Consider the following 115343-nt stretch of genomic DNA (forward strand, 5'->3'; position numbering starts at 1 on the left):
GGATTCCGAGAGAAACTGCGACGATCGTCGCGGTTACTGTGGCAAGAGCAACGAGGGCAAGATGGTGAATGGTAAGTGCTAACAATGAGTTCTGAGTATAGATCGCCGGTGCGTTGTTTCTGGTGAACGGGGCGAGAAAACTCGCAAAAAACTCTGGTTTAACGATGAAGACACAGAGAAAGATCAGCAGGGCTGCCTTCAAGAATGCACCAATCTTCATGCGAGCCTCCGAGCATGCTCTTCAATTGACGAGCGCGTTATCCGTCCAATAAGCGAACCATTATGGCTGACGGGCAGCTCAAGCCGCCCAGACGAGAGGCTTGCGCCGAGCGCTTCACGTAGAGAAGTTTGACTTGATATTGCTTCCCCCCCGGCTTGGCCAGGTTCAACAAGGCTTTCCACTTTTCTAAGCGATAACAAACGAAAGACTTTATCATTGCCGCCGCCAACAAGCGCTTGGACAAATTCGGTTGCTGGACGCGCGATTATTTCTTCTGGCGTGGCATATTGAAGAAGTCGGCCCTTATCCATCACCGCGATGCTCGAACCCAGCCGGATTGCTTCTTCCATGTCGTGGGTGACGAGTACAATTGTCGTTCCGTAGTGTTTCTGAATTGCGAGCAGGTCTTCTTGTGCCTTGTCACGAATAATGGGATCGAGCGCACCAAAAGGCTCATCCATAAGGAGAATTGCAGGGTTTGAGGCCAGCGCGCGCGCTACACCGATGCGCTGCTGTTGGCCGCCGGAGAGCTCATGGGGCATCCGATTACGGAAGGCTGCGGGATCGAGATGGAACAATGAAAGCAGTTCATCAACGCGTGCGTTGATTTTTCCCTTGTCCCAGCCAAGAAGCCTCGGAACGGTGCCAACATTATCTGCAACTGTGCGATGAGGAAATAACCCATGCCCTTGAATGGCGTAACCAATACCGCGGCGGAGAATATGAGCAGGTAGCTCCCGGTTGTCCTTGCCATTAATCTTGATTGTACCAGCGCTTGGTTCAACCAACCGATTAATCATTCGCATGAGCGTAGTTTTACCGGAGCCCGAAGTCCCTACGATCACGGCAAGTGCGCCAGCCTCAATCGTCAAAGTAACACTATCGACTGCGGTCTGTGCGCCGTATAGACGAGTGATATTGGAAATTTCGATCATGGAGCCCGCTCCTAATTCCGTTGTCCACGGCTGATTTCAATTATTGCATCTAGTAAAATGGCTGCAATGAATGCCATGGCGACCGTAGGCAGGGCGCCGAGTAGTACCAAATCTGTGGCGGTTTGGGCGATGCCTTGGAACACAAACGTTCCCAAACCACCACCCCCGACAAGGCCGGCAATGACGGCTAAACCTATATTCTGTACCAGCACGACGCGAATTCCTGTGAGGATCACCGGAAAAGCCAACGGTAATTCAACCGATAACAACCGTTGGCGCCGCGTCATCCCAACCCCGCGGGCAGCATCCACCACAGACTGAGCAACGTTATCGAGTCCGGTAACTGTAGCAGAGACGATAGGGAGCAACGCGTAGGCAATCAACGCGATGAGTGCCGGCGCTGGACCGATGCCGGCAATGCCAAGTTTCGCAGCCCCCGGAAGATGCGTTCCTATCCAAGCCAATGGCGCTATCAGAACACCGAACAATGCCATCGATGGAATTGTCTGAATGACATTGAAGAATGAAATAACAGGATCGCGCAAACGTCCGAAATTGTGAATTAATATTCCGATTGGTGTGGCTATGACGAGTGCTGCGAAGAGCGATCCGACAGAAAGAAAGGCGTGTGTACTAAGCGCGCCTGTAAAGGCATCACGCCGAGATGCGAATTCTTTCAGGATGGAAATGTCGGACCAGACGCCGGAGAACAGAAAAGCCGTCAACAAGAGAACGAAAATGCCAAGCGCCGCCAAACGCAGAAGTGGTTTCAGCTGCATGCGCACCAACGTATCTCCGATCGCAAGGGCAAGAGCAAAAAGCATGAGCCAAAAGCCAGCGCCGGGGGATATCCGGGCATAATTATTACCGGCAGGTGTAAGAAACGTAGCGCTCAGGCCGATACCAAGTCCGGCCATGATTATTGTTACGAGCAGAACGGCTAGTCGCAGTTTCAATGATGACCGATTAGCCATTACAACGCTGGAGACGAGGATTAGCCCGGAAAGTGCGAAAGAAGGGAGAAGGGGCAGGGCATTTAAGATATACACTGGCGCCGTTGCAGCCACGCGGTTTGGCCTAACGAGAGCGAACGGCTGAATGACCAGCGCCAGTATCAACAGTAAAGCAATAACCGTTCCTAAACGGTCTAGGGTGAAAAGTGAGGGAGCAGCGGCAGTTCTTCCTGCGCTAGTTTGCATAATGTGTCCTACTCACCGGCAAAGAAAGTCGATTACCGCGCGCATCAAGGTTCGCGCGGCATGCGAAGATTTGTGGGAAAGTCCCCAGGCTTGGATTCTGCCGAAACGACTATTCGGCAGGGTCGCTTCATTTCAGAAAGCCCTTGGTCGTGAGATAGTCACGAGCGACATCCGCTGCGGGTTCGCCTCCGACTTGAACGCGACCGTTCAAATCCTGTAGGTTTTCGAGCGTGAAAGATTCGAAAACTGGCTTGAGGATTTCCGCAATTTTGGGATATTCCTTCAAGGTAGCTTCGCGAATAATTGGCGTGGGCAGGTAAACTGGCTGAACGCCTTTGTCATCCTGCAGCACGACGAGGTCCGCAGGAGCGATACCGCCATCGGTACCATACACCATCGCCGCATTGGCACCTGAAGTCTGCTGCGCCGCAGCGGCAATAGTTGCTGCAGTATCTCCACCTGAAAGCGTGATGAGTTGATCCGGCTTAAGAACGAAACCATAGGCAGTTTGAAACGCGGGCAGGGCTGTCGCCGAGCTTACAAATTCTGATGATGCCGCCAGCTTTACGCCACCGCCCGATGCCACGAATTTACCGAAATCCGTAAGTGTCTTCAGGCTGTCCTTTTCCGCAAGGTCACGTCTTACCGCTATTGCCCAGGTATTATTGGCATTTGCAGGGGTTAGCCAGACAATCTTATTGGCCTCGAAGTCGAGCTTTTTGGCTTCTTCATAGCCAGCGTCTGCCTTGTTCCAGACTGGCAAATCGCCTTTATTGAAAAAGAATGCAGCATTTCCGGTATATTCCGGATAGATGTCAATCTGCCCCTGAATTATCGCTTCACGAACGATGGGTGTTGCGCCGAGCTGGATCTTATCGACAACGCCGATATCGTTGGCCTTCAGCACCTGGGAGATTATATTGCCCAAAACGCCGCCTTCGGTGTCAATTTTTGAACCGACAACCACGTCGGCCGCGAGTGCAAAACTGCCGCCATATACAGTGCCGGCTACGAAACCAGCCAAAATGAGCATCGCTTTCATCATTCGTTCTCCCTCACAGTCAGACGCTGTTTGAATTGCACGCTATTTAAAAACACAGAATAGGGATATATCCCAGATTGCGAACACCGGATGCCTCAACGAGTTTTCGGCGCTATGTGTATGATTTATAAGCTCCGTAAACACCCCTTCCGAGAAATTAAATTCTACTCGATATCCTCTTTAAGAAGTCCAATGACTTCATTTAACATTGCTGAAGTGAAAGTGTTCCGGCGCCATACAAATGAAAGTATCTGACGGTACTCGGGCCCCAGCGGAATTTGAGTAATTGGGAACGGCAGCCGCGCGACAACTGGCTCTGGCAAGATCGAGAGATAGCCATGTCGCGTAACCAAATTAATGATCACCGGAATGGAATCCATTTCGATCAAGCGCAGTTTTGATGGGCGCACGGGTCCCAAGACGCTTTCGAGATAGCGCACAGCACTTTGTCTAATTCCACTTTTCAAACTCGGCAGCGCTATTGGGTGGCTTTGCAGAAATGAAACGATATTGTCAGAAAGTCCGGCCATGACACGCTGATCGCCGATCAATGCCAACGGGATATTTGAAACAATTCGCCCGTCAAAGTCCTTTGAAAAGTTTCCGTGATCAATAAGTACGGCGTCATATCGTCGGCTTTTTAATCCTGACGTCAATTCGTCTGCGGTATTCGCCGAAATCGAGAGTGGTTGCCGAGGATATAGGCGTTCCCAACCCGCAGTCAGGTTTGCAAGTATCTGAGCAATGTTGCTCTCATGCCCAAGTGGCATAACAGAGCCGATCCTGCAGGTTGCGAGATTGTGGCGAAAACGATCTGCGGATGCGTGTGAGAGCTCTTCCCATTTCGCTGTGAGGCTTTCAACTATTTCCAGTGCCATCGCACCTTCTACTGTACAATTAACACCAGTTCGCATCCGATCAAAGAGTTTGCAATTAAGATTACGTTCGAGGTCGGAAAGCTGTCGCGTTAGTTGAGGTTGACCCATGTTCAGATTTTTTGCGGCGGCCCGAATGCTGCCGGCTTTGGCTGCGGTCACAAAGCGCACGAGTGCAGTGATGGTGATTGTTGGTCGATGATCACCTGTGCTGCCGATCGAAAACAATTTACGAATGAGCGCGCTTGCTTCTTCAAACAGCCGCAAACGGTTTTCTGCCTCCAATGTCAAGGTCAGTACGCTACCCTCCCGTCGTAACAGCGGAAATGCAAGCGCGCTTTCCATACGCTCTAAAGAGGCACTCACCGTCGATGGTGCTCGTCCTTCCAGACGGCCTGTTTCACGAATAGAGCATGTCGCCAGCAATGAGTTTATCGTGAGTATAGTGCCGAGATCCATAATTCCCCCAATTCCACGACAAGAAAACCCTCCAGCTGACTGTCATATCGGACCCGCGGTTTCGTATGACATGCGTGTTGGAAACTGCCGGTTAAATCCGATCATGGGGTTCAACAGCTTGCGTCAGCCCAAAGGTTCGCCCTGACCGATAAACTATATTCGAACATCACGCGTTCGCAAGATGGGATATGCCTTAAGCGGGTTTAGTCAGATAGACTTGCTTCAAAGGCCTAATTTAAAGGTATCGAGATAGTGCAGATTGTGTTGAATGGGCAGCCTCTCGGCTTCGCCGAAATGATGAAAATCGGAAACGGAGATGCCCTGGTTGTTGCATCGCCAGAAGGGATGGAGCGTGTTCGATCATCACGTGCTATCCTCGAGGAGGCTATTTATAACGGCGTTCCGGTCTATGGCAGCACGACTGGCGTAGGGGCAATGAAAGACGTCAATTGGTCGAGCGATGAGCTTGATGAATTCAATATGGGTCTTGTTCGGGCGCATCACTTCGGTACCGGCGCTGCTTTTCCACCTTCCACCGTACGAAAAGCGATCGCAATTCGGATAAATACGATTTTGACGGGCCAAGTTGGCTGCACAGCTGAGCTTGTCGATGCATATCTGGAGCTGTTGCGCGAGGACGTTATTCCTGTTGTCAGGCGTACAGGTTCCATCGGCTGTGCCGATATTGGTCTAATGGGGCAAATTGGTGCTGTATTAACCGGTGTAGGTGAGGCTACCTACCGCGGTGAGCGAATGCCCGCGGCTGACGCTTTGGCGCGGGCTGGGATGCGACCGCATCGAATGGCGCCCCGTGATGCGTTGGCGTCGCTTTCAGCCAATGCGGTAAGCTTTGCCGCGGCGGCCCGCGCACTTCGAGATGCCGCGTCAGTTATTCGGGTGATGCTTGCAACCAGTTTTACAGCCTCGGGTGCACTTGGGGCCTCTACGGACCCGTGGCTTGCCGCTTGCCACGTCGGTACGCCACGGGAGGCCCTTGTTGGTAAATGGTTTTATGACGCAGCGGCGACTTGGCGGTGGCCTGTATCCACGCAGGTGCAAGACCCACTAAGTTTGCGAATGGTGGCGCAAGTCTTTGGCGCAATTATTGAAAGTCTACTGGGTGCTGGCTACAAGATTCTGCAATCAACAGGCCGTTCAGACGATAATCCTGTCGTTGTTGAGGGACGAATTATCACTTCCGGGGGGTCGCTGCCGCTCGACGTGACCATACTGTTGCAGTCTGCTTCGCTCTGCCTTGCTCACGCAGCACGCAATGCATTCAATCGATGTGTTCTCCTGGGGAACGGTCACCGCCGCGGTCTACCGCTTAACCTCGTTCCAGAGGGTAAGATTGCAACTGGGTTTGGCCCCATTATCAAGCTCGCAGGGGAAATATTTTCACGCGTCCTATCCCTTAGCAATCCAGTTTCAGCTCAGTCACTTGTCGTCGCTGGCGGCATGGAAGACGAAGCAGCATTTTTGCCATTGGTAATTGAGCGGTTTGAGAGACAGGTTGAAGCCATCAAGCGGTTGGCAGCACTAGAAGCACTTTTGTCATCACAGGCCATAGATATCCTTAATGACAAACCTCAAGGTATTGCACGTCTCATTTACGAACAGGTGCGCAAATGTTCTTCATTCTACGACAAGGACAGACCGCTTTCTGCCGAAGTGGAATGTATTGAGGAACTGATTTGTTCAGACGCAGTCGTAGCGCAAATCATCGAGATTGCGCCCATTAACAGCATCGATGACTTCTTTGCATTAGGGACTGCACCAGAAGGCAGTCCCGAGGCGATACGGGCAAAGGTCGTTGTTGCGACACCGGCTTTCAAAGAGAACTGAAACACGCATGAACCTCTGCGGAGGTGATTGAGGAGGATTGTAATGTCCGATTTCGATCTGGTCCTACAGGGAACCGTCGTTCTCTCCGATCGCACAGTGGAGCGCGCATACGTGGCGGCGCGAGATGGTAAAATCATCCAGATAGGATCCGGCGAACCGCCTCAAGCCAGGGAGCGGCATCTTTTGGGCGATGCACTTATCATGCCGGGGGCAATTGATGCCCAAGTCCATTCGCTTTCTCAAAAAAATCAAGAGGATTTCATTTGGTCAACCCGCACTGCAGCGGCTGGTGGGGTCACGACCATCGTCGATATGCCATATGATGAAGGTGATCTGATTTGCTCTGCAGAAGCAGTCAAACGCAAAGCTGCTCGTGCAAAAGAGCAGGCCTTTGTCGACTTCGCGCTTTATGGCACTATTGACCCAATCGAAGGCTCAAAACGCATTTCTGAACAAGCGGAAGCGGGAGTTTGTTCGTTTAAATTCTCAACGTTTGGAACCGACCCAAAACGTTTTCCGCGCATTAATCCGCCGCTTTTGACCGATTGCTTTCGGGAGGTTGCGAAGACTGGTCTGGCTGCTGGCGTGCACAATGAGAATGAGGAGTATGTGCAGCACGCCATGGCAGCGGTAAAGGCTTCAGGCATTACCGACTACCGCGCGCATGGCATGTCGCGTCCGCCTTTAACTGAATTACTTGCAATGACCGAAATTTACGAGATTGGTGCTGCTACCCACTGTCCGGCTCACGTCGTTCATTGCTCGCTTGCTCGCGGATACGAGATTGCTGCGTCGTACCGCTTACAAGGTTACCATGCAACGGCTGAATGTCTTATTCACTATCTGATGCTGGATGAAGAGAGTGACGCGAGGCGGCTTGGCGGTCGCTCAAAATGCAACCCGCCATTGCGCCCCCGGGCAGAAGTCGAAAAGCTTTGGCGCGAACTGACTAACGGAAATATTTGGTTACTGTCCACTGATCATGTGAGCTGGTCACTCGACCGCAAGACCAACCCCGATATGCTCGCAAATGCATCGGGCTTGCCCGGTTTAGAGACGCTAATTCCGTTATTTGTGAAAGGTGCTATCGAACGCGGCGTACCGCTGTCATGGGGAGCAAGGCTGATGGCTTTGAACCCAGCAAAGCACTTTCGGATTGATCATATAAAGGGAGCGCTTTCTCCGGGGCGAGATGCGGACATTTCGGTCCTGGTGCCGGAGCCTTATACCTATGACGCGGCCTCTTCGGGCAACAATGTCGCGGGGTGGTCACCTTTTGATGGGATGAGACTTCCTTACAAAGTTGCGGCGACCTATGTGCGAGGTACCAAGGTCTATGATGGAAAGAATGTGATCGTACCTGCGGGAACGGGACAGTTTGTGCGCCCACCGCAACGCCACATCATTTCGGGTGCTCGAAATGGTGAGTAATCTCCCGGTTCAGGCCGATCGTGTCGCCTGTGATATCAATGATCTCGCCGCGATTACTGAAACGGATAGACCTTGGACGCGGCGCGTATTCACGCCGCTCTATCTCGAAGGTCGATCCTACGTTGAAAAACGTATGCTGGCCGCTGGACTTGAGACGAGGATCGATGCGGCTGGAAATTTGATTGGTTTTCGAAAAGGTTTAGCAAAGAAAGGCGTTATCATGTTGGGCTCTCACACCGACACCGTTCCAAATGGCGGTCGGTTTGATGGTGTGGCAGGCGTTGTGGCCGCGCTCGAAGTTGCTCGTTCCCTTCACGACAATAATATTGAGCTGCAACATGACTTGGAAATTGTCGACTTCTTGGCGGAAGAAGTCAGCCCGTTCGGGGTTTCCTGCATCGGAAGCCGTGGCATGACGGGACAATTGCCGAAATCATGGCTGGACCGGGTGAATGCTGGTCGAACACTTCACGAGGAATTAGGTGGGGTGGGAGGCAATGGAGATATCGTTCTGGGTCAAAGACGCGCCGACATAAAGGCTTTCTTGGAACTTCATATCGAGCAGGGCCCGGTGCTTGAGGATGAGCGTAAGGATATCGGTCTGGTTACAACAATCGTTGGTATTAGCCGATTTGAAATCATCATTGAGGGGCGTGCAGATCACGCAGGAACTACGCCAATGACAAAGCGCGCGGATGCTCTTGTTGCAGCCGCAAAATTGACGCTTGAAATAAGACAAAGGGCTACGGAAATTTCGACAGAGGGCGGTCATTTTACTGCAACCGTTGGCGAATTCAGTATTGAACCAAACGCCGCCAATGTAGTGCCGTCCTCAGCGCGACTGTTAATTGATGCTCGGGCTGAATTGCGCGCGGATATGGACAGATTCACAGCTTGGCTGGACCTCCTATGTGCACAACTCTCCCGGGATTATGCCGTATCTATTCCGGCAGTTAACCGTGTATCGGACAATGACCCAGCACCGAGCGACTTGATGGTCCTCGAGCACCTTGAGCGAGCGTGTGGAACGGTTGGCGCTACCCATCGCCGCATCGCATCGGGTGCGGGTCACGACGCGGCATGGCTTTCCAAGGTAACACCAACCGCCATGATCTTCGTACCGAGTAAAGATGGGCGAAGTCACACGCCCGATGAGTGGACTTCAATTGGTGAGATTACGTTGGGTGCGGCCGTGCTTTACGAAGCAGTACTCTCGTTGGATGAAACACTGTCAAACAAGCAATAGGAGTGTTAAATGGGACGCATTCTCGTTGAGAAAGACGTTGAGGCCGCAGTCAAGGGCGGCTCCGTTTATGCAGCTGGGGGCGGAGGCTGGGCTGACCACGGACGGATGTTAGGTTATGCCGCAGTGAATATTGGTAAGCCTGAACTCGTTGCTATCGATGAACTTGCCCCGGAAGACTGGGTGGCTACCGCAGCAGCCATTGGGGCTCCAGCCTCGACAACACCATGGGAAATGCAGGGAGTAGATTACGTCAAAGCGGTAGATCTGTTGCAAAAGGCCCTTGGATCGCCGTTGAAAGGCCTGATCATAGGCCAGAATGGAAAATCATCAACCCTAAACGGCTGGCTGCCATCTGCAATACTCGGTACAAAGGTCGTCGATGCGGTCGGCGATCTTCGCGCGCATCCGACTGGCGACATGGGTTCTATCGGGATGGCGGCTTCACCCGAACCAATGATCCAGACTGCAGTCGGCGGAAATCGCTCAGAAAATCGTTATATTGAATTAACGGTGACAGGTGCTACAGCGAAGGTCTCTCCGATCTTGCGCGCCGCGGCAGACCAATCTGGCGGATTCATTGCATCCTGCAGAAACCCTCTGCGGGCTTCATACGTGCGCGACCACGCAGCCTTGGGCGGCATTTCGATGGCTCTCAGTCTGGGAGAAGCTATCATCGCAGCTGAAGCTGCGGGTGGACATGCGGTTATCGATGCTATTTGCAAGAACACCGGAGGACACATTTTGTCGGAGGGTGTAATCAAGCAAAAAAAGGTGGTCTACACCAAGGAAGCCTTTGATATTGGTACCGTGACCGTTGGTGCAGGGAGCGATGCAGTTGTATTGCACGTCATGAACGAATACATGGCGGTAGACGATAACCAGGGGCATCGCCTGGCAACCTTTCCTTCGGTGATCACTACTCTTTCGCCGCAGGGCCATCCATTAAGTGTGGGCGAATTGCATGAAGGAATGAAGATTTTCATCCTTCACGTCCCTATGAATACAATACCACTGTCCGCCAGTGTTCTAGACAGAACTGTCTATCCACCCGTTGAAAAGGCAATGGGGATCGAGATATCCAAGTATATTCAGGGAGTAAAGTGATCATGCCCACAGAAAACGCGCGTCATCCAAACTTCCCTATTCCAGGCGGTCAAGAGCTCCGGGCCAAGGGATGGCGACAAGAAGCGTTGTTACGTCTGCTTGAGAATGTGCTCGCTGTCGGCGAAGACCCAGAAAATTTGATTGTTTACGCAGCGCTTGGGAAGGCTGCACGGAGCTGGCCCGCGCATCGCGCTATTGTAAAAACCTTGTTGGAAATGGATGAAAACCAAACCTTGCTCATTCAATCAGGCAAGCCAATTGGCATCGTTAAAACCCATGCCAAAGCGCCACTCGTCATCATGGCGAATTGCAACATCGTCGGACAGTGGGCCAAAGCTGAGTATTTTTATGAGTTGCAGCGAAAGGGCTTGATTTGCTGGGGAGGGCTTACGGCTGGCGCCTGGCAATATATAGGCAGCCAAGGCGTCATCCAGGGCACTTATGAAATATTCATGCGGATCGCGCAAAAGCGCTTTAATGGTGACCTCGCTGGCCGTTTCATTCTGACTGCGGGCCTTGGAGGCATGGGCGGCGCCCAGCCGCTTGCTGGACACATGGCCGGCGCAGCCATCCTTTGCGTCGACATCGACCCTGTGCGTGCAAAGATGCGTAAAGAAATCGGTTACTTACAGGAGATAGCTCCTAATCTGGATTCAGCACTCACATTGATCGGTGAGGCCGTCAAAGCAAGACGTCCGCTTTCGGTTGGGTTGGTCGGTAATGCAGCCGAAATCTATCCCGAAATCGCTCGTCGCGGGATTGTGCCAGATATCGTCACGGATCAAACATCGGCGCATGATTTGGTCTATGGGTATGTTCCAAAAGGTATGAGCCTTACCGAAGTAAAGCAATTGCGCGTCCACGGGCAAGGGCAGTTGATGGCGGCGAGCAGGGCATCGATCGTGGAGCATGTCAGCGCGATGCTGAGCTTTCAGAAAAAAGGATCAGAAGTTTTCGACAACGGCAACTTGATCCGGACGCAAGCGAGGGAGGGCGGTGTCGAAAACGCATTTGATATTCCGATCTTCACGGAAGCTTATCTGCGCCCGCTTTTTGCCCGAGCCATTGGACCCTTTCGTTGGATGGCAACGTCGGGTGAAGAAACTGACATAGCAAAAATCGACGACGTAGTTTTAGAGATGTTTCCTGACAATCATATTGTCACCAACTGGATTTCGCTTGCACGCCAATACGTGCCTTTTGAAGGCCTTCCTGCACGGATCGCTTGGCTCGGACACGGCGAAAGAACCGCACTTGCATTGCGCGTCAATCAAATGGTCGCAACTGGCGGATTGAAGGGGCCGATAGCATTCTCACGGGATCATCTTGACGCAGGTAGTATGGCACATCCAAACATCATGACTGAAGGTATGAAAGACGGCTCTGATGCAATCGCTGATTGGCCTTTGATTGATGCGATGATGTTGAGTGCGTCGATGGCCGACCTTGTGGTTGTGCATTCAGGCGGTGGAGGCTATGCGGGTTACATGACAAGCGCTGGCGTCACTGTGATTGCGGATGGTACGACTGGGGCAGCCGAGCGGTTAGAGCACGCGCTTACAAATGATACGGCCCTTGGTGTGATGCGATACGCGGATGCAGGATATGAGGAATCGTTTGATGAGATCGCGAGGAAAAACATACCGTATATAGCCTCTTCATAACAAAGAGTTATCACTCAAACACAACACTTCTGTTGCATATCGGTGCATTTTGGTCAGAGACTTAAGCGATGGAAAATCTTCATCGCTAAGTAATCTTCATCAAAACTCGCGATGTGAACCAAAGCAGGACGATTTCTAAACTCAACGATATTGTTGCGGAAGGTGAGAAGGTCGTCACTGCGCAAATCGCGTAACATCCGGTTGATGTGGATTGGTGTCAGGCCTAGAGCGTCGCCCAATTCGGATTGGGTTAGCGGACAGAAGAAACGTAGTTCGTCTCCTGTTCCGTTCATCCGCGCGCGATGGCCGAGTTCAAGTAATAAGTGCGCCACACGTACTATAGCGCTGCGTCGTCCGATGCTAATCACATGTTCTACTAGGATTGCGCGCTGCCTCGCCATCAGTTCGATGAAAGTCATGGCCAGACGTGGCGATTTCGTGAGGCGTTCAGTGAGATGGTCAAGTGAGAGTTCAAAGACGGAAAGCTCGGTAACTGAGAGCAATGTATAATAATTAAAACCGATACCTGTGCGAAATCCCAGAAAGTCCCCCTTCATGGGGAAGTCGAGGATTTGTCGATCTCCGTCCGCGAGATCTCGATAAGTGCATCCCCAACCACTTTTAATAATATGCAGTGAATTAGCCCAGTCGCCCTGGCTGCTAACGATTGTGTGCGGCGGGAATGATCTGACGGATACGGGTAGTGATTCAAGGATGTCCAAGTCGCTGTCTTCGAAGACCGCGCTAATTGGAGGTCTCTCAAGAAACTCACGAAGTGTTTTCGCGTCATCCGTATTCACCGCCATGCGCATCCACTTCAAACTCCACTGAAGAACCGTGATTCGTCTGATTCTTGTGCCCACATCTCGTGTCATTGCTTCAGGGTTTTAGCCCTGCAATTAGTGTCAGCGAGGTCATATATTTTGGCAAGGTAGTAATCTCTACCACTAATTGCGTATATACGTGAGCATTTCCTAAACCATATTTCCTATCAGGCCTTAATCTAAGTTAATGACACTGTGTCGGAATTCAGGCAATCTTGAAATCAATAAACAAAAACAAAATACTTGGTACGGGGTTAAAGTATAAAATAAACAATCACAACTATGACAGCCGTCGCTAAATAATCATTGCAGTCAAACTGCAATGAAATAAGGCGCTTTGGGCAAATTATGAGGGCATGAAAATGAACGTTTCTCCGCAATTTAGCGTAAAGAGCAGTGAATTGGCGAACAATGCTCGTATTAGTGCTAGTGAGGGCACCCTTAGGCAAGAGGAAGCTAACGACAAATTATTGCCGTTACTCGTCATAATTGACAACCGGGCGTTGGATCGCGAATGTCTTGCCCATGGTTTAACGAACCATAGTATCGATATGACGATCGCAACCTTTAGCTCATTTGAGCAGTGGCAGCACCAGCGCCGTGGTCGTAGTGTCAGCGCCGTTCTATACAACATAGGTGGGCAGAAAGTATCGGATCCAGCTGTTGGCAACTATCTTAATCGCGTTGTCAATGATTGTGCGCCAGCACCCGTTATCATTCTCGCTGACAAGGAAGAAATTTCCCAAGTCCTAAAAGCCCTGGACTATGGTGTTAAAGGCTACATACCGACTTCGGTGAATGTAAATGTCTGCGTCGAAGCACTACGGTTGGCAATGGCTGGCGGCACGTTCGTTCCGGCAAGTAGTGTTCTCACGCTCCGCCATGCAAGTGATCCCAACTCCCATAGATTACAGCCTCTTGGTGGAATGTTCACGCAACGTCAAGCTGAAGTTGTCAATGCGTTGCGTCGCGGTAAAGCAAACAAGATAATCGCCTACGAGCTCAAGCTGCGTGAAAGTACAGTGAAGGTTCATATCCGAAACATAATGAAGAAATTGAAGGCTTCGAACCGCACAGAAGTTGCTTGCATAATAAACGAACTGTTTCCATCAGAAACATCGTTCTCTGATCTCCATTAACGCTGGGCGCGTTTGACGTTCACTTGTTGTAGCGCAGAACCTGTTCCCACGAGGGAGGCACTTTGTGATTATCTCCGACGTATCCTCTGGTAACGCGCGGCAGCCTTTGGTTGATCTGCTCAGTACCGTCAGACGCAGGAAAATACTGCTCATCACGCCAATTCTCGCCGGCGCGGTGATTGGGATTGCGGGGTATGTTACCGCCCCGGTAAGTTATGTATCAGAGTCCGTGTTGGTTCTGGATATGCGTCGTCTTCAGGCACTTCCTAATGAAAGTGCGATTACTCCATTACCCCAAGACAGTCCAGTATTGCGGTCCGAGTTAGATATTATCAGCTCTCGTATGATGGCACGGAAGGTAATTGATATTCTTCAGGGTGAAAATATTGTTGTACCTTCCGCCTTTCGCTCTCGCACGGTTCTCTCGTCAACCGTCGATACAATGTCAGCTCAGCGAGAAGCGCGCGGTGTTGATGCGGCTGATCGTGAAAGACAGCGGATCGATCTGTTGTTATCACGCCTTAGGGTAAACAATGATGGGCGTTCCTATACGATTTTCATTTCGTATCGAGCGTCAGATCCAGTTTACGCAGCCAAGGTCGCCAACGCCTTTGTCACGGCCTATCTCGATCACCAGATTGATGTGCAACAAACGGCAGCGCGGCGTGTGAGCGAATGGCTGGGTGAGAAACTGGTCACTTTGCGCAGTGATCTGGAAACAGCGGAGCGGGCAGCCGAAGATTTCCGTCAGAAGTCTCGGCTTGCGGGTGATCCGGGGCAGGTCAGCTTCCAAGCCCAGCGAGTCGCAGCGCTTAACACGGAAATTGTTGCAGCCACCGGAGCGGTCTCACTTGCCGAAGCACGTCTCCGCACGGCCGAAGCTCTTGCTGCAAACAATGAGTCCCCTGCCTTAACGGAAGTCTTGGCATCACCGGCAATTCAAACACTGCGCAACGAGCAGGCGCGCGTCGAGCGTCAATTGGATGAATTGCGCGCAAATGGCGCCTTGAAGAGCGCGGAGATTCCTGTGCTGTCGGCGGAGCGCGAGGCGCTAAAACTACAAATCGCTGCACAAGTGGATGAGATCGTTAAGAGCCTTAGGAATGAAATTCAGATTGCGAGGCAAAGACGGTCGGGCCTCGAGGAGGCACTTAAATCTGCAGAAGTCGAACTTGGAGAAGCCAATCAAGCACAAGTCCAAGCGGTTCAACTTGACAGAGAGGCTAATGCAAGCCGTACTGTATATGAAAGTTATTTGACCCGGTACAAGCAACTCATTGAACAAGATGGGATTGCAGTTCCAGAAGCACAAATGATATCTGCGGCGGAGCCTGCGATGGCTAAAGCAAGTCCAAATCTTGCTAACTGGCTGCTGTTCGGTTTGGGATTGGGAACACTCGTATCGTTGGTAGGGACAGCCCTGCGCGAGACGTTTGATAAAGTACGTCCAGCGCAGACCGCCACTTTCATGCTTCCAGGCATTCCTGCTGCTACACTGTTACCACTTTCGGACCAACTCACTGTACCGATGCTCGTGAATAGAGGGCTTGATCCGGCAAGCGCATTTGGACGCGCGATTAAGTCCGTGCATGATCGTTTGAGAATACTGGCACGAGGACGGGATTCGCTTGCGCTCTCTGTGGTCTCACTAAGTGACAGTGAGGGTAAAACATTGCTGATTACAGCGTTGGCACAACAATTTGCAGCGTCCGGTGTCAGTGTTGCTGTTATTGATGCACCGAACAGGCAATCGCGTCTCTCACAAGCTTTTGGTTTGTCCGACGAAGACCATGACTTAGTGCTGTCAGGCCGCAGAATTGCTGGTGCTACGCTCGTTCATGACCATGGGTCAGGAATTGACATAATCACCCCAGCAAGAAACCTCAAAGATGGGGAGTGGCTTTCGGACTTGATCACGCAACTCCGACCCGATCATAAGATAATACTGGTTGATCTGCCGGCTATCCTTGAAGATAGGCACTCGGCACTCCTCTCACGTGCAACGGATACGACGCTGCTTGTCGTTCAGCCCGACAAGAAAGATCAACCCGCCAATCTTGCCCTTATTCGAGCTATGGCATCCATGGGTCGTAAACCTGCGCTCGCGGTGGTAAACCAGTTTTCGCCCTCATATCACGGTTGGCTTAATGTTGCTCTTCTAGCCTGCCGACGAAAAGCTCGTGCTGTGAGCCGATCTGCAAGGTATTGGTGGAGACGCAAAGGTGTCGCGTCTGGACATGGAATGGGAGAAAAATTATGAGGAGGTTCACGGAATTCTCCCCGGCCAGAGCAGGTCTCGCACGCGTTATAAGAGCTAGTCTATTATCGAGTTGGCTTGCAATCGCACCAGGTCAAAGTGCTTATGCTCAATCTCAGGCTTATAAAGTCGGCCCCAATGATATCCTTCAAGTCACTGTTTACGGCCAGCCATCCTTAACGGGCCTGTACCCAATCGACGTTGATGGAAATATCGGTTACCCGGTTGTTGGAAATTTCAATGTGAGGGGCCTCACGACAACTGAGATTGGTGAAAAGCTCGCCAGTGTCCTGTCACAACATATTCCAGGCCTCACGGTAACTGCATCGATTAATCAGTATGCGCCAGTCTTCGTTGTCGGTGACGTTAAGTCCCCAGGTAAGTATGAATTCCGGCCAGGCATGGTTGCATTGGAACTTATGGCGCTAGGCGGTGGATCTGGCAAAGGTGAAGCGCCCGCAATTACTGCTGGAATGCAACTAATTACCGCACAACAGGAATACGCGGATTTGCAGATGCAGATCACAACAACTAATATCCGCCGCGCTCGGTTTCAGGCCGAGCTCGAGGGCACTGAGTTTGTTTATGAACTTCCAGCAGCCACGCCTGCAAGTAAAGAATCGTTGTCTTTGAGCCAGCATATGCTGCTGGGTGAAAGAACCTTGTTTGAAGTACGGCGAAATAACCTAGCTGCTGAGCGTCAAGCGTTAGAGGCTCAATCTGCAAGCTATGGCGATGAAATTGAGACCCTACAGCAAAGCATAAAACTTCATGACGCCGAAATCTCGTTACTAGAGGAGAATGTTGCTTCGAGCAAATCCCTTGTTGATCGCGGTCTTGCCGCCAAGTCAAACCTTCGGGATATGGAGCGCGATCTTTCAGCGACGCGGCGCGATGCGCTTGAATTAGGTTCATTCCTGGCGCGTGCGCGACAAAACCAGCTTGGCGTGCAACAACGAATAGCTAACTTGGTTGAGGTTCGCAAAAGTGATGCAGCCAACAATCTACAGGAGCTTGATCTGAATATTGCCCGCATGGAACTCAGAAGCAATGCCCAACTTCAAACAATGGCAGAGATTGCTAAGTCTTCTGGCAACATTTCCTCCTCCGATATGCGGAAGAATCTACTCTTTACAATCAGTAGGAATGTTGATGGGACATTCCAGGAAATAAGCGCGACTGAACGAAGTGATATACGGCCTGGAGATATCTTGCGTATAGAGTTCGATATGAGCAAGGTGACCGGCTCGCCGAGCTAGAGAACCAGATTTCATCTCATGATGAATAAGGGTGCCGCTTAACAGTGGCACCCTTTGTTAGGTTATAATTATCGCATGGATTGTCTTGAATACCTGCAATCTTTATCATCGGACATCGCTCAAGCTATGCTGCAGCAGGACGCTCGAGGCTTTTTACCCAGTTTTGATATAACTCGGTAATTCCGTCACGCAATGCGATGGTCGGTTTCCATCCCAAATCCTGCATCTGGGAAGTGTTTAGGAGTTTCCGCGGCGTTCCATCGGGTTTGCTGAAATCATGGAGGAACCCACCTTCAAAGCCAACCACTTCGGCGATCACTCTGGCGAGTTCGTTGATAGAGATCTCTTCTCCAGTACCGATGTTAACTGGTTCATCAGTGACGCTGTAGCGAAGCAGATGAATGCACGCGTCTGCCAAGTCGTCGACGTGTAGGAACTCACGCAAAGGCTTACCACTTCCCCAGAGGGTGACGTGATCAGAACCATTTAACTTTGCTTCGTGAACTCGCCGCATGAGCGCCGGCAAGACGTGTGAGGTCGAAGGATCAAAGTTGTCGTTGGGCCCGTATAAATTGGTCGGCATTGCGGTCATGAAGCAATTGCCAAACTGTCGCGAGCACGCTTGAGCATACTTAAGGGCTGCAATCTTCGCAATCGCATAGGCCGCATTGGTTGGTTCTAACGGCCCGGTAAGTAACATGTGTTCTTCCAACGGTTGGGGCGCGTCGCGGGGATAAATGCAACTCGATCCGAGCCAAAGGAGGCGCTCGGTCTGGTTCTGCTGTGCAGCGTGAATTAAGTTCATGCCAATTGCGAGATTTTCATAAAGAAAATCCGCTGGATACTGGGCATTGGCAAGTATTCCGCCAACACGCGCAGCGGCAATGATGATAATGTCTGGGCGATGCTTCTGAATGAAATGTTCAGTTTCATTTTGTCGGGTGAGGTCAAGGTCCGCGTGATCGATTGTTAAAACCTGACAGTCTTCACGCATGAGACGGCGGATGAGCGCTGAACCAACCATACCGGTATGCCCGGCAACAAAAACTTTCTTACCAGCAAACAAATAGAGGGGGGCAGGTGGAGAAATATCAGCCGTAGAAATCATTTCTTCCGACCTCCCGCATAACATTTCGCATATCCCAGTCGACCATTTCGGTGACAAGACTTTCAAATCCAGTTGTATGCTCCCAGCCCAGCCTTTTCTTTGCTTTGGATGCGTCACCCAGCAAAAAATCAACTTCATTTGGACGGAAATATCGGGGATCGATCTCGATCAGGCATCGACCTGACTTCCGGTCCAGGCCAATTTCTTCAATCCCATCGCCATGCCATTCGATTTGCTTGTCGACAGCCTTAAATGCGTGCTCAACAAACTCACGTACGGTATGCGTCTCGCCGGTCGCTAAAACGTAATCATCCGGCACGTCTTCCTGGAGAATTCGCCACATGCCTTCAACATAGTCTCGCGCATGTCCCCAGTCGCGACGGGAATTCAAATTACCTAACCGCAGTTTTTCTTGCAGACCTCGTTCAATTGCTGCAACTGCGCGTGTTATTTTGCGAGTTACAAAAGTTTCACCCCTTAACGGGCTCTCGTGATTGAACAGGATGCCGTTTGAGGCATGAAAGCCGTAAGCCTGTCTGTAATTGACCGTTGTCCAATAAGCATAAAGCTTAGCTGTCGCATATGGGCTTCGGGGTGCAAAGGGCGTCTGCTCGCTCTGTGCGTCGGGAGAACTATTTCCAAATAATTCAGACGTGGATGCCTGGTAGAAGCGACATCTCTCACCGAGCCCCAATATGCGCATCGACTCAAGCAAACGCAGGGTGCCCAAGGCATCGGCGTTCGCTGTATATTCAGGAGTTTCAAAGCTCACCTGCACATGGCTCTGCGCGCCGAGATTGTAAATCTCGTCCGGTTTGACTTCCTGGATTACGCGACAAAGATTAGTTGCATCGGTAAGGTCGCCGAAATGCAATCGAAATCGAATGTCCGCCTCGTGCGGATCTTGGTAAAGATGATCGATGCGGGCGGTATTGAACGATGAAGACCTCCGTTTGAGACCATGCACACGATAGCCCTTATTGAGTAGTAGTTCACTCAGATAGGCACCATCTTGCCCGGTAACGCCGATAATAAGTGCTGTCTTTTCCTGCAACGTCTTCCCTCCGTCCAAATGTTTCGAAGTTCGATGATAGCGAATTCGAATGGCAACAGAACGGCTCCAAAACGGTAAGAATGTCTGCCCAGGCGTCTGATTGGATGAAGCATGGCCGTAGCCCGCTAAGATCAACTTCGCCTAAAGAGGTAGTAACAACGCCTGCTGTTCGTGTTCCCTATTCCAATAGGCTTCTTGTGGGTCATTGGATAAAATCGCCATGCTTCCAAAACGGCTCGAGCTGGAGAAAGTTGGAATCATGCGCGTGGTGCTTGCAAATCGATATTTTTACCCCGATCAATCCGCGACAAGCAGAATGGTGACGAGCCTCGCTCATGAGTTGGTGCGCGAAGGCGTTGAGACAATCGTGCTTGCCAGCCGTAGCTATCACGAATGCGGTAAGGGATCGTTGCCCGCTCGAGAAACAATCGATGGCATTGAGGTGCACCGTATCTGGACTACGAATTACGGCCGGAGCAGTCTTGCGGGACGTGCAACGGATTATACCTCGTTTCATCTGTCTGCAGCCGCTTGGTTTTCCGCCAATGTTCAGAAGGACGATATATGTGTGGTTTGTACCGATCCGCCAATGCTATCTGTCACTGCAGCGTTACCATTGAGGGTCCGTGGGGGGCATCTTGTCAATTGGGTCATGGACCTTTTTCCGGAAACAGCAATGGAACTGGGGCTGTTGAAGCACAGTACGCTTGCGGGACGTGTGGCATTGGCACTGCGAAATTGGTCAATGCGCCGGTCTGCTCTCACAATTTGTCCGATCGAACGAATGGCGAGGTTCCTCTCATCGAAGGGAATTCCAGCCGACAGATTGGCCGTGGTCCATCACTGGGCGGACAAGAACGAAATTCTACCCGTCGATCCGACGGTCAATTCATTGCGTCATGCCTGGGGACTAACTGATAAATTTGTAATCGGGTATTCGGGAAACTTCGGGCGCGCGCACGAATTTGCGACGGTTCTTGACGCCGCGGAGCAGCTTCAGGAGTATCCGGATGTCGCTTTCCTCATGATAGGGGAAGGCCAGCAACGGGGATATGTCGAACGCGAGGTAAGGCGACGTCAACTGACAAATGTAATCATGAAGCCGTTTCAGCCGGTTGAACATCTGTCTGAGAGCCTCGGTGCTGCTGATGTCCACCTCGTCTCCCTCAAACCGGAGCTGGAACATTGCATCGTGCCAAGTAAATTTTACGGAGTACTTGCTGCTGCACGCCCGACGATTTTCATAGGAGACCCCGAAGGCGAAATTGCAAACGTCGTGCGCGATTTTCATTGCGGTCTTTCGCTTTCGCCCGGCGAAGTCGAAACCTTGGTGAGTTCTGTTTTGCTACTGCGAAACTCCCAGGTCAATCGAAATATGATGGGTAACAATGCGCGGTATCTTATGGAAACTGCTTACTCGCGCGAGTTTGGCGCCGCCGTATGGCAATCCGCTATTGGCCGTTTGGTCCGCAAGGATGAAATCGTTCCAATGCCCGTGCTCGATCGACAATTTCAAGCTGAGAAAATGTGATGGAAGGTTCTTTCGTCGTTAGTCAACTGGGTGCACGGATGCATTATGCCGTGCCAAGAATATTCGAGAGCCATCAAAAACTCGCGCATTTTTATACCGACATTTGTGCGTTGCAAGGCTGGCCGCGAATGCTCAACAAATTGCCAGGTGAGATGTTACCCACTGCAGTACGGCGGTTGGTGGGGCGAAAGCCAGGAGGTATTCCTCGAGAGAAAATGACCACTTTTCCGACATTTGGTCTTTATTCAGCGATAAAGCGGTTGGCGCATGAAACAGGACCCAAATCGACGGATAACGCTATTTGGGCTGGAAAAACCTTCGGCGCATTGGTTGCGGCAAGAGGATTTCATGGTGCCCATGGTCTTTATGCGTTTAGCGGGGAAGCTTTGGAGCTTTTGACCGTTGCCAGAAATCAAGGAGTTTGGACGGCCGTTGAGCAGATGATAGCGCCACGTCCTGTTGTGGATCGTCTGGCTGCGGAGGAAAGTCTGCTTCATCCTGGGTGGCAGTCACCGGACAACGACGACAGCAGTTCCTCAGAATTTGCAGCGCGTGAGCGGGCAGAGTGGAGAATTGCTGATGCAGTTATCTGCCCTTCACAATTTGTCGCAGATCATGTCATTCAGGCAGGCTGTGAGCCTCAAAAAGTTGTCGTTGTTCCTTACGGCGTCGACGACCGGTTCCAAATCCCACCGCGCCAAAGGGAGCCTGGCCCTTTGCGGGTGCTGACTGTGGGCGCAGTAGGTCTTAGAAAAGGTTCCCCTTATGTAGGGGCAGTGGCACAGAGCCTCGCAGGCAAGATGGAGTTTCGTATGGTCGGCCCCATTGACGTCCGACCACAGGCTCGTGAAACTCTTGAACAGTGCGTGGAACTGACTGGACCAATACCGAGAAGCGAAATGCGGGCACAATTTGAATGGGCCGATGTTTTCTTCCTTCCGTCTTTGTGTGAAGGATCAGCGACCGTTTGTTACGAAGCTCTCGCCTCTGGTATCCCGGTGATTTGCACTGAGAATACGGGCAGCGTTGTACGCCATGGAATTGATGGATATATCGTGCCGATCCGCGACGTTCACGAAACGATTCTTCGATTGCAACAGATATCAGACAGTCCAGCTCTGCTTGCCGCGCTATCCATTAAAGCACGAGAACGAGCAAGAGACTTCACCGTTGAGCGTTACGGAGAGCGACTACTGGTTGCGATTTCGAACCGTTCGAATATGGGTTTGTCATGAAGATTATTCACGTCATTGGATCGTTTGATCCTGCGAAGGGTGGACCACAGGCAGTCGTGGTCCGCCTCGCTGCTGCACAAGCAGGGCTGGGGCATCAAGTCACGATCGTTAGCTATAGTGACGATGAGATTAATTATCGTGCCTCTAAGGCGACCGCCAGCGTTCCTCATTTCAACAAGGTCCGGGCATTCATGCTGCCAATGCCGAGTTTACAGGAGAGGATCACTGGCAACAGCGCCGCGAAGGCCTTGACCGCTCTGATTAAAGGCGCTGATTTCGTTCATTTGCACGGGGTTTGGGAAATGATCCTCCTGCGTGCGGCACGCCTGTGTCGGTCAAATGGCGTGGGATACTGCATATGTTGTTGTGGAATGCTTGATGTCTGGAGCATGAAACAAAAATCTCTGAAGAAAAAACTCGCATTGCAGCTTGGTTTTCGAAAAATGCTTGACGGAGCAGCTTTTATTCAAACTCTAAATCAAGATGAGGCCGAGCTGATGCGGCCGTTACGTCTTCTTCCTCTTTCGATCACGATTCCAAATGGGATATTCCTTAATGAAATAGAGGGCAGTGAACCTCGTCGAGATGGACTACCTGATCGTCCATTCGTGCTGTTTCTGTCACGTCTACATTACAAGAAGGGACTTGATATTCTGGCGGAGGCCTTTCGCCTTATTGCACCTCGCTATCCAGATATCGACTTGGTTGTCGCAGGGCCAGACGGCGGTTCAAAAGGGGAGTTTTTATCCTCGATCCGAAAAGCGGGGCTAGAAAGCCGTGTTCATCTGACAGGTGGTCTTTACGGAGCGGCCAAGATTGCCGCCTTAAAGAACGCTGTCTGCTTCTGCCTGCCAAGCCGCCAGGAAGGCTTCAGCGTCGCAATCACCGAGGCACTCGCATGCAGTGTGCCGGTTGTGATTACCGAAGCTTGCCACTTTCCCGAAGTTGCTGAGGCGAAGGCTGGGATCATATGCGAAGTGTCTGCAGAAGCGGTCGCAGCAGGGCTAATGACAGTCCTCAACGATCCGCTTGAGGCATCACGCATGGGACGTGCTGGGAGCCGGCTTGTGGAAGAGAATTACACTTGGCCAATGGTTGCGCAGCAAACAATCAAGGCCTATTCCCGCTTTACCAAACGCGCTTAGGTTGGGCCTTTCAATTGCTACGCTGCCGAGTCAAGGCCCGGGCTATTCCAAGGCGCTTTAGTGAAACTGCTACGGGGATCAATCTTAAGCCGCATACGCCAGATCAAATGAGTTTATCTGTTTCGAATTTCTAAAGATGTAACAAAGAAAACGGCCAGTACCACGGCAACCGTTGTGCTTAGTGCAATTACATTCGACCAATCCATTTCTTTCACCTCAGGTTACCGGAGATTAACAACCTATTAACGCGCTAAATTTGGTTTGGTTCATTTTGTGACAGTCTGATATCAGAAGGCGGACATACGAAAGGCACTCGGCCCCATAGAAGGAGTTCAATCCTCGTTACGTTCTGACCATGCGGAATAGGCGATTACAATAAGCCATGCGGTCGATATAGCAGTTAGAAACCAACTCATGCCGTCATCCTCCGAGGATTAAACTCGCGGCTGCGCAAAAAGTTCAACCAGCAGGAAACAGACGGGAACGCGGGTTCTCGTTTTATGAACTTCCCAGATCCGTTCTGAAACTTATGAATTGTTTGATTGCGCTAAGCCCGCAACCCACGCCTTGCCTCTCTTCAAAAATGAACAGAGGAATTGAACGGCACAACACTCAAAGGTGAATCGAATACGGAAAACCATTGCGCAATAATAAAAGCTATATAAATCCGCAGCTTAGTAACCGTTTTTAATTTTTTACTGCTAGTCGTGCATGAAGCTCGTCACGCATCGCATCGCTACGCGACTTTGCCATTTTGATAATCTTTAGTATTTATATCCAGAGTCTTATGTTTAATTCTTAATGTTTAGATGTAGCAAAGGCATATTTTACATTTTCATTTTCACGCCAATTGCATCCGATTAACTCAGACAGGGTACCCGCAATCGATAAAATGGGTATAAACATCCACGAAACTTAGTACCTTTGGGGCCCAGCCACTGGGATGATAGTTTAAGGAGCACAGTTTGAGTAATCTCGAAACCGCCATTGCCGTTGCGGCCGCGGCTCATATGGACCAGAAGGACGAACGAGGAAATCCGTTTATTCTGCATCCTCTCCGCGTTATGTTAGCACAAGACACGGTCGAGACGCAGATAGTCGGTGTCATGCATGATATGATCGAGCGCACAGACACTTCGCTCAATGATGTATACTCTTTCGGTTTCGATGACGATATTGTCTTAGCTTTGAACGCCATCACCATGCGTGACGATGAAGAGTATCTTGTCTACATAAAGCGCGCATGTGCAAATCCTATCGTTCGGCCGGTAAAAATTGCCGAACTTCGCGATGAAGTAAACAACTGCGAGGATGAGCAACACCGAGCACAATGCGCGTACGCGCTCAAGATACTTGGCGCAACACCTTGACCACACTTTTAGAGCCAGCCCGTTAATAGGAGCGACGATTGATACCCTGGTGCAAAATTATAGTTGACCAAACGGGAAGCACACAAATGTAGTAGCTTGGGAGCCAAACTATTCGCTAATGGTCAGAATGGCTCGCTGTAATTGATCAGCGAGCGCTCCAAGCTCACCTTTGGTTGCGCGATAGTCGATACCTTGCAACACCGTCACAGTCACATCGTTTACTGCGATACATTGAGCGGTAAAGACACCTTTGCCCTCTTCGCCACCGCTGACCATCACGAGCTGGTTGGGAAATTGCTGCGTATTTACGGAGAAACCAGCACTCTTCGCTGTCTTTTCGACAACTGCGCCACATTCAACGAGATCGACCTGCGCGTTGGGAAAACGTTCAACGTGGTATGTCAGATTGAAGTTCGGGCTTTGGGCAGCCAACTGTGAGGTAAGGGCTGCAATCGCGCCTAATGATCCACAAACTATTGCTGCTGCTTTCATAGCTGCCTCCTCGACAAACTTGCAATCACCCGACTTGCGGGCACAATTGTTTACACTCGACCAATCGGGTCAAGCGAAATGTTTGCAAAGTCGGTGAGATAATCCTCCAGGTCGTTGCGCACGGACCAAAGACTGGATGATCGCTAAGGCTTGTCTATGCTGTCGGCGTTGCGTTTGCGTACTAACCGAGTATCCAGTAGCGCGACATCGAGCCCAGTTTGAAGAGCGCGTACGTGTACTTTAGTTGGAGTTATCTGCATTGTGTGAAATGACGAAACCGATCAAAAATTGGTGGGCTTTTGTCGCTTGCGAAGTGGCTGTGCAGGGTTTCCGGCATAAACCATCCATGGTTCCAAGTCACGAAAGCTTACTGCTCGAGCACCTAGTACTGCGCCTTCTCCCATGGACACTCCTGGTCCAACAAATGCTTCCGCTGCAACCCAAGCGCAAACGCCAATTGAAATCGGGGTCGCCGTCAAAGGGAAATCCGGTCGATCGATATTGTGTCCGGCTGAGCAGAGATGGGCGCCTTGTGAGACGATTGCATAGGGCGCAAGCTCGATCCTTGCAACGTTATAGCAATTTACGCCTGGCCCTAAGGAAGAATGAGCATCCATGAATAAATTTCCTGGCCACCAAATTCGAACGCTACTGCGCACGATCGCAGTTTTGTGGATCGTTGCGCCAAACAATCGCAATATGTAGCCCCGCCACGGCCATAGAAAGGATGGTGTCCATGCAGCGACAAGCAACCAGGTTATTTGCCAAATGAGCCGGTTAATGCGATTTCTTATCGTGAATGTTGCGCCGCCCTCCAAAGGGCGTGAAGATTGCTTTTGGCCACGAATGGTTGATTGAGAACTGGTTTCAGATCTAATTGTCATCGAATTCATCCATTAGTTGAGCTGTGGCGCGACGTGACTTTGTTGCAGGGGGGTCGGTAGACCGACGGATTGATTTCGGATCCGGCAAAATGCCAACACTGGTGTCAGGAAGATTGCCATATGGATCCAGACAGGAATTACCCAGTCTGTTTGATGTGAAATGGCATGCATCGCCGGCACGATTGACATCATATAAACAAGCTGCCCAAGCATCTCACCAGCCATCGCTGTTTCCCAGAGACGACGCATGATCCAAGCAAGGAGCAAAAATTTCAGCGCTCCGAAATACCAAAACGATTCGTATGCATCGACTAGTCCAGTTTCGGTTGTGCCTGTAGGGGGATTGTAGTCTCGGCCTGGCCGCGGAGTATCAAATTGCAAGGCATCTTTCAGCCTGGAACCAACGAGCTGCGCAGGAACAAACGTAAATATTACACGGTTCCAATGGAATTTTCCGTAGTCGAACTCGAGTCTTCGGTCTATCTCATCGATGCGCATCACAGCGTTACGCATCTCAAGCCCCCCACGCTCAAGTGTCTCCTTAAAATTTGTGGCGTAATCGATTTGCATTATGTCATCGAGAACAAAACCGGACGCTGCGCGCGTGATTTGGCGATAGTCCCCCATGCTTGTCATAAGAAACGTACCAGCGAGAACTCCAACGATCATGAGGACACGCGGAACAACGATACGTCGATAGAACCAGAAAGAGAGCAGTATCATCAATACGAGCTGTATGGCCTCGGCCCGCTTTCCGGTTACGACAATCCGGTCCAGATAGAAAATGAGGTCAAATGCAATAATTGCAAAGACAACCCATGACGGACGACGTACGAAACACAACAATGCGATGCCAAGTCCATAAGGCATGAGTTGTGCAAAGAAGAGATAAACGACAGGAATGCCCGTCATCTGCACGCCAATAGAAACATCGCCCGGCAACCGACTTAAAAGATAGTAGAACACTCCCCCAAACCCAGACAGACCAGCTGCCGCCCAGATGAGGCGACGTTCGCTGAACCCCATGCGCAGAAGACCGAGTGGCTTCTTCGTCAGTTTCCAACCAATTGCTAGCATTGCAAGCGAAGCAATACCCATAAGCATCGTTTTGGCGTACGCACCCGATGGAAGGAACTGATCGTTCATAAGGGCTGGCATCTGTGGCAGAAGGAAACCAAAGGTCATTACGCCGGCCAGAAATGGAAACTGATACATGCGATCTGCTCGTAAAAGACCATTCGCAAGAAACCAGCTTACCAACCCGACAAATATCCACGTGAGGGATGTGTTCATCCTTCTCTCCCCCCAATAGCGCAAATATCAGAGGCACCGATGGACTGACTTGCAGCGAGGTAACCTAGAGAAATCCGGCCAGAGATTAGGTACCAGCCTAGTTTCACATATTCTTTAGTCACTAATTCTAAATCACTGGAAGACATAGGAAATCCAGCATGTGTTGGCTCACTGTTGATGGGCGAGGAACTAAACTGCATTTGAGGACAGACTGTCCGGAAGCTGGCGACAGCCCGCCGCGAATGATACCAATTTGTGACAATCAGCGCCCTTCGGGCGTGCATCCTTCGCATAACAGGCGCGGAATAGAAGGCATTTTGCCAGGTGGTCCCTGATTTACATTCCACCAGGATGGCTGACGGGGCCACACCCTCACGAACCATGATCCTCTTGTTAAACAGGCAGTCCCCATCACCGGTTATTAAGATCATTGGCGAGCGTCCTTGCTTCCACAACCGTGCTGCTTGTTCGGCACGAGGTGGACCGTCACCGCCCGGAACGACAATCACGTCGACTTTACGGCCGTCGTCTGCAAGCGTCAGGACTGGTTCCGAATAAAAAATCGCTGCCATTCCAAACAAGATCATGCCAGGAAGAAGCAATAGAAACATCATGCTGGACGCCGTTCAGGATCAGAACGTTCAGGTAATTTCCGAGACAAAGCCTCTTCAGCCTTACCTTTCTCTATGCGCTGTTCTTCCATCTTGATGATGATCATGAACTCATATGCCGCAAGTAATCTGCAATAGAGATAGCCGGGCTTCCCGTCGAGAAATCCTCCGCGTAATATATACATGTAGAGGAAACGCAGCGAAGGTCTGAAGGGCGCATGATACGAAAGTGATTTTAACGCGCGACGCCGGCGTTCAGATATTCCTGAGAAAATGCCTGGCCAATCGATTTTACGTTCCAGCAGGCGATTGGCGGAGAGGCTAGCCTCCGCAGTAGAATAACGATTATGTTTGTCGTACCAAGCTTCGAGGCCCTTATTGAAGCTATAATGTACAAAGTGTGATTGTAACTGACCTTCTGGACCTCCGCTCGCCCTTGAATGAACGGATCGTTCAAATCTTACGCGATCTGGCCGCACCAAACGAGTGATCCAGGTTGGGTACAAACTTGCATGCTTGATCCACCGCCCCATAAACATGTTCTTGTAACGCGCTTTGAAGAATACTTCTGGTCGCGAGGGATCTGAGGCAATCGCAAGAATTTCATCACGCAAATCTGTTGGCGTAATTTCATCTGCGTCAGGAGTATAAACCCAGTCATACTTGAATTTGATTTCTGTCAGCCCGTGCATCCGCTGACGGTCCTCGGTATCGTATGATCGCTGGTAAACCCGTGCGCCGGCGGCTTTAGCGATGTTTACTGTATCGTCGTCACTGTAAGAATCTAGAATTACGATATCGTCGCACCAATCGAGGCTTGCTAGACACGCTGGGAGGTTGATCTCTTCGTTTCTGGTCATGATGAGAACGGAAACACTCATGAGGTTGCCCCTGGTAAAGTTATCTTTGGCTTGGGTGAGGGGGTGGCATCTACGCTCACGGATGCACTGATTAAAGGAGCACTCTTGCTTGAGCGCAAGACAAACAGAATATGCGCGCTAAATGGAATAATAAGTGCGAGCAACATCACCCATGCTGGCACATTCAAGGCGATTGCTCCAAAGGCGATTGCACCTGCAAAAAAATTGAGGAGGCAGATAGTGAATGCAGTTTGCCCTATCGAGAAACCACGATCGAGCAGCAGATGATGCAAATGTTGTCTATCGGGTGAGAAAGGGCTTTTTCGCGCTGCGAGCCGGCGCACTATCAGGCTTAGCGTATCGACAACAGGGACTATCACGATCCATAACAGGATCGGAAACTCCAGTGAGATTTGCCTGTTTGCCAAAATGAGGATTATCCCAGCGAGAGACGCGCCCAGAAGCGTACTTCCCCCATCGCCAAGGAAAATGCTTGCTCTGCTCCGGAAACGGTGCCGCATGTTGAAAATCAAAAAACCGATGCATGCTGATGAAAGAATTAGCGACTGCAGGCCTAGCTGCTGCTGATCAGCTTTGAAACTGATCAAAGCAAGCCAGAAGAATGAAACCGCGCTTGCAGAGCCGGAAAGCCCATCGACTCCGTCGCTCATATTCACGGCGTTTACAAGCCCCACAATGAATGCGAGAGCCAAAAGCAAGAATAATGGACCAGTTACAGCGTCGCCCCAAACATTAGAGGAAGCCGCCTGCAAGGTCTCTGATTGCCTTGCGCCCAGACCCAGGTGAATCTCCTCTAATCCTACGGTAACGATAATGACAAATCCGGCTGTCAATTGCATTACAAGCCGTGGCGTAACGGGAAGATCAAATCTGTCGTCCAATACTCCCGTCGTCAAAATTAGAAGCAGTCCGGGTAGCAGTAGAGCCGCATTTGCCGAACCAACCATGGAAGGAGCTAGGAAGGCACAGAAGAAGAAGGTTAGAAAAATTGCTATTCCTCCGCAGAGTGGAACAGTTCCATCGTGCTTCTTGCGGGCATTAGGCACATCTAATAAATACCAATCGCGGGCAAGACCTCGTAATCCGAGACAGAAAATAGCCGACATTATAAATGCCAGCAACGAGGTCCAGAAAAGACTAGTCATTTCGTCTCCCAAGCGCGTGCTATTTCAACTTGCGTAATTTTTACTGTTTGACGCGCTCGAGGACGACTTGGCTTAAAAGCGTGCCGTGTACTCCTTTCAGCTAGGGGATTAAACCAAGGACCAAATTTCAAACCTGCAGCAAGTCTCTATCCTACCGACACTAAGAACAGCAGTCCGAAGTCGGCAATGTCTTGGGGGGAGATAAATTGAGTATCCAAACAACGACCAAATGTGACCGATCATGAGTGGTGCACGCAGAGGTATTCTGATGGCCGCGCTCGAACAATATGCCGGCTTGATTTTCAATTTCGTCACAGTGATCGCTGTTTCACGGTTTCTAGGTCCCGCCGAGACGGGTGCTGGAGTTGTCGGTCTGAGTATTGGAGCGATCTTCTATTCCCTGCGTGAATTTGCGAGTCCGGAATTTCTCATCCGCATTGAAAAAATCCGAGATCCGGACATCCGGACCTCGATGACGTTTCTGATGACCGTCACGCTCTTGCTTTCAGCTGTCCTTTATTTTGCTCGAGACTACTTTGCCCAGTCGTATCACGACCCGCTACTACTGCTTTTTCTTAACATAACAATAATTGCTGCACTCGTTGAGAGTTTGTCACTACCAGTGGTGGCCTTATTGAGGCGTGAAATGGCGTTTGGTATGTTGGCCCGCATTCGTACTGCAGGAACTGGTGCGGGTGCATTGGTTACTATTGCCATGGCTGGACTGGGCTTCGGACATATGTGTTTTGCATTCGGATTGCTTGCAAGTGCAATGATCACAACAGGTTTGGCTCTGTCGATTTATCCGCTCGGGCGGCTTCTATATCCTTCTTTTGAAAGTATAAACACAGCTTGGAGGTTCGGTATCTATCTCGGCGGCAATGCGGGCCTCAACAAAATCTGTGAAACCTTTCCGCAACTCATGCTTGGACGCTTTATGCCGATCGCATCCGTCGGCATTTACAACCGCGCCAACACAGTCAGCGGATTACCGGACCGAATCTTTCTTTCGGCGGTCTTTACGGTGGCGTTTCCCATGCTCTCCGCACATGCGCGGGCCGGAGGTGACATCAGTCGGGCTTATATACGGGCCTTATCCTATATTTCTGTCGTTTATTGGCCAGCGCAAATTCTATTGGCTCTCCTGGCTTACCCGATGGTTGCCATCATACTGGGTCCTGGATGGACGGAAGCAGCCCCGATTGTGGCTGTAATGAGCCTTGCCAGTTTGTTCTGGTTCCCTGTTATTCTCACCTACCCACTGTTGATGGCTTTAGGCGAAAATCGAGAAGCATTCGTTTCTAATGTAATCTCCAGGGTAGTCGCCACCGCAATCCTGTGCGCCGGAGCATTTTATGGATTGTTCGCGGTTGCACTCAGTCAATTCATCAGTCTACCGTTCCAAATGGTTGTCGCGATCATCTACGTGCGCAAGCATGTCAGGTTCACCTACAAGGAACTAGGCCGTGAACTGATGCGAAGCGCTTCAGTTACAATAATTGCAATCCTCGCACCTGCTATGATCGTGATATCGAACGGACTCAACCTGGAGATGTCTTGGTTGAAAGCCGTTGTCGTCGTTGTAACCGCAATTTTGAGCTGGTCAATCGGCCTGATTTTGGTCCGTCATCCCTTCGCAGAAGAATTAACGCCGCTACTGACTGCTTTAATAAGGAGATTGCCGTTCCGCCCTCGTGGGATGCGGCGCGTTGATGCCAAGATATCACAATCAGCAGAGTGAGGGCGATATGAACAATACTGAGAGTGGATATCCTACCGTTGACGTTGTCATTCCAAATTACAATTACGGTCAATATTTGTTAGAGTGTGCAGCCAGCGTCTTGACACAAAAAGGCGTCGACGTGAGGCTGCTGATCATTGATAACGCATCCCATGACCTGAGCGCTGACATCTGTAGAACAATTGCAGCAGGCGACCAACGGGTTGAAGTGATACTCAGAACTAGAAATTTAGGGCCTCACGCATCGTTCAATGAGGGAATTGACTGGGCTAGATCCGAATACTTCTTGATATTGTGTGCCGATGATCTGTTGGTTGATGGTGCCCTAAGTCGAGCGGTCTGCGCGCTCGAACAATCTCCAGATGTTCATCTCGCTCATGGGTCGATTGAGAATTTTTCTGGCAATGACTACCCAAAGCCGGTGGATCTTCCCAAACGGGGTGGGTGGGTAATCCAGTCGGGAAACGAATTCATCGAACGAGCTTGCATGCACGCTTACAATCCCGTTGCCGGTCCCACAGCCCTCGTTAGAACGTCGGTTCAAAAAAAGGTTGGGTACTATAAGACAAACCTTCAACACACAGATGATCTTGAAATGTGGCTTAGGTTTGCAACATACGGAGGAGTTGCATCGACAAATGCTGTTCAAGCTTGCGCGCGGGTGCATAACCTAAATCGCTCTGCGAGTGTAGCTGGTATCGTTGAGTGGAACTGCGAATTTGAAGCTGCGTTCCGCACATTCTTCGAAAGTGACGGCGCGGCGCTGCCCAATGCATCGGCGCTCTTCGAACTAGCGCAGGATTGTCTAGCGAAGCGCGCGTATTGGTCCGCATTTTCCAATTTACTGCGACGAGAGAAAGGTTCTGCATCCCTGATGGCGTTCGCATTAAGGCGACATCCTTCAATGATCTTATTTCCACCAATCGACTACTTGTTGCAGCGTCGCAATCGCCATTAATCCTTGTTGCGATCGTGCTCAAACAATGATCTGCGCAACATTTCTTCCTGCACGTTTAGCCGTTCACGATATTGCTTCACGCCGGCTTTAACGTCGATAGAGAGTTGGTCCTTCTGTAATAGCATGCGTTCTATCTGAGCCTGCAATGTCGTCGGCTCGAAATTCTCAATGTGATGGCAAAATTGGGAGAGACCTGTGTCATGAAGCAGCGCATCATTTTTCTTTGCGTAAGCGACTGAGATAGCTGGTCGCCCCATGGCAAGCGCACAGACGATATTGTGATAGCGGCTGGCAACAACGATGTCGACCTGGGCGATCTGTTGCATCAGCTGGTTTAACGACAGAGCAGGCTCAAAAATTATGCTATTTGATTTATGCATAGCGAGTCGTTTTAGTAGATCTTCAACTGCCTTATAGTCAGCTCTATCTCCCGTTAAAAGCCGGACCTGTTTCCCTTGGGCCAATAGTTGATCGAGCAACTTCGCCATTTTGTCGAGATATGTGTCGTAGATGAGGGAAGCGTCGGCAGCATTCTTGCGCCACCCCTTATAGTCCATTATGCCAAGTCCTATAGTCTGGGTGCCAACTTTACGCACACTTTCCTCGACCGTTGGAAGCGAAAAGGCTATATCAGCTGTGACGACATCGTTTATTGAGATCACGCCAAGAGATCGCATGAAGTCGAGGGAGACCTGATCGCGATAAGAACGATAAGACGCGAGCATTGACGCTCTGCGAACGAAAAATCGACTAAGGGGAAGCGTAACAGGACCCGCTCCGATTGAAATGAATGCAAGACGTGCGCCTGCAATTTTTGCGGCGACAGACCATCGCAATACCGCAAATGGCCAGCCAAATGGGTTCTCATTGAAATCATCGAGAATGCCGGTCCCAGGTACAATTATGAAATCCAGCCCCTGCGCTAGAGAGACCGCACTCACAAAACCAGATAGTCGCCGTGGAACATGCAGTAAGACGCTGTTGAGCGTCCGCATCAGGCGGTTCTCCGACGCGGGCTGTCCCACTGGTGCAGATGCAATTTCGTACTTCTCGCTGATAACGTCGGGCCGTGAACAGATACAAACCAGCTGAGCGTTTGGACAGATACGATCAAGTAACCGCAGCATTGCCTCCAGGGAGCCGTCATTGCCGGTATTGCCTGAGCCGAACTGACCAAAAAGCCCTATTTTCATGAATGGGTCTCCACCTGCATGAAGAAAATAGACCATCGCAATCTTTGTGAAAACTGGCAGAAGGGTGAAGACCATCCTCTTATGTATGAGGTGATCTACCCCTCAAAGCCAAAATGCGCAGCAGCTCAATTCCGCTACACTGCACATCGGTATATCAAATGCCCCCCGATATACTGGAGCAAGGCTTCGAGAGGATTTCTCCTCGAAATCTTGCTCCCCTCTCGATCTTCAGGGAGCTCGTTTTAGATCATGAAGTGCGCCTACTTTGTCCGCCCACATATTGGCGGCACCTATTCGGTATTCTCCAGGCTTGGACCATCGCTCAAGAACAGAGGAATTGAGCTTCGTTGGCTTGCTGCTGGTGCAACTGGAGATGCAATTGCTATTGCCGAAACTGCTCAGGGGCTTGGTGACGCCTATCGCAAGGGCGACGCTATTGACAAATTGGGCGTCCTAGATGAGCAAACGAGAGCGAAAAAGACGGTCACTTTTCTAGTTGAAAACAATTATAAAGCCGTTTTTGTTAATGTTCTTTCTAGCCGTTTCGAAACCAATCTGGTTCGATATTTGCCGGAGGATATATTGCGTGTAATGATTGTTCACAGTATCACACCTGGAACCTATGCCGCAGCGCGTGAAATCCGCGATTATGTCCATGCAACCGTTGGCGTATCGAAGCGTTGCCGCGAGGATTTGGTCAATAACTACGGCTTCGACCCGAGGCGGATTCTCGTTATTCCCCATGGCTTGAACCGGATCGCCCGGCCCGTGCGTTTACTTGATGGCCCTGATCAAAATGGCCCGCTTAGATTGCTGTACCTCGGTCGTGTTGATGACAGTTCCAAAGGGGTGTTCTGGCTTCCAAGTATTCTTCGACAGCTTGAATGCGATTATCATTTAACTGTCGCTGGTGACGGTCCTGATTTAGAACGTTTGCGGTTTCAGCTTAAAGGATTCGGCGACAAAGTCTCGTTTACGGGTTGGGTAGCGCCATCGGACGTAGCCGCGCTGGTAAGCCAGAATGACGTTATGCTGATGCCTTCGAGATTTGAAGGTTTCGGACTGACACTTATTGAGGCGATGAGCCAAGGCTGCCCTGCTGTCGTGTCTCGTATAGCTGGCGTCACAGATTTTATTGTTACTGATGGGGAAGATGGGCTGTTGTTTCCTGTAGGTGATGTGAGACAGGCCGCCCGCCATATCGATAAACTAGCGTCTGACCCAAAACTCAGAAACAAAATGGCGCTTGCAGCGATCCGCAAAGTCGATGTTGCATTCAACAGCGAAACGGTCGGAGAAGCCTATTCTGATCTGCTCGAGAACCTTTCTGCAGAACCTCCGAAGATTGCGTCACCTTTAAAACTCTCGCAATGGAAGATGCCACCAGCACTACATACCAGCTTACGTAGCAGATTACCCAAGCCTGTAAAAAACTGGCTAAGACAAGTCCGGGAGCGCATGCATACTGTCTTGTCGGCCGTGTAACGAAAGCCAACAGCCAAGGACACGAGAAATGAATCTCTTCACATCACGGTTCCGCAATTCCCAGCTGTTGAGAACCAAGGCACATACGCTGATTCCGGGTGGTTGCCACACTTATGCAAAGGGAGATGATCAGTACCCTGTGCTTTCACCTGGTTTTATTCAGCGCGGATCCGGGTCGCACGTATTTGATGTGGATGGTAATCAGTATATCGAGTTTGGCATGGGTAATCGTGCCGTCGGATTAGGGCACGCCTATCCGCCGGTTCTACAGGCCGTTCGAGATGCGTTGCAGGATGGCTGCAACTTCACGCGTCCAAGTGCAATCGAAATTGAATGTGCCGAAGCCTTTCTCGAACTTATTAACGGCGCAGAGATGGTGAAGTTCTGTAAAGATGGATCAGACGCGACTTCCGCCGCAGTGCGGTTGGCGCGCGCCTATACCGGTCGTGACATGATTGCATGTTGTGGGGACCACCCATTCTTTTCCACGGATGACTGGTTCATCGGTACCACGAAAATGAACGCCGGGATTCCTGCTTCCATCGCTGCGCTTACAACAACGTTTCGCTATAATGACCTTGCCAGTGTCTACGCATTATTTGAAAATTTTCCCGGCAGGATTGCAGCGCTTATACTTGAGCCGGCTCGTATGGAGGAACCGGAGAAGAATTTTTTGCATGAGGCACGTAGGATCGCGCATGAGAACGGAGCACTATTCATCCTAGATGAGATGATCACAGGGTTCCGATGGCATGAGCGGGGTGCGCAAAGAGTTTATGAAATTGAACCGGATTTGTCTTGTTTTGGAAAAGCAATGGGCAACGGTTTTGCAATATCCGCCTTAGCTGGAAAGTCAGAATACATGCAGTTAGGGGGCCTGACCCAAACTGAATTTGCTCGGGTTTTTCTTCTTTCAACGACGCACGGTGCTGAAACACATGCCATGGCTGCAGCGATCGCAACTATGAAGATTTACCGTGATGAACCTGTTGTTGAGCGCCTATACCAGCAAGGAACGAAGCTCTCCGAAGGCATAAATGCAGCGATTGCCAATCATGGATTGACTGACTATTTTCGTTTGATGGGAAGACCGTGCTGCCTTGCCTATTCGACTAGCGACGAAAATGGAAAGCCATCTCAGGCCTTTCGAACGCTATTTCTGCAGGAAACAATTCGACGCGGAGTTCTAATTCCATCCCTGGTAGTCAGCTATACTCACACCGATACAGATATTCAACGGACCGTTGATGCGGTTGACGGCGCGCTTGGAGTATATCGGAGGGCGCTCAATGACGGAGTTGAGACTTACCTGACCGGTCGATCTTCCCAACCGGTCTATCGACGGTTTAACGAAGCTCCCAGCTACCCTTCGCCCGTGCGATGAGAGCCGCACGCATCAGCCTACTCGCTATTGCAATGCTGTTTTGCACTGGATTGACTCACGCTGAGGATGTCTTTCCTCTTCATGTTATTGCGAACCATCATTATTTTGAAGATGCAAAAGCTCGGCCTTTTATGCTGCACGGCGAAGCAGCGTGGTCTTTGATTGCTGAACTTAAACGTGAGGACGTCGAGATTTATCTCGAAGATCGCAGAAGACGAGGGTTTAACGCGATACTTGTCAATCTCATCGAACATCGCTTCTCTACTAATCCGCCGGCGAATGCTTATGGTGATAAACCTTTTAAAAACAGCCCATTCGGACTGCTGGGAGAGGCGTATTTCTCCCATGCCGAATGGGTAATAGAACAAGCGGAGAAACACGGGTTGGCAGTGTTCCTTGTCCCCGCTTATCTGGGCGTCAATGGAGGCGAGGAAGGTTGGTTTAAGGCTGCAGAAGCGGCTGGGCCTGACCGTATGAGAACTTACGGTGAAGCCGTGGCGCACCGATTTTCAAAATTCAATAATATCGTCTGGGTTCTAGGTGGAGACTTTGATGCGCCCGAACACGCGCTCGTGTCACAACTTGCGCTAGGTATTGCTTCTGTCTCGCCCAACGCGCTCCAAAGTGTTCATTCCGGCCGTGATACTCCTACATTAGAACTGTGGGGACGTGAGAATTGGCTGTCATTCGATACCATCTACACCTATGCGGATATCCATAAAACGACACTTGAACGCAGCAAAGCAGGGTTGATGCCAGTGGTCCTGCTGGAAAGTGCATACGAGTACGAGCGTGAAACGACCGCAAAAATGGTCCGCCGAAATGCATATGGCGCTTTGCTTGGTGGTGCTGCGGGACAATTTTTTGGCAACAATCCAATTTGGCATTTTTCGGGTCCTGGCGTCTTTTCCAGCGATTACTCTTGGAAGGAAGCATTAGATAGTCCTGGCGCGCGCTCAATGTCGGTCCTAAGAGCTTTTTTCGATGCCATCCCATGGACACAACTTGTGCCCGATCGTGATGGCTCAATCACCGACCTTGAGGAAACTTACGCAGCCGCTTCAAGTGACAAGAGACTGACCGTGATCTACGCAGACGCGGGCAGTTTTCGAATTAGAAGCAATTCAGTCCCGAAGACAAGTGTTGCTTTATGGTTCGACCCGACATCTGGAAAGTCCCGTGCAGCTGCGCCTCCACAGCTGACTGGAGAGTTCCTAAACTACACAGCACCTGCCGACCGCGAAAATTCCCCCAGAAGTGATTGGCTTCTCGTAATTGGCGATGGTGAAAGCTTGAAGCTCCTCCGTAAGGCGTAGTGAGTATCCACTTCTGAGCAATCGTTACACGCTTGTCCTAATCAAACATGCCATCGGACAACTCGTTGAACGCGCGCTTTGAAGTTAACCTCGATTAATGAATTTAATCAGGAGCGGGTTATGAAAGTACTTGTTACGGGTCATCAGGGCTATATTGGATCGGTCATGGTTCCGATGTTGATCAACGCTGGGCATGACGTCTCAGGGTACGATATCGGCCTTTATGAGCATTGCATGTTCAAAGAGGGTGGGCCGATATTTGATGTTCCCGCGCTCCGCAAAGATGTTCGTGACGTTATACCGCGTGATCTGGAAGGATTTGACGCAGTCATTCACCTCGCAGCATTATCCAACGACCCACTCGGAAATCTCAATGAAGAACTAACCTATCAAATTAATCATTTGGCAAGTGTCGAAATGGCGAAGGCGGCCAAGGCAGCCGGCGTTGGAAAATTCCTACTTGCATCGTCGTGCAGCAATTACGGCATCAGCGATGGTGAACTGATCGACGAGACTGGGGAACTTAAACCTGTTACCGCTTATGGCCGATCAAAAGTGAGAGCGGAGCGGGATATCGCCTCATTGGCGGATCCCAATTTCTGCCCCGTTTATCTCAGACCAGCGACGGCATACGGTGTTTCGCCTTTCCTGCGTTTTGATATTGTACTAAATAATCTGGTAGCGTGGGCGGTAACCAAGGGACTAATCTATCTTAAATCCGATGGAACTCCTTGGCGGCCAATTGTACACATTCGTGATATCTCAAGGGCATTTATCGCGGCCATGGAAGCGCCTGTTGAAGTTGTTTTCAACGAAGCTTTCAATGTTGGTTCAACGGAACATAATTACCGAATTCGTGACATAGCCCGCATTGTTGCAGATAATGTTCCTGACTGTAGGATTGAATACGCTGAAGATGCGGGGCCTGATACAAGGTCGTATAGAGTGAGTTTCGAGAAACTCGCGAGGATATTACCTCAGGCAAGACCGCAATGGGATGCAGTTGCAGGTGCGAAAGAGTTGCTATCAGCCTACAGTCAGTCATCTCTTAAGCTCGAGGAATTTGAAGGCCCGCAATTTCAACGTATCGCGCATATAAGGATGCTTATTGAAAAAGGTACTATCGGATCTGATCTTCGTTATGTCGAAGACAGCGTACCTTTGATCAAAGCCAGTGCATGATGAGTACCGTGATGTTAAGAAGAACAGCTGAGGTGCCCCCCCTGGACACAAGTCACGGTGCGCAGATTTTCGAGCTCGCAACGCGTTTGTTTCCTTTGTGTCGCAGCCTTGCTGGTGAAGGTGTTCGGGCAACGCTCGAAATGATAAACGAGTATCTGCCGTTACAAATTCACGCAATTCCAACTGGAACGCAAATATATGATTGGAAAGCACCGCATGAATGGACGGTCCACGACGCTTTCATACGGGATGATGCTGGGAACAAAATTGCCGATTTTAAGCGTAACAATCTGCATATCGTTAATTTCAGTCTGCCCGTAAGGGCAAGTTTGCCCTTGGTAGAGCTCAAGAAACACATCCACACATTGCCTGAGCAGCCGGGCTTGATCCCTTATCGCACCTGTTATCATGTTGAGGGTTGGGGATTTTGCATGGCACATACTGATCTTATGGAAATGAAAGACGGAATTTATGATGTCGTCATTGATGCTGAAAGACGTGTCGGCGATTTACGGTTTGGCGAGTACGTGCATCAGGGCGAGACACAAGAGACGTTTCTTCTCTCTACTCACCTCTGTCACCCATCGCTCGCCAATGATAATTGCTCCGGAATTGCACTCCTCACGCTCCTGGGAGCTGCGTTACGATCTAGAAAGACGCGGCTGACCTATCGCCTATTGTTCGGCCCGGCAACTTTTGGTGCGCTTGGTTGGCTTCAACGCAATGAAGCCGGATTAAAGTGGATAAAGCATGGCCTTGTACTCTCATGTGTTGGAGATGGCGGCGGCCCGAATTACAAGCGAAGCCGAATAGGAGATGCCGAAATCGACCGAATTATGGCTCATGTCTTGCAGCACTCGGATTTTCAGGACGCACATACCCACGACTTCTGGCCTTACGGCTACGATGAACGGCAGTTTTGTTCACCCGGATTCAACCTACCCGTTGGCTCGTTTCAGCGAAGCCTCTACGGAACTTTCCCGCAGTATCATACTTCGGCAGATAATCTTGACTTCATCAAGCCTGAATGTCTCCAACAATCCTTTGAACTTATCATGAAGACTATCGACATAGCGGAGGCAGATCGCACGCCTTTCAACACCTCGCCGAAGGGTGAACCACAGTTGGGACGGCGAGGATTGCTTGATCCAATTGGTGGAAAGCCCGCAAGCGAAGAATATAGAATGTCACTCTTATGGGTACTGAACCTCGCTGACGGCGAACACTCGCTCCTCGATATCGCGGAAAGATCTCAGATTAGTTTTGAAACAATCGAGCGAGCCGCGCAGAGACTGGAAGCTGTGGGACTTCTGCGAGAAAACTAATTTAAAGGTGCGGCCAGTTCTTGTCTTTCTCAGACAATACGCTTGGCATGTCTGGCCATGGTATACCAAGCGTTGGATCATCATAACGGACACCGGTCGCAAAGTCAGGCGCATAGGGTGTTGAAATCATGTACCGTAATAATACGCCATCCGTGAGCGTTTGGAAGCCATGAGCACAGCCCTTTGGGATATATAGTTCAACGCCATTTTCTGCGGATAGTTCAAGCCCTGTCCAATGCCTGTAAGTTGGCGAGTCTGTTCTCAGATCAACGAGCACGTCCCAGATCACTCCTTGTAGGCAGGTTACAAGTTTGGTTTCTGAATGCGGTTCGTTTTGATAGTGAAGTCCCCGGAGAGTTCCTTTCTCACGCGAGAATGACAGGCTGTGTTGAGGATAACGGGTTTCCATTCCTCGCTCTTCGAATGCACTCTCGCAATAAACCCGAGCAAACCAGCCTCGTTCGTCCGTGAGCCTCTCCGGTTCAATGGACCATGCACCATCAATGTTCAGGGATGTGAATCGCATCGTTCGCCTCGTAAGAATTGATATTCATTCTGACATTTACGCCCCGCGGCGATAGAGGATTTTTGGGACCAATTGCATGGACGAAAGTTGGGAAATACCTCCACCAAAAGGTGTAGGGTACACCGTCATATTTGATCAATCGTGATGCCGAGAGGAGAAGTGTACTCAATCCGTCAGGTGATGTCAGCGGCCAATCGTATAGAGGGAGCGCACCACATGGCAGTCTCGGAAATTGATCGATGTCTGATTACTTTAAATTATGAATTGAGTTCGGCATTGATACCCATTGCACCCATTAGGCACCGGCCAGCGCGAGGTAGACAATATGACCATTCAAATGTCGGGGATATCGCGGAGTACGAATATGGCTCAAGAACAAGTCGGTTGCCGTTTGTGTGGAACACTTCTCAAGCACACGTTCGTCAATCTCGGAATGTCCCCTCCGTGTGAGAGTTTCATCACAGCAGACCAGCTTGACACAATGGAACGCTATTATCCGCTGTATGCCTTTGTGTGCGACCATTGCTATCTTGTCCAACTTAAGGAGTATGTCAGCCCAACTGACATTTTTTCCGAATATGCTTATTTTTCCTCCTATGCGACGAGTTGGGTAAACCATGCCAAGAATTACTGTGACGAGATCACGAGAAAACTCGATCTGACTGCTGAGAGTTTTGTCGTCGAGATAGCAAGCAACGATGGATACTTACTTCAACATTTTCTAACAAAGAACATCCCGATCTTAGGAATTGAACCGGCAGCTAACGTTGCTGAGACTGCAATTTCCAAGGGTATTCCCACTCTCGTTGAATTTTTTGGATCGAGCTTAGCTGCAAAAATGGCAGCAGAAGGACGCAAAGCAGATTTGATCGTCGGCAATAACGTTCTTGCTCAGGTGCCGGATCTCAATGATTTTGTGCGAGGGATGCAGCTTTTACTGAAACCAGAAGGGGTAATAACGCTTGAGTTTCCTCATTTGGCTAATTTGATTGAGCAAAATCAGTTTGATACGATCTATCATGAGCATTTCTCATATTTTTCCTTGCTGACGATCCGCTACATGGCGCATCGACATCACCTCAAAGTCATTGATGTCGAAGAATTGCCCACTCATGGGGGGTCTCTTAGAGTCTATCTTGCTCACAATGCAAGCAGAAGAAAAGCGGGCCCACGCGTGTCGGCTCTTCTAAAACGCGAGCAGGCGTTCGGGCTTAATGAAATTTCTACGTACGAACAATTTTCTGAAAAGACGCGCCGCACCAAGCGTGACCTCCTTTCCTTTCTCATCGCGGCGAAAAATGCTGGGAAGCGCATATGTGGTTATGGAGCGCCGGGTAAAGGAAACACATTACTCAACTACTGCGGTATTGGTACCGATTTCCTCGATTTCACCGTTGATCGAAATCCATATAAGCACGGGCGGTTTACGCCAGGCATGCATATCCCTATTTACGATACTCCGATGATTGATACTTACAAGCCTGACTACATTCTGATCCTACCTTGGAACTTCAAGGACGAGATCATCCGCCAGATGCAACATGTGGTAGAGTGGGGGGGCAAGTTCATCATACCGATCCCGCACGTCACTCTCATCGATCCGGCATTGCTCACAGAGGAGCGCTAACATCATGAAAGTCGTTCTTTTCTGCGGTGGTTTGGGAACCAGGATACGTGAATATTCTGAAAATGTACCAAAGCCAATGATACCGCTCGGCCACCAGCCAATACTGCATCACGTGATGGAGTACTATTCTGATTACGGACACAATGAATTCGTTTTATGCTTGGGCTATAAGGCAAACGTCGTCAAAGACTTTTTCCTAAACATAAGGCCACAGACATTTGCAGATTGTGTGGTCTCAGACGGTGGACGCAATGTTCGTTTATTGGAAGAGGTTGATCGCAACTGGAGCGTAACCCTCCTTGACACCGGCATCTGGCGCAACATTGGCGAGAGATTGTGGAGCGCGCGACCGCATGTCGAAAATGAAGACATCTTTCTCGCAAACTACAGCGACGGTCTAAGCGATGTCGACCTCGACGACATGAAGCTTCGATTTGAAAGAAGTGGCAAATTGGCTTGCTTCCTGGCAGTGCGTCCGCCGCTCACGTATCACCTCGCTGACATCGCGGAGAGTGGAGATGTCCGCGCGTTTCGCACGTCAAACACGTCGGATATCTGGATTAACGGAGGATATTTTCTCTTTCGAAAGGAAATATTCGATTACATGCGCGAAGGAGAAGAGCTCGTACTTGAGCCATTTTCCCGGCTGATCGCAGATAATCAATTACTAGCCTACAAGTACGAAGGTTTTTGGCGATCCATGGATACGTTGCGCGATTGGCAGACCTTGGAAGACATGGTCGAGAAAGGGGATATGCCGTGGAAAAAGCACAGAAGTGAAATGAAAGCGGCTAACATCGCGATAGCATTATGATTGACCTGCTTTCCTTGGCCCAGCTGGAGCGTCCAATCAATATCCTCTGTATCGGCGCCCACTCGGACGATATTGAGATCGGTTGCGGGGGAACACTTCTGAAACTGTTGGCAACGTCACTTCCAATCCACATAGATTGGTGTGTTCTTGCCGGTGATGCCACAAGGCGAGGTGAAGCAGAAGCCTCTGCTCGTGACTATTTGCAGAATGTCGAGACACCTTCCGTCCATCTCATGGATTTCGAAGATAGCTATTTTCCGGCCCATGCACGTGAGATCAAAGAGTGGTTGCTTGAATGCAGAGAAATACATCGACCGGATATTGTCTTCACGCATAACCGTTTTGACGCGCATCAGGATCACCGGACTGTGCGAGAGCTGACATGGAACGTTTTCCGTGATCAGCTCATTTTGGAATATGAGATCCCTAAATGGGATGGTGACCTCGGTCAGCCGAATAGCTACGTAGCCTTACCAGCCCCAATCCTTGAGCGGAAACTTGCATTATTGATTAAGCATTTTGGAACCCAACGGTCCAAAGACTGGTTCGATGAAGAAACGTTTCGAGGAATTGCACGCCTCCGCGGCATGGAATGTCGAGCGGATGAAGGATATGCCGAAGCATTCTATGCGCCGAAACTGCGTATTTTCTAGGCGTTGAGCTTCTGCATTGGGTGCGTTCGAGAGCGAAATTACTCTGCGAATTGATCGGACTTGCAACGATTGAAAATCATTCTACCAATTGGAATGGCTGAAGTCGCAGCCGGTGAAGGCGCATTGCATACATGCAGAGTCCTCTTGGTCTGCAGGAACTTAAAGTCGTGAATCAATTGGCCGGAGCGGGACACCGCTTGTGCCCTTATGCCCGTTCTGTAGGGACGCAGGTCATCCAACTGTAATGACGGGCAATATTTTCTACATTTTTCTAAGTAGCTTTTTTTGATTAGACTGTCCTTGACCTCATGCATACCTGATGCCAGATGTTGCGATATTAGCTTCCAAAAGCCTGGAAAGCGCACAAAGGAAGCGATATCATCCAAGTTTGCTGAGAACTTCGCATAGCCTTCGCGGGAAAGTCCGAGAACAGCGTTTGGTCCCACAGTCAAACTCCCATCGATCATCGGTGTCAGGTGAATTCCAAGGAATGGCAATGCGGGATCGGGTACCGGGTAGATCATGCGTTCTACGAGATGATTTAGCTCTTGTTTTAACGCATAATATTCGCCACGAAATGGAACGATACGAAAATCTACTTCCAGTCCTGATCTTTGAGCAAGCCGATCGGCTTGAAGTCCAGTACATGCAACTGCGTAGCGGCTTTCCCATATACTTTGGTCGGTATGAATTCTGACACAGTCGGAACGCTCTTCAAAAGAATCCACGTGCACTCCCGTGATGAGTGTTCCGCCATTCGCCTTTATCAACTCGCCCATCGCTTTCGTCACTGCGCGATAATCAACAATCCCGCTTTGTTCGACGAGGAGTGCTTTCAACCCGGTGATTGCCGGTTCCAAGTCAGCGAGTTCGTCTTTATCAATCATCCTGCAACTGATTTCGTTGATAGCCGCATTCGCACTCAAAGCCTCTAGCCGCTTGGTCTCGTCTGAAGTGGTGGCGACTACGAGTTTGCCGGGTGTACGATATGCAACATTGTTTTCTTCACAAAATTGCTTCGTGGCACGCTCGCCTACACGACACAATTCAGCTTTTAGACTGCCAGGTTGATAGTAGATTCCCGCGTGGATAACGCCGCTATTGTGTCCAGTTTGATGAAAGGCAAGGCTGTCTTCTTTTTCAATAAGAAGAATTCGGGCGTCAGGTTGGCCCTTGGATACAGCCATGGCAGTTGCCAGACCGACAATGCCTCCTCCAACGATGCAATAATCAAACATGGTGCAGCTCACTGATCGTCGTTTCGCTCCTAAGCAGATTAATCGCATGCAGAAATCGCAGGGTCAATCAACCTTTATGTTGCTCGTCTGAACTAAAGTTTTATGCTTGGAATGGAGTGGAAAGATTCCTTTCGCCAAATGCTGATTTCGAAATGTTGTTGGCTGATGAATTTTTAGGAGAAGGATGAAATGATTCCGAGATGGTAGGACCCCGAAGTGAGCTTTCCGATCTTGCTGTCTTTCTGCTTATCGTTCGGTACCGAAGCTTTCGCAAAGCCGCCGATCAGCTCGACTTGTCAGTTTCGGCTCTTAGTCATCGGATGAAGGCGCTGGAATCCCGACTTGGTGTGCGTCTGCTAAATCGGACTAGTCGTAGTGTTGCTCCGACTGCTGCAGGCTCTATACTTGCTGAAAAAGTTGCTGCAGGACTTGAGATTATCAATAGTGGTATCGACGAATTGCAAGGCCAATTCAGCGGCATCGCTGGTAGAGTACGAATTAACGTTCTAAAGGATGCTGTGCCACTGCTGCTGCAAGAGGTGTTGCCGATCTTCATCGAGCGTTATCCGAGTATCGAATTGGAAATTGCTGCTGACGACAATTTTCTTGATGTCACTGCAGAAGGGTTTGATGCCGGTCTCAGATATGCCGGTTCAATACCTGAAGATATGATTGCCGTGCCGGTCAGCGCTCCCTTAAATTGGGTTGCAGTTGCATCACCATCTTATCTGGAGCGGGCAGGGAGCCCAGTACATCCCACCGATTTGTTGAAACACAATTGTATCCGAATACGCACTGGTCGAGGGCAAATTTTCCATTGGGAATTTGATCGTGGGGACGAACACCTCCAGCTTGATGTTCCTGGCTCGCTGATTTCGGGTTCAACGGATGTTTCAATGGCTGCAGCTCTATCAGGCACAGGGGTCGCCTACTGTCTGGAAAAACTCGCTGAACCATATGTTGAAGCCGGTCGGTTACAGATTTTGCTACAGGAATGGGCTTCTCCTGGCCCGCCGCTGGCATTCTATTACTCAAGTCGACGGCAAGTTCCCTTCGGTTTGCAAATGCTGATTAAAACAATTCGAGAATTCCAGCAGTGACAATGTTGAGATAAACTAAATGATCCGTTGATCCTGGCTGTGTTGATTCAACTAAGCCGACGCCTTAACGAAGAGTCTGAAACCGAGTTTTCCAGTTTCAGCCCAGTTTCAGCTATGATGGAGACGATATGTATATTCCCAGCGTCGACCGCTACGAAGGTGTCGATTACCGCCGCACTGGCCGTTCTGGCTTGCTCTTGCCACCCATCTCCCTAGGGTTATGGCAGAATTTCGGAGGAGCCGACGTGTTCGAAACCGGGCGCGCAATCCTTCGCCGTGCATTTGATCGCGGTGTGACACATTTTGATCTCGCAAACAATTACGGGCCGCCCTATGGCTCGGCCGAAGAAAACTTCGGTGTTGTTCTTAAAAAAGATTTTCGCCACCATCGCGACGAACTTGTCATTTCTACGAAAGCAGGTTGGGATATGTGGCCCGGACCTTACGGTTCAGGGGGGTCGCGAAAACACGTACTTGCGTCCTTAGATCAAAGCCTTGGCCGGATGGGGTTGGATTACGTTGATATCTTTTATTCGCATCGGCCGACAGCGGATGTCCCTCTGGAGGAAACAGTGGGGGCCTTGGTCCAGGCCGTGCGCCAAGGAAAGGCGCTTTACGTGGGTGTCTCTTCTTATAATCCAGAACGTACCCGAGAAATTGAATCCCACCTGAAGGCCGAGGGGATTCCACTTTTGATCCATCAGCCATCGTACTCGATGCTCAACCGCTGGATCGAAGACGAGCTTCTTTCGACACTTTCGGATCTGGGTACGGGCTGTATTGCTTTTTCTCCTTTGGCACAGGGACTTTTAACGTCCAAGTATCTCGCTGGAGTTCCAGATGATGCACGCGTGTCGAAAGGCGGTTCCTTCAATGAGCGTTTGTTGAGTGCAGACAACCTGACACGGGTACGAGCATTGGATGCTCTTGCGAAAAATCGCGGCCAATCGCTCGCTCAAATGGCGATTGCCTGGGTTCTTCGTGATCATCGCGTAACTTCGGCACTTATTGGCGCACGTACCATCGCGCAGCTTGACGACTCGCTCGATGCGTTGAAAAATCTGAACTTTAGTTCCGATGAACTTCGGGAAATTGACGCTCACGCCGGGGAGGGAAGCATTGATCTTTGGCGTAACGTGATGCAGCAGAACTAGTAATAGTCCCCTTGAACGGAAAGGTTCAAGGGGATTTTTTCGCCGCGTATTCTTAATTCATCAAAGTTGCGGAAAATCGTTATAAATATCAGCGCGGGTTTGCGGAACAGCTGAGATTCCACGTTTGCGTTTAGAGGCCAGAGTTTGATTGATCTGGACGGTCCCTCTCTCAAACGCCAATGCGCATCCCGCTAAATATAAAACCCATAAACGCGCCTTTGCGAAGCCTACCTCCTGGACAGCCTTATCAAAATTGCTATAGAGGCGCTCACACCAGAGTCGGCAGGTTCGTCCATAATGTTCGCGTAAATTCTCCACATCATGCACTTCAAAACCGTGGCCTTCGAGATTTTCAACGGTCATTCCCAAATGGTCGAGTTCACCGCCAGGGAAAATGTACTTCACGAGAGCCAGATGCTCAGCACTCTTATGTCTAAAGGCTTTCTTACTCTTTTTCATACGTCTGGTGATGGCGTGATGCATGTAAAGACCACCTGGACGCAAAAGCCGATTGACGGCGTTAAAATATGTCTCGTAATTCTCGATACCCACGTGTTCGAACATTCCGACCGATGAAATTTTATCAAACTGATCATCAAGTTCAGCGTAAGATTTGACATGGATCGTGATTTTTTCCTCCAGTCCTGCGGCTTTGATCCTTTCTCGTGCGAGCGCAGTCTGTGCTTCAGATAGCGAAACGCCAGTTCCAGTTACGCCGAAATTTTGAACTGCATAGATCAGAAGAGCGCCCCATCCACAGCCGATGTCTAAAAGACGGTCACCAGGCTGCAGACGAAGCTTACGACAAATCAATTCGAGTTTATCTTTTTGTGCCTGATCGATACTATTTTCCCAGCTCGTAAAGTATCCACAGGTGTAAACCATCCGCTCATCGAGGAACAGTTTATAAAATTCGTTAGAAACATCATAATGATGTGTGATGGCTTCCTTGTTGGAGCCGCTCACAAAGGGAGCCTTTCCGTCGACCGCTGACCGGGCAGACTGTTTGCCTGCGAAAATTAGCGCGGGGAGATCTTTAAAAATTTGCCATTTCGGTAACTCTTTTATCCGCTGCTTGAGTTTTCCGTCGATTTTGGCGTTTGCAAGATCAAAGATTGTGCCGTTCTTGATGTCGACACGACCTGAGACCCAAATGTCAATTAATGAATCGTAATTGGGTTTGAGGATTAGCTGGCGGACGATTGTTGGATCATTGATGACGAGTATAGCGCCATCAAAATTGCCGATGCGGGTACCGTCCCAAAGCTCCACATCAAACTGGGGACGAATTGTTTCAATTACTGTTCGTATGATACGCACCGACTTAGATTCAACAGTCATTCAACGCCTCTCAAATCCGCAGCCCAGAGCTTAGCGAATTATACCATTTGATTTATTCCTCCGATGAATTGTTATTATGTTTTTCAACAGTTGCAATGAGGTCCTGCCAACATTGTCTCAATACTGAGCGCAATAGGGCAATATTTATCTCAACTCTTCGCGATTTCTGCAATCAAAGGGACGACATTCTCAATTCTGGACGAGGGAGCGTTTTGCGGCTTCCACGATCGTTTTTGTGAGACTGGAAAGGCCGTCTGCAGCGAGCCTGTTGACCTGCCAAAATAAAGGTATGTCAAGGTTTTGTCCTGGAACCAGGTCTACAAGGCGCCCTGCTTCGATATGCTCTTTAGCGAGGTGTATTGGATTCATACCCCATCCCATCCCTGTAACGCTTGCCTCCACGAAACCATGCGTTGAAGGCAGCCAATGTTCAGGAACATTGATATTGACGCCAAGAATTTGGTTTATCCAGTTCAACTGTAAGCGGTCTTTTTGATTGAAGGTAAGGGATGGGGCTTTGGCGAGAGCATCCGCTGTGACACCATTGCTAAAGTAACGGGCCACGAAGCTTGGACTTGCAGTCGCGTGGTAACGAAGTGCGCCTAGGCTGAACTGACGGCACCCGGGGACAGGCTTCCCGGCACTCGTAACCGCTGCAACGACCTTCCCCTGCTTGAGCCATTCAGCGGTCGAATCCTGATCATCGAGCGCAAACCTGATCAGATAGTCACTTGATCGCGTGAATTCGCCAGCCGCTGCGAGGAACCAGGTGGCTAGGCTATCAGCGTTGGTGGCTATATGTAACGTAACACGTTGCTGGACTTGTTCACCAAGCGCAAGAGACGGCAGACTTTTGAGGAGATCAGATTCCAGTATACCTACCTGCTCCATGTGCCGGCAGAGCAACAAGCCTTTCTCTGTGGCCTGGCATGGCGATCCCCGTACAACCAATGTGGTACCGAGGCGTTCTTCAAGGTGTTTTATCCTCTGCGAAACCGCCGAGGGGGTAACATTGAGTATCGCCGCAGCGCGTTCAAAACTTCCCGATTGAACGACTGTCTGCAAAACCTTCAAGGCAAAATAGTCTAACATGGATTAGCCAATCTTATTTGAGATAAGAATATTTAATTAGGCTAAATTCATGAAGCCGTCTATTCCAGGACGAAACTGTTCGACAAGGCGCCAAACATGAACTTTGCTACTTACGTAACCGGTATGACGGTGGGACTTAGCCTGATTGTAGCGATTGGAGCGCAGAACGCTTTCGTCCTGCGGCAAGGTATCCGTAAGGAATATGTTTTCTCTGTTGTCGTGGCCTGCGCACTTTCAGATGCAATTCTAATTGTGATTGGCGTCACGAGTTTTCAAAAAGTAATTGAAATTTCGCCGTGGCTTGATCCGGTAATGCGATATGGAGGAGCAGCATTTCTCTTCTGGTATGGTTGCAAAAGCCTCTTTTCCGCCTGGAAATCGACTGGAGCGTTGGAAATTGCGAATGGAACCACCGCAAGTTTCGTAAAAACGATGGCGATGTGCCTCGCGCTCACTTGGCTCAACCCTCATGTCTACCTTGACACGGTAGTGCTTTTGGGCACAATTTCGACACGGTTTCCAAGTGATCAGTTCGAATTTGCCGCAGGCGCGGTCACGGGTTCGTTCCTATTTTTCTTTACACTGGGCTACGGCGCCAGATGGTTGCGGCCAATTTTCAGTCGGCCTGCACCGTGGCGAATTCTGGAAGCAGTGATTGCAATTATCATGTGGCTGATAGCTTTTAAGTTACTACGCGGCTTGTAAATTCGCCAGTGATCTCCTTTCGCCCATCATTTCAACACAGCCGCCAACTTTACAGCAAGAGCAATGTCATTGATTGGCTTTCGTACGACTTCTATATGCTGAAATCGTTTAGGAATTGACGAATGGTCGCTATATCCAGTCATAAAAATGAAGGGTATTCCCTTGTCCGACAGATCTTCCGCGACCTTTTCGGAGGTGACCGCTCCAAGACTGAAGTCAAGAATAGCCACCTCTGGCTGAAATGATTGAAGGGTCAACAAGGCTTCGTCAGCATCACTCGCTAGACGAATATCACCTGCTCCCATTGTACGCAGCGTGTCTTCGACATCCATCGCTATTAAGCTTTGATCCTCAACCACAAGAATTGAAGTTCGATCAAGAGGAGGCACATGGGCGGTAGTCTTGACGTTGGAGCATGTGACGTCGGCCAGTTCCTTGCTAACGTGTAGGGCCGGAATGTTAAAGGTAGCGACCAAGCCATTTATGCGGTGTTCGATATGAACCTTTCCCCGCAGATCGTATTCAATAGAACTTCTTATCAATTTAGTTCCAAACCCTGTCCGTGATGGCGGTGAAACGACTGGGCCTCCGCTTTCGCGCCAAGAAATTTCACATTCCCCCGATGGCAGAACAATCCAATTTATCGCCAGTTGACCCTGCGTTGTAGAAAGTGCTCCATATTTTGCGGCATTCGTCATCATCTCATGCACAACAAGCGACAGAACACTATAACCTCGCTGATCGAGCGCCGTAGGTGGACCTTCAATGGTAATCTTGGGCGAAGTACTGTTTGCACGATAAAGATTTGCCTCGGTTTCCATCAAGGTCGCAACTAAACCACTTTTTGAGCCGTCGAGTGATTGATCGTGTGCAGACGCAAGTGCGCTCAGCCGACCCTCCAATGTCAGTGCATAATCTTCGACGCTGTCGGCGCCCATACCAGTCTGCCGAGCAATTGATTTGACCAGAGCCAGAATATTTTTAACCCGGTGATTAAGTTCCGCGTTTAGTATGCGCCTTCGCTGATCTGTGCGGATCCGTTCTTTCTCGGAAATCTCAGTTTGGCGAAGTATCACATCTCGAAGATATGTTGCGATCGCGCGCGAAACAGACAAGTCAGTCTCCGTCCAAGGGGTTGATTGTCCGCGAACATCTTCGCGCCACGTTTCAAAACTCCCGCGCGGTGTCAGACGTTGACCCATCGGTGTATCAACGATTTGCTTCACAGGCTCGCCAGCCCATTCCACCCGATGGGCTTCTTCGTTACGAAAGAGTATCAGATACTCGCCAAAGGTTACAGATAACGGGATAGCCACCATGCCGGCGACGCTGGATTTATGCTCCTCAATATAGTTTTCAATTTGCGAAGTTGACCAGATGTCGCCTGGCGACTCCTTTTTGGCTACTTGTAGAAGCTCGCGGGTCGACGTTTCATCAAGAACGTCACCTGTTTCAAACCATTTATCGTCCATCCAAAGCGCCGCCCCATGACTGGAAACGAGTTTTGCAAATTCTGGCAATTGCGCCAGAAGATCGTCGCGCATTGAGTTGTTTGTACTAAGTCGAGAAACCAGCTTATCCAATTTCATTCGTGCTTCTGCGGCCGCCTGTAAGGTCGCGCGTCGTTCACAAGCTGCAATATGAAGGGAGAAGTACTGCCCAAAAAGCTCAGCTCCTATCCGCAGAGGCAGAGCTGTAATCTTTGGCCGATCATGATGACAGGCGATCAATCCCCAAAGAGCACCATCAACAATAATTGAGATGGACAGCGATGCCGAAACGCCCATATTGTTGAGGTATTGGCAATGAATCGGAGAGACGCTGCGCAACTGTGCGAATGACATATCCACCGGCTCTTCAGAGAAAGCCAGTCGGGGTTCGAGCTCAACGGGTACTGAAGCTGTGTCAGAGATCATTCTGATCGTGTTGGAGACGTAGAGTTTTCGGGCTTGGGCGGGTATGTCGCTTGCCGGGAAATGCTGGCCCAAAAAGCTCTTCAGAGTAGATGATTTTGCCTCGGCAATCACCCGGCCAGCACCGTTATGCAAAAATCTGTAGACCATCACGCGGTCATAACCCAGCATGGCGCGAACGAGCTTAGCTGCAACCGTTGCCGCACGCGAGACACTTTCTTCGCGTCCGAGACGGTGGATCACAGAGCGTGTGAGATCAAGGGCTTGCCGGGCAGTTTGTCCGCGATCTGGCGAGGGCTCGAACTCGACAAAAGTTAGCCCGTTGTGTGTGTGAACGATCGCATCATAAAGGCCCTGCTTTCTTGGAAAACGAAATCCAATGATGATTGACGAAAGGCCAGGTTCTCGCGCTTTAGCAGCAGCGTTGCGGAAATCGTGAGCATTCTTTTCGCCAACAATTAAAGAAATTTCGGTTCCAGGGATCAAATCACCCTTGTAGCCCGTTAACGTTGGGACATTGGAAGAAGCAAACAAGAGCCGTTGATTGACAGGGTTGACCACAAGCATTGCGCCGTGTGACTGGATCGAACCTGGAATATGAATTGGCTCCCGATCACAGTTCGTAAGGTTCACGGGTTCGGAAATGGACATTTTTAAAAGCACACTTTCTAACTATGGCATTGCAGATCACCAGTTGCCGAAATGTGAGGTCATTACGAAGCTAGGACCTGAACATCTCGCTCACTTCGTGAATTTTATGGATACTCGACTTCCAAGACTTCCAAGACTTCCAAAACGAAACTTCCGATCTTTAACGCGAGTTATGTCTAAAAGTAACATAGAGGCCCATAGCCGTCTGTCCACTTCTGGACAGTTTTCCAGTGAAATAGGGATATGCTTCCAATGACCATTCAACCTCTTCAGGAGTTTTCAGACAATCTTTTGCTGATGATGCTCAGCGAGAGCGATCGTCAAAAACTTTCACCACATACGATGGTCTTCGACCTCGAAGCGCTGACGATATTGCACAAGGCCGGCGATGATGTGGTCAATACCTGGTTTCCTTGTGGGCCGGCCATGGCCAGCTTCCAACGCTGGATCGATGCTGATAATAGTGCTGTCGAAATCGCGTTAATTGGGAGAGAAGGTGCGGTAGGCGGTATCGTCTCCAATGGCAGTTTGCCAGCTTACGCAACGGCAATCGTTCGCAATTCGGGGCGGTTCTACCGTATCAAGACAGCAGCTCTCGAGCAGGTAAAGTTGGAATCTGTTGCTCTGCGACACTGGTTTGCACGCTATTCCGACTGCCTTATGGCGCAAGTTTTCCAGACCGCTGCTTGTAATGCCACCCACACCATTACGCAAAGAACGGCCAAATGGTTGCTAGCTGCTGCTGCACGGACTAGCTCAAGTCATTTTGAACTTACACACGATCAGTTGTCTGAAATGCTTGGCGTTGGACGCACTTTTGTTACGCGAACAATTGGCCAACTGCGTGCGGAGGGCATCATCACAACGCGTCGCGGTATGGTCATTATTGAGGACGAAGTTGCCTTGAGGAAAAAGTCATGCAGTTGCACCTCAGCCATAGAGGAGCATTACGACGCTGTAATGCATGGAATATACACTTGAAGTTTACACCAAACATCGTTGAAGGAGCCTAGTCCAGAATGGAAAATCAACTGACAAACCCTCTCACGGCCGTTCCTGCAGGATTGGGGCAATTGTGGGCATTGGCAATACAATATGGGCTTTCGCTCCTTGGTGCAGTCATATTGCTGATCGGAGGTTGGCTCTTCTCTCGAATTTTAAGCCAGTGGGCATATAGAGGTCTGTCAAACGTGCGTGGAATTGATGAAACGTTAGCGCGTTTCTTTTCGCGCGTACTTCACTACGCTTTCCTTATGCTTGTATTCGTTATGGTTCTTGGCCAATTCGGAGTGCAGACGGCATCTATTATCGCCGCGCTGGGCGCTGCGGGTCTTGCTATCGGGCTGGCATTGCAGGGTACTCTGCAAAATATTGCCGCCGGTATCATGTTGCTCGTGCTGCGTCCGTTCAGAGTGGGAGAGTATATCGAGACCGCTGCCGTCAAAGGCACTATCTCTGAAGTCGGTCTGTTTGCGACTGAGCTTAAGACTGAAGACGGTCTTTATCTAATGGCGCCGAATTCGACACTTTGGAACACACCAATCACTAACTTTAGTCGCGAGCCGGAACGGCGCCAGCTATTATCCATTGCAGTCAGCTCGGATGTTGAAATTCAATCCATTAAGGCTGCAGTGACAGAGATAGTCAGGTCAGACTTGCGCGTAAGCAACAACCCAGCGCCTCGTGTCATGTCAGATGATCTCACCGCCGAAAAGATTACATTAAGGATTGAATACTGGGCAAATTCTCGCAACTTCTACGAGACGAAAAACGATATTATTGACACTTTGAAAGCAGGGCTCGCGCAAAAGGGTATTGTTCTCAAATAATCCATTCAGCTCGAGCGGCCTCAGCTTGAGGCCGTTACTGTCAACCACGGTGCCGGCTGAAGTGAAAGAAAAAATAAAAAACGCGAAGCCAAACGTAATGCACCTAATTTTATCAAGCTAACTGTTCTCTAGACTGTCTCACAACCGTGCGAACGTGAAATCCATGAAGCGCGTACCTTATGCGCGCAACTCTCAACCAAAATATAAAGGGCATGCAGATCTTCTTGACCGATTTTTCTCTCTATGCCGTTTCAACAAGCGCACTGAACCTCATATCATAAGCGATACGATGTAGACTGAAGTGAGCTCTGTAAAATTTGTTTGGCGTTTTTTTAGCAGATCGAATGTTCTGATTGCTTTGGCATTCATTCAATTTATCCGTCTTAGGATGCAGCCTCAGGCGTTTTGCTGCTGCAAGACTGGAGCGGTAAACTGGCCAGAATTCTGCTGATGTCCAAGAGACGAGCGGTTCTGACAACACCATGGTTAAGCACAGTGGCTTTTGTCTCTTCCGCTATAATATATCGATGGAAAGGCCGCCGCTTGTGAGGAGCGGCGGCTTCAAATTATTTAGTGGTGTAGCCACCATTGACGAGTATCGTCTGTCCGGTCATCCACCATCCTTCCGAAACCATAAAGCGAATATAAGGCACAATATCCTCAATGTCAGTCAGACCGGTATTTGAAAAATTTGATAATGCAGCTGCTGTCTTGTGGTAAGCAACGGCATCTTCACCTTCGGCCGGATAGAAAAATGGAGTATCCATAGGACCGGGGCCAATGGAAGTGACAGAGATGCCTCGTTCTCCGAATTCCTTCGATGCTGCCCGCGTGAAATGCTCCACGGGTGCCTTGGTTCCTGCATAACTGGAATAAAAAGGCGTGTAAGCACCCAGTAAGGACGTCACGATCGTCACAAGTTTACCGTTGTCGTTGAGATGGCGACCTGCTTCCTTGATGAAAAAGAATGCGGCCTTTGCGTTCACTGCACTCATCTCGTCATATTCTTGTTCAGTAATCTCGAGAATGGGCTTTTTCAGAACCTTTCCAACTGTGTTTATCGCGATGTCTGGCTTTCCAATTGCTGCAATGGCATCAGTGAAAAGTTTTTCTACCGCCCCTGCGGAGGAAAGATCGGCCTGAAAAGCAACTGCCTGTGTCCCAAGTGCATTAAGGGCGGCAACAGTTGCAGTCGCTTCGACGCTTGTTGATGGGCTATTATAGTGGATGGCGATACTTTTTGCGCCTTCTTGAGCGAGGTCGCGCGCAATAAGGCCACCGAGGTTCTTTGCGCCGCCGGCAATCAATACAGTCTTTCCCTTGATGCTATGAGAAGTCATCTCTGTCTCCAGATGTTAGGAATTCAGGTTTTTGAAATCGTGCATCATATAAATACCGTCTAGATATGCAGTATAAAGCTCTGTATTCTGACATCACTTGTCAGAATTTGCGAACAAATGGAGATCCGATACCTGTGGACCGAATTGACCTCTTTCGTATCTTCATTCGTGTCGTTGACTGTGCAAGCTTTACCCGAGCGGCGGCGACACTTGATATGCCTCGATCATCTGTTTCTGCTGCCATTCAGGAACTCGAAGGCCGCATAGGCGCCAGACTCCTCCACAGAACAACCAGAAACGTCTCTCCAACCAACGATGGAATTGCATTTTACGAAAGATGCACACGCGTTATTTACGACGTCGAAGAGACTGAGAATCTTTTTCGTCAAAAAGCTTCGCGACCGTCAGGCAAGATACGTATAAATGTTCCGGGCAGAATTGGGCGGCTGATTGTTGCGCCTGCACTTTCCTCGTTTCTTACTCAATATCCTGACATAAATATCGACATCGGAGTGACGGATCGGGCGGTCAACCTAGCAGAGGACAGTGTAGATTGTGTCCTGCGGGCGGGCCATCTTGTAGATTCAAGCTTAATCGCCCGATCGATCGGTGAATTGCCATTATTGAATGTTGCGGCACCTCATTACCTCCAACGCTACGGAATACCTGACAGACCGGAAGAGCTAGACAGTCATCTTGCGGTTAATTACGCATCGCCATCAACTGGACGGATCGAGGACTGGGAGTGGATGGAGAATGGTGAAATAAAGAAGAAAGCTTTGCGGGGGCGCGTTACAGTCAACAATGCGGAAGCATATATAGCTTGTTGTCTCGCAGGCCTTGGCCTAATTCAGATTCCCGCTTACGACGTGCAGTCACATATCGATAGCAACGAATTAGTCGAATTTATGCCAGCATATCAAGCACAGCCTCTACCTCTAACAATACTTTATCCTAGCAGGCAGCATCTATCCAGACGTTTGAGTGTTTTTGTCGATTGGCTAGAAGCACTCCTGCGAGATCAAATTCGCTAGAGACTTACCCTGACTACCGTGAGCGTTTGAGCAACATTGGAGGACGAAAAGATTTTAAGTGGATGAACGTGTCAGAGAATGATTGGATTTTTTCAACATTTCTCAATACAGGTCTCCCAGGAGCCGTAACTATAGCGTCCTTGAATAACCTTATCGGTTCAATTTCCGCTTCTATCGAATAGCAAGCATCCATTTGGAAGAATTTGGTAGATTGCAACAAACTCATTTGCATCAATTTGGCTATTCTTATCAGCATCCAGAAACCTAAACAAATCTGTACGAGATATGTCTTGTTCTCGAGGAAAATCATATGGCGGAAAATCGAGCACGTTGACAAATTCAGAGTCTGAAATGAAACCGTCGGCATCTCTGTCGTAAACAGCCATAAATCTCTGCCAATCCACACTTGCGGGTTCGCATGAAAAAGATAAATTTGTAAACGATATTAGAAGAGTGAGGCCAAGCGTCAAACGCATCGACGGTGATATCCATCTTTGGGTAATCATTAATGTGCGAGCTTCGAAAGCTATATCTCATATGCAAGATAATCAAATCCCAATTTTGATGATGCTTGCATCTTGGCGTCGCAGTCGAACGGTTAATGTCGTGATGTCTGGGGGCGCAATCTTATCAAGCTTCGGCGAACCCACTGGGGTTCCAGTTGACCGCCAACTCTGATCTCAGAAGGCTGTAACTGTTGAAGGGTAGGGCACAGAATTTAGCAATACTACCCAAGGACGAGCCATGGTGATAATCGTGAGCGAAAGAATCAAACAGGCAAACTGATCCGTCCTAGCCCTGTTCTGGTTATCGGCTAAGGGGAGCAAATGCTGATTTACGAACTCGCCGCATTTGGTGCCGCGACCTGTTGGGCAGTGACCGGACTTATCTCCGCAGGACCAGCGGGGCATCTTGGTGCACCAACATTTAATCATGTACGCCAAATTTTTGTCACGGGTTTACTCCTCACTTACGTTGTCTTTACCGGAACTTGGCGCGAGTTGAATATTAGCAATATTGGCCCACTTGTGCTATCTGGCGTCATTGGAATTTTCTTTGGTGACACCGTTCTTTTTGCCGCCTTAAATCGCTTGGGACCTCGTCGTTCAGGTATTCTTTTCGCGATGAATGCGCCGATAGCAGCGGTCATGGGTTGGTTGGTTCTGGGCGAAACGCTCGCATTACGTTCGGTTCTAGGGATTGGATTGACAATTTTCGGTGTCTGTCTCGCAATTTTCTTTGGTAAAAGACCCAATCAAAAACACCCTTGGGAGGCAGTCAAAGGCGCATTATGGGTCGGCGTTTCATTTGGAATTCTTGCAGCACTTGGACAGGCCGTTGGTTCGATAATTGTCCGCCCCGTGATGGAGTCCGGAATTGATCCTTTCGTCGGCTCGCTGATGCGGGTCGGTGTCGCTGCAGCATGCCTTAGCGCGTTCACCCGTTTACCTATCGCTTCGGTCAAGCCCCGTAATCCTCCAACCTTACCCGTCCTCGCGATGACAGCACTGTCGGGGTTTGTGGCATTAGCTGTTGGTATGACACTACTCCTTTATGCACTTTCAGGCGGCAAAACAGGCATTATATCGACCATTTCAGCGACAACGCCGGTGATCATATTGCCAATGTTGTGGTTACGGACGGGCGAGCGTCCGGCTGGAGGTGCTTGGCTTGGCGCTGCGTTTGTAGTCGCAGGACTTGCCCTAATTGTTTACCGCTAGTTTCCATCCGCCGATAAAGACAGGCTGGACCGTTCCCGGAGGGGGGCAGCGCACGCCAAATGGTGCTTGATCATCTTGAATTTTGTTCGCTCGTACCGGAAAACAGAACAAGATAATACATACTGCTGAATGTCCAGCGTGCGCCAATACATTTTAGGATAGCGTGTGGCGCCCAGTGCGGCATATTAGACTGGCCTCATTGTCGGTGCAGTCAATTTGGTTGTCTTCTACCCGGCGCTCGGCGATTAGAAGAAGCAGTGTTGCGGGCTGGAACCTTCATCAAGAAGCAGTGACTTTCTTACCATTGCGCAACTCTGACACTGCTTAGATCCCTATTCACTTTGTTGCAATCTTTCTCGATATGCAGAAATTTACAAGTGATCGTGGTTCACAGCCAGTCGCAGCAGCTTGACAGCCTCCTGATATCTGAGCAGTAGCTAAAATGAAGAACGTCAATTAAAAGTCCAACAAACGACTCGCGATGGATATCGGACTACTTTAACAATGTCGGGTATTGAGCAACAAATGAAAAAAACAATTTTACTTGGTGCTATTATTGTCTCCTGCGCGACAACAGGTGCACGCTCAGCAGAACTGTCTATCACGCAACGAGTAGTCGCCAGCGAAATGAATCAGATCGTGTTCATTAAAGCGATAACGCAGCGGATCGCGGAACAGAGTCCAAACTATTCCATCGATGACAAGAAATTGGATGCCAGGCGAGATTCTGTGATGAGCATCGCAAAGACAATGTTTTCATCCGGCCAAGCCTTCATGGAAGCGGCCGGTATGAATGCAAAAGACAAAATGAGTGCGGAATTGAAGCTATTCTTCCAAACACGAGGTGTGAATTGGAGTTCTTCGTCCGCCGCTTATTGCGAACTGGCAGAGGGTCTTGATGTCATCAAGTCGCCAGTGAGTGATTACTTGGTAAAGCGATGATACCGGCAGTTAACGAGTACGCGCTGAATCCCTAGTTCATAGACTTATCGCTGTAATTTGTTCGCACTAATTTTTGAGAAATCAAGTCAACCAGATTAATCGAGCACTCCCGCTATAGTCTATGAATTGACAGTGCTTAGCCACGCCTTTAGTGGCTTTCATTTTGGATCCTCACGGTTGTGAATTTTTTATGGCACGCATCGTCAACGATGCGTGATCGCAAGCATATGAAACTCTTCTTGAAACGGCAGGCGTAGTGTTTATAAGCCAACGCCGAATCTTTAATTATTCTGATTGTCACTGCACGGTTCGCGTTCTGCCTTTCAACGACGCGCCAAATGAATCAGGGTTCTTTCGTCGGAGCATCACCTCCAAGGTGCATTGATGAACACTCGGCAGAGGGCAATGGGATACAACTCGGGCTTGCCTGGTCTTTTGAGGTCAATATGTCTACGCAATTGCTGGCAATGGTGCTGGCGCCGCTTCTGGGACTGTTTATTGTCAGTATTGGGAACGGATTCCTGTCATCACTGACCACATTGCGTCTAGACGCGGCGGGTGAGACTGCAACGGTTGTTGGGATCGTTTCCTCCGCATATTTTATTGGATTAACGCTAGGTGCATTATTTCACGATCGTCTGATTGTGAGAATTGGCCATATTCGTGCCTATAGCAGTTTCGCATCGCTTATAGCCGTAAGTGTGCTGCTTCAGGGCCTATATTTTGACACGTGGTTCTGGTTTTTTCTTCGATTACTATATGGATGGGCTGCTATCGGGGTATTTCTCGTCATCGAGAGTTGGCTACTGCTCGCTTCGGACGAAAAGATGCGCGGAAGGATTCTCGCTCTATATATGATTGCGCTATACGGGTCTGGGATGATGGGGCAGGCTGGCCTCGGCGTTATTGATTCCTGGGGAACTGTTGCGCCTTTCATGGCAGCTGGAATGTTAGCTTCCTTGTCGGTCTTGCCAATAGTCATACTTCCAAAAGTAACTCCGGTCGTTGAGAAGATAGAACCGCTCAAGCCCTTTGAATTGTTGCGTATGACACCCAGCGGGGTCATTGGCTGCTTCGGATCTGGTATTGCTATTGCTGCAATCTATGCGCTGCTACCGCTTTATCTCCAACGTATTGGACTGAATGTGAGCGATGTCGGCACGATGATGGCAAGCGTGATCTTCGGTGCCATGGTTCTGCAGTACCCCGTTGGTCGATGGTCCGACAGACAAGACCGGCGTATCGTTTTGATAATTCTAAGCATCACTTGTGTTGTTCTCGCCGGCGCAATAATTGCGATGTCACCAAGTTCACCAATGCTTATCTACATTTTCTTTCTGCTCGGTGGTGGTATCTTTGCAATTTACCCGGTGGCGGTGAGTTATTCTGCAGACAGCACTTCGGCCGACGCGCTTGTCCGGATGATTCAAGGGTTGTTACTGATTAACTCCCTCGGTTCTGCGATCAGTCCACTGATTATTTCTCCCATCATGGCTGCAGTCGGACCTTCTGGTTTGTTCTGGGCGCTCGGTATTCTAAATGTTTTGATGGCAGGGTTCTTCACGTGGAGACGAGGCGCCAGGCCGGAATCAATCCCTGCCGCACCATTTGCTCCAGCGACACCTTTCTCCCCAATCGGAGCGGAACTGCGTGTTACAGATGAAATGATACAAGGTGCAATTGAAAACGATAAGAATGACACAAATCATGTGATACTACCGAACACAGGGTGAGATGTGACTGGTCGTTTTAGGTGCTGGGTCTCTTTATCTCGGCTTCGATGGCATTGTATTACCCTCGCTACCCAATGAACTCGAATGAACACGCTTAAAACAGCTGCGGAAATGACATCTCTTAACAGGTATGGAGAAAGAAACTGAGTGTTCAATCACTGGCTATCGAGGGCAACAGATCCAATCCAATCATAAGATTTTTGCTAGGCACGTGCGGCGGCTTTCTGATGATTGACGCCGGAATCCTTATGTCGATGGGTTTGTTTAATTTCGGCGTAACCTTGCCTGCATTTCTGGGGCTGATCCTGGTGCTTCTTTCTTTGCAATGGGGTCGCATAACGGGATGGTTCAGTAGATCTCGCTTTCGTCGATTTTGTTGGCGAGCCCTTCTTGCGGCATTCTTCCTGTGGTTAGCATCGTTGCTGGGATATTTTTTTCTTATTCACAAAGAACTACAACAACCGACCGCCAATCTGCCATCCGCTAACTCTATTTTGGTACTGGGTTCTGGGACGCCTAACTGTGCGGCATCTCCTACCCTTCAATCACGACTGAACAAAGCACTTGAACTTGCCTCGAATTGGCCGACTAGTCGCATCATAGTTAGCGGTGGAGTTGACTTCGGACTTCGCTGTTCGGAAGCATCCGTAATGGCAGACTTCTTGGCGGCCAAAGGATTTTCAACGAATCGCATCATGCTTGAGGAGCGCAGCACCAGTACGGATGAAAATCTCCGCTTCAGTGCCAATATCCTAAGCGCCAATGGGATCAGTCTTGATGATACGATTGCGCTTGTCACCAGTGACTTTCATGTGGCGAGGGCGATGCGTATTGCACGCAAGGCGGGCTTCACTTCGATCCAAGGGATACCTGCGCCAACGCCGCTTTATTTGCGCTACAACGCTTGGCTGCGTGAATATTTCGCGAATATAAGCGGATTTTTGTTGGGAGAATACTAGTCCGCATAAAGGCACTCAGCCTCATGAAGTAGCTACTTGACGTTTTTTCGCGAACTGACACCGGTCTTCTCCAGTGTCTGATAAACCTCGTCAGTAAGCTGTCTTTAGTTCATCCTGCTTATCCTCTTTTCGTTGAATGCCAATGCGTTCCAGTGTTTGACGTACTGGCGTTAAAAGTAACTTTAGGTGCTGTTTCAATAACTTTTGAAGAATACATCAAGTTTCGGTCAAGCAACTAAGAAACCATGCTACTTTCGCAGATATTAATCACAATTTAGACTAGACGTCGTGATTGCTCATAGTTCAAACCAAAGACGATCTCGGTCTGTGACCTTGCCAACTTCGCCGTCAAATCACAAATAATACAGCCGCCGCGCACAAACCTGCGCCTGCTGCAGTCATCATCAATTTCTCACCCGACCTGAACTGACGTTGCTGATACCTGACAGAAAGCGCGAGCGGTATCGTTGCAGCGGATGTATTTCCGTAATGCTCGATGCTTCTATCCATTCTGTCCTCCAGCACTCCAATGCTCGTGCGAAGGGCGTTGCATAGGCGCAAATTAGCCTGGTGAGGAATAAGATAATCTATCTGCGCTGACGAAAGCGCAGTCTGGTCCATGACTTTACGAGTGACCTGTGTCATTAGCGACACCGCCCTTGAAAAGACCTCACGACCATCCCGCATAGATATAAACTGTTCATCCTTTGAATGTCTCGGATCAAATGGACGATTGCTGCCGCCGGCAGGAATTTGGATTAGGTCATATCCACTTCCATCGGACAACAAAGCTGCAGCCTTGAGGCCTACTTCCTTGTCCGAACAAGGAAGGAGAACTACAGCTCCTGCTCCGTCCGCGAACAGTATTCTTGTTGATCGGTCAAGCGGGTTTGTGCGACGACTAAGGATATTCGCCGCAACAATCAATACAGCCTGGCCACTAGTTCGAACGAACCCGTCCGCTAGCTTAAGGGCATAAAGAAAACCTGAGCATGCTCCTGTAAGATCAATAGCGCCCGAATGCGTCAGTCCAAGACGAAGAGCGAGCAGGGGCGCGGAGGGCGGCAAGAGATGGTCTGGCGTAGAGGTTGCAAGAAGAGTCAACGCAATTTCAGAACGTGAGATTTGAGCGCAATCAAGCGCCATTTCTCCCGCCTTCGTTGCAAGGTTGGTTAGTGTGTCACTTTCATTCGCCCAATAGCGTGATTTAATACCCGTTCGGCGTTCTATCCATCCAGATTCCAGGCTAAGCTGCGCCTCGATCTCGGAATTTCTTACAATCCGAGACGGGACGGAGTGACCAAAGCCGGCCATGCGTGAAGATGGGGTGAGCATTATGTCGTTACCGTCGCGCAAAGAGATGCAGCCTCATCGATCGCGTCATAAGTTGCTGAAAGATCATCTGCGCTGGAGCAGTAGGGTGGCATGAGGTAAACCACATTTCCAAGCGGACGTAGCAAAACTCCCCGCCCACGACAGAACCTGCGAAGGAATTGTCCAGTTTCCGCCAAGTATCCGTTTGAAGCAGAACCTAGATCAAGGGCTGCAATCGTTCCGCATTGTCGAACATTGTTAAACCTTGGATCATTCTTAAAGCGCGCAAGATTTGTAGCATTCAGTTCGATGATCTTATCGATGCGAGCAGCGACAGGCTCATCGCTCCATATATCTAAATTCGCCAGTGCAGCGGCACAAGCAATCGGATTTGCGGTGTAGGAACTGGAATGGAAGAAGGTTTTTCGGCGGTCAGACGAAAAATGTGCGCTGAAAATTTCTTCGGTACAAAGAGTTGCTGCTAGCGGGAGTGAGCCTCCCGTGAGACCTTTCGACGTGCATAGTATATCGGGGGTTATACCAGCTTGGCAACATGCGAAAGGCGTTCCCGTACGCCCCCAGCCGGTCATGACTTCATCAGCAATAAACAGACAACCGTAACGGTTTGCGACATTCTTTAGTTCACTTAGCACGGATGCGGAATAGAATTTCATTCCACCTGCGCCAAGCACAAGCGGCTCAACAAGAAGCGCTGCGACATTGCCGCGACGGCAACACGCCTCAAAGGCATCGATGCATTTTTCCGCAGAACCAATCTGGGGGAAGGGGATACGGTCAACGTTGAACAGAAGCGGTGTGAAAGGAGCGTTGAAGACACCACGCTCCCCCACTGACATCGTGCCGATTGTGTCGCCGTGGTAGCTATGCTCCATGACCACGATCCGATTGCGGGCAATGCCACGGTTATAGAAGGCCCCAAGTGCCATCTTTATAGCAACCTCAACAGCCGTGGAACCGCTGTCGGAATAGAAGACTTTTCCAAGTCCACTCGGTGCAAATGCCAATAGCTTCTTAGCAAGGTTTTCTGCTGGCGCATGCGTGAATTCTGAAAAGATGATTTGATCAATGTTTTCGCATGCATGCCGGATTGCGGCCATGATACGAGGGTGACGATGCCCGTGAGTTGTAACCCACCAAGAAGAAATAGCGTCGAAGATGCGATTTCCATCTTCATCGAAGAGATAAGCACCTTCCGTTGTCTTGATCGTCTTAAAAGGCAGATCAAGAGCATGTTGGGTAAACGGATACCAAGTCGGGGAGTGGGTCACGAACTGGCATCCTTAAACGTCATGATATCAAAATTCCGGTTGAAAGCATCCCGTAAGGTTTCTTTGGTCAAGTTTGGTAAAAACGGTAATCGGCCCAATATCCTTATTTTCCCAATTTCAGCGATTATGTTTTGTGTGTTCTTATTCTCATCGCCAATAAACGCTACGCCGCAAATAGGTATATTGCGCTGACGCAGTGCTTCGATTGAGAGAAGAGTATGATTGATGGTACCAAGCGAGGTACGCGCGCAGATCACAACAGGAAGTTGCCATTCGGCGAACAGGTCAACAAAGAGAAGTTTCTTTGAAAGAGGGACCAGTAGACCGCCTGCGCCTTCAATGATCAGCGCATCAATCTCGGATGGCGGCAGAAGAACCTCAGCGATGATTTCCACGCCTTCGTGCATTGCCGAATAATGGGGCGACGCTGGAATGCGTAGTCGATAGGCCTCCCTGAGGAAGTGCTTAGGGGGTAGATCACACAGCCGCGCGACTGTTTCAGTGTCCGTTTCGTCCGCAAGACCAGATTGAACAGGTTTCCAATAATATCCTTTCAATGCCGAAGTCAGCGCCGCGGAGAAGATGGTTTTGCCGACGCCAGTGTCGGTTCCTGTGATGACAAGACGATATGTCATACCGGTGTTTCCTCCAGGGTCCTTGCGAGACAGGTGAGCATTTCGGCGATGCGCTGTTCGTTGACATTGAGTGTAATAGAAAGACGAAGCCGAGCGGTCCCGTTTGGTACTGTCGGGGGGCGTATAGCGCGGATGTCAAAACCATTTCGCTGCAGGGCATACGCAACTGTGTTAGCGCGGGAACTGCTGCCAAGCAAAATGGGCTGAATGTGAGTGCCTTCAGGCGAGATATCAAGCAATCTCGAAATTTCATCGCCAGCGAAGGCGACAAGCCGTTCGAGTGATTGCCGCCTTTCCGGTTCTTCACTGACCATGCAAAGAGCTTCGCGAACTAATGCAGCGATCAACGGTGAAGGAGCAGTGGAGTAAATGAAAGGGCGCGCGCGGTTGATTAGACAACTTATCAAGACCTCTGGCCCCGTAACTAGCGCACCTGAGATACCAAGAGCTTTCCCACAAGCGTGCAAAATTATAAAGTTTTCTTGCGAACCTAAGCACGAAGCGAGTCCCTTGCCGCCATCACCTAGCACAGCAGTTGCATGCGCCTCATCAATGACAAGGAGGCCGTTATGTCTCGCCGCAACGTCGGCCAGTTCAGCGAGTGGTGCTTTATCGCCATCCATCGAATAAAGGCTTTCAACGGCGATCCAAGGCCTTCCTTTCCCACCCTGTTCACGCCAATTACGAACTACAGCTTCGAAATGATTGACGTCATTGTGTAAAACAGCAACAGATCGCGCCTTGCTGGCGACAATGCCATCTCGTGCGCTAGCATGGAGAAGCGTGTCAAAGACGATCAGATCACTTCGGGACGGTAAGTTCGAAAATAGCGCAAAGTTAGCGAGGTAACCGTTTGCAAAGTAGAGAGCCTTTTGTGCGCCGAAGAATGATGCTGCTTCACTTTCGAGTGCCTCGTGTTCGGGATGATTACCGCGCAAAAGACGGGATCCACCTGAACCAATTGGCACTCCTCTTTCGACTGCGCTTTTGGCAGCAGACTTTAATCGCTGAGAATTAGCAAAGCCGAGAAAGTCATTGGAGGTAAAATCAACGCCAGCGGATGGAACAAGCCGCCGAAGTCGTCCTTTGCTCTCCAGTTGATGCAAGGTAGCTGTGTAGTCCTTGAACATGGCCATAATCAGTTCAGATTCGCCGTGGTTGCAGTCGTAATCCCAAGGCGGCGGAAAAGAACTGCGTCATGATCCTCCCCGGGGTTTCCTGCTGTTAGCAACGTCTCCCCGATGAAAATAGAATTGGCTCCAGCAAAAGAGCACAGAGCTTGCATTTCATCGCTCATCGCATTTCGGCCTGCAGAGAGCCTTAAATAGGATTTTGGCATCAAAATCCGTGCGAGGGCAATCGTTCGAACAAAATCGATGGGATCGACCATCTGGGCGCCCTGCAATTTCGAACCAGGGATGGGGATTAGCTGATTAATCGGGACACTCTCAGGCGGAGTAGGCAGATTGGCCAGCGTGAGAAGCATAGAAATCCGGTCTTCTATGGTCTCTCCCATTCCCAAAATGCCGCCCGAACAAACGTTGATTCCGGCCGCCCGTACATTATGCAGTGTATTTAGCCTGTCATCAAATTTCCGCGTGGTAATAATTTCACTGTAGAAACTCTCGGAAGTATCAATGTTGTGATTGTAGTAATCGAGCCCAGCGGCGGCCAGAGCTTGTGCCTGGTCGAGTCTCAACATGCCGAGCGTCATACATGTTTCTATCCCGAGCGCCCGCACGCCCTTAATCATGGCCATTATCGCTGCCATGTCTCTGTCTTTAGGACTTCGCCACGCAGCGCCCATGCAGTAACGCGTTGCACCGGCAGCTTTCGCCTTCTTTGCTTCAGCGATGACCCTCTCGACTTGAAGAAGCTTGGATGCTTTCAGGCCAGTTGGATTGTGCATCGACTGGCTGCAGTATCCGCAGTCCTCAGGACAGCCTCCAGTTTTTATCGACATCAATTGGCACGTTTGAACGACATTCGGATCAAAATTCTCGCGATGAACCCTTTGAGCTTCAAAAATGAGATCGAAAAAAGGCTTTTTATAGATAATATATGCGGCCTCCTGTGTCAGAAGCGGCCTATTGCCCGCAAAACCAGGAAGAAAGACATCATTTTCGACGATCTCAGACATATAATTTCCTTTGCAGAATCACTTTATAGATATTCTGCAGGATTATCTATATTTCATCAAGGGTGTTGGTTGCATGGGTTTCGTTAGGCGTAATGCCAACTGATATGCCCGTGTTCGACGAAGGACATCCAGTACACAGATCTCCTTCCAACTCAGCATGTTTATTCGCGTACCGTTGCCGACCAGCGGCAGTGCATACTCGTGTACAAAGGCCAATGGTCAGCAGCGCGAAAACTTTTTCGGGTGGATATACGAGCTAAGCACACTCTCAAGCCGGCGGAACAAGGGTACGAGCCGCAATGCCGATATTCGCGATGGCCTATCGCGAATGCAGTGCCCTCCATTTATAAATGGAAATGGTTGGCACCGTGGCGATCGACCGACCCTATGCCATGAGACGTACGCCTTGATCGCCGCTATCAGTGTAAGACGGTTGTCCCTCTCGGCTGTATGAAAGCCAAGATAATGCGTCACGTACCGGCTTCGCTTGAACCAGTTTTGCACAGGGTAACCATAGATGCATCAAGCGCGGATTGGCGACACCTTCAACCACAACTGAGGGCGGCAGCTTGTTTTATCCCATCGGGGTCATCTAATAATTAAGCACCTTTACTGACGAAGCTCTCTACCAACCACGCCACGTTGAAGCCGCTCTGAGACAACCTTGATGGCTTGCACAGCCTCTTTGGCGGTCCAGCCAGCCTCAACTGCTTCCGAAATGAGGTCGCGAACGCCGGGAACACTCGTGCCCTCCACGACTGCATCTGCATCCTCTTCTGAACGCCCGCCTAGAGTTGCATTCTTTAAAATGTTAGTTAAAGACGGCGTCACCGCTTCTTCGCAATCAGTGGATCTGGCGGGATATGCATTATCAAATTTGGGGCTCAACATCAGCCTTCCTTCTGTCTCTTTTACATCATCATGAATTTTGACTGTCATGAACTTTGGATAACGAGCAGTAACTACCCGTCAAATCGGTTCCACTATTTGGATGAAACGTCTGAACTGCGGAAATGGTCCATAAATATCTTTTCTTTCGCATCACCGCCTGCTGGAATAATCCAGGCTTTGCCATTCCAATGGAAACCTGGCCGGTGTCCAGGATCGTTTCGCCACTACATTTGACGCTCAGTCGCAACAGCAACCTTGCACACGGGGAAGGCCGGGTTCGCTTCGGACTAAGCCTCTAGGCTTGGTATCAAAGCGAAAGCACGGCCTGATTTTGCTATTGCGATACCGTCACAGCTGTAATTTTCAATTTTGGCGCACGAGTTTGCCGTCTAACGTAAAGCTCGACGGCATTGCGACAAGCACCGTTTGTGTCTACTAATGGACGGACACACTGATGGCATTAAGCTATTGATCTAACTTTGGAATCAAAAGGGCGCGCGAATCATGTTGTCTCATGGTAACGGCAAAAGGGAATGGCACGCGAATTGCCTATCCAGACTTTTGGTCGCCTCTCTTGGCACTCCGTACACAATTAATTCCAGCAATCTGGTATTGAAGGCAGGTTATTGATGACCGAGCGGGCGCGTTCGATCCATTCGGGAAAGCTGTTTGGGCTAGATTTCGGTATAGCCATGGGACTTGCCGCCGCTGTGACATTTTTTGTTCTCAGCGGGATCGTGACTTATGTAAACTTTCAAACCGTAGGCATTGCAAATCAGAAAATCGTTGAGACCCATCGTGCCATCGTTTCTCTTCAAAGCTTGTTATCAAAGCTTCAGGATGCCGAGACCGGACAGCGCGGTTTTCTCTTAACCGGTGAAGAGGGCTATCTCACGCCCTATCGAACAGCAGTGGGCGGTATCACAGATCAGATCGAACGAGTGTCCAAGCGCACCGAGGAAAGTTTCGGGCAACAAGACAGATTGGCGAAGTTAAGACAACACGTAGCAGCCAAGCTCGCCGAGATGAGTGAAGCCATTGAATTGCGTCGGGCGCAGGGCCTTGAGGCTGCGCTTCCGTTGGTTCGTTCCGACCGCGGAAAATTGGAAATGGACGCGATCCGTGAGACGGTCGACGCAATGATCCAGTTCGAAAATGAAATGCGCGCTGCACGTCTGATTGAAATGGCGCAGGCCCAAACTCGGGCCCTGATCAGTACAGTCCTCGCAGGAGCGTTGGGGCTCGTTTTAACAGCAGTAGTCGGATATTTGTTGCGCAGGGGTGCGCTGATTAGATCTCGCGAAGAATGGCTTCAGAACGGCGAAATTGGTTTGGCGTCCGCGATGATCGGCGATCAACGTATCGACGAACTTGGTGCGAATATCCTTGATTACCTTACTCAATACACCGGTGCAGTTGCAGGCGCTTTTTTTAGTGGCGAGCGTAATCACTATCGCCGTGTAGCAGTTTATGGCGTGCCTGATGATCGTTCAGTTCCACTTGAATTTGCACGCCGTGAAGGTCTACTTGGGCAGGCGGCGGCAAGCGGAAACGTTGTTGTCTTAGACAATATTCCAGACGGCTATTTGGCGTTCGGCTCAGCGCTTGGTAGCGACAAGCCTAAACACCTCATCATCTTACCGGGCACCATTCAAGGAACGGTCAATGCTGTAGTTGAACTCGGATTTTTGAAGCCGATAGACGAAAAAGCAATCGCTTTGCTCACGGAAGCCTCCGAGGCAATCGCTCTTAGCGTCCAAGCGGCTGTGTATCGCGGAGAACTGCAGAATCTACTTGAAGAGACGCAGCAGCAATCCGAAGAATTGCAAGCACAGGGTGAAGAGCTCCGTGTTTCAAATGAAGAATTAGAAGAACAAAGCCGGGTTCTCAGAGAATCTCAATCACGGCTTGAACAGCAACAGGCTGAGTTGGAGCAGACCAACAGTCAGCTCGAGGAACAGGCGAACCAGCTGGAAATACAGCGCACAGATCTCGAACGCGCCAACGCTGCGGTACTACTCAAAGCGCAGGAACTTGAGCGCTCAAGCCAGTATAAGAGCGATTTTCTCGCCAATATGTCGCATGAACTTCGCACTCCGCTGAATTCATCGCTAATTCTTGCTAAACTTCTGGCAGATAATCCGGATGAAAACCTGACCGACGAGCAAGTCAAATACGCTCGTACCATCCAGTCGTCTGGCAATGACCTTCTCAACCTGATTAATGACATTCTCGATCTTTCGAAAATCGAAGCAGGCCATGTTGATGTTCATCCTGAGGTGATGCCTCTGGCACGCATGTCGTCGGCGTTGCGTCAGGTTTTTGAACCTCTCGCCAATGAAAAGAAGCTCGAATTCAACATTGAGATGGCAGAAAATCTGCCCAGATCGTTAGAGACCGATCCACAACGACTTGAGCAAATACTCAAAAATCTCATCTCGAATGCGATTAAATTCACCGCTCAGGGCGAGGTGTCCCTTTCTATCGCCAAGGATGACGATGAGAGAATTGCCTTCTCGGTGAGCGATACCGGTATTGGGATTTCGACAGAGCAGCTTAGAAACATTTTTGAAGCTTTTCATCAAGCTGACAGCACCATTAGCCGACGTTACGGAGGCACGGGATTGGGACTGTCCATATCACGTCAGCTTGCTCAATTGTTGGGCGGATCAATTACCGTCGAAAGTGCGCTCGGAAAGGGTAGCACATTTACGCTGACAGTCCCCGTAAGATATATTAGCGGGATCAAAGCATCAGAACATGCACAATCCTTGTCCTTACCCGAAAGGACGGATGCGCAACAACAGTCGAACCGGCCCGTGATCCCGGCTCACCGGTTCCTGGAGGACGATCGCGAAGCAATCAATGAAGATAAGCGCGTTCTGCTCGTCATCGAGGATGACGATACTTTCGCAGCAATCGTGCGCGATCTGTCTCGCGAAATGGGTTTTTATTCGGTGGTTGCACGCACGGCGGAAGAAGCGCTTAGGGTCGCAAGGGATTTTTCACCCAATGCTATCGTTCTAGACGTCGGGCTACCCGATCAATCAGGCTTGTCTGTTCTAGACCGCCTGAAAAACGACGTGCGAACGCGCCACATACCGATACATGTCATCTCAGCAGGCGATCATACGCAGACAGCATTCTCTTTGGGCGCGGTGGGTTACCTAACGAAGCCTGTCAGTCGTGAGCAGCTTGTGGACGTTCTCGGTAAGCTCGAAGCCAAGCTCTCCCAACGGATGCATCGCGTTCTCATCGTTGAAGACGACGAGCGGCAACGTGAAGCTGTCGCCAAACTATTAGGCTCCAGCGACGTTGAGACCATGACCGCCAGCAACGCGGCCGAATGCCTTAATCTCTTGCGCGAACAGACTTTTGATTGCATGGTACTTGATCTTTCGCTCCCCGATGCATCAGGTTTTTCTTTGCTCGAGACACTCAGCAACGAAAGCGCCTATGCGTTTCCACCTGTCATCGTCTACACTGGCCGCGAACTTTCGTCAGAAAATGAACAGAAGCTTCGCCGCTATTCCAAGTCAATTATCATTAAGGGCGCAAAATCTCCCGAGCGCCTTTTAGATGAAGTTAGTCTGTTTCTTCACCAGATCATCTCTGAATTGCCGGCGGAACAGCAACAAATGATCCGGAAAGCCCGTCATCGGGACGCTTTGCTCGAAGGCCGCCGAATTCTGATAGTCGAAGATGACATTCGCAACGTGTACGCGTTAACCAATATCCTTGAACCACGCGGCGCTCAGGTCGTAATTGCCCGCAATGGAGTTGAAGCGGTCGAGGCGTTAGAACACTCCTTGGGTCAGCAAGATACACGGATTGACCTTGTGCTTATGGATGTAATGATGCCTGTGCTGGATGGGCTGGCGGCAACCAAACAAATTCGTGAGAACCCCGCCTTCAAAAAATTGCCAATTATCACCTTGACCGCCAAGGCGATGCCAGATGATCAGCAACGTTGCATCGAAGCCGGTGCCAGTGACTATATGGCCAAACCTCTCGACGTGGATAAACTCTTGTCGCTCGTTCGCGTCTGGATGCCTAAATGAAGACCGTCGAACAGACCCGCTCAGCTGAAGAAATCGAGATCAGGTTACTCCTTGAGGCGTTGTTTCTTCGCTATCATTATGATTTCCGCTGCTATTCAATGGGGTCGATCAAGCGCCGCCTGACACAGGCCCGCCAGCAAATGGGATTTCCAAGCTTTTCGGCCATGCAGGAGCGACTGTTGCATGATCCTGAAATGTTGCCGCAGTTACTGCGCTACTTAACCGTCCAAGTCAGCGACATGTTCCGTGATCCAGATTATTTCCGGGCAATTCGTGAGCGTGTTATTCCCCATCTGCGCACTTACCCATCATTGAAGGTCTGGATCGCAGGGTGCAGTAGCGGTGAGGAACTGTACTCAATGGTGATTTTGTTCCGTGAAGAGGGCCTGGAAGACCGCACCATATTCTACGCAACAGATATAAGCCAAGAAGCGTTGCAAGCGGCAGAAGCGGGCGTTTATTCAATCGAGCGAGTGCAATCGTTCACGACAAATCACCAGCAGTCAGGCGGTAAAACATCGCTGTCAGACTATTATCAGGCCGCTTATGGCCGTATTTCGCTAGACAAGACACTGCGCCGCAATGTCGTTTTCTCAGACCATAGTCTGGTAACCGATGCAGTATTTGGCGAAATGCACCTAATCTCCTGCCGCAACGTGCTTATCTATTTTGATCCAGAACTAAAAGACCGTGTTTTTGGCCTATTCAAAGAATCTCTCACACATCGCGGCTTTCTCGGATTGGGAGCAAAAGAAAGTGTGCGCTTTTCGGCTCATGCCGGCGCGTTTGCTGACTTTGTGCGTGAGGAGAAAATCTACCAACGAGCTTCAACATGAGAACGACTCCCGCTCAGGCAGTTGTGATAGGTGCTTCCGCGGGAGCATTTGACGCACTGACGGGGATACTCCCGAACTTGCCAACAAGTTTCCCGATTCCTGTTATTGTCGTGGTACATCTGCCGCCCGATAAGCACAGTCTGTTGTCTGAACTTTTCCGACAAAAGTGCCGTCTACCCGTCATTGAAGTTGAAGACGGGCAGCCGCTCGATCCTGGGAAAATCTATTTTGCGCCCCCGGATTATCACTTGTTTGTCGAGGCAGGCAGCACATTGTCGCTTTCAAAAGACAGTCCTGTTTTGTATTCAAGGCCTTCGATCGATGTCCTGTTTGAGAGCGCGTGTGACGTATTTGGAGCAGAGCTGATCGCTGTGATTTTATCAGGTGCCAATGAAGACGGTGCTGCCGGAAGTGCGCTTATTAGCGCTGCCGGTGGAACAGTCATTGTTCAGGACCCTGACGAAGCACTTGTTTCAACAATGCCGGAAGCCACTTTTAGCAGATGTCCGGATGCAATAGTTCTATCGCTTCAAGCGATCGTCCAGTATTTAAGAGAGGTTTAAGTCAACACATGAAACCCGCATCGTTTCTCCTCGTTGACGATCTTGAGGAAAACCTAGTCGCATTAGAAGCTCTCTTGCGGCGCGATGGCCTGCACCTGCTTAAGGCGACGTCAGGAGATCAGGCTCTAGAACTGCTTTTGGAGCATGAGGTGGCACTCGCACTAGTCGATGTTCAGATGCCTGGACTTGACGGTTTCCAACTCGCAGAGTTGATGCGGGGCAACGAGCGCACCAAACACGTTCCAATTATTTTTGTTACAGCAGGTGCAGGTGGCCAGCGACGTTTCCAAGGCTATGAAGCCGGCGCTGTTGATTTTATTCAAAAGCCAATCGAAGCGGATATCCTTCGAAGCAAAGCGAGCGTCTTTTATGACCTCTATCGTCAAAAGCAGCAACTCGCAGCGCAACGCGATGAACTTGCCGCGCAAACTGATGCACTAAGGCAGGCTGCTCAGCAAAAAGATATTCTCCTTCAGGAAACTAATCACCGGATCAAGAATCTATTTGGCCTCGCGTCCGGCCTCATTTCTCTGAGCGCTCGCTCAGCAGATAATATCGATCAGCTTGTAGCTGATCTTCGATCACGTATGCAGTCGCTAGCGCGGGCTCATGAACTCACACTTCCAGTGCTCGGAAAGGATATTTCAGTTGAGCGCGAAACTTCTGTTATCAAACTGATCCAAGCAATTGTTGCGCCCCATCAAGGCAACCGCCAAACGCCAATCGAGATTTCAGGTATCGACGTTCCTATCGCAGGAAATGGCTTAACTTCTTTCGCGCTTCTGTTGCATGAACTGACAACAAACTCCGCCAAATACGGCGCTTTATCGTCACCTGATGGCCAACTTACCATTGATATTTCAGTTTCTAACGACGAACTACATCTGCATTGGAAGGAAGTTGCAGATGTAGTGATCCAGCAGCCTCCCGAGCGAAAAGGTTTCGGCGCGACGCTCGAGAAAGCAACAGTACAGGGCTTGAATGGAACGATTTCCCGCGACTGGCGGCCTGAAGGCTTATCTCTGTCACTGAACGTACCGACGAACCGGCTTTTAGCTACAAATCACCAACTGCAAGCGAACCAGCAATGATTGAAGGGGAAACCACGGGCACGCTCGAGGGGGTTAGGCGATGTCAATCTCAACAAAGACGGGCGGTTCAAATCTCTCAGTACTCAACATCATCGCAGGACTATCCCTGATCAGGCTCATCGTGCAGGTCGACAAACGGCCCTGGAGGCATGCAGGTAAATAGGAGAACTAACTTTAAGGAATCGTGCCAATTTTCGTCAATGGGGTGCACCGCGAGCAAACGTCTGAATACGATCAATAGCAGTTTCATATGAGACACGGCGCAGGTTGGGGAATTATGTTACAACCGACCTAGGCTCAAATTGAGATGGAACTTTCCTCCATAGGCGGGGTTAGTATTTTTGCTAACTAAAAACAGTGAGGAAATGCCATGAAAATTACAACGATCCTTCTCGCAAGCGCAATGGCTTTTGCTCCGGCACTTGCTGGCGCTCAGGCGACACAAACACCGAACAGTGATGCCCCGGGAGCAACCGATACCCCGACGCATGACGATAAAACGCCTGATGCAGGCCAGAACAGCCTCACAGAAGCGCAAGCCACTGAACTTTTTAATAAAGCGGGTTATGCCGACCTCAGCAATCTGAAACTCAACGAGCAAGGCCTTTGGCAGGCATCCTCGATGAAGGACGGCAAAAGTGTGATGCTCACACTGGATGCCGAAGGAAAAGTATCGGAACATATGATGTAAGCTCCGTGGGTAGACATGATGAGAGAGCCGCTGATGCGGCTTTCTACGTATGCTCAACATAGATTTTTACGGCGCTATCACGCATTCCTGAAAGAAACTCCGTCACGAATGCTGTTGATTTAAAGTAGCTATGATCTGCTTAAGCCGAAAGCTGTGCGGAATGATTCCGCAAGTTATCGTACTGATACTTGAACGGGCGCGGTTTCTGCGGCACCGAACGCGTTTGTGATGATGAGTTTATACCAGCCGCTGTCCAGTTCAACTGCCGGATGGCTTGCTGTGCCAAAGATGAGGAAAGGTGTATCCCCTCCGCTCGTTGAACTCCGCTCATCAATCTTGGAATATTCCCCGTTCTGCTCTTCTGACCGAAACCATTCGAACTTGGCATAATCGGAGAAATTAACGGCTGCCATAATGAAGGATCCGTAACTGCCCACTTCGACAACTAGAACATCACCAGAGCGTGGTTCCTGGAACCGGATTCCTGGTGGGCCAAAACATACCACTTGGTCATCCTTAAACACGCCTGGATGGGGATAGCCATTGCTTTGCATGCCGACACCGCCGCCCGCAGTAATTGGCAGAACTAAGAAAACATAGTTCTTCCTTTTCTCCACTAATAACAGTAGCGTCGTTGTCTCATAGCCACTTGCAAACGTAGACATGCTTTCGCACCCCTCCCATTTGTCAGGCACAGCATCAGCAGCAAGATAGAACAACGTATAGCCTACGACGGTACCCGCGAACGGAGAGGCCGAATTCTTCCAGGTGATATTGATGGCTTCTGGATAGGCCGTGTTTGCCTCGATTGAGGTGATCAAAGGAAGTGACAAACGGCATGAAGTCTGAGCGTAGAAATTGCTGTCACTACCGGCTAACGGCTTACCGTTGGCTCCAGATCCGTTAGGATTGGCCCCAGTATCCGAACCTCTCGCTACCGGAAGGACCGTCACCGCCCAAATCTCCCGTTCGTCACATATACTATTGTCGGGCAAGGTTATGGTCTCTGTTTCGTTCTGCTGTAAATTGTCGAATTGCTTTGAAAGCGCGTTATCCCATGAATCCCCATCAATAGCTCTCTTGTAAAAAACTCGGTACGCTTCAATGAGATTGCATCCCACGGGGGAAGCTTGCGTCGAAGCTTCTTTCTCGTGTGATTTGCTTTCATCCAGGACTTCCAAATGTTCGAGACGCACGAAATCACTACAATTATTAACACTCCGCCATCCCACGCTTATCGCGTTAATACTTGAGGACGGTCCAGCTTCCACAGAGGGCATGGTAAAGCGCTGTACGAAGTCACGGTAGTCTGAAAGAAGAACAAACCCACCAAATGTTGGAGGAACAAGCGTATCTGTGCTTGCGTAGAGACCCACCACCAACTCATAGGGGGATGTTCCTCTGGCGTTGAGATAACCCGTCAAGACGGGGCCGCCGGAATCACCTCCTTGTCCATAGCCGCTACCTTCCTCATGTTCAAAAAGGAAATCGAATTGTCTTGAAGGCGGATAATGTTCATCGGGTATTTCTCTTGCGACAATTCCCCAGGCTGTGCCAAGCCGCAAACTGTTGCCTCTTCCATAACCATACATGCTAACGCGTCGGTTGATGATGCTACCATCGTCCACTAACTCCATATCGATCGGTGCATAGTCATCTAGTCGATATGGTCGAGCTAACCGAAGCGCAATCAGATCGCCTGTCTCAGGGTATTGCGCTTCAACAACTTGTAGCCCCTGTCGGTAAGGCGGCGGTGAGCCAGGAATTGAAGCAGAGTTTGTAGCGATGACTAAAACGTCGTCTAAGCTTATAATCTCACCTTGAGCGTTGTTAAGCCCATGTCGTGTGGTAAGAACCCACATATCCGATAGCAGAATTCCCGTACCAGCTCTGAACAGAGTGGGGTTACCATGGTCATCACGAGTGACAACACACTTGATCTTTACGACCCAGGGAATGAATGGCGCGTCAGGACCACCCGCGACGCGCTTCATAAAGCGAACAGGATCGGTAAGCGGCGTGGCACGGCTGAATGACCTTTTAACATTTTTTTTAGACTTCATAATGAATCACCAAATTATACCTAAATGAAGACACCCACGTTAAGCGTATTCTGAACAGTTGATATTCCAATTTGTTGTTCGCGACTTACAGCCATTACGTGCGAGCTATGCTGAACCATTTCTATTCGTTAGAGATTGAACGGCCTGCGATAATTGAAGAAACGTCCGTCCCGGAGGGGAGGCATCAAAGGAGCAGTTGACAAGTCTGTGCGCTCCGCTACCAATTACAGGAGGAGATTTTTGGCAGAGCCAATGCTTTTGAAATTGGATTGGCTTGCCATCAACTCATTCAAATGCATCCACCTGGCAACCTCCTGTTCTGATAAATTAGTCATCGGCTCGTATTGTCTCCATCGGTCTACGCCGACGGGAAAATTCCATTGCGCTTGACAGATTTGAGCAAGTCGCTGAGAATAACTGGTCTGGTGGACAGACCAGCGGATCAGTATGAGGATTGCCTTGAAACTACTACACGACCTCTTGCTCGACAAAGATGGCGGTCTGGGGCGCGACTTGGAGCGTCGGACGATACGCGATGTAATCGCCGATAAAATTGCGGCGCTGATTGCCTCGGGGCTTCTTCAGATTGGTGATGAACTCCCCGGGGAACGCGAATTGGCCACCGCGCTTTCTGTCAGCCGTCAGACAATACGTGGCGCAATTCAAGTTTTGTCCACCCGCGGAATATTGGAAGTGGCGCAAGGCGCGCGAACGCGTATTGCCAGCGTTGACCTCTCGGCGACGTCAATCGGGATTACGTCTCGACTAAACGTGGACCTCTATGATGTTCACGCCGTGCATGCTGCGCGAATGCTCATTGAACAACACATCGTCGGCGAGGCTGCTTTACGCATAAGTCAAACTGCACTTGAAAGATTGCGCCTTTCCATTAAAGCGCAAATTGAGTGTCTGAATGATCCGGTACGATTTCTCATTTGCGATCGAGAATTTCACGTCACGATCTATCGCGAGTGCGGAAACCCATTGCTCGCTGATATCGTTACGGATCTTTACACCTACATGATGGATCATCGACGTCACGCGGTGGCTCAGCCTGGCGCGTTGGAAGGGAGTTACTCGGACCACTTGCAGATCATCAACGCGTTGGAGCGACATGACCAGGCCGCTGCCATGGCGGCTTTCGCAGTGCACGAGGAACGGATCTACGCCTCAACGCAGAAGTCAATGATAACCACTAGTAAAAATCGCCAATCCGCCAACCGGTGAGCGTTAGTAATATAGAATTTACAAAGAAGGGCAACTCGAATGCATGTAATGATCATCGGCGCAGCCGGGATGGTGGGACGAAAGTTAGCAAACGAAATCGCAGCTGCACCAGAGTCAATGGGAGGATCCGGGGCTCAGTCTTTGACATTGGTGGATGTTATAGCTCCCGAGGCACCTCGTGGTTTTAGCGGGCGGGTTGAAGCCATATCCGCTGACATCTCCGATCCGAACGTTTTTCCTTCACTCATTGCCAGCCGACCCGATATAATCTTCCATTTGGCGGCAATCGTGTCCGGCGAGGCGGAACTTGATTTTGAAAAAGGCTACGCAATCAATCTTGACGCCACACGCTATCTATTGGAGGCCATACGTACTCAGGGCGAAGCCGCGCCATATAAACCACGTGTAGTTTTCACTTCTTCGATCGCTGTCTTCGGCGCACCTTTTCCCGAGCGCATCGATGATGAGTTCTTTTTAACTCCACGCACAAGCTACGGGACACAAAAAGCGATCGGTGAGCTCTTGCTTGCTGATTATACCCGCCGGGGCTTTCTTGATGGCATCGGCATTCGTTTACCAACCGTTTGCATTAGACCGGGATTACCCAATAAGGCTGCCTCAGGCTTTTTCTCCAATATTCTCAGGGAGCCTCTCGTTGGAAAAGAAGCTATTCTACCTGTAGATGATACCGTCAGGCACTGGCATGTCAGTCCGCGCCGGGCCGTCGGCTTTTTGATACATGCAGCAACCCTCGATCTTCAACTGCTAGGACACCGCTGCATTCTCAACATGCCTGGGTTATCCGCGACTGTTGGTGAACAGATTGAAGCCTTGCGCCGAGCGGCTGGAGATAAGGTCGTTGCCTTGATTAGACGCGAACGCGACCCGTTAATCGCAAAGATAGTGGACAGTTGGCCGCAGGATTTCGATGCCCGACGCGCTCAGGAATTGGGATTTGTCGCCGACACATCATTTGATGAAATCATCAGAATTCATATGAATGATGAACTGGGACAAGGATGAAGTGAAGTGACTCACCAACAGAGCATTACTGTTATCGGTTTAGGTTCCATGGGTTGGGGAGCAGCAACTCGTCTTCTGAGCGCTGGGTTCCATGTGAAGGGTGTCGACCTTCGCAAGGACACGCTCGATCGCTTCGCTGCGCAAGGGGGCGAAGCTTACGCGACGGCAGCTGATGCTGGAACAAGCGACCTTGTGTTCGTTTTTGTCGTTAATTCGGATCAGGCAAAAGACGTGCTGTTTGGACCGAACGGAGCCTTGACAACTGCCGCACGGGGAACTGTGTTTCTCTTGTGCGTTACCATGGCACCAAGCGTATGTGTGGAATTAGCGTCGCGGCTCCAAAATGCAGGCATGCTTGTGCTAGATGCGCCGGTGTCAGGCGGGCAACAAAAAGCGCTAAGCGGCGAGATCACGGTGATGGCATCGGGTCCAGAACAAGCGTTTGAAAAAGCCAGCGATGCTTTAGGTTCGATCGCCGCAAAGGTATTTCGTCTTGGAGATGAAGCTGGAATGGGTTCGAAGGTGAAAATGATCAACCAGTTGCTGGCGGGCGTTCACATAGCAGCGACGGCCGAAGCGTTGACATTGGCGGCAAAGGTTGGTCTCGACCTGGAAACGGTCTTTGATGTTATTAAAGTGTCTGCAGGCACATCGTGGATGTTCGAAAATCGCGGACCCCATATAGTGGAGGGAGATTATACGCCGCGATCAGCTGTTAACATCTTTGTAAAAGACATGGGCATCGTGACGTCCGAGGCAAACAAATGTGGAGCCAAAACACCACTTAGCCAAGCAGCCTTGGCACTGTTTGATCAAACTGCGCAGGCGGGCTACGGATTGGAGGATGATGCTGCGGTGGCAAAAAGCCTTGCTCTGGACAGCGGGGTAATTTTACCGGGCATGGGAGACTGATACATGGCTATTGTTCTGGGAGCTATCGCTGATGATTTTACGGGTGCAACGGATTTAGCAGGTCTACTGGCCCGTAGTGGTTATCCCGTGTCGCTTCGGCTCGGATTACCGGATCCGGCAGAGCCTGTTCAACAGGCCGCATCAATCGAGATCATTGCTCTTAAATGTCGAACAATCCCAAAACATCAAGCGATTGATCAGGTGCTAACCGCGTTTGCATGGTTTAAGGCACGCGATATTGAGCAACTTTACTGGAAATATTGTTCGACATTCGACAGCACCGAAACGGGCAATATTGGTCCTGTCGCTGAAGCGTTGATGAATGCCCTACCAACAAAGCAAACAATCTATTGTCCAGCCTTTCCGGAGAATAATCGCAATGTCTTCATGGGTCACTTGTTCGTCGGCGAAAACCTGCTCCACGAAAGCCCGATGAGAGATCACCCGCTCACACCGATGCGAGACTCAAACCTTCAACGGTTACTTTCGCCTCAAGTGAAGGGAAGGGTGGGTCTGATAGACCGAAACGTCGTTGCAAAGGGTTCAAGGGCAATACGATCGCGGCTCAGAGAACTCGCCAACGACGAGGTGGCTCACGTAATCATAGACGCGATCAATGAAACTGACCTTGAAGCTATCGCAGAAGCTTCGCAAAATCTTGCATTGATTACCGGCGGCAGCGCTCTGGCGCGGCCAATTCCAGCTCTCTTCGCGGCGCGTGGTCTACTGGATAAGAGACGTGAAGATCCGGTCACTCGTAACGTCGGCGAGGGCCAGATCGTACTTTCTGGCAGCTGTTCTGCTATGACACTTGCCCAAGTCGAGGAATATAGAAAACACGCAGCCAGTTATCAGATCGATGCTGTGGCACTAGCCGAAAGTGGCACGGCAGCAGTCATTGACTGGATAAGTTCACTTCCTGCAGGCACCCCTAAAATCGTCTATGCAACCACTGATCCATCATCGCTGCAAGCGGTACAATCAAAACTTGGCGCACAACGCGCTGGCGCGATTGTCGAGGAAGCGCTTGCAGAGATCGCAATCGCAGCATTCAGTCACGGCATTCGCCGCTTTGTGGTCGCTGGAGGAGAGACATCTGGTGCAGTGGCGCAAGCATTGGGCGTTTCCAGACTCGTCGTTGGAGCGGAGATCGCACCGGGCGTACCTTGGACATACGCCAGCATCCATGGAACCGACGTTGCCTTTGGTTTAAAATCGGGAAACTTTGGAACGCCATCTTTCTTCAGTGTTGCTTTAAACATGCTGGAGGCCGCATGAGCGAAGAAGCCAATCTACGCGAAGAAATCTGCCATTTGGCTAAGTCCATGTTTGACCGTGGTTTGACTGGCGGTTCGTCCGGTAACATATCGGCGCGCCTTTCAGACGGACGATTGCTCGTAACTCCCACGGGAAGCAGCTTTGGACGACTTGATCCACACAGATTGTCCTTGTTTAGTAACGAGGGCGCGTTGATTTCCGGAGATCCACCGACAAAGGAAATTCCGCTCCATTCCGCTTTCTATGAAACCCGTGGCGCGCGTGCTGGAGCAATTGTTCATTTGCATTCCTGTCACTCTGTTGCGCTTTCAATGCTCCCGGAAATTGATCCGGAGAACATGCTGCCACCGTTGACTGCTTATTCGATTATGAAACTGGGAAAGGTCAAACTGCTTCCGTACTTTATTCCCGGTGATCCGGCCATGGGCGATGCAATTCGCGGGCTGGCTGGAAAAAGAAGTGCTGTTGTACTGGCAAATCATGGTCCTGTTGTCGCAGCCAAGGACCTCGAGGCAGCTGTCTATGCGATCGAAGAACTCGAAGAAACCGCCAAGCTTACGCTATTAACGCGCGGCATGAGGCCGAAAATACTTAACGATGGCCAAATCCGACAGATCGTTGAAACATTCAATGTTGACTGGGACTGACATGACGCGATTTTCTGCCAATCTTGGATTTCTTTTTAAGGAGTTACCACTCCCTGATGCCATCAGGGCAGTAAAGCTGGCAGGATTTGATGCCGTAGAATGCCATTGGCCTTATTCCTATGATCCCAGGGACATAGCGGCAGCCCTTAAAGCAACCGGCATGCCAATGATTGGACTGAATACGCGTCTGGGCGATTTGACGAAGGGCGAAAACGGGCTCAGCGCATTACCCGGTCGAGAAACTGAAGCGCGAGCAGCAATCGATGAGGCTATTGATTACGCTATTGCGCTGGAATGTCCCAATATACACGTGATGGCAGGTCGGGCGTCTGGAGAAGTAGCGCAAAGGACATTCCAAGACAGTCTGTCCTATGCATGCCAACGTTCTTCAGTTTTTGGCATCAACATTCTCATCGAACCGTTAAACGAACGTGATGCACCAGGATATTTCCTAAAAACCTCGAGTCAGGCCTTATCAATTATCCAAACCCTAAATCACAAGAATCTGAAATTGATGTTCGACTGTTATCATATTCAGATCATGGAAGGCGATATCAGCAAAAAAATTGAGGCGCTCATGCCATTCATTGGCCACGTACAGATCGTCTCAGTCCCCGAGCGAGCAGAACCAGATCAGGGTGAACTTAATTACCAAGTTATCCTGAGCAATCTGAAAGCTCTTGGTTATTCTAATCCAGTGGGCGCCGAGTATCGCCCCTCGTCAGATTTAGAAAATGGGTTCAGGTGGTTGAAACTATTCACTTGATTTTGTGCTCTTCACAGGAGCCGGGCGATTTAAGACAAGTAATCAATACATACAAAGTGAGAGGAAAATTGACGTCATGAGTGATCTGCAAATCTTAAAATCGAGATCCATTGCACTCGTGACAGGTGGCGGCACAGGTGTCGGTCGTGCGATTTCGAAAGCTCTCGGGAGTGCAGGCTACCACGTTATTGTTGCGGGCCGGCGTGCAGAAGTCATAGAACAGACAGTGTTTGAATTGGCAACCGAAACTGGCGGTAACTTCGATGCTTATGCAACCGATGTAGGTAACCCGGTTTCCGTAAAGTCACTGTTCGATTACATTGAGCACAAGTATGGACGTCTCGATCTACTCATTAACAATGCGGGTACTTCAGTCCCGGGTGTGCCCCTTGAAGATGTAAGTTTCGAAGATTGGAGTGGCATAGTAGGTGCAAATCTCACGGGCGCATTCCTTTGTACTCAACACGCTTTTCGCATCATGAAGTCACAAAAGCCTCGCGGTGGCCGCATCATTAACAATGGTTCGATTTCGGCGACCACACCGCGTCCAAACTCCGCGCCATATACTGCAACGAAGCATGCCATCACCGGGCTTACGAAGTCTTCCGCGCTTGACGGACGTCCGTTTGATATAGCTTGTGGCCAAATCGACATTGGCAATGCAGCCAGTGAAATGACGCAAAAAATCGCTACAGGCGTCATTCAGGCCAATGGAACTATTGCAGCCGAACCAACGATTGATCCTCTTCATGTCGCAAACGCGGTCGTTTACATGGCCAGTCTGCCACTCGACGCAAATGTGTTGACGATGACCGTAATGGCCACCAAAATGCCTCTCGTCGGGCGGGGTTGAACGCAATAGAGATTTGTCAACACGTTCAAAGGAGGAGCGAAAGAGGAATTACGTGCCGGAAGTGAGGAGCCGGCAGTTTCATTTTCTCGATATATCAATTCATAGATCACACTCTGGGAGGAGACGCATGGCAGCTGTACAATTTGCTGAGGTGAAGAAGTCTTTCGGAACCTTTCCTGTCATCAAAGGCGTGAATATCGATATTGAAGATGGCGAATTTGTTATTCTTGTCGGGCCATCCGGCTGTGGAAAATCGACTCTTCTGCGCATGCTCGCCGGCCTTGAAAATATCTCTGATGGAGAAATACGCATAGGGGGTAGGGCAGTAAACAATCTGCCCCCCAAGGAGCGCGATATAGCCATGGTGTTTCAAAACTATGCGCTTTATCCTCACATGACCGTTGCTAAGAATATGGCTTTTTCCCTCATGCTTAAATCAGCACCTCAGGCCGAGGTGGACGAGCGCGTCAAGTATGCCGCTGGGATACTCGGCCTAAGTAATCTCTTGGATCGTTACCCAAGACAGTTATCAGGAGGGCAGCGTCAGCGCGTAGCAATGGGGCGAGCCATAGTTCGCGATCCGCAAGTTTTTTTATTCGATGAACCACTTTCCAATCTCGATGCAAAGCTTCGCGTTGCTATGAGAGCTGAGATCAAGGAGTTGCACCACCGCCTCAAAACAACCACTGTCTATGTTACCCATGATCAAATTGAGGCCATGACGATGGCCGACAAGATCGTCGTCATGCACGATGGACTCGTCGAACAAATCGGCTCGCCGTTGGAGCTATACGACCATCCAAACAATCTATTTGTTGCGGGATTTATCGGCTCGCCTGCAATGAATATGATCAGAGGAACAATCGAAATAGATCATCCCAGCGTATTTGTTGCGGAAGATGGTATGCGGCTCCCGCTGTCACAGTCCTATCCGGGTGCTGCTGGGCGACAACTGATATATGGCTTGCGCCCAGAGTATATCCATCTTGATGCCAGAGGCTTTGAAGCCACTGTCGTCGTCATTGAACCCACCGGTTATGAAACACAGCTCGTGGTGAGCTTTGGTGGAACTGAGAATACATGCATTTTCCGCGAACGTGTGAACGTTCGGCCGGGTGAGAAAATTTCTATTTCCATTGACCCGACAAACACCCATCTATTTGACCAAAACGATGGCACGCGCCTGACATCCTAATTCATATGCACGTAACCTTGGAACCATGTTCCTCGTTGACGCTATCCATTCATCGCATTCCACAAGATCTCGGTATCCGCGGCTTGGGACAGCGGATGTCACTTCTGAGACGTCCCATCTTTGGAGGAGGAAGCATTATGACTATTAGAAGAAGAACATTTCTTGCCGGTACCGCAGGTATCTTCGGTGCTGCGAGCCTATCCGGGTTCGGTTCCATGCCAGCTTTTGCTGCTGAGCCTGAATATAAACCCGAGGAAGGTGCCAGCTTGCGCCTTTTGCGTTGGACCCCTTTCGTGAAGGGTGACGAAGAGAGCTGGATTGCAAACACCAAAAAGTTCACCGAGGCTACCGGCGTGGACGTTCGTATCGACAAGGAAAGTTGGGAAGACATACGGCCTAAGGCGGCAGTAGCCGCAAATGTCGGCTCGGGGCCGGATATTGTCATGTGCTGGTTTGATGACGCACATCAGTATCCAGACAAGCTGGTCGATCTCACCGAGCTTGGCACGTATCTCGACCAAAAATATGGTGGCTTTTACGATGGATTGAAGGGCTATGCCGTTCGAGATGATAAGTTCATCGCCATGCCACTTACTGCGATCGGTAACGCGATCGTTTATCGCGACAGTCATATGAAAGCAGCTGGCTTCAGTGAGTTTCCAAAGGACACAGCAGGATTTCTCGCGCTATGCAAAGCGATGAAGGCGAAGGGAACACCAGCTGGTTTTCCTCATGGCAAGGCTGTAGGCGACGGGAACAATTATGCGCACTGGCTACTCTGGAGCCACGGGGCTCAAATGGTCAATGATAGGGGAGAAATCACAATAAACTCCCCCGAGACCCTGGCCGCAATCAATTACGCGAAAGAACTTTACGCAACATTCATTCCTGGGACAGAGAGTTGGTTAGATATCAATAACAACCGTGCATTTCTTGCCGGACAGGTTTCACTCACCGCAAACGGCGTGTCCATATATTACGCGGCAAAAAATGACCCTAAACTTAAAGAGATTGCCGAAGATATGCGCAGCACCAACTTCCCCATTGGGCCCGTAGGTAAGAGCATCGAACTACACCAAACAAGTTCACTGCTATTGTTCCAGCACACCAAATATCCCGAGGCGGCCAAGGCTTATCTCAAATTCATGATGGAAGCAGACCAGATGAATTATTGGATAAAAGAGTCTAGTGCTTATTGCTGTCAACCGCTTAAGGCCTTTGCCGATAACCCGGTGTGGAAAGACAATCCGATTCATGCCCCATATGCTCGGGCATCCGAAACGCTTCGTCCAAACGGCTATGCGGGTCCGCTCGGATACGCGTCAGCGGCTGTGATGGCAGATTATGTCCTTGTTGATATGTTCGCAGCTGCGGTAACAGGCGCTGAAACACCGGAGGACGCAATGGCAGGAGCCGAAAAGCGGGCCAACCGCTACTATCGCGTTTAATTCAGCCGATTGGGGGGCGGGGACGAATACCACGCCTCTCCTCGTTTACGTGTTCTGGAGATATGTCCATGCCGAATACGAACTTGAAGAGTTTACGCGACGACCCGGCGCATTCGAAATCGAATAAGCCGCGATTGGCAAATAACCGCGACGTGCTGGGTTTCATTTTCATGCTGCCCGCCGCCGTGTTTCTACTATGCTTTCTCACTTACCCACTTGGTTTAGGTGTGTGGCTCGGTTTCACTGATACCAAAATCGGGCGAGATGGTATTTTTATCGGGCTAGAAAATTATGAATTTCTCTGGGACGACAGCGTCTTCTGGCTTTCAGTCTTCAATACCGTCCTTTACACGTTTGTGGCCTCAGTGCTGAAGTTCGCTCTTGGCCTCTGGCTCGCATTATTATTAAACGAAAACCTGCCCATAAAGTCATTTTTTCGCGCGATAGTTCTTTTACCCTGGGTCGTACCAACGGTGCTGTCCGCTCTTGCCTTCTGGTGGATCTACGACGCGCAGTTCTCAATAGTTTCCTGGTCTTTGATGCAAATTGGGCTAATCGATCAACCCATTAATTTCCTCGGCGACCCCACCAATGCGCGGCTCTCCGTGATCGCTGCAAATGTATGGCGCGGAATTCCATTCGTTGCCATTTCATTGCTTGCAGGTCTTCAGACAATTCCCGCTTCCCTCCAGGAAGCCGCTTCGCTCGACGGCGCCACCAGCTGGCAGCGTTTCAGACATGTAACATTACCGATGCTCACACCGATCATTGCTGTCGTTATGACTTTCTCAGTTCTGTTCACCTTCACCGACTTTCAGCTCATCTATGTTTTGACAAAAGGTGGCCCAGTCAATGCAACTCATCTTATGGCGACATTGTCTTTTCAACGAGCAATCCCGGGCGGACAACTCGGTGAGGGCGCCGCAATAGCGGTTGCGATGATCCCGTTTCTGCTCGCGGCAATCATGTTCTCATTCTTTGGATTGCAGCGTCGAAAGTGGCAACAAGGTGGAGGCGACTGATCATGGAGAAGACTAACAGTAACATAAAACTAGAGCAGGCTACGCTCACAGACGATACACAGGGTATGTCGTATCTAAACAAGCTTCCGCGAAAGGTCGTAACGGTATACATTCCGATCGCTCTTTTTGTCTTCGTATTGCTGTTTCCATTCTACTGGATGGCGATCACTGCTGTTAAGCCCAACGCACAACTGACAGACTATGAAAACTACAGTCCATTCTGGGTGGTCGATGCGACATTCGACCATATAAAATATCTTCTGTTCGAGACTTCGTATCCTGGTTGGCTCTGGAACACGATGTTGGTCGCAACGGCTGCAACGATTATATCACTAATCACATCCATTCTTAGCGCTTACGCGATCGAACGTATCAGGTTTACTGGCTCCCGATCAGTAGGACTGCTTATATTTCTCGCCTATCTTGTACCGCCATCCATCTTGTTTATTCCGCTGGCGTTCATCGTCTTCAAACTTGGCATATACGACTCCCGCCTCGCGCTCATATTCACCTACCCCACCTTTCTAATCCCTTTTTGCACGTGGTTGCTCATGGGCTACTTCCGCTCTATCCCATTCGAGCTCGAGGAAAGTGCGCTCGTGGATGGTGCAGGCAGATGGCAAATCCTATGCAAGATCATCCTTCCTTTGGCTGTGCCAGGGCTGATCTCAGCAGGAATATTCGCCTTTACCCTTTCATGGAATGAATTCATCTATGCGTTGACGTTCATACAGTCATCTGAAAATAAAACGGTTCCAGTAGGAGTATTGACGGAACTTGTTAGGGGAGACATTTTCGAATGGGGAGCGCTGATGGCTGGCGCATTATTTGGATCGCTGCCAGTGGTTATTCTCTACTCATTTTTTGTGGACTACTATGTTTCGTCCATGACAGGTGCTGTGAAGGAGTAGAGTGGAAATCAAACCATAAAGAGGCTCGGCCAAGCCTCTTTATGTCTGAAACTCAAGAGACAAATTCAACGTTCATTTAAAACATTATTTACAGCAAGTTCTGCCATCGCTAATGCGGCTTCCCTTGTACGAGCGGCCGCAATAAACAGTCCATTATGACAGAATGTGGCACCTTTCACGCCACATGCATCCTCAAGCTCAGCATTTGACAACCCGGCCCACGCAGCCGGCAGATCTGCACGTAGTTCAAATCCGTCATCAGATTTTCGGATTCCTGTTAGCCCCCAGTCACCTTTGCGGGGATGAACGACAAACAAAAGATGATCAGCACCGGCATTTTCAATGGCTGACCGAAATGGCATGCCACTTGGCAGTTCCAGAACGCGGCTATCGCCAGCTTCTGCAATTGCGGACGACACGATTGATTGCGCGCGGTATTTTGCAGCAATACCCCCAATTTTAGCTTCAACCAAGCTGCGCGCGATCCCAAGCGCTTGTTGAAAGGCACAATCGTCAGCATCCAGCCTGATATCGTCAAAAACAGGCTTAAGTGTTTCGAGCAAAACAGGCAGGGTCAATGCTGCGAGTTGACCTGCCGTAGAAGGGCTTAGCTCACCATTGTCCACGAGATCGATTGGCAACACGTAGCTCTCGTCAAAAGATTTGTGAATGAGATCGATATCCTTTTGCGGAATGCCCGCAGATTCTAAATAGCTTTCACCGTAATGTTTCCAAATCAAACCGAAAGAACTGAATGCGCTTCCGTCAGATCGGCGGGGAGCATCGCGTTGATGATGATCATAAATCTGTGCTGTGGGATCATATGCGCCTCCCACGTCATAAATTACGCGGTCACTGTTGGGGGTGATCCATTCAGGAGCGCGGCTTCGAACCAATTCAGCGTCGGGAAACACCTTGGTGAGGATAACGCTCGACATTAACTCGTCGGCATGAAATCCGCCTGAGTGAGTAACAAGGAATTTTACTGTCATTAAGGATATGCCTTCTAGGGGATGAGGAGGAACCATCAAGTGGCCTGATACTGGCTTAACCCGACAAGCTCAAGCTTCCCCAGATGTTTTTGAGTTAAATCAATCCAAGCCAAACATCAACGTGCCCAACCTAGCTTTGGTTTTCAGAGCAAAGCCGAACACGTTCAAAGGAACACATGAGTTTAAAAATCTGTCACAAAAACATGTTAGTCGACGGAATACAAATCGGTAATCCATATCGCCGAATCGTTCTCTTATCAGTTTATACTAAGCGAAATAAATATAAGACATTTTTGTAAAATATTAAATTAATTCCCTCTCAAATAATTTCATCAAAAATACACATTATATTTATTGCATTCGATCATTTCTATTCTATAAGCCGTCGCGTCACACCTCGCTTATGGAGTTAATTTATGAGGGTTAAGTATTTTCTCGGCGCATCAGCTGCGGTATTCTCGTTCGCATCTATTGCACAGGCAGCAGATGCAGTCGTTGCACCAGAGCCAGAAGCAGTTGAATATGTCCGTGTTTGCGACGCTTACGGCGCGGGTTATTTCTATATTCCTGGCACTGAGACCTGCCTGCGTATCCACGGATACTTGCGTTACGACATAAAAGGGGGCGATAACGTCTACGCGAAGCGTCTGTCCCAGCTCGAACGCGACACCTATGATATGAAATCACGCTTCGAGCTTCGTTTCTCCACTGCTTCCGAAACCGATCTTGGCACTCTTAAGACCTATGCTGATGTTCGTTACGACTGGAACAATGGTGATAACGGCGCGAGCGGCCAGCTCCGCTTTGCTTACATCGAACTCGGCGGTTTGCGTCTTGGACTCGATGAATCAAAATTCGTGACCTTCACTGGCTATCTTGGCGATGTCATGAACGACGACGTCATTCTCGCTGGCGGCACCCGCACCAATGCGATTAGCTACACCTTCAAAGGCGAGAACGGTTTTTCTGCCGTGGTAGCCCTTGAACAAGGCGGCAACGGCGACTCTGATGTCGATGTAACGATTGATGACTACACACCGCACGTTGTTGGCGGCCTGAAGTTTGCTCAAGCTTGGGGTTCCATCGCAGGCGTAGGCGCTTATGATGCACTCAACGAAGAGTGGGCCGGAAAGGTTCGCCTTGATGTGAATGTCACGGAACAGTTTTCGGTTTGGGTCCAGGGCGCCTACAAGTCTAACGACGACAACTACACGGTTACGCAGCGTTTCGCTGACGGTAGCTGGCGTGGCGTTCGTCGTGTAGACAGCTTCTATGGCACCTGGGGTGGAGATTGGGCTGTTTGGGGCGGCGCTAAATTCAAGGCGACCAAGCAGGCGACAATCAACGTCCAGGCAGCTTATGAGGACGCCGGTCGTTTTGCAGCTACTGCAAACGTTGCCTATACCCTGGTCCCCGGTTTCACTGTCACGCCGGAAATCTCGTACACGAAGTGGTCAGATGATCGCTCCGAACTCAAGGGAGAGAAAGCCTGGCAGGGAATGGTCCGCTTTCAGCGTTCATTCTAATCGCAATTCTTCGTTCGGATTTGATGGCCTCCAGTCAGATACGAAACGAGAGGGTAGCGGCTCGGAAGGGCCGCTACTTTTTGTTTGAAAGCAGTGAATTATACCGGTTTAAGCATATGCCGGACAACCGGCGGCGTATCGCCAAGATGAAACTTGTTTAGTGTCTTCTGATCAAGTTGATCTGAATGGGTGACGCGGGCATGTTGGCGCTGATGTTCGATCCAACTCTCGACAATGAAGGCTTCTACGACACGGCCTGGTACTGCAACATCTTCCCACAAATCCCAGCGTATTGCGCCATCGCGGTAGCGGACTGCACTAAACTTCCGGAGCGCGGCCGTAAATTCGCCGATCCGTTGTGGCTCGATCTGGTATTCGATTTCGATCAAGACCGGCCCGCGATCACCTTCTGGGTGGACTGCAACAACGGGCTCTGCCCAGTGATTTGAAGGTGCAAGGTCGGTGGTCGAGTCTTTTGGCAACTTCCAGAAGCGGGCGAGAAGCAGAGAGATCACAAGCGCGAGGGACGCAACTACCAGTGCGGTTGTAACGCTAAAACGCGATGCAATTGTCCCCCAGAGGATGCTTCCGCCTGTCATTGCGCCCTGGAACACAAGAAGATAGACGGCGAGAGCACGTGCCTTGACCCAGCCTGGTGATGCCATCTGAGCAGCCACATTGAGCGACGTCAGCATTCCGATCCAAGCCAGACCAGCAAGGAACATGACAGCGCCTGCGATCCATGCATTTGGTACCAGCGCGAGCGTGAGGGTCGCAAAGGCAAACAGCAGAGTTGCCCATATGGAGATTGTGTTTGCGGAGACGTTCTTGCGCAACCTTTTCAAGATGAGCGCACCGAGCACTGCGCCGGCACCCATACAGCCGAGTAAAGCACCATAACCGGCAGCTTCCAGACCAAGACCCCGACGCCCCACCAGAGGGAGCATGGCCCACAACGCGCTTCCGAACAGGAAGAAGCCAGCTGATCGGATAAGGACCAGACGCATCGCCGCCGAGTGGCGTGCATAGCGATAGCCTGCGCGGAGCGCGCCGAAGAAATGTTCAGGCGGAAGTGCGAATTCCGTTGGTTTACGCTTCCAGAAGAAGATAACACCCAGGACGGCGATTACCGAGACAGCATTAAGCGCAAATACAGCTGGAATGCCGGCCGCTGCGACAATAATCCCGCCCAGTGCGGGACCGATCGCGCGTGAGATATTAACACCGAGACTGTTTAAGGCGACGGCATCGGGTAAAGCTTGCTTGTCCACAAGTTCCGGAACGATTGCCTGAAAGACCGGAGCGCTGAGTGCGGCGGATATGCCCAGGACGAAAGTCACGCCAAGAAGCACCCAAGGAGTGGTGAGACCAGCTAACGTCAACACCGCGAGTGCTGCGGCACCGAAGAGCCCTAGGATCTGAGCACTTAGAAGTAACCTGCGCCGGTCAACGATATCGGCCATCGCACCGGCAGGAAGTGCCAGCAAGAACATTGGGAGCGTTGTCGCGGCTTGAACAAGTGCAACAAACATCGGGCTTGGGGAAAGCGAGGTCATCAGCCACGCAGACCCGACATCGTTCATCCATGTGCCAATATTGGAGATAATGGTGGCGATCCAAAGCGCTCTGAAAACGCGGAAGCTCAATGGGCCGGTTGCGGTGTCCTGTCTGGGAGGAGTGGCGGCAGTCATCTTGTTTCCTTTTTGAAAATTCAGATGCTTTGAAAGGGAATGGCTTGGGCGCGCAGCTCAACTGCAAATATCATGAGCAGTGTACGAATGATTGTACATTCACACCGCTTGGACTGGCCCGGCAGTCAAGCCGGGCCATTTTGGGTTTTAGAACGCAGGCTTTGGGTCGAGGCGTGGGCCTTGGTGATGGCTCCGCGATTTTGCGCCATGTACCATTGTATATGCGTAATCGACGCCCATACCGTAAGCCCCTGAATGTTCGCGCACGATATTCATGACGGCATCATAGGTTTCGCGGTGCGCCCAGTCGCGTTGCCATTCAAGCAACACCTGCTGCCATGTTACAGGGATAACGCCAGCCTGAACCATGCGGTCCATCGCATAATTATGCGCTTCGAGCGAGGTTCCCCCTGATGCATCTGCAACCATATAGATTTCGTAATCGGTGTCGTTGAGAGCTGAAAGCGCGAAAGTGGTGTTGCAGACTTCGGTCCAGAGGCCCGAAACGATGATTTTCTTGCGACCTTCAGCAGCACCCTTTGCGAGCGCTTCGCGAACTTTCAAGTCGTCCCATGAATTCATCGAGGTGCGTTCGAGAAGCGGCGCATCCGGGAATACATCGAGCAGTTCCGGATAGGTCGGGCCGGAAAAGCTATCGGTTTCAACCGTGGTGATGACGGTTGGAATGTTGAAAACCTTCGCAGCCTTGGCCAGTCCAACGGTATTATTCTTCAAAACCTGACGGTCGATGGACTGCACGCCAAAAGCCATCTGTGGCTGATGATCGATGAAAATGATCTGGCTGTTGGATGGGGTGAGAACTTCGAGCTTGTTGGACATGGTTATCTCCGTTTGATGTGAGTTGGTTTAGTGTTGGCTGAGATCGTTTGGTTGTTCCTGCGATCTTGTTGAACCCAAGATAGCCGGATTGATAATTGATAACAATTGCGCTAATAATTGCGATTATATTGCGCATAATGTAATAATAATGCAGTGAAACCGATACTGGATTTGAAGAAAAAAGCCCCGGTGAGCGCTTGCTCACCGGGGCTTTCTGGTTTTAATTGTGCATTGCGGGATGCCACTATCAGGCAGCACACAGAAAGCTTTTTAGGCTTTCAAGTTCTGCCGGGCGGATTTCATGGCCGCCGGGTGCAATCAGTGCGTCCACATCCGCACCCTGTGCTTTGAACCATTCAATCAGGCTCTTTGATAGCTTGAGTGGCGAGACCGGATCAACTTCACCAGCCGTGATCAGAACGCGTTTACCAGAGAGTTCTGGTTGCGGTTCCGGTGTCCACGGAATCAGCGGATGCATGAGTGCAGCACGGTCAAACAGGCTTGGGTCACGAAACAGCATGGACGCCAGAATATTGGCGCCATTTGAATAGCCGAGTGCATAGATCTCACGACCCGGATTTTGCTCGCGGACCTCGCTTATAAAACCCAGCATCTTCTCCGTGCGCAGGTGTAGGTCATCCATGTCATAGATACCTTCGCCTGTACGGCGGAAGAAGCGATTGGCACCAAATTCCGATACATCGCCGCGTGGCGCTACAATGCCTGCATTGGGCAGCATCTGGTCGATCAGCCCGGTAAACTGATGTTCATTGCCGCCTGTGCCGTGAAACGCGATAATAACCGGCGAACCGGCAACGCCGTCGCGGCGGAAGCTGATATATTCATTTTTTGTCATGATATCCTCCAAAGGAGGGCGCCTCCGGCAAAGCCGGAGGCATCCAGTTATTTATCAGTTAAGGGCTCGAGATTGGCTTCGATGCGCTCGCGATGGGCCTCATAGCGGCTTGGCAGTTTAAGTGCTTCGCCCAGATGCGCTGTATCTTCGTCGCGGTCAAAGCCGGGTTCGTTGGTCGCAACTTCAAACAGCACGCCGCCCGGAGTGCGGAAATAGATCGCCCAGAAATAATCGCGGTCGATCACTGGCGTAACGTGGTAGCCCGTGTCCATCAATGCCCTGCGCACTTCAAGCTGTGCAGCGCGATCAGGCACCGCAAAGGCGATGTGGTGGACAGAGCCTGCGCCCTGACGTGCCGCCTGAGCGGAGGGCAGAGCTTCGAGGTCGATCGAATCGGCACCATTGCCATTTGGAATGATGAAGCGGCTGACATTTCCTTCAGTTTCAGCGCGTTCATAACCCATGAACTTGAGCAGTTCAGCACTGGCATCAATATCGTGAAGCCGCATACGTGCGCCGCTGAAGCCGCGGATAGCGACATCTTCGGAAACGCCTGCACTCATCCATGGTGCACGCTTGTCATCTGTGGTTTCAACGAGTGCAAAACCATCGCCATCCGGACCCTGGAAACGCAGGCGCTCGGAACCAAACGCACGGTCGCCTTCAAGGCCGGTTACGCCCTTTGCGACCAGACGGTCTTTCCAGAAGCCCAGTGAACCCTTTGGCACAGCGAATTCTGTTTCGCCAACTTCACCAACACCCGGACGACCGCGAACGATGTTAGGGAATGGGAAGTAGGTCATAACTGAGCCCGGGGTGCCGACTTCATCGCCATAATAAAGGTGATAGACACTTGGTTCGTCGAAGTTGACGGTCTTTTTGACGCGACGCAGACCAAGTGTGTCGGTAAAAAAGTTGTTGTTCTGCGCAGCGTCTGCCGCCATCGAAGTAATGTGGTGAAGACCCTTGATCTGCTTCAACATGATATTTGCCCTTCTGCGGCATCACCGCTTGTTATCTTGTTGAAGCCAATCTAATGAAGCCGTTAATTGATAACAATCGACATCAAAATAGCGATTGTATTGCGCAAAACGCAATAATGAGTTTGACCCGTATTCCGCGCTGGGGCGCCGCCAGAAGAAAGTTGTGATCGGCTACGAAATACCTATCCAGCCTCTAAAATAATCGACACAATCCCAGACTTACGCGCTATAGGCTGTCTCAATCAATTCGGAGCGCATCAAATCTAAGTATCGCTATTCCTATTAGAAGCTCTGGCGGCGCCAGTGTAATAGTTACCAATTCGAGATAGTCCTAACGGTGGATGTCTTGGCGCTTCCGACGTCAGCAAATCCACATGTGAATGCAAGTCATGACCAATCTACCGACGACCAAAAATGAATCGATAAACCTTCAAGTACCTACGTTGATTGGAATGTTGGCAATACCGCTCTGGAGTGTATCGATCAGCTTCATCCGTAGTGTGTCGGAAATTTTTGGACCGGTTGCGGGTGGGGCACTGATCTATACTACCTGTGGCCTGCTTGGGGCAACAATCCTCGGGCTACCGAGACTCGCCGAATTGAAGCGTCCCGGTATCTGGTACAGCGGCCTTCTTTTCGTCGGTTACGAGATTTCACTCGCCCTGGCAATTGGCCTCGCGCACAGCCGCAGTCAGGCCCTCGAACTGGGTATGATTAATTATCTTTGGCCCAGTTTTACGATTTTGTTTGCTGTTCTCGCAAAGCAGCAACGTGGATCGTGGACGTTGGCAATTGCCATATTCTTCTGCCTCACGGGAATTTGTGCCGTCATGAAGGGCGACCAAGAATTGTCGATGCGGTCCATTCTTCACAATATCGGCGAGAACCCCCTCGCATATATTTACGCCTTCTCAGCGGCATTGTTGTGGGGTCTCTACTCCGTTGTTACGCGTCACTATGAAAGTGGCAAAAGTGCCGTTCCTTTTTACTTCCTAGCGACCGCTCTGGTGTTGTGGTTAAAATTCAGCTTGACCAATGAACCCGAACTCATCCTTCACTGGAACGGCTTGGGGCAGGTTGCAATATTCGCAGCGATGTCTGCAACAGCATATGGCTGCTGGAACCGCGGCATATGTCATGGCAATATTTCGCTTCTGTCGACCGCTTCCTATTTCACCCCCGTTCTTGCAGCGCTGCTGACTTGCTTATTACTAGGAATCCGCCCGAGCTTGGAATTCGGCGTGGGAGTGGGGCTGATCACGCTCGGCACGATCCTTTCCTGGTGGGCTTCGCGTAAAGCCAATACTTAGCGCAACTATAATTATTCGAAGGATGCTCTCGCTTGTCTCTTTCTCGGATGAAAGAGCAGTCTTCGACCGCAAATATCCAAATCAACTGGCAAGTGAATTTTGTCGATTGACAATGAAATGATGTGATGTGATTTCTAATTTAGCCTTAATCGGCAAGTGATTTGGGCCATACCAGATCATTCGGGCAGGTTTTTGCATATTCTGTAGTCAAGTGGCGTAATCAACTTGTACTGCAGTGATATCGTATTATGGTTGCGTGGCGTTTCTTCTGAGTAATTGACAAAATTGCCGTTTACTTTGGGGATAATCATGGCATCAAAACGTGCATCGCAGACTCATGTCCATTTGACAGATCAAAGACTTCGAAGCTTTTCGCATTACACCTTAGCGGTCTCTGCTCTGCTTCTTGCAAATTTCGCTTCTGTTCCCATCGCTTTTGCTGAACAATCAATTCATCCACTCGCGACCTGCTCCCGTCAAGGAACCAATGTTGGCGGACCATGGACGTGTTTAATACCTACAACCAATGGCGGGCAGGCATTAATCACGGGTGTACCTTCACAACCGGGCAATCCGACACAGATCGATACAGTGGCCGTTTCTGATTGGATCAATCAAAATATCGGTAGCAATGCGGTGGTTTTGGGTGATTTTACCACAAGCGCATCGGGCGAGAACGCTGTTGCGATTGGATCAGGTGCTAAAGCGCCTACAGCCAACAGCGTTGCACTTGGTTCGGGCGCTATCACTGAACAGGCGATAGGGACCGCGACTGCTGTCATAGCTGGAAAAACGTACTCGTTCCAGGGCTCAGCGCCTGTAGGTACTATATCTGTTGGCTCTGCGGGAAACGAACGTACTATCACCAATGTTGCGGCAGGAAGGCTCTCTGATACGTCGACCGATGCTGTTAACGGTTCCCAGCTCAATGCAACCAACAATGCCGTCGATGCCCTAAATAATGTCGCCGTAAAATACGACCAAAATCCTGACGGCACAAATTCCAACACGATCACACTTCAAGGCGGTGACCCTAGTACTCCTGTCGTCATTTCGAATGTTGCGGCTGGCATAAAGGATACCGACGCCGTCAATTTGGGCCAACTCAATGCCGTTCTCGCTGGTACTGGGGCTCAAAACTACAGCTACATTGATAACCGCATCGAAAATGCATTCTCAGATATTAAGAATTATACAGACCAGCGATTCTCAGAACTTAGCACAACTATTGATGGTGTTCGCGACGATGCACACAGGTCAGCCGCGATTGGACTTGCTGCAGCGTCTTTACGTTACGACGAAAATCCAGGAAAACTAAGTGTAGCTGTAGGGGGCGGGTTCTGGCGTGGTCAAAGCGCTCTGGCATTTGGAGCGGGATACACCAACGATGACGGCACAATCCGTGGAAACGTTTCTGGGACGACATCAGGTGGCAAGATGGGTGTTGGCGCCGGTCTTAGCTTTACATTGAACTGATCCATCTCCGTGATCAGATTCTTCTTCATTTGCATATTCGCCTTCTTAACTTCCGGCAGCTTCGCTGTTGCCGGACAAGAAGGCGTTGCACGCTACTTTCTAAAACCCTCAGAGGTACCACTTCCACAAGGAGCCAAATGGGGCCAAGTCCGAAGAACAATTCAGCCCTTTGAAAACTGGACGCTCATTTGTGATGAGAACCTCAAGCGTAAGGAGAAGACCTGCAACATCAGCCAAATAGTAATAAATCGTTCTGGTGATCAGATGTTCAGCTGGTCGCTGGCAGCAACGCGAGAAGGGGAGCCATTCATGCTTCTGCGCGTTCCCGCAACTGCGAGTAAGAACAATCCACTTGCAGTATCCTTTCCTGGCCACGCTCGACCCGTTTTCCTTACCTATAAAGGCTGCGATAACAGCGTATGCCTTGCCATGATGCCTGTTGGTCCCGTAACGCGCGAGAATATCGAAAAGGAATCCGACGTGACCGTTGCCTATACAATCTCGACAGAGCAACAAATCGAAATTGTCGTACCACTGAAGGGCCTCCGTGAGGCATTAAAGGCTATTAAATAGCCCATATTCATGACGGGAGAACTCCAATACAGCTCAAAAGGTTGACTAGTCTAGCCTCGGATGCTCAAACCACGGTTCCTAAAGCGCAAAATCGCTTCGGAAATAGGTGTTGGTACCGCTTCATATTCGATTGAATGGCACCGCACAGATTGGTCACGGGAATTCAGGAGGCAACAGATTTGACGCGCTTAAAAGCTTTTGCACTATTCATGGCGGTATCTTGCAGTTCAGCAACAGCACAGAACAACACGAACACGCTAGAGCAGGCTTTGGGGCAACTCCCTGATAAGGTTTTCTCAAATTCAGACCCCATGCCGATACTGTTTTTAAATGTGCAAGGGTGGCGCGAACTCGATGATGGCGCGCCGACGCCAGAAAGCATGCGTCGACTAGCTTTGGCTCAAGCAATTCGCGCCATTCAGCCAATTGGCTACGGCTTAGAAAGCTGGGCTGCTAAGTCCGGCATATCCTTTGACGAATTGCAGTACTTTATATCTTTTGGACAGCAACCCTCCGCTGTGACGTATTGGGGATTAGACAGTCAACAATCCACTGAACAGTTTCTTGTTCGCCTTGGACATGTCGGTTTTACAAAGGTTGACGGCAGTGCTTCACGGCTTGTAGCAAATGGCGAAGCTCGCAAGATCGACATCACGAAAGTCGATGCTGCAAGTCCTTGGCGTGGAACGATGGGCGAGGCAAGCTTCGTAATGCCTCGCGAAACGAGCCTTGTACAGGCTTCATCACCAGATGTCCTGGTCGAGCTTGGGCAAAAAAGTGTTTCCACCCTCGATAGTGACGTCATCTCGACATCATTGAAAGGTTTAAAAGAAGCAGAGAATGCAGATGGCACCATCATTCAGGCAGGCGTCATTTCTCCGCTTTTCGGCCTGGAGGCAGCCGATCCATGGCAAGTGCTATCGGCATCCACACAGGATCTTGATGGAGCGCGTCGCAAACTGAAACAGCTAGCTGACCAAAATGGGGAAGGGCTATCACCCTACTTTGGCGGTATTATAGCGGATGTGCAAATCCAACAGCGACCAGGTGTCGTGATATCGCTTGCCTATGGTGATTGTTCAACTGCTGAACGAGCGGTTGACGATCTTGACAAAGCTTGGCGAAAGACCATGTCCACAGCCGACAGCAATGAAATAAAGGGGCGTACAGTCCAAGCTGGTGCCTTGTGCGCGGCGACAATCACAATCCTTTCCAAGACATCAAATGACACCTCAAATCCGATCTTCGCTCAACTGATGGATAAATATCTACGGCGTGACTTTTCAGTTTTGAAAATTGGATCCTCAAAATGAAGGACGCTGTAGACAAATAGCGAGCCGTCAACAGTCTTAGGAAGGCAAGCTTCTGTCGCGCGATTTTGACAGAAGGTCATCAAAGTCTAATGAGTGGAAGGAACCATTCAGTTGATGTTGCCCCTACGGGTAGAAGCTCATCTCAAAATTTGTGGCGATGAAGACATTATGCATTTATCGCCACTTCCATCAGACCAAACGAGCCCCTTGACCTACTCTCGCATCGACCTCGATTACTCAATTAACTAAAACTGTAGAATGCAGTAGGTCAGGATTAAAGCTCCTGTTCACCATCCAATTCATTCGCGACGCCGTAGCCTTAGTCCCAACTCGGTGAAGTTCGAAAGCCCATCAAACGCATCGATCTCCTCTACTAAATCTCAAAACATTTCCGGAAATTGATATACGGCTCTAGCGCCATAATTGCTAATTCTCAAAACGTGTTCCAAATGCACACTGTTTCGAGGAATTAAAAATCAGACACGTTGTTCCACTCGCAAATATGTAATCGCTATTAGATAGGATATCATTTTTTAAATTTCACATTATTTATACGTCTAAATTAATTTCTAAAAACGAGTATGAATGGAAATGAATTTTACATCTTACCGTCGACGTCAAATTTACGCTTTAAAATACAAAGGCCAATGCGCGGTTCGACTGGAAGCTCGCGAAACATTTATTCAAGATTTAATTTAACCTTTAGAAGCCGTAATGCCGCGGCAATCCGCGAATGACATCCAAGCACCGCAGGGTCCACAGCGAAGAACATGGTTCACTGCGGCACCCTTCAGAAATGGAAAATCTGCCGTTTGTTTGCGGCGATTGCGCGAGAGGTCGAAACAGCTGTCTTTTAATTTAAGTAATTCAAGTTGGTATCCGGGATCTACAATTGTTCAAACAAATCACCCATTTGACCCTCACAGGAGTTATCCTGACTACAATTACCGCATGTGTGTCAGTGGGACCGGATTATCAAAAGCCGATAGTTACGCTGTCTCAATCATGGAGTAGCAAAGCCGATCTAAGACAAGCCGTCCTGGGCAAGTGGTGGAGGAGTTTCAACGATCCCGTCCTGGAACGTCTAGTTACCGATGGAATTGCTTCGAACACCAGCGTTGCCGAAGCGAAGGCCAAGGTGCGTCTCTCCCGTGCACAGCTCGCCGCAAAGAGCGGATCGCAATTTCCAACCCTCGATAGTGAAACCGGTATGAAGCGATCAGATTCCGCTGGAACGATCGCGACGAATAGTGCCAGCCAACTCTTCACCACGCGATGGGAGCTCGATCTTTTTGGGGGCAATCGGCGAAGTGTGGAAGCAGCATACTACAATGCAGAGGCAGTAGATGAACAAATGCGCGCAGTACTCGTAATCGTGATCGGCGACATCGCAACGAACTACGCTCATTTAAGGGAAATCCAGCAAAATATCCGCATCGCGCGCCGCACTGTAACTTCGCAAAAAAACACTGCCGATCTCACGAGGACCCAACTTGCGGCTGGCCAAGTTTCTCAAGTTGATCTCTTAAGCGCTCAGACACAGGTCGCGAGCACTCTGTCTCAAATCCCCTTGATGCAGATCGAATACGCAAAATACTTAAACAATCTCGCCGTTCTGACAGGTCGATCTGCGGTCGCACTTGCTGTCGAACTCCGCAAGCCCGCGCCAATTCCAAAAATCCCTCGCAGCGTACCATCAGGCTTGCCGGCTGAACTTTTGGATAGCAGACCAGACCTGCGCGCAGCGGAACGTGCTTTCGCTAGCTCCACTGCGCGGGTTGGACAGGCTCAAGCAGCACTCTACCCATCACTTTCATTGACCGGCAACATTGGAACGAGCGGTGCGAATTTCGGCGACCTTGCCCGCTTGTCGAACATAATCTGGAGTGTGGGGCCTACACTATCCATCCCTATTTTCGAGGGCGGAAAACTAAATGCAGAACTCACTATCGCAAAAGCGAACCGGGACCAATCCTTTATCTCCTATCGCAGGGCAATTCTTACTGCGCTCAGTGAAGTAGAAAAAGCAAGTGTTGCGCTCAATCAGAACCGTTTGAGGTACGTGCAACTTCGAACGATCGTCAATAACAACCGCAAGATAAACACACTCATGATCGAGCAGTTCAAGGCCGGAAACAAGAGCTTCATCGAAGTGTTGACAGCCCAAAGAGATTTGTTCGCTTCCGAAACCGCCTTCAACGCGGCCGGAACAGACCTCGTTCTCAGCTATATAGCGTTGCAAAAAGCGCTCGGAGGCGGCTGGGATGGTCGGATTGATACAAGTACCCCGGAAATAGTGGACACAAACACCAAGCCTCATTTCACAACAAACTTATCTGATACATTTTCGGCCCCTGGATCGAGGCTTCGATGAAATCAACAATATATCGGCGTTATAAATGGCGGTTTTGGCTCGTTCTTGTACTGGTGGTTTTGACATTGGGCTACATCGCAGTCCTGCACTTCTCAAGAAAAGTGCTTGAGCCGGCCACGTCGACAATCCACCGTGGAAACCTTGAAAGCTCAGTTCTTGCTACCGGTATCATGAAACCGCGCACATTGGTCGCGATCGGTGCCCAAGCTACGGGGAGGATTCTCGCCCTGAAAGTCAAGCCCGGGCAACGAGTGAACAAAAACGATGTCGTCGCAATAATAGACTCGACGTCTCAACAGAACGATCTGCAAAAGACACAAGCGACTTTGCAGCAAAATGAAGCGACGCGCGATCAAGACATCGCACAACTTGACTTGGCTAAACTCGATCTTGCACGCAACCTACTTATGGTACGGCAAAGCGCTATCGCGCGGTCTGAATATGAGAAATCGGTTAGTATCGTCAAAGAAAAGCAAGCTCAACTCCGGCATACAGAAGCGACAATTGCTGCATCCAAAATCGAAGTCCAAATTGCAAAAACAAACTTGGCGTATACTCGTATTACCGCACCGATGGACGGGACTGTGTTAGCAACCGTTGTTCAGGAGGGGCAGACTGTGAATGCATCTCAATCAGCGCCAACCATCGCAATCTTGGGCAATCTCGATACCATGACTGTCGAAGCGGATATTTCAGAAGCCGACGTGACACACGTTCGCGCAGGGCTGCCTCTGTACTTTACTATCTCAGGACAAAGCGCCAAGCGCTATGAGGCAACTCTAAAAGAAATCTTGCCCGCACCTGACTCGATCGTAAACGACAAGAGTTTTTCCGCCAGTAGTTCGTCGGCACAAACCCCAGCAACTGCGTCAGCAATTTACTACAAGGGGCTCTTTAGCGTGGCCAATCCCGATGGGGCCCTCAAGACCTACATGACAGCTGAGATTCACATAGTTCTGGCTAAAGCCAGTTCCGTTTTGGTAGCGCCTGTTTCTGCGTTGCACCTTGACGATGAGGATGGCAGCGCAACTGTGCGTGTGTTGAGTGCAAAGGGTGACTTAGTCCAACGGACGGACGAGACAGGCATAACAGATAAAATCAACACGGAAATCAAATCTGGTCTCCGAGATGGTGAAAGGGTGCTGACAGACAACCAGACCAACGAAACAAATGAGCAATCCAGTTCCGTTAGTATAGGATTTTAACATGTCGGTAGCGCCGTTGTTATGCCTCAAAGGTGTCTGCCGACGCTATCCGTCAGGAGATGGTTTCACGACGGTGTTGGACCACGTAGATTTGACTATCCAACGGGGTGAGATGGTTGCCATAGTTGGCGCATCGGGGTCCGGAAAATCAACTCTAATGAACATTATTGGCTGCCTCGACAGACCTAGCGGAGGAACATATCATATTTCAGGGCGTGAGGCTTCTAACCTCGAACCAGACGCGCTAGCAGAATTGCGGCGTGAGCATTTTGGTTTCATATTCCAGCGTTACCATCTTCTTGAAGAACTCGATGCGATAGGAAACGTTGAGATGCCGGCTATTTATGCCGGCTGCAAGCGAGATGATCGTCGGAGTAAAGCTGTCGATATTCTGCGGCGATTGGGACTAGGCGATCGGACGGGTCACAGACCAGCGCAGCTCTCAGGAGGACAGCAACAAAGAGTTTCAATTGCACGTGCACTTATTAACGGCGCAGACGTTATTCTGGCTGATGAGCCAACGGGGGCGCTGGACAGCCATAGCGGGGACGAAGTGCTGAGAATTCTCGACGAGTTAAATCGTGATGGGCACACGATTATAATCGTAACACACGATCGCAAGATCGCGGAACGTGCACCGCGGATAGTTGAGATTAGTGACGGTTCAATAATTTCAGACAGTCAGCGAGCTGATCAAGGTACGGAAGCAATCCCGCCTTCAAGGCCTTATCGTTCTGATACAGATAAGCAACACAGTTTTTCAGGCTTGAGAGCTCGTTTCACAGAAGCTTTCTCCATGGCACTGAGGTCGATGAATGCAAACAGAATGCGAACCTTCCTCACCATGCTTGGAATAATTATCGGAACGGCATCTGTTGTTTGTGTCGTTGCACTAGGCCAAGGTTCACAGAAGAGGGTTCTCGATCAGATCAGAGACCTAGGAACCAATACACTGTACATCATTCCAGGTCGTGGTTTTGGCGACTTGAAGGCAGCCCAAATTACCACTCTTAACCTAGACGATGCGCATCAAATTGCGAAATTGCCTTATGTTGTTGCCGCGACGCCATCGGTGCTGCAAGTGTCAACTGTTAGAGTTGGAAATAAGGAAGTGAGCGTAAATGTGAACGGTGTGGACGAGCAGTACTTTTCAACACGCAACAGTAAGCTCATGGAAGGCAGTCTCTTTGATCAAAATAAAGTCCGGGATACTGAGCAGACGGCTGTCGTTGATGAGAATGCTAGAAAGAGCCTGTTTCCGAACGATCAAGGGTCAGTTATTGGAAAGACTGTATTGCTCAAATCTGTACCGGTCCGGGTCATTGGGGTGGTCAAGGCTGAAGATCAAGGAGCGGGATCCGCGCAAAACCTTGAGATCTTTCTCCCTTATACCACAGTTCAAACACGTATGACGGGAACCCGCACACTTCACTCCGTTATCGTTAGAGTTAAAGAAACGATTGAAGCCACCCTGGCTGACAAGCTAATCACAGGCTTTCTGAGCTTGAGGCACGGAACAAAAGACTTCTTCATTTTCAATACAAGCAGCGTTCAAAGAACCGTTGAGGAAACGACTGGTACCTTGGCCCTGTTGGTTGCGAGCATAGCCGCGATATCGTTGTTTGTGGGCGGTATCGGTGTGATGAACATCATGCTCGTATCGGTCTCCGAGCGGATTAATGAAATTGGCGTTCGCATGGCTATAGGAGCGAGGCAGAGCGATATTCTGCAGCAGTTTCTGATAGAATCTGTCTTAGTTTGTGTGACGGGCGGTGTCGTCGGAGTTTTGCTCGCGGTTGGTTTTGGCGCAGCCTTTTCTCATTTCAGTACCATGTTTGAACTTATATATTCACCGTTATCAATCGTAATTGCTCTTCTTTGTTCCAGTCTGATCGGCATTGGCTTTGGTTTCATACCCGCTCGCAACGCCTCTAAACTTGACCCAGTAATCGCACTTTCGCGCAGCTAGAGTTAAAGCCTACGGGTATTGGCTCGATCGATTTTTGAGCAAATTTTCGCAGGCTGAATTATATATGGCTATCTTCCCGTATCCTTCGGTAATGCCTGCTGGAGGTCATATGATCAAAAGTTAAGCTCGATCACAACCCCGCACGATGCATCAAGAGCACTGTCTTTTTTTTTAGTCCCTTAACGCGGTCGCGTCACTAGTTACGGGAAGTGTAACGGGAATTAGGCAATCAAGCAGGTATTTGCCTCTGGGTGTGCCACCCAGCTATGCCAACTGCGACCTGTCCCTATTTGTGGAGTCGCAGAACCAGCTCAAAGAAAACCTCTAATATCGACAATTCCTTACGACCACTCCGAAGAAGAACCTTCTATTTCGAACATCTTCTGGCGTTGGACTGAAGGCTAAAGGAGTTCTTCTGCGTTTATCACGATAGAATTGTCCGCGAAATCTTTCGAATATTCGTCAATACGTTCGGCCAATAACTAAGGTTTAACCATATTAGTATTATTTGGAATTAATCTAATAGGTCCTTTTGACATGCTTCACTCCTGTGGTTATGCCCGCCTTGCTCTGGTTTTCGGATTGACAACGTGCTTACAATCGACTGCGGCTTGGTCTGCGGCGTCATTTGCACCTATCAGTCAGCGGCCATTTTTTAACGCCGTTGGCGCTTCGCATATTCAAAGCTCACAGCAGGTGACCAATCACTCGAATACATTAGCTGCGAAGAACTTTTTACACGCAAATAGTGAGAAAAAACTTTTAGATCCCACATCTGCTAAACCTATCGTTCGCTCTAACGATAACCTCGATCATACTACGACCGGAAGCATCGCTAAACAGCGATCAAACCGTCTCTCGGTAACGTCTAGTTATGTACCAACTGCAGAAGATATGGCTCCAGCGATTGAAATGCCAACTGGTATTGGTGCCAAAGACCAGATTGCTGGATATCAAATCCTCCTCGATAGGGCCGGGGCTTCTCCTGGAGCTATCGACGGTCGCCTGGGCAGTAACGTTGACAAAGCTGCAGCTGCATATGGTGAAATAACTGGGAAGTATCTGAATCCCGCCGATTTGACGGCAATCGAGGCTGAATTAAATGTGACGGGCGGTTCCGCATTCAAAGAGTATGTTATCACCAACGAGGATGTTGGGCGCCAGTATGTTGCGTCCATCCCAAGTGACTATGCTGAGAAAGCACAATTGCAGGCTATGGCATATACATCTGTCACGGAGATGCTTGGGGAACGCTTCCAAATCGATGACGGCTATCTGAAAGAGATAAACCCTGGCGTCAACTTCAATCAGCCAGGATCTGTTATCAGAGTTCCCAACCTGAGCAAGGCAAAACGCGCGAAGGTTAATTACATAGTCGCTGACAAGGCTCGCAAGCAGGTTCGTGGATATGATGTGAAAGGCTCGCTTGTCGTCGCGTATCCAGCAACGATCGGCTCATCTGATACCCCGTCACCATCGGGTACAGTTCAGGTCAAGAGAATAGCAATAAATCCCAATTATACCTACAATCCACGAATTAATTTTAAGCAAGGTAATAATGAGCAGGTTTTAACTATTCCTCCAGGTCCGAATGGCCCAGTTGGAACTGTTTGGATTGCTCTTTCAAAACCTACTTACGGGATCCACGGGACGCCTGATCCTTCACGTATTGGAAAGACTTCTAGTCATGGCTGTGTCCGCCTTACGAATTGGGACGCCGAAGAACTGGCAAAACTCGTCAAGAGTGGTGTCGTCGTCCAGTTTACCGAATGACACGATTTCAAGTGTCGGCGTTCTTTTGCAGGAACGAAGAACCCAACCTTCGGGCCATACTTGTCAACGAAACTCTGAATATTGAGTTTTCTTATGCTGACAAGTTCGACTATAGAACGAGCGCCTAGATGAGAACTCTACGCCGCTTTCGCGGAGCATGAATACGAAATATCTGGGATGACTTTCAGAAAAGCTTGCTAATTTCTACTTTGGCAGGAATTCTTCCACACTAACTGGCCGCAACCGCTCATTGCTTTGTACCATTAAACAGAGAGGGCAGGGGCCAACAGCGCAATGAATATTAGCTCGCATTTGCAGCAATCACTTAAGCGAGTACGGCGGACGACGCATCATCCACCATCATTCGTAACATTCTCGATCAAAAGCAAAGACACGATCTCTATGGTAACGTTGATCTGCAGGGCCGCCGGTCGACTTTACTGGGCACATCCAACCACCACCCCTTAACTCATTTTCAACTGGTCCATTCATGAAGGGGGCAAGCCCGCGTAAAAAGAAAGATGACGAACCGCCAAAGTCGCAGTTATTTGAATAACATGTAGTTTTCCCTAGCCAAAAGTCCCCCAACTCCGAAATTAAGAAGCGCTTGATTTCTTCTCTAATGTAGTCCTCAGAAAGTGCCATGGATAGGCACCTCCTCGTTTGAACTGAAACTGAGAATGCTACGCTAAATGATATACACTCTTTGTTGAGAAACTGAGCTTGTTCTAACTTTTGTTGGTTTTGAACCGTCCGCAACGCGATACGCATCCTTTACCGCATATGAGCTCGGAATTACTCGAAAGAAGGGGCCAGACATCCGCTGGAGGATTGGCGTTGAAAAGGCTCTCATATGCCATATTGAATCGAAGCGCCGAAATCAGAGATGCGCTTTTTGTAGAACTTTCATCATTGGGAAGGTGGTGAATAAAATGCCCTGCAACTTCCTCACAAAACGATGCATAATCCTCAGTAAAAATGATGAAACTATGCCATAACTCGTCTACACTTCCACGCATACCGATGGGGTCATGGAAAATTGCACAAATGGCAAGAAACCGTTTAAGTTCCCTTTCACGTGTAATCGCAACCTCGGCGCAGATATCGTACTCGCGCATATAATGCTTTACGACTTTTCCCATCGGATAGGCCATGGCCTTAGCGATAATATTCTGTATTTGCATACTATCTTTATCCGTGACCAGAGTGGGCTCCTCGCAATTTAGAACGTCAGCAAAAGTGGCACCTGAAGTTGTTAAACGGGTATATTTCGACGAATTCTAGATACAAATTGACATTGAGAAATCCTTTTCAGTAAGCGAAAAAATTTGTATTCGGCTTTTTCTATTTTATGTGCGATCCTACCATTATTGTATAAATGCTATGTAACACAATATATTGTGAGAGATTAATAGTGATGATAGACTATCAACTAATAATTATATGCACTCTTACCGCAGGAATTAATCTGATTGGCACGCTCGCGTATGCTGCGCGAATTGCTGGCGTAAGAACAAGACGCATCGCCCTTAGCTTTGCGCTATTTAACATCTTGGTGCTTGTTAGCCGGACATCCAATGGATTTCTCGGGCCATTTTTGGCAAAACGAGTGGAGATGAGATTAATTGACCATGCCAAGCAAAATCTCGTTTGGGATTTCCAATTAATTATGGCGAGTGCATCGATTGCTGTTGCATTTGGAATTCTATTAGTTCCCACAGGACAACGAATTTTCACAAAAGCCATCTCACAATTTCAAATTCATAAGTCGATCATAAAATTACTGGCCGCTGGGCTTCGTCCCAAGGGGGTGAATGAAATACGAAGATCCCTCAGCGTGCCGCGATTTAATATACTGCTGGAGATTACAAAACCATCTGGTGTTTCGATTGGAATAATACTCTCAAACACTATCGCTCAAGCACTACTGACCGTCGGTGTTATCTCCTCCATATATGCCGGATACTTGAATATGGAATTCCGCGTTACTGCATCTCAGCTTTCATCAGTCATTAATGGGGTCGCGACAATCTTATTGTTCACGTGCATTGATCCCCAATTATCGCAACTGACGGACGATGTAGTTCAAGGACAAACAGGAGAGGAACTTTATCGCAGAACGATAGTTTGGATATCAATGAGCAGACTATTGGGAACAATAATTTCCCAGGTATTATTCCTTCCTGCTGCGCATCTGATTGTGGCCATATCGAGTTTTATTTAAGAGCCGAGCTGAGACCTATCTTAGGCGTCCTCAGGGGGTATCAGTTTAAGTGGTTGGCCTGGGCGACTTAAAGGCGTGATGCCCTCGACTATAACCGCCTACTCCTACAGAGCACTGTTTGAGCGAGCTGTCAGACGGAGACGCTCTACCACTAGGCTCACTCAAAAGTACGGCTAAGCATCGCTTGAAGGCGAGATATATCGTAGCAGTCAAGAAACTGGCCAATTAAAATTTTCGACCATAGCGATCTGCATCATCTCTGATGAGCCGGGAAAGTCATCCGTAGGTTAGCCGCACTCATCGGCCACTTGTTAACGTTCAAGATTGAGCTGGTATGCCAATATACCGTAGTATGCGCTTCAGAGATCGCGCCGGATAGCCGTTCTGGCTTGGCCCCGGTGCTGCTGACCATCAACTATTACGGGGCTTTGAATAAGTGTGGCTTTAAACCGCGGTTTTCGAGGCTTTTATGGCCCATAGCGCGTTTGCGCGTCCTATTGCTCTTCCTCGGTGCGCGTACATTCGGAGGGTAGGAGAGAGCCTTCCCAAATTATCTACACTTAACGAACCGAGTGTTGCAGCGACCAAGAATCTGCGGGTACTTACGTTGCCAGAGGCTACGTTCTTTGGTGAGATAGTGGGCTGTTCCCATTTCTTGTTCGCAGTAAGCCTGGCTTGACGCGATAAATAATCCTTAAGGCATAAGGGGGCGGATTGTTTGATCGCGCAGCCTCCATAACGTCTGTGGCAGCACTATTGTTTGAATCAAAACATCTGACTAGTCGTCGGGATTATCGACCTCGCAACCCACCCCATGGCAGCCCACATAATTACCTTGCGTGTCAAAGTTTGGATTGCCGTCCCGACCAAATTGTGGCCGATTGTCGATCTCACTTTCAGCGCGACGACGGCGCTCCCTCTTGCGCTCGCGATCGCGCTCTTCTCGCGCTCGATATTCTTCGGAGAAGCGCTGACGTTCCTCATCCTGCCGCGCACTCTGCTCCATCATGCAATTTGCGAAAGCGTCAGTACCTGTTCGAAAGCCGAAAGACGAACATTTATCCTGATTTATTTCATCGTCCATCACGCATCCGACGACCGCCAGCGGTACGAGTAAAAGCAAAAAAAATCTGATTTTTTTCAGCTCTGCCATCGAATACTCCCATTTGGGGCAGCGACAAGAACTGTGCGGAATCATACGGTAAGTTAGAACGGATGGCGAACAGCTGGGATTGCAGCTCAATCCGGGCTGGAAATCGAGCTGCGAAGCACACGGTAAATGGTTGAGGAGTGAACGTTGAGGACCTTGGCGACATCACGGGGTGAATTGCCTTCGACTAGGAGCTTCTGTCCAAGTACAATTTGCTCGGTCTTTAGTGCTGGTGGCCGTCCGAAACGGACACCCTTCTGCTTGGCAATCGATCGTCCGGCGCTTGTCCGTTGGTGAATAAGCGCGCGTTCAAATTCGGCGATGCCTCCAAAGATAGTCAGCACCATTCGCCCGGCTGGCGACGTTGTATCCGCCCATGGCTCAGCGATTGAACGCAGTCCAGCGCCGAGTACGTTCAGTCTCTCGGCGATGTCGAGGAGATCACGCGTTGAGCGCGCTAATCGGTCCAAGCGGGTGACCACCACCACATCGGTATCACGCAATTGATCAAGCATGCGTTCGAGTTGTACCCGATCGCGTTTTGCACCGGAGACTTTCTCCTCATAGATTTTCTTGCAACCGACCTCAGTGAGAGCAGCTCTTTGCTGTTCCAGGTTCTGGTCGTCGGTGGAGACCCGAGCATATCCAATAAGCATGTCATATCCGTTGCAAAAATCGTTCGCATAACTTTACTTTTGCGCCTGACTTTTGCAACAGAAAAATCGCAATCATTACAATGAGCGGGTGAAGTGTTCTAAAACTTAGGAGATTTGCGACAGCGCGCCCGCTTTGCGCCATTAGCAGCCATAGGGTCGTTGCAGCGAAACCTAATAATGGATCAACCATCCCAGCGTAGAAATGGTTGAAATGGTGGTTAGCTCATCAGCTACGCTAGTGAATTTACAAAACTGGACCACGCTCACGATCAGAGGGCCGCAAGCGTGGTCGTCATCGAAATTTATTTACGGGCGGCGTTCGATTGTATCTCGAACGACCGAGACAGCGGAAAACGCGTTTGGCCAGCCTGCATAGAACGCGAGGTGTGCTACGACTTCCCCTGCTTCTTCCGCCGTAAGGCCGTTATCCATTGCCTTGTTGAGGTGGAACGGTATTTGCGCGCTCTGTCCCAGCGAGATGAGCGACGTAACAGTTACGAGGCTACGGTCGCGCGGTTCGAGATCAGGTCGAAGCCACAAATCATGAAAGAGGGGTTTGGCCGTGAAGTGGTCCAGTCCGGGAGAAGCCGAACCAATCAGCTTGTCGGTTGCCGCAACGCGACCCGCCTCCGCTTCATGATTTAGTGGTCTCAACTCTACGTCTGCCGTCGGGAGAACGCTGACATCGATGTTGCGGGCCGCAAACACCTTGGCAATCTCAAGGGCGGCAGTCTGAGCGTTACCCCACCCTGCGTAAAACGCGAGATGGGTGAGAATCCCCGAAATCTCGGAAGGCTTGACGCCGTTATCAAGTGCCTGTGCAACCTGATCAGACAAGACGACAGGCTGATTGCGGGCAATCAGGGCCGCGACGGTCACGATGCTACGATCACGTGGCGAAAGCTGCGTGCGCTGCCACAGTTCTCCTTTAACGATGGTCTTATCATAATTGTCGAGGGCGGGAGCCGTTGTTTGAAACATGGTAGTCTCCTGAGCGAGTGCCGGTGTGATGCCAAAGGCGATCAGTGCAAGGGTGGTTAAGGTTTTCATGATGCCTCCCATCTCAGTCAGTGACGTACTGGGCGTCTGACACGTGCTCCAGCCAGGTGGCGAACGATGTCCCGTCGGTAGGGGTAACGGCGATGTGGGTCATGGATGTTGAATCAGTCGCGCCGTGCCAATGGCGAACGTTGGGTGGGATGAATACGACGTCCCCCGGCCGAACTTCGCGTTTTGTGGCACCTTCTTCTTGTACCCAACCAATCCCGGACGTGATGACCAGCGTCTGACCGGCAGGATGCGTGTGCCAAGCGCTGCGTGCTCCCGGCGCGAACTCTACGTTCGCACCACTGGCGTTGCTGGACTCGCTTGGCGAAAACAGCATGGTCACCGCCACGTGGCCGGTGAAGTTTTCTTTAGGAGCAATAGTGGTTTTTCGATCACCGCTGGGCGAGTACTGGATATCCTGCGCGAACGCCGGATTGGCGATCAGCAGAGCGACCGAAACAGCAGTCGTAATGATGGCTTTCATGATTTCCTCCTCTCGGTTTGCATCAAGACTGGGTTGGCGCTGCATGCCGAAACTTTGATTTCGAGGGAACGACATGCTGACGGACAAAGCTGCTATCCTTGGGCTGACCCGGCGACGTATTGTTCGTCGGTCACTGGATCGAGCCATGTCGCGCTTTGGCCGTCCAAGGCCTCGGTGATAGCGATATGCGACATTGCGGTGGTCGCGGTGGCTCCATGCCAGTGCTTTTCACCGGGCGGGCACCAGATCACGTCGCCGGCGCGAATTTCCACCTTCTCTTCACCCTCGGACTGTGTCCATCCGCGACCGGAAACGACGATGAGCGTCTGTCCGAAAGGATGAGTATGCCAGTTGTTACGTGCGCCCGGTTCGAACGTCACAAGTGCGGCGGACGCACGTGCCGGTTCTGGCGGCAGATTCAACATGTCGATACGGGCGGAACCGATAAAGAGGTCAGCCGGGCCTTTTTGTGAAGCGCGGCTACCTGCTGGAAATATGATCATTTTGCTCTCCTGACTGATTAGCCGATGTGGCTACCGTCCATGGAGAACAATCTAGCGTTTTACCTGTCTAGTGATTAGACTTACCAAATGGGATGCAGCCATGAAGGATTCTCATTAATGCCGAAAGCTAGTATTGATGAGCTGACCGCTTTCGTGACCATCGCGCGCGAACATAGCTTCACTCGTGCTGCGGCAAAGTTGGCCGTATCGCAATCTGCACTCAGCCACGTCATGCGCGGGTTGGAAGCAAAACTAGGCGTGCGGCTGTTAATTCGTACGACCCGTAGCGTGGGCACGACGGAAGCAGGTGAGCGGCTGTTGCAGGGCATCGCATCGAA

The 115343-nt window shown here is 50.0% G+C and carries 97 protein-coding genes and 2 pseudogenes (2 of these 99 cut by a window edge); 59 read left to right on the forward strand and 40 right to left on the reverse strand.

Going from position 1 to position 115343, the window contains the following annotated elements; translation table 11 throughout:
• The 5 genes from KMS41_25205 to KMS41_25225 all read right to left on the reverse strand — a co-directional run.
• Window positions 1-220, reverse strand: the 5' portion of a protein-coding gene (locus KMS41_25205) for an ABC transporter permease (GenBank protein ID QWK81774.1). Its footprint begins 515 nt before the window's first position; the window shows 220 of its 735 coding nt (coding positions 1-220); it begins with the start codon at window positions 218-220; the stop codon falls past the left edge of the window.
• Complete coding sequence (locus KMS41_25210; protein ID QWK81775.1) at window positions 217-1155, reverse strand: ABC transporter ATP-binding protein; 939 nt, start codon at window positions 1153-1155, stop codon at window positions 217-219. The genes KMS41_25205 and KMS41_25210 overlap by 4 nt, the downstream gene beginning before the upstream one ends.
• 11 nt (window positions 1156-1166) lie before the next feature.
• Window positions 1167-2354, reverse strand: a complete 1188-nt coding sequence (locus KMS41_25215) for an ABC transporter permease (protein ID QWK81776.1) — start codon at window positions 2352-2354, stop codon at window positions 1167-1169.
• Between the two features lie 127 nt (window positions 2355-2481).
• Entirely contained in the window at window positions 2482-3396 is a 915-nt protein-coding gene (locus KMS41_25220) for an ABC transporter substrate-binding protein (protein QWK81859.1), read from the reverse strand.
• A gap of 164 nt (window positions 3397-3560) precedes the next feature.
• On the reverse strand, window positions 3561-4730 hold the full coding sequence (locus KMS41_25225) for a LysR family transcriptional regulator (protein QWK81777.1): 1170 nt from the start codon (window positions 4728-4730) through the stop codon (window positions 3561-3563).
• 294 nt (window positions 4731-5024) lie between these two features.
• On the opposite strand from KMS41_25225, the gene KMS41_25230 reads away from it, so the two are divergent.
• Genes KMS41_25230 through KMS41_25250 form a run of 5 tightly spaced genes read left to right on the forward strand, consistent with a single transcriptional unit; the run spans window position 5025 to window position 12020 of the window.
• Complete coding sequence (locus KMS41_25230) at window positions 5025-6575, forward strand: aromatic amino acid ammonia-lyase (GenBank protein ID QWK81778.1); 1551 nt, start codon at window positions 5025-5027, stop codon at window positions 6573-6575.
• A 42-nt stretch (window positions 6576-6617) separates the two neighbouring features.
• The gene (locus KMS41_25235; protein QWK81779.1) at window positions 6618-8006 is read left to right on the forward strand and encodes an amidohydrolase family protein; all 1389 of its coding nucleotides are present in this window, start codon (window positions 6618-6620) and stop codon (window positions 8004-8006) included.
• Entirely contained in the window at window positions 7996-9252 is a 1257-nt protein-coding gene (locus tag KMS41_25240; GenBank protein QWK81780.1) for a Zn-dependent hydrolase, read from the forward strand. The genes KMS41_25235 and KMS41_25240 overlap by 11 nt, the downstream gene beginning before the upstream one ends.
• A 9-nt stretch (window positions 9253-9261) precedes the next feature.
• Complete coding sequence (locus tag KMS41_25245; protein ID QWK81781.1) at window positions 9262-10356, forward strand: DUF917 family protein; 1095 nt, start codon at window positions 9262-9264, stop codon at window positions 10354-10356.
• 2 nt (window positions 10357-10358) lie between these two features.
• Window positions 10359-12020: a urocanate hydratase gene (locus tag KMS41_25250; GenBank protein ID QWK81782.1), complete on the forward strand. Its 1662-nt coding sequence runs from the start codon at window positions 10359-10361 to the stop codon at window positions 12018-12020.
• A 53-nt stretch (window positions 12021-12073) separates the two neighbouring features.
• On the opposite strand, the gene KMS41_25255 is transcribed toward KMS41_25250, so the two are convergent.
• Window positions 12074-12826 (reverse strand): Crp/Fnr family transcriptional regulator, encoded by a 753-nt coding sequence (locus KMS41_25255; GenBank protein ID QWK81783.1) that lies wholly within the window; start codon window positions 12824-12826, stop codon window positions 12074-12076.
• 380 nt (window positions 12827-13206) lie between these two features.
• Between KMS41_25255 and KMS41_25260 the strand changes: the two genes are divergently transcribed.
• From KMS41_25260 to KMS41_25270, 3 genes and pseudogenes are all read left to right on the forward strand, one after another.
• On the forward strand, window positions 13207-13983 hold the full coding sequence (locus tag KMS41_25260; protein ID QWK81784.1) for a response regulator transcription factor: 777 nt from the start codon (window positions 13207-13209) through the stop codon (window positions 13981-13983).
• Between the two features lie 64 nt (window positions 13984-14047).
• Window positions 14048-16147, forward strand: a pseudogene (locus KMS41_25265) (exopolysaccharide transport family protein).
• A gap of 92 nt (window positions 16148-16239) precedes the next feature.
• Window positions 16240-17499: a polysaccharide biosynthesis/export family protein gene (locus KMS41_25270; GenBank protein QWK81785.1), complete on the forward strand. Its 1260-nt coding sequence runs from the start codon at window positions 16240-16242 to the stop codon at window positions 17497-17499.
• Window positions 17500-17623: 124 nt separating this feature from the next.
• On the opposite strand, the gene KMS41_25275 is transcribed toward KMS41_25270, so the two are convergent.
• Entirely contained in the window at window positions 17624-18607 is a 984-nt protein-coding gene (locus tag KMS41_25275; protein QWK81786.1) for a GDP-L-fucose synthase, read from the reverse strand.
• Window positions 18591-19661, reverse strand: a complete 1071-nt coding sequence (gene gmd, locus KMS41_25280; protein ID QWK81787.1) for a GDP-mannose 4,6-dehydratase — start codon at window positions 19659-19661, stop codon at window positions 18591-18593. Before gmd ends, KMS41_25275 begins: the two co-directional genes overlap by 17 nt.
• 259 nt (window positions 19662-19920) lie before the next feature.
• Here gmd and KMS41_25285 point away from each other — a divergent pair, with 259 nt between their 5' ends.
• The 4 genes from KMS41_25285 to KMS41_25300 all read left to right on the forward strand — a co-directional run bounded on the left by KMS41_25285 (window position 19921) and on the right by KMS41_25300 (window position 24942).
• Window positions 19921-21192 (forward strand): glycosyltransferase family 4 protein, encoded by a 1272-nt coding sequence (locus KMS41_25285; protein ID QWK81860.1) that lies wholly within the window; start codon window positions 19921-19923, stop codon window positions 21190-21192.
• Window positions 21192-22427, forward strand: a complete 1236-nt coding sequence (locus KMS41_25290) for a glycosyltransferase family 4 protein (protein ID QWK81788.1) — start codon at window positions 21192-21194, stop codon at window positions 22425-22427. Before KMS41_25285 ends, KMS41_25290 begins: the two co-directional genes overlap by 1 nt.
• A complete protein-coding gene (locus KMS41_25295) occupies window positions 22424-23572 on the forward strand; it encodes a glycosyltransferase (GenBank protein ID QWK81789.1) in 1149 nt (382 codons plus the stop codon). The genes KMS41_25290 and KMS41_25295 overlap by 4 nt, the downstream gene beginning before the upstream one ends.
• A gap of 965 nt (window positions 23573-24537) precedes the next feature.
• Window positions 24538-24942: a GTP pyrophosphokinase gene (locus KMS41_25300; protein ID QWK81790.1), complete on the forward strand. Its 405-nt coding sequence runs from the start codon at window positions 24538-24540 to the stop codon at window positions 24940-24942.
• A gap of 108 nt (window positions 24943-25050) precedes the next feature.
• On the opposite strand, the gene KMS41_25305 is transcribed toward KMS41_25300, so the two are convergent.
• The 5 genes from KMS41_25305 to KMS41_25325 form a co-directional block, all read right to left on the reverse strand.
• Complete coding sequence (locus KMS41_25305; GenBank protein ID QWK81791.1) at window positions 25051-25434, reverse strand: hypothetical protein; 384 nt, start codon at window positions 25432-25434, stop codon at window positions 25051-25053.
• Between the two features lie 896 nt (window positions 25435-26330).
• Window positions 26331-27611, reverse strand: a complete 1281-nt coding sequence (locus KMS41_25310; GenBank protein QWK81792.1) for a hypothetical protein — start codon at window positions 27609-27611, stop codon at window positions 26331-26333.
• Window positions 27608-28225, reverse strand: a complete 618-nt coding sequence (locus KMS41_25315) for a YdcF family protein (protein QWK81793.1) — start codon at window positions 28223-28225, stop codon at window positions 27608-27610. Before KMS41_25315 ends, KMS41_25310 begins: the two co-directional genes overlap by 4 nt.
• A complete protein-coding gene (locus KMS41_25320) occupies window positions 28222-29103 on the reverse strand; it encodes a glycosyltransferase family 2 protein (GenBank protein ID QWK81794.1) in 882 nt (293 codons plus the stop codon). The genes KMS41_25315 and KMS41_25320 overlap by 4 nt, the downstream gene beginning before the upstream one ends.
• Window positions 29100-30248, reverse strand: coding sequence for an undecaprenyl/decaprenyl-phosphate alpha-N-acetylglucosaminyl 1-phosphate transferase (locus KMS41_25325; GenBank protein QWK81795.1), 1149 nt, complete (start codon window positions 30246-30248; stop codon window positions 29100-29102). Before KMS41_25325 ends, KMS41_25320 begins: the two co-directional genes overlap by 4 nt.
• Before the next feature lie 241 nt (window positions 30249-30489).
• Here KMS41_25325 and KMS41_25330 point away from each other — a divergent pair, with 241 nt between their 5' ends.
• Window positions 30490-31989, forward strand: a complete 1500-nt coding sequence (locus KMS41_25330) for an oligosaccharide flippase family protein (protein ID QWK81796.1) — start codon at window positions 30490-30492, stop codon at window positions 31987-31989.
• A gap of 7 nt (window positions 31990-31996) precedes the next feature.
• A complete protein-coding gene (locus KMS41_25335; GenBank protein QWK81797.1) occupies window positions 31997-32947 on the forward strand; it encodes a glycosyltransferase family 2 protein in 951 nt (316 codons plus the stop codon).
• Here KMS41_25335 and KMS41_25340 read toward each other — a convergent pair.
• Window positions 32944-34140, reverse strand: coding sequence for a polysaccharide pyruvyl transferase family protein (locus KMS41_25340; GenBank protein QWK81798.1), 1197 nt, complete (start codon window positions 34138-34140; stop codon window positions 32944-32946). The genes KMS41_25335 and KMS41_25340 overlap by 4 nt on opposite strands.
• A 249-nt stretch (window positions 34141-34389) precedes the next feature.
• Here KMS41_25340 and KMS41_25345 point away from each other — a divergent pair, with 249 nt between their 5' ends.
• From KMS41_25345 to KMS41_25365, 5 genes are all read left to right on the forward strand, one after another.
• Entirely contained in the window at window positions 34390-35625 is a 1236-nt protein-coding gene (locus tag KMS41_25345) for a glycosyltransferase family 4 protein (protein QWK81799.1), read from the forward strand.
• A 28-nt stretch (window positions 35626-35653) separates the two neighbouring features.
• The gene (locus tag KMS41_25350; GenBank protein QWK81800.1) at window positions 35654-37009 is read left to right on the forward strand and encodes a glutamate-1-semialdehyde 2,1-aminomutase; all 1356 of its coding nucleotides are present in this window, start codon (window positions 35654-35656) and stop codon (window positions 37007-37009) included.
• The gene (locus KMS41_25355; GenBank protein QWK81801.1) at window positions 37006-38325 is read left to right on the forward strand and encodes a DUF4038 domain-containing protein; all 1320 of its coding nucleotides are present in this window, start codon (window positions 37006-37008) and stop codon (window positions 38323-38325) included. The genes KMS41_25350 and KMS41_25355 overlap by 4 nt, the downstream gene beginning before the upstream one ends.
• Window positions 38326-38445: 120 nt before the next feature.
• Window positions 38446-39507, forward strand: coding sequence for an SDR family oxidoreductase (locus KMS41_25360; protein ID QWK81802.1), 1062 nt, complete (start codon window positions 38446-38448; stop codon window positions 39505-39507).
• An 11-nt stretch (window positions 39508-39518) separates the two neighbouring features.
• On the forward strand, window positions 39519-40832 hold the full coding sequence (locus KMS41_25365; protein ID QWK81803.1) for a DUF4910 domain-containing protein: 1314 nt from the start codon (window positions 39519-39521) through the stop codon (window positions 40830-40832).
• A 1-nt stretch (window position 40833) separates the two neighbouring features.
• Here KMS41_25365 and rfbC read toward each other — a convergent pair whose 3' ends face one another.
• A complete protein-coding gene (rfbC, locus tag KMS41_25370) occupies window positions 40834-41358 on the reverse strand; it encodes a dTDP-4-dehydrorhamnose 3,5-epimerase (GenBank protein QWK81804.1) in 525 nt (174 codons plus the stop codon).
• Window positions 41359-41683: 325 nt separating this feature from the next.
• Here rfbC and KMS41_25375 point away from each other — a divergent pair, with 325 nt between their 5' ends.
• Genes KMS41_25375 through KMS41_25385 form a run of 3 tightly spaced genes read left to right on the forward strand, consistent with a single transcriptional unit; the run spans window position 41684 to window position 44452 of the window.
• Window positions 41684-42985 carry a class I SAM-dependent methyltransferase gene (locus tag KMS41_25375; protein ID QWK81805.1) on the forward strand — a complete coding sequence of 434 codons (1302 nt, stop codon included), beginning with the start codon at window positions 41684-41686 and terminating at the stop codon, window positions 42983-42985.
• A 4-nt stretch (window positions 42986-42989) separates the two neighbouring features.
• Window positions 42990-43799, forward strand: a complete 810-nt coding sequence (locus KMS41_25380; GenBank protein ID QWK81806.1) for a glucose-1-phosphate cytidylyltransferase — start codon at window positions 42990-42992, stop codon at window positions 43797-43799.
• The gene (locus KMS41_25385) at window positions 43796-44452 is read left to right on the forward strand and encodes a PIG-L family deacetylase (protein ID QWK81807.1); all 657 of its coding nucleotides are present in this window, start codon (window positions 43796-43798) and stop codon (window positions 44450-44452) included. The genes KMS41_25380 and KMS41_25385 overlap by 4 nt, the downstream gene beginning before the upstream one ends.
• 38 nt (window positions 44453-44490) lie before the next feature.
• On the opposite strand, the gene lhgO is transcribed toward KMS41_25385, so the two are convergent.
• Window positions 44491-45690 carry an L-2-hydroxyglutarate oxidase gene (gene lhgO, locus KMS41_25390; protein ID QWK81808.1) on the reverse strand — a complete coding sequence of 400 codons (1200 nt, stop codon included), beginning with the start codon at window positions 45688-45690 and terminating at the stop codon, window positions 44491-44493.
• A 200-nt stretch (window positions 45691-45890) separates the two neighbouring features.
• Between lhgO and KMS41_25395 the strand changes: the two genes are divergently transcribed.
• Together KMS41_25395 and mgrA are read left to right on the forward strand one after the other, a co-directional pair.
• Window positions 45891-46790, forward strand: coding sequence for a LysR family transcriptional regulator (locus KMS41_25395; GenBank protein QWK81809.1), 900 nt, complete (start codon window positions 45891-45893; stop codon window positions 46788-46790).
• Window positions 46791-46918: 128 nt separating this feature from the next.
• Window positions 46919-47944: an L-glyceraldehyde 3-phosphate reductase gene (mgrA, locus tag KMS41_25400; protein ID QWK81810.1), complete on the forward strand. Its 1026-nt coding sequence runs from the start codon at window positions 46919-46921 to the stop codon at window positions 47942-47944.
• Window positions 47945-48004: 60 nt separating this feature from the next.
• Here mgrA and KMS41_25405 read toward each other — a convergent pair whose 3' ends face one another.
• Complete coding sequence (locus tag KMS41_25405) at window positions 48005-49285, reverse strand: cyclopropane-fatty-acyl-phospholipid synthase family protein (protein QWK81811.1); 1281 nt, start codon at window positions 49283-49285, stop codon at window positions 48005-48007.
• Window positions 49286-49474: 189 nt separating this feature from the next.
• Window positions 49475-50377, reverse strand: a complete 903-nt coding sequence (locus KMS41_25410; protein ID QWK81812.1) for a LysR family transcriptional regulator ArgP — start codon at window positions 50375-50377, stop codon at window positions 49475-49477.
• Between the two features lie 96 nt (window positions 50378-50473).
• Here KMS41_25410 and KMS41_25415 point away from each other — a divergent pair, with 96 nt between their 5' ends.
• A complete protein-coding gene (locus tag KMS41_25415; protein QWK81813.1) occupies window positions 50474-51082 on the forward strand; it encodes a LysE/ArgO family amino acid transporter in 609 nt (202 codons plus the stop codon).
• Between the two features lie 26 nt (window positions 51083-51108).
• On the opposite strand, the gene KMS41_25420 is transcribed toward KMS41_25415, so the two are convergent.
• Window positions 51109-53646, reverse strand: a complete 2538-nt coding sequence (locus tag KMS41_25420) for a GAF domain-containing protein (GenBank protein ID QWK81814.1) — start codon at window positions 53644-53646, stop codon at window positions 51109-51111.
• A 252-nt stretch (window positions 53647-53898) separates the two neighbouring features.
• Here KMS41_25420 and KMS41_25425 point away from each other — a divergent pair, with 252 nt between their 5' ends.
• Together KMS41_25425 and KMS41_25430 are read left to right on the forward strand one after the other, a co-directional pair.
• Window positions 53899-54627: a Crp/Fnr family transcriptional regulator gene (locus KMS41_25425; protein ID QWK81815.1), complete on the forward strand. Its 729-nt coding sequence runs from the start codon at window positions 53899-53901 to the stop codon at window positions 54625-54627.
• Between the two features lie 38 nt (window positions 54628-54665).
• Complete coding sequence (locus KMS41_25430; GenBank protein QWK81816.1) at window positions 54666-55475, forward strand: mechanosensitive ion channel; 810 nt, start codon at window positions 54666-54668, stop codon at window positions 55473-55475.
• A gap of 566 nt (window positions 55476-56041) precedes the next feature.
• Here KMS41_25430 and KMS41_25435 read toward each other — a convergent pair.
• Window positions 56042-56815 (reverse strand): SDR family oxidoreductase, encoded by a 774-nt coding sequence (locus tag KMS41_25435; GenBank protein ID QWK81817.1) that lies wholly within the window; start codon window positions 56813-56815, stop codon window positions 56042-56044.
• Between the two features lie 134 nt (window positions 56816-56949).
• Here KMS41_25435 and KMS41_25440 point away from each other — a divergent pair, with 134 nt between their 5' ends.
• Window positions 56950-57849 (forward strand): LysR family transcriptional regulator, encoded by a 900-nt coding sequence (locus tag KMS41_25440; GenBank protein ID QWK81818.1) that lies wholly within the window; start codon window positions 56950-56952, stop codon window positions 57847-57849.
• Window positions 57850-58007: 158 nt separating this feature from the next.
• Here KMS41_25440 and KMS41_25445 read toward each other — a convergent pair whose 3' ends face one another.
• A complete protein-coding gene (locus tag KMS41_25445; protein QWK81819.1) occupies window positions 58008-58235 on the reverse strand; it encodes a hypothetical protein in 228 nt (75 codons plus the stop codon).
• 441 nt (window positions 58236-58676) lie between these two features.
• Between KMS41_25445 and KMS41_25450 the strand changes: the two genes are divergently transcribed.
• The 4 genes from KMS41_25450 to KMS41_25465 all read left to right on the forward strand — a co-directional run bounded on the left by KMS41_25450 (window position 58677) and on the right by KMS41_25465 (window position 63204).
• Window positions 58677-59570 carry a DMT family transporter gene (locus tag KMS41_25450; GenBank protein ID QWK81820.1) on the forward strand — a complete coding sequence of 298 codons (894 nt, stop codon included), beginning with the start codon at window positions 58677-58679 and terminating at the stop codon, window positions 59568-59570.
• Between the two features lie 504 nt (window positions 59571-60074).
• Window positions 60075-60512, forward strand: a complete 438-nt coding sequence (locus tag KMS41_25455) for a hypothetical protein (protein ID QWK81821.1) — start codon at window positions 60075-60077, stop codon at window positions 60510-60512.
• Window positions 60513-60850: 338 nt separating this feature from the next.
• On the forward strand, window positions 60851-62245 hold the full coding sequence (locus KMS41_25460) for an MFS transporter (GenBank protein QWK81822.1): 1395 nt from the start codon (window positions 60851-60853) through the stop codon (window positions 62243-62245).
• Window positions 62246-62472: 227 nt separating this feature from the next.
• A complete protein-coding gene (locus KMS41_25465; GenBank protein ID QWK81823.1) occupies window positions 62473-63204 on the forward strand; it encodes a YdcF family protein in 732 nt (243 codons plus the stop codon).
• A 348-nt stretch (window positions 63205-63552) separates the two neighbouring features.
• Here the strand turns inward: KMS41_25465 and KMS41_25470 are convergent, their stop codons facing one another.
• The 6 genes from KMS41_25470 to KMS41_25495 form a co-directional block, all read right to left on the reverse strand.
• Window positions 63553-64539 carry a beta-ketoacyl-ACP synthase III gene (locus KMS41_25470; protein ID QWK81824.1) on the reverse strand — a complete coding sequence of 329 codons (987 nt, stop codon included), beginning with the start codon at window positions 64537-64539 and terminating at the stop codon, window positions 63553-63555.
• A complete protein-coding gene (locus tag KMS41_25475) occupies window positions 64539-65807 on the reverse strand; it encodes an adenosylmethionine--8-amino-7-oxononanoate transaminase (protein ID QWK81825.1) in 1269 nt (422 codons plus the stop codon). The genes KMS41_25470 and KMS41_25475 overlap by 1 nt, the downstream gene beginning before the upstream one ends.
• Window positions 65804-66442 (reverse strand): dethiobiotin synthase, encoded by a 639-nt coding sequence (bioD, locus tag KMS41_25480; GenBank protein QWK81826.1) that lies wholly within the window; start codon window positions 66440-66442, stop codon window positions 65804-65806. The genes KMS41_25475 and bioD overlap by 4 nt, the downstream gene beginning before the upstream one ends.
• Window positions 66439-67578, reverse strand: a complete 1140-nt coding sequence (locus KMS41_25485; protein QWK81827.1) for an 8-amino-7-oxononanoate synthase — start codon at window positions 67576-67578, stop codon at window positions 66439-66441. The genes bioD and KMS41_25485 overlap by 4 nt, the downstream gene beginning before the upstream one ends.
• Before the next feature lie 2 nt (window positions 67579-67580).
• Window positions 67581-68582: a biotin synthase BioB gene (gene bioB / locus KMS41_25490; protein QWK81828.1), complete on the reverse strand. Its 1002-nt coding sequence runs from the start codon at window positions 68580-68582 to the stop codon at window positions 67581-67583.
• 609 nt (window positions 68583-69191) lie between these two features.
• Window positions 69192-69473, reverse strand: coding sequence for a hypothetical protein (locus tag KMS41_25495; protein QWK81829.1), 282 nt, complete (start codon window positions 69471-69473; stop codon window positions 69192-69194).
• Between the two features lie 629 nt (window positions 69474-70102).
• On the opposite strand from KMS41_25495, the gene KMS41_25500 reads away from it, so the two are divergent.
• From KMS41_25500 to KMS41_25520, 5 genes are all read left to right on the forward strand, one after another.
• Window positions 70103-73534, forward strand: coding sequence for a response regulator (locus tag KMS41_25500; protein ID QWK81830.1), 3432 nt, complete (start codon window positions 70103-70105; stop codon window positions 73532-73534).
• Complete coding sequence (locus tag KMS41_25505; protein QWK81831.1) at window positions 73531-74370, forward strand: protein-glutamate O-methyltransferase CheR; 840 nt, start codon at window positions 73531-73533, stop codon at window positions 74368-74370. Before KMS41_25500 ends, KMS41_25505 begins: the two co-directional genes overlap by 4 nt.
• Window positions 74367-74933, forward strand: a complete 567-nt coding sequence (locus KMS41_25510) for a chemotaxis protein CheB (protein ID QWK81204.1) — start codon at window positions 74367-74369, stop codon at window positions 74931-74933. Before KMS41_25505 ends, KMS41_25510 begins: the two co-directional genes overlap by 4 nt.
• An 8-nt stretch (window positions 74934-74941) precedes the next feature.
• Complete coding sequence (locus KMS41_25515; protein ID QWK81205.1) at window positions 74942-76024, forward strand: response regulator; 1083 nt, start codon at window positions 74942-74944, stop codon at window positions 76022-76024.
• Window positions 76025-76394: 370 nt separating this feature from the next.
• Window positions 76395-76715 carry a hypothetical protein gene (locus KMS41_25520; GenBank protein QWK81206.1) on the forward strand — a complete coding sequence of 107 codons (321 nt, stop codon included), beginning with the start codon at window positions 76395-76397 and terminating at the stop codon, window positions 76713-76715.
• A gap of 173 nt (window positions 76716-76888) precedes the next feature.
• Here KMS41_25520 and KMS41_25525 read toward each other — a convergent pair whose 3' ends face one another.
• Window positions 76889-78778: a trypsin-like peptidase domain-containing protein gene (locus KMS41_25525; protein QWK81207.1), complete on the reverse strand. Its 1890-nt coding sequence runs from the start codon at window positions 78776-78778 to the stop codon at window positions 76889-76891.
• A gap of 447 nt (window positions 78779-79225) precedes the next feature.
• Here KMS41_25525 and KMS41_25530 point away from each other — a divergent pair, with 447 nt between their 5' ends.
• The 11 genes from KMS41_25530 (at window position 79226) to KMS41_25580 (ending at window position 90060) form a co-directional block, all read left to right on the forward strand.
• The gene (locus tag KMS41_25530; protein ID QWK81208.1) at window positions 79226-80005 is read left to right on the forward strand and encodes an FCD domain-containing protein; all 780 of its coding nucleotides are present in this window, start codon (window positions 79226-79228) and stop codon (window positions 80003-80005) included.
• Between the two features lie 39 nt (window positions 80006-80044).
• Window positions 80045-81028, forward strand: a complete 984-nt coding sequence (locus KMS41_25535; protein ID QWK81209.1) for an SDR family oxidoreductase — start codon at window positions 80045-80047, stop codon at window positions 81026-81028.
• A gap of 6 nt (window positions 81029-81034) precedes the next feature.
• On the forward strand, window positions 81035-81940 hold the full coding sequence (locus KMS41_25540; protein ID QWK81210.1) for an NAD(P)-dependent oxidoreductase: 906 nt from the start codon (window positions 81035-81037) through the stop codon (window positions 81938-81940).
• A gap of 3 nt (window positions 81941-81943) precedes the next feature.
• Window positions 81944-83218 carry a four-carbon acid sugar kinase family protein gene (locus KMS41_25545; GenBank protein ID QWK81211.1) on the forward strand — a complete coding sequence of 425 codons (1275 nt, stop codon included), beginning with the start codon at window positions 81944-81946 and terminating at the stop codon, window positions 83216-83218.
• A complete protein-coding gene (locus tag KMS41_25550) occupies window positions 83215-83865 on the forward strand; it encodes an aldolase (GenBank protein QWK81212.1) in 651 nt (216 codons plus the stop codon). Before KMS41_25545 ends, KMS41_25550 begins: the two co-directional genes overlap by 4 nt.
• A gap of 1 nt (window position 83866) precedes the next feature.
• On the forward strand, window positions 83867-84631 hold the full coding sequence (locus tag KMS41_25555; GenBank protein QWK81213.1) for a TIM barrel protein: 765 nt from the start codon (window positions 83867-83869) through the stop codon (window positions 84629-84631).
• A 76-nt stretch (window positions 84632-84707) separates the two neighbouring features.
• Window positions 84708-85484, forward strand: a complete 777-nt coding sequence (locus KMS41_25560) for an SDR family oxidoreductase (protein QWK81214.1) — start codon at window positions 84708-84710, stop codon at window positions 85482-85484.
• Between the two features lie 127 nt (window positions 85485-85611).
• A complete protein-coding gene (gene ugpC, locus KMS41_25565) occupies window positions 85612-86679 on the forward strand; it encodes a sn-glycerol-3-phosphate ABC transporter ATP-binding protein UgpC (GenBank protein ID QWK81215.1) in 1068 nt (355 codons plus the stop codon).
• Window positions 86680-86816: 137 nt separating this feature from the next.
• Window positions 86817-88127, forward strand: coding sequence for an ABC transporter substrate-binding protein (locus KMS41_25570; protein ID QWK81216.1), 1311 nt, complete (start codon window positions 86817-86819; stop codon window positions 88125-88127).
• Between the two features lie 134 nt (window positions 88128-88261).
• Window positions 88262-89149, forward strand: a complete 888-nt coding sequence (locus KMS41_25575) for a sugar ABC transporter permease (GenBank protein QWK81861.1) — start codon at window positions 88262-88264, stop codon at window positions 89147-89149.
• A gap of 2 nt (window positions 89150-89151) precedes the next feature.
• Window positions 89152-90060, forward strand: coding sequence for a carbohydrate ABC transporter permease (locus tag KMS41_25580; GenBank protein ID QWK81217.1), 909 nt, complete (start codon window positions 89152-89154; stop codon window positions 90058-90060).
• A 65-nt stretch (window positions 90061-90125) separates the two neighbouring features.
• Here the strand turns inward: KMS41_25580 and KMS41_25585 are convergent, their stop codons facing one another.
• Window positions 90126-91052, reverse strand: a complete 927-nt coding sequence (locus KMS41_25585; protein ID QWK81218.1) for an MYG1 family protein — start codon at window positions 91050-91052, stop codon at window positions 90126-90128.
• A 416-nt stretch (window positions 91053-91468) separates the two neighbouring features.
• On the opposite strand from KMS41_25585, the gene KMS41_25590 reads away from it, so the two are divergent.
• Window positions 91469-92578 carry a porin gene (locus KMS41_25590; GenBank protein ID QWK81219.1) on the forward strand — a complete coding sequence of 370 codons (1110 nt, stop codon included), beginning with the start codon at window positions 91469-91471 and terminating at the stop codon, window positions 92576-92578.
• Window positions 92579-92676: 98 nt separating this feature from the next.
• On the opposite strand, the gene KMS41_25595 is transcribed toward KMS41_25590, so the two are convergent.
• The 4 genes from KMS41_25595 to KMS41_25610 all read right to left on the reverse strand — a co-directional run bounded on the left by KMS41_25595 (window position 92677) and on the right by KMS41_25610 (window position 96948).
• A complete protein-coding gene (locus KMS41_25595; GenBank protein QWK81220.1) occupies window positions 92677-94269 on the reverse strand; it encodes an MFS transporter in 1593 nt (530 codons plus the stop codon).
• Window positions 94270-94416: 147 nt separating this feature from the next.
• Window positions 94417-95109, reverse strand: a complete 693-nt coding sequence (locus tag KMS41_25600; protein QWK81221.1) for a hydrolase — start codon at window positions 95107-95109, stop codon at window positions 94417-94419.
• A gap of 247 nt (window positions 95110-95356) precedes the next feature.
• Window positions 95357-95965 carry an alpha/beta hydrolase gene (locus tag KMS41_25605; GenBank protein ID QWK81222.1) on the reverse strand — a complete coding sequence of 203 codons (609 nt, stop codon included), beginning with the start codon at window positions 95963-95965 and terminating at the stop codon, window positions 95357-95359.
• Window positions 95966-96012: 47 nt separating this feature from the next.
• Complete coding sequence (locus tag KMS41_25610; protein QWK81223.1) at window positions 96013-96948, reverse strand: ring-cleaving dioxygenase; 936 nt, start codon at window positions 96946-96948, stop codon at window positions 96013-96015.
• A gap of 389 nt (window positions 96949-97337) precedes the next feature.
• Here KMS41_25610 and yddG point away from each other — a divergent pair, with 389 nt between their 5' ends.
• The 8 genes and pseudogenes from yddG to KMS41_25650 all read left to right on the forward strand — a co-directional run bounded on the left by yddG (window position 97338) and on the right by KMS41_25650 (window position 108941).
• Window positions 97338-98258 (forward strand): aromatic amino acid DMT transporter YddG, encoded by a 921-nt coding sequence (gene yddG / locus KMS41_25615; protein QWK81224.1) that lies wholly within the window; start codon window positions 97338-97340, stop codon window positions 98256-98258.
• Between the two features lie 309 nt (window positions 98259-98567).
• Window positions 98568-99734, forward strand: coding sequence for a YadA-like family protein (locus KMS41_25620; protein ID QWK81225.1), 1167 nt, complete (start codon window positions 98568-98570; stop codon window positions 99732-99734).
• 12 nt (window positions 99735-99746) lie between these two features.
• A complete protein-coding gene (locus KMS41_25625; GenBank protein ID QWK81862.1) occupies window positions 99747-100307 on the forward strand; it encodes an invasion associated locus B family protein in 561 nt (186 codons plus the stop codon).
• A 149-nt stretch (window positions 100308-100456) separates the two neighbouring features.
• The gene (locus tag KMS41_25630) at window positions 100457-101620 is read left to right on the forward strand and encodes a hypothetical protein (GenBank protein ID QWK81226.1); all 1164 of its coding nucleotides are present in this window, start codon (window positions 100457-100459) and stop codon (window positions 101618-101620) included.
• 892 nt (window positions 101621-102512) lie between these two features.
• Window positions 102513-103994 carry an efflux transporter outer membrane subunit gene (locus KMS41_25635; GenBank protein QWK81227.1) on the forward strand — a complete coding sequence of 494 codons (1482 nt, stop codon included), beginning with the start codon at window positions 102513-102515 and terminating at the stop codon, window positions 103992-103994.
• Window positions 103991-105199: an efflux RND transporter periplasmic adaptor subunit gene (locus KMS41_25640; GenBank protein ID QWK81228.1), complete on the forward strand. Its 1209-nt coding sequence runs from the start codon at window positions 103991-103993 to the stop codon at window positions 105197-105199. Before KMS41_25635 ends, KMS41_25640 begins: the two co-directional genes overlap by 4 nt.
• A gap of 1 nt (window position 105200) precedes the next feature.
• Window positions 105201-107168 carry a MacB family efflux pump subunit gene (locus KMS41_25645; protein QWK81229.1) on the forward strand — a complete coding sequence of 656 codons (1968 nt, stop codon included), beginning with the start codon at window positions 105201-105203 and terminating at the stop codon, window positions 107166-107168.
• A gap of 891 nt (window positions 107169-108059) precedes the next feature.
• Window positions 108060-108941: pseudogene (locus tag KMS41_25650) on the forward strand (L,D-transpeptidase).
• A gap of 360 nt (window positions 108942-109301) precedes the next feature.
• On the opposite strand, the gene KMS41_25655 reads toward KMS41_25650, so the two are convergent.
• Together KMS41_25655 and KMS41_25660 are read right to left on the reverse strand one after the other, a co-directional pair.
• Window positions 109302-109586 carry a hypothetical protein gene (locus KMS41_25655; protein ID QWK81230.1) on the reverse strand — a complete coding sequence of 95 codons (285 nt, stop codon included), beginning with the start codon at window positions 109584-109586 and terminating at the stop codon, window positions 109302-109304.
• A gap of 83 nt (window positions 109587-109669) precedes the next feature.
• Window positions 109670-110125: a hypothetical protein gene (locus KMS41_25660; protein ID QWK81231.1), complete on the reverse strand. Its 456-nt coding sequence runs from the start codon at window positions 110123-110125 to the stop codon at window positions 109670-109672.
• A 236-nt stretch (window positions 110126-110361) separates the two neighbouring features.
• On the opposite strand from KMS41_25660, the gene KMS41_25665 reads away from it, so the two are divergent.
• Window positions 110362-111165: a lipid II flippase Amj family protein gene (locus KMS41_25665; GenBank protein ID QWK81863.1), complete on the forward strand. Its 804-nt coding sequence runs from the start codon at window positions 110362-110364 to the stop codon at window positions 111163-111165.
• Window positions 111166-111943: 778 nt separating this feature from the next.
• Here KMS41_25665 and KMS41_25670 read toward each other — a convergent pair.
• The 5 genes from KMS41_25670 to KMS41_25690 all read right to left on the reverse strand — a co-directional run bounded on the left by KMS41_25670 (window position 111944) and on the right by KMS41_25690 (window position 115005).
• Window positions 111944-112318: a hypothetical protein gene (locus tag KMS41_25670; GenBank protein QWK81232.1), complete on the reverse strand. Its 375-nt coding sequence runs from the start codon at window positions 112316-112318 to the stop codon at window positions 111944-111946.
• 86 nt (window positions 112319-112404) lie between these two features.
• A complete protein-coding gene (locus KMS41_25675; protein QWK81233.1) occupies window positions 112405-112971 on the reverse strand; it encodes a recombinase family protein in 567 nt (188 codons plus the stop codon).
• A 306-nt stretch (window positions 112972-113277) separates the two neighbouring features.
• Window positions 113278-114033 carry a carboxymuconolactone decarboxylase family protein gene (locus tag KMS41_25680; GenBank protein ID QWK81234.1) on the reverse strand — a complete coding sequence of 252 codons (756 nt, stop codon included), beginning with the start codon at window positions 114031-114033 and terminating at the stop codon, window positions 113278-113280.
• Window position 114034: 1 nt separating this feature from the next.
• Window positions 114035-114502, reverse strand: coding sequence for a cupin domain-containing protein (locus KMS41_25685; GenBank protein ID QWK81235.1), 468 nt, complete (start codon window positions 114500-114502; stop codon window positions 114035-114037).
• Window positions 114503-114594: 92 nt separating this feature from the next.
• Window positions 114595-115005 carry a cupin domain-containing protein gene (locus tag KMS41_25690; GenBank protein QWK81236.1) on the reverse strand — a complete coding sequence of 137 codons (411 nt, stop codon included), beginning with the start codon at window positions 115003-115005 and terminating at the stop codon, window positions 114595-114597.
• Window positions 115006-115122: 117 nt separating this feature from the next.
• On the opposite strand from KMS41_25690, the gene KMS41_25695 reads away from it, so the two are divergent.
• A protein-coding gene (locus KMS41_25695) for a LysR family transcriptional regulator (GenBank protein QWK81237.1) crosses the window boundary here: on the forward strand, window positions 115123-115343 show its start. The gene runs 673 nt beyond the window's last position; 221 of the gene's 894 nt are visible here — the first part of the coding sequence; it begins with the start codon at window positions 115123-115125; the stop codon falls past the right edge of the window.

It is taken from the genome of Ochrobactrum sp. BTU1, from assembly GCA_018798825.1.
Taxonomy (GTDB): Bacteria; Pseudomonadota; Alphaproteobacteria; order Rhizobiales; family Rhizobiaceae; genus Brucella.

Excerpts from the sequence above, each read along its gene's own strand:
- KMS41_25210 (QWK81775.1), bottom strand. The coding sequence starts at position 1,155 with ATGATCGAAATTTCCAATATCACTCGTCTATACGGCGCACAGACCGCA.
- KMS41_25215 (QWK81776.1), bottom strand. The coding sequence starts at position 2,354 with ATGCAAACTAGCGCAGGAAGAACTGCCGCTGCTCCCTCACTTTTCACC.
- KMS41_25220 (QWK81859.1), bottom strand. The coding sequence starts at position 3,396 with ATGAAAGCGATGCTCATTTTGGCTGGTTTCGTAGCCGGCACTGTATAT.
- KMS41_25225 (QWK81777.1), bottom strand. The coding sequence starts at position 4,730 with ATGGATCTCGGCACTATACTCACGATAAACTCATTGCTGGCGACATGC.
- KMS41_25230 (QWK81778.1), top strand. The coding sequence starts at position 5,025 with ATGATGAAAATCGGAAACGGAGATGCCCTGGTTGTTGCATCGCCAGAA.
- KMS41_25235 (QWK81779.1), top strand. The coding sequence starts at position 6,618 with ATGTCCGATTTCGATCTGGTCCTACAGGGAACCGTCGTTCTCTCCGAT.
- KMS41_25240 (QWK81780.1), top strand. The coding sequence starts at position 7,996 with ATGGTGAGTAATCTCCCGGTTCAGGCCGATCGTGTCGCCTGTGATATC.
- KMS41_25245 (QWK81781.1), top strand. The coding sequence starts at position 9,262 with ATGGGACGCATTCTCGTTGAGAAAGACGTTGAGGCCGCAGTCAAGGGC.
- KMS41_25250 (QWK81782.1), top strand. The coding sequence starts at position 10,359 with ATGCCCACAGAAAACGCGCGTCATCCAAACTTCCCTATTCCAGGCGGT.
- KMS41_25255 (QWK81783.1), bottom strand. The coding sequence starts at position 12,826 with ATGGCGGTGAATACGGATGACGCGAAAACACTTCGTGAGTTTCTTGAG.
- KMS41_25260 (QWK81784.1), top strand. The coding sequence starts at position 13,207 with ATGAACGTTTCTCCGCAATTTAGCGTAAAGAGCAGTGAATTGGCGAAC.
- KMS41_25270 (QWK81785.1), top strand. The coding sequence starts at position 16,240 with ATGAGGAGGTTCACGGAATTCTCCCCGGCCAGAGCAGGTCTCGCACGC.
- KMS41_25275 (QWK81786.1), bottom strand. The coding sequence starts at position 18,607 with ATGATTTCTACGGCTGATATTTCTCCACCTGCCCCCCTCTATTTGTTT.
- KMS41_25285 (QWK81860.1), top strand. The coding sequence starts at position 19,921 with ATGCGCGTGGTGCTTGCAAATCGATATTTTTACCCCGATCAATCCGCG.
- KMS41_25290 (QWK81788.1), top strand. The coding sequence starts at position 21,192 with ATGGAAGGTTCTTTCGTCGTTAGTCAACTGGGTGCACGGATGCATTAT.
- KMS41_25295 (QWK81789.1), top strand. The coding sequence starts at position 22,424 with ATGAAGATTATTCACGTCATTGGATCGTTTGATCCTGCGAAGGGTGGA.
- KMS41_25305 (QWK81791.1), bottom strand. The coding sequence starts at position 25,434 with ATGAAAGCAGCAGCAATAGTTTGTGGATCATTAGGCGCGATTGCAGCC.
- KMS41_25310 (QWK81792.1), bottom strand. The coding sequence starts at position 27,611 with ATGAACACATCCCTCACGTGGATATTTGTCGGGTTGGTAAGCTGGTTT.
- KMS41_25315 (QWK81793.1), bottom strand. The coding sequence starts at position 28,225 with ATGATGTTTCTATTGCTTCTTCCTGGCATGATCTTGTTTGGAATGGCA.
- KMS41_25320 (QWK81794.1), bottom strand. The coding sequence starts at position 29,103 with ATGAGTGTTTCCGTTCTCATCATGACCAGAAACGAAGAGATCAACCTC.
- KMS41_25325 (QWK81795.1), bottom strand. The coding sequence starts at position 30,248 with ATGACTAGTCTTTTCTGGACCTCGTTGCTGGCATTTATAATGTCGGCT.
- KMS41_25330 (QWK81796.1), top strand. The coding sequence starts at position 30,490 with ATGAGTGGTGCACGCAGAGGTATTCTGATGGCCGCGCTCGAACAATAT.
- KMS41_25335 (QWK81797.1), top strand. The coding sequence starts at position 31,997 with ATGAACAATACTGAGAGTGGATATCCTACCGTTGACGTTGTCATTCCA.
- KMS41_25340 (QWK81798.1), bottom strand. The coding sequence starts at position 34,140 with ATGAAAATAGGGCTTTTTGGTCAGTTCGGCTCAGGCAATACCGGCAAT.
- KMS41_25345 (QWK81799.1), top strand. The coding sequence starts at position 34,390 with ATGAAGTGCGCCTACTTTGTCCGCCCACATATTGGCGGCACCTATTCG.
- KMS41_25350 (QWK81800.1), top strand. The coding sequence starts at position 35,654 with ATGAATCTCTTCACATCACGGTTCCGCAATTCCCAGCTGTTGAGAACC.
- KMS41_25355 (QWK81801.1), top strand. The coding sequence starts at position 37,006 with ATGAGAGCCGCACGCATCAGCCTACTCGCTATTGCAATGCTGTTTTGC.
- KMS41_25360 (QWK81802.1), top strand. The coding sequence starts at position 38,446 with ATGAAAGTACTTGTTACGGGTCATCAGGGCTATATTGGATCGGTCATG.
- KMS41_25365 (QWK81803.1), top strand. The coding sequence starts at position 39,519 with ATGTTAAGAAGAACAGCTGAGGTGCCCCCCCTGGACACAAGTCACGGT.
- rfbC (QWK81804.1), bottom strand. The coding sequence starts at position 41,358 with ATGCGATTCACATCCCTGAACATTGATGGTGCATGGTCCATTGAACCG.
- KMS41_25375 (QWK81805.1), top strand. The coding sequence starts at position 41,684 with ATGACCATTCAAATGTCGGGGATATCGCGGAGTACGAATATGGCTCAA.
- KMS41_25380 (QWK81806.1), top strand. The coding sequence starts at position 42,990 with ATGAAAGTCGTTCTTTTCTGCGGTGGTTTGGGAACCAGGATACGTGAA.
- KMS41_25385 (QWK81807.1), top strand. The coding sequence starts at position 43,796 with ATGATTGACCTGCTTTCCTTGGCCCAGCTGGAGCGTCCAATCAATATC.
- lhgO (QWK81808.1), bottom strand. The coding sequence starts at position 45,690 with ATGTTTGATTATTGCATCGTTGGAGGAGGCATTGTCGGTCTGGCAACT.
- KMS41_25395 (QWK81809.1), top strand. The coding sequence starts at position 45,891 with ATGGTAGGACCCCGAAGTGAGCTTTCCGATCTTGCTGTCTTTCTGCTT.
- mgrA (QWK81810.1), top strand. The coding sequence starts at position 46,919 with ATGTATATTCCCAGCGTCGACCGCTACGAAGGTGTCGATTACCGCCGC.
- KMS41_25405 (QWK81811.1), bottom strand. The coding sequence starts at position 49,285 with ATGACTGTTGAATCTAAGTCGGTGCGTATCATACGAACAGTAATTGAA.
- KMS41_25410 (QWK81812.1), bottom strand. The coding sequence starts at position 50,377 with ATGTTAGACTATTTTGCCTTGAAGGTTTTGCAGACAGTCGTTCAATCG.
- KMS41_25415 (QWK81813.1), top strand. The coding sequence starts at position 50,474 with ATGAACTTTGCTACTTACGTAACCGGTATGACGGTGGGACTTAGCCTG.
- KMS41_25420 (QWK81814.1), bottom strand. The coding sequence starts at position 53,646 with ATGTCCATTTCCGAACCCGTGAACCTTACGAACTGTGATCGGGAGCCA.
- KMS41_25425 (QWK81815.1), top strand. The coding sequence starts at position 53,899 with ATGACCATTCAACCTCTTCAGGAGTTTTCAGACAATCTTTTGCTGATG.
- KMS41_25430 (QWK81816.1), top strand. The coding sequence starts at position 54,666 with ATGGAAAATCAACTGACAAACCCTCTCACGGCCGTTCCTGCAGGATTG.
- KMS41_25435 (QWK81817.1), bottom strand. The coding sequence starts at position 56,815 with ATGACTTCTCATAGCATCAAGGGAAAGACTGTATTGATTGCCGGCGGC.
- KMS41_25445 (QWK81819.1), bottom strand. The coding sequence starts at position 58,235 with ATGGCTGTTTACGACAGAGATGCCGACGGTTTCATTTCAGACTCTGAA.
- KMS41_25450 (QWK81820.1), top strand. The coding sequence starts at position 58,677 with ATGCTGATTTACGAACTCGCCGCATTTGGTGCCGCGACCTGTTGGGCA.
- KMS41_25455 (QWK81821.1), top strand. The coding sequence starts at position 60,075 with ATGTCGGGTATTGAGCAACAAATGAAAAAAACAATTTTACTTGGTGCT.
- KMS41_25460 (QWK81822.1), top strand. The coding sequence starts at position 60,851 with ATGAATCAGGGTTCTTTCGTCGGAGCATCACCTCCAAGGTGCATTGAT.
- KMS41_25465 (QWK81823.1), top strand. The coding sequence starts at position 62,473 with ATGATTGACGCCGGAATCCTTATGTCGATGGGTTTGTTTAATTTCGGC.
- KMS41_25470 (QWK81824.1), bottom strand. The coding sequence starts at position 64,539 with ATGCTCACCCCATCTTCACGCATGGCCGGCTTTGGTCACTCCGTCCCG.
- bioD (QWK81826.1), bottom strand. The coding sequence starts at position 66,442 with ATGACATATCGTCTTGTCATCACAGGAACCGACACTGGCGTCGGCAAA.
- KMS41_25485 (QWK81827.1), bottom strand. The coding sequence starts at position 67,578 with ATGGCCATGTTCAAGGACTACACAGCTACCTTGCATCAACTGGAGAGC.
- bioB (QWK81828.1), bottom strand. The coding sequence starts at position 68,582 with ATGTCTGAGATCGTCGAAAATGATGTCTTTCTTCCTGGTTTTGCGGGC.
- KMS41_25495 (QWK81829.1), bottom strand. The coding sequence starts at position 69,473 with ATGTTGAGCCCCAAATTTGATAATGCATATCCCGCCAGATCCACTGAT.
- KMS41_25500 (QWK81830.1), top strand. The coding sequence starts at position 70,103 with ATGACCGAGCGGGCGCGTTCGATCCATTCGGGAAAGCTGTTTGGGCTA.
- KMS41_25505 (QWK81831.1), top strand. The coding sequence starts at position 73,531 with ATGAAGACCGTCGAACAGACCCGCTCAGCTGAAGAAATCGAGATCAGG.
- KMS41_25510 (QWK81204.1), top strand. The coding sequence starts at position 74,367 with ATGAGAACGACTCCCGCTCAGGCAGTTGTGATAGGTGCTTCCGCGGGA.
- KMS41_25515 (QWK81205.1), top strand. The coding sequence starts at position 74,942 with ATGAAACCCGCATCGTTTCTCCTCGTTGACGATCTTGAGGAAAACCTA.
- KMS41_25520 (QWK81206.1), top strand. The coding sequence starts at position 76,395 with ATGAAAATTACAACGATCCTTCTCGCAAGCGCAATGGCTTTTGCTCCG.
- KMS41_25525 (QWK81207.1), bottom strand. The coding sequence starts at position 78,778 with ATGAAGTCTAAAAAAAATGTTAAAAGGTCATTCAGCCGTGCCACGCCG.
- KMS41_25530 (QWK81208.1), top strand. The coding sequence starts at position 79,226 with ATGAGGATTGCCTTGAAACTACTACACGACCTCTTGCTCGACAAAGAT.
- KMS41_25535 (QWK81209.1), top strand. The coding sequence starts at position 80,045 with ATGCATGTAATGATCATCGGCGCAGCCGGGATGGTGGGACGAAAGTTA.
- KMS41_25545 (QWK81211.1), top strand. The coding sequence starts at position 81,944 with ATGGCTATTGTTCTGGGAGCTATCGCTGATGATTTTACGGGTGCAACG.
- KMS41_25550 (QWK81212.1), top strand. The coding sequence starts at position 83,215 with ATGAGCGAAGAAGCCAATCTACGCGAAGAAATCTGCCATTTGGCTAAG.
- KMS41_25555 (QWK81213.1), top strand. The coding sequence starts at position 83,867 with ATGACGCGATTTTCTGCCAATCTTGGATTTCTTTTTAAGGAGTTACCA.
- KMS41_25560 (QWK81214.1), top strand. The coding sequence starts at position 84,708 with ATGAGTGATCTGCAAATCTTAAAATCGAGATCCATTGCACTCGTGACA.
- ugpC (QWK81215.1), top strand. The coding sequence starts at position 85,612 with ATGGCAGCTGTACAATTTGCTGAGGTGAAGAAGTCTTTCGGAACCTTT.
- KMS41_25570 (QWK81216.1), top strand. The coding sequence starts at position 86,817 with ATGACTATTAGAAGAAGAACATTTCTTGCCGGTACCGCAGGTATCTTC.
- KMS41_25580 (QWK81217.1), top strand. The coding sequence starts at position 89,152 with ATGGAGAAGACTAACAGTAACATAAAACTAGAGCAGGCTACGCTCACA.
- KMS41_25585 (QWK81218.1), bottom strand. The coding sequence starts at position 91,052 with ATGACAGTAAAATTCCTTGTTACTCACTCAGGCGGATTTCATGCCGAC.
- KMS41_25590 (QWK81219.1), top strand. The coding sequence starts at position 91,469 with ATGAGGGTTAAGTATTTTCTCGGCGCATCAGCTGCGGTATTCTCGTTC.
- KMS41_25595 (QWK81220.1), bottom strand. The coding sequence starts at position 94,269 with ATGACTGCCGCCACTCCTCCCAGACAGGACACCGCAACCGGCCCATTG.
- KMS41_25600 (QWK81221.1), bottom strand. The coding sequence starts at position 95,109 with ATGTCCAACAAGCTCGAAGTTCTCACCCCATCCAACAGCCAGATCATT.
- KMS41_25605 (QWK81222.1), bottom strand. The coding sequence starts at position 95,965 with ATGACAAAAAATGAATATATCAGCTTCCGCCGCGACGGCGTTGCCGGT.
- KMS41_25610 (QWK81223.1), bottom strand. The coding sequence starts at position 96,948 with ATGTTGAAGCAGATCAAGGGTCTTCACCACATTACTTCGATGGCGGCA.
- yddG (QWK81224.1), top strand. The coding sequence starts at position 97,338 with ATGACCAATCTACCGACGACCAAAAATGAATCGATAAACCTTCAAGTA.
- KMS41_25620 (QWK81225.1), top strand. The coding sequence starts at position 98,568 with ATGGCATCAAAACGTGCATCGCAGACTCATGTCCATTTGACAGATCAA.
- KMS41_25640 (QWK81228.1), top strand. The coding sequence starts at position 103,991 with ATGAAATCAACAATATATCGGCGTTATAAATGGCGGTTTTGGCTCGTT.
- KMS41_25645 (QWK81229.1), top strand. The coding sequence starts at position 105,201 with ATGTCGGTAGCGCCGTTGTTATGCCTCAAAGGTGTCTGCCGACGCTAT.
- KMS41_25655 (QWK81230.1), bottom strand. The coding sequence starts at position 109,586 with ATGGCACTTTCTGAGGACTACATTAGAGAAGAAATCAAGCGCTTCTTA.
- KMS41_25660 (QWK81231.1), bottom strand. The coding sequence starts at position 110,125 with ATGCAAATACAGAATATTATCGCTAAGGCCATGGCCTATCCGATGGGA.
- KMS41_25670 (QWK81232.1), bottom strand. The coding sequence starts at position 112,318 with ATGGCAGAGCTGAAAAAAATCAGATTTTTTTTGCTTTTACTCGTACCG.
- KMS41_25675 (QWK81233.1), bottom strand. The coding sequence starts at position 112,971 with ATGCTTATTGGATATGCTCGGGTCTCCACCGACGACCAGAACCTGGAA.
- KMS41_25680 (QWK81234.1), bottom strand. The coding sequence starts at position 114,033 with ATGGGAGGCATCATGAAAACCTTAACCACCCTTGCACTGATCGCCTTT.
- KMS41_25685 (QWK81235.1), bottom strand. The coding sequence starts at position 114,502 with ATGAAAGCCATCATTACGACTGCTGTTTCGGTCGCTCTGCTGATCGCC.
- KMS41_25690 (QWK81236.1), bottom strand. The coding sequence starts at position 115,005 with ATGATCATATTTCCAGCAGGTAGCCGCGCTTCACAAAAAGGCCCGGCT.